General features: G+C 35.8%; 101 protein-coding genes, 1 pseudogene and 1 riboswitch (2 of these 103 cut by a window edge). Of the genes and pseudogenes, 65 read left to right on the forward strand and 37 right to left on the reverse strand.

Annotated elements, in window-relative coordinates; all coding sequences use genetic code 11:
* The 3 genes from QQS35_RS10905 to manA all read left to right on the forward strand — a co-directional run.
* Positions 1 to 784 carry the 3' portion of a S1C family serine protease gene (locus tag QQS35_RS10905; RefSeq protein WP_285932120.1) on the forward strand. Its footprint begins 446 nt before the window's first position, so only the last 784 of its 1,230 coding nucleotides appear in the window; its start codon lies off the left edge, out of view; its stop codon occupies positions 782 to 784.
* 378 nt (positions 785 to 1,162) lie between these two features.
* On the forward strand, positions 1,163 to 2,068 hold the full coding sequence (locus tag QQS35_RS10910; protein WP_285932122.1) for an ROK family protein: 906 nt from the start codon (positions 1,163 to 1,165) through the stop codon (positions 2,066 to 2,068).
* 32 nt (positions 2,069 to 2,100) lie between these two features.
* On the forward strand, positions 2,101 to 3,057 hold the full coding sequence (gene manA / locus QQS35_RS10915) for a mannose-6-phosphate isomerase, class I (protein ID WP_285932124.1): 957 nt from the start codon (positions 2,101 to 2,103) through the stop codon (positions 3,055 to 3,057).
* 32 nt (positions 3,058 to 3,089) lie between these two features.
* On the opposite strand, the gene mgrA is transcribed toward manA, so the two are convergent.
* The 4 genes from mgrA to QQS35_RS10935 all read right to left on the reverse strand — a co-directional run bounded on the left by mgrA (position 3,090) and on the right by QQS35_RS10935 (position 5,507).
* The gene (mgrA, locus tag QQS35_RS10920; protein ID WP_285932126.1) at positions 3,090 to 4,082 is read right to left on the reverse strand and encodes an L-glyceraldehyde 3-phosphate reductase; all 993 of its coding nucleotides are present in this window, start codon (positions 4,080 to 4,082) and stop codon (positions 3,090 to 3,092) included.
* A 92-nt stretch (positions 4,083 to 4,174) separates the two neighbouring features.
* Complete coding sequence (locus tag QQS35_RS10925; protein ID WP_285932127.1) at positions 4,175 to 4,534, reverse strand: DoxX family protein; 360 nt, start codon at positions 4,532 to 4,534, stop codon at positions 4,175 to 4,177.
* 154 nt (positions 4,535 to 4,688) lie between these two features.
* Entirely contained in the window at positions 4,689 to 5,048 is a 360-nt protein-coding gene (locus tag QQS35_RS10930) for a Lin0512 family protein (RefSeq protein ID WP_285932129.1), read from the reverse strand.
* A 96-nt stretch (positions 5,049 to 5,144) separates the two neighbouring features.
* A complete protein-coding gene (locus QQS35_RS10935) occupies positions 5,145 to 5,507 on the reverse strand; it encodes a Lin0512 family protein (RefSeq protein WP_285932131.1) in 363 nt (120 codons plus the stop codon).
* A 154-nt stretch (positions 5,508 to 5,661) separates the two neighbouring features.
* Here QQS35_RS10935 and rlmH point away from each other — a divergent pair, with 154 nt between their 5' ends.
* The 10 genes and pseudogenes from rlmH (at position 5,662) to QQS35_RS10985 (ending at position 19,927) form a co-directional block, all read left to right on the forward strand.
* Positions 5,662 to 6,141 carry a 23S rRNA (pseudouridine(1915)-N(3))-methyltransferase RlmH gene (gene rlmH, locus QQS35_RS10940; protein ID WP_285932133.1) on the forward strand — a complete coding sequence of 160 codons (480 nt, stop codon included), beginning with the start codon at positions 5,662 to 5,664 and terminating at the stop codon, positions 6,139 to 6,141.
* A gap of 176 nt (positions 6,142 to 6,317) precedes the next feature.
* Positions 6,318 to 7,076 (forward strand): MurR/RpiR family transcriptional regulator, encoded by a 759-nt coding sequence (locus tag QQS35_RS10945; protein WP_285932135.1) that lies wholly within the window; start codon positions 6,318 to 6,320, stop codon positions 7,074 to 7,076.
* Between the two features lie 92 nt (positions 7,077 to 7,168).
* Positions 7,169 to 8,620, forward strand: coding sequence for a glycoside hydrolase family 1 protein (locus QQS35_RS10950; protein WP_407933958.1), 1,452 nt, complete (start codon positions 7,169 to 7,171; stop codon positions 8,618 to 8,620).
* A gap of 48 nt (positions 8,621 to 8,668) precedes the next feature.
* Complete coding sequence (locus QQS35_RS10955; protein WP_285932137.1) at positions 8,669 to 9,517, forward strand: Cof-type HAD-IIB family hydrolase; 849 nt, start codon at positions 8,669 to 8,671, stop codon at positions 9,515 to 9,517.
* A 337-nt stretch (positions 9,518 to 9,854) separates the two neighbouring features.
* Positions 9,855 to 11,288, forward strand: a pseudogene (locus tag QQS35_RS10960) (PTS transporter subunit EIIC); the annotation flags it as partial.
* A gap of 220 nt (positions 11,289 to 11,508) precedes the next feature.
* Entirely contained in the window at positions 11,509 to 13,434 is a 1,926-nt protein-coding gene (locus QQS35_RS10965; protein ID WP_285932259.1) for a beta-glucoside-specific PTS transporter subunit IIABC, read from the forward strand.
* 71 nt (positions 13,435 to 13,505) lie between these two features.
* Complete coding sequence (locus QQS35_RS10970) at positions 13,506 to 14,954, forward strand: 6-phospho-beta-glucosidase (protein ID WP_285932138.1); 1,449 nt, start codon at positions 13,506 to 13,508, stop codon at positions 14,952 to 14,954.
* A gap of 356 nt (positions 14,955 to 15,310) precedes the next feature.
* On the forward strand, positions 15,311 to 16,168 hold the full coding sequence (gene licT, locus QQS35_RS10975; protein ID WP_285932139.1) for a BglG family transcription antiterminator LicT: 858 nt from the start codon (positions 15,311 to 15,313) through the stop codon (positions 16,166 to 16,168).
* 184 nt (positions 16,169 to 16,352) lie between these two features.
* Complete coding sequence (locus QQS35_RS10980) at positions 16,353 to 18,203, forward strand: beta-glucoside-specific PTS transporter subunit IIABC (protein ID WP_285932140.1); 1,851 nt, start codon at positions 16,353 to 16,355, stop codon at positions 18,201 to 18,203.
* Between the two features lie 287 nt (positions 18,204 to 18,490).
* Entirely contained in the window at positions 18,491 to 19,927 is a 1,437-nt protein-coding gene (locus tag QQS35_RS10985) for a glycoside hydrolase family 1 protein (RefSeq protein WP_285932142.1), read from the forward strand.
* 570 nt (positions 19,928 to 20,497) lie between these two features.
* Here the strand turns inward: QQS35_RS10985 and QQS35_RS10990 are convergent.
* Genes QQS35_RS10990 through QQS35_RS11005 form a run of 4 tightly spaced genes read right to left on the reverse strand, consistent with a single transcriptional unit; the run spans position 20,498 to position 24,456 of the window.
* Positions 20,498 to 21,304, reverse strand: a complete 807-nt coding sequence (locus tag QQS35_RS10990; protein ID WP_285932143.1) for an ABC transporter ATP-binding protein — start codon at positions 21,302 to 21,304, stop codon at positions 20,498 to 20,500.
* Complete coding sequence (locus QQS35_RS10995; protein WP_285932145.1) at positions 21,304 to 22,335, reverse strand: FecCD family ABC transporter permease; 1,032 nt, start codon at positions 22,333 to 22,335, stop codon at positions 21,304 to 21,306. The genes QQS35_RS10990 and QQS35_RS10995 overlap by 1 nt, the downstream gene beginning before the upstream one ends.
* Positions 22,332 to 23,372 carry a FecCD family ABC transporter permease gene (locus QQS35_RS11000; protein ID WP_285932147.1) on the reverse strand — a complete coding sequence of 347 codons (1,041 nt, stop codon included), beginning with the start codon at positions 23,370 to 23,372 and terminating at the stop codon, positions 22,332 to 22,334. Before QQS35_RS11000 ends, QQS35_RS10995 begins: the two co-directional genes overlap by 4 nt.
* The gene (locus QQS35_RS11005) at positions 23,365 to 24,456 is read right to left on the reverse strand and encodes an iron-siderophore ABC transporter substrate-binding protein (protein ID WP_285932148.1); all 1,092 of its coding nucleotides are present in this window, start codon (positions 24,454 to 24,456) and stop codon (positions 23,365 to 23,367) included. Before QQS35_RS11005 ends, QQS35_RS11000 begins: the two co-directional genes overlap by 8 nt.
* 776 nt (positions 24,457 to 25,232) lie before the next feature.
* Between QQS35_RS11005 and QQS35_RS11010 the strand changes: the two genes are divergently transcribed.
* Positions 25,233 to 25,829, forward strand: a complete 597-nt coding sequence (locus QQS35_RS11010) for an MSMEG_1061 family FMN-dependent PPOX-type flavoprotein (protein ID WP_285932149.1) — start codon at positions 25,233 to 25,235, stop codon at positions 25,827 to 25,829.
* A 177-nt stretch (positions 25,830 to 26,006) separates the two neighbouring features.
* On the opposite strand, the gene QQS35_RS11015 is transcribed toward QQS35_RS11010, so the two are convergent.
* Positions 26,007 to 26,492 carry a hypothetical protein gene (locus tag QQS35_RS11015; protein ID WP_285932150.1) on the reverse strand — a complete coding sequence of 162 codons (486 nt, stop codon included), beginning with the start codon at positions 26,490 to 26,492 and terminating at the stop codon, positions 26,007 to 26,009.
* A gap of 268 nt (positions 26,493 to 26,760) precedes the next feature.
* On the opposite strand from QQS35_RS11015, the gene QQS35_RS11020 reads away from it, so the two are divergent.
* Genes QQS35_RS11020 through QQS35_RS11030 form a run of 3 tightly spaced genes read left to right on the forward strand, consistent with a single transcriptional unit; the run spans position 26,761 to position 29,983 of the window.
* Entirely contained in the window at positions 26,761 to 27,249 is a 489-nt protein-coding gene (locus tag QQS35_RS11020) for a PH domain-containing protein (RefSeq protein WP_285932151.1), read from the forward strand.
* Complete coding sequence (locus tag QQS35_RS11025; RefSeq protein WP_285932152.1) at positions 27,249 to 28,760, forward strand: PH domain-containing protein; 1,512 nt, start codon at positions 27,249 to 27,251, stop codon at positions 28,758 to 28,760. Before QQS35_RS11020 ends, QQS35_RS11025 begins: the two co-directional genes overlap by 1 nt.
* Before the next feature lie 26 nt (positions 28,761 to 28,786).
* On the forward strand, positions 28,787 to 29,983 hold the full coding sequence (locus tag QQS35_RS11030; protein ID WP_285932153.1) for a DUF4085 family protein: 1,197 nt from the start codon (positions 28,787 to 28,789) through the stop codon (positions 29,981 to 29,983).
* A gap of 205 nt (positions 29,984 to 30,188) precedes the next feature.
* Here the strand turns inward: QQS35_RS11030 and nspC are convergent, their stop codons facing one another.
* Together nspC and QQS35_RS11040 are read right to left on the reverse strand one after the other, a co-directional pair.
* A complete protein-coding gene (gene nspC, locus QQS35_RS11035) occupies positions 30,189 to 31,316 on the reverse strand; it encodes a carboxynorspermidine decarboxylase (protein ID WP_285932155.1) in 1,128 nt (375 codons plus the stop codon).
* 1 nt (position 31,317) lies between these two features.
* Positions 31,318 to 32,550: a saccharopine dehydrogenase family protein gene (locus tag QQS35_RS11040; RefSeq protein WP_285932156.1), complete on the reverse strand. Its 1,233-nt coding sequence runs from the start codon at positions 32,548 to 32,550 to the stop codon at positions 31,318 to 31,320.
* Between the two features lie 726 nt (positions 32,551 to 33,276).
* Here QQS35_RS11040 and QQS35_RS11045 point away from each other — a divergent pair.
* Complete coding sequence (locus QQS35_RS11045) at positions 33,277 to 35,322, forward strand: catalase (protein WP_285932157.1); 2,046 nt, start codon at positions 33,277 to 33,279, stop codon at positions 35,320 to 35,322.
* Between the two features lie 182 nt (positions 35,323 to 35,504).
* On the opposite strand, the gene QQS35_RS11050 is transcribed toward QQS35_RS11045, so the two are convergent.
* The gene (locus QQS35_RS11050) at positions 35,505 to 35,660 is read right to left on the reverse strand and encodes a hypothetical protein (RefSeq protein ID WP_285932158.1); all 156 of its coding nucleotides are present in this window, start codon (positions 35,658 to 35,660) and stop codon (positions 35,505 to 35,507) included.
* A gap of 215 nt (positions 35,661 to 35,875) precedes the next feature.
* Here QQS35_RS11050 and QQS35_RS11055 point away from each other — a divergent pair, with 215 nt between their 5' ends.
* Positions 35,876 to 37,627, forward strand: a complete 1,752-nt coding sequence (locus QQS35_RS11055; protein ID WP_285932159.1) for a methyl-accepting chemotaxis protein — start codon at positions 35,876 to 35,878, stop codon at positions 37,625 to 37,627.
* Between the two features lie 125 nt (positions 37,628 to 37,752).
* On the opposite strand, the gene QQS35_RS11060 is transcribed toward QQS35_RS11055, so the two are convergent.
* Both QQS35_RS11060 and QQS35_RS11065 read right to left on the reverse strand, forming a co-directional pair.
* Entirely contained in the window at positions 37,753 to 40,137 is a 2,385-nt protein-coding gene (locus QQS35_RS11060) for a YhgE/Pip domain-containing protein (RefSeq protein WP_285932160.1), read from the reverse strand.
* A 91-nt stretch (positions 40,138 to 40,228) separates the two neighbouring features.
* On the reverse strand, positions 40,229 to 40,801 hold the full coding sequence (locus QQS35_RS11065; protein ID WP_285932161.1) for a TetR/AcrR family transcriptional regulator: 573 nt from the start codon (positions 40,799 to 40,801) through the stop codon (positions 40,229 to 40,231).
* A gap of 476 nt (positions 40,802 to 41,277) precedes the next feature.
* Positions 41,278 to 41,357, forward strand: a riboswitch (cyclic di-GMP riboswitch).
* A gap of 188 nt (positions 41,358 to 41,545) precedes the next feature.
* Between QQS35_RS11065 and QQS35_RS11070 the strand changes: the two genes are divergently transcribed.
* Positions 41,546 to 43,237, forward strand: coding sequence for a methyl-accepting chemotaxis protein (locus QQS35_RS11070; protein WP_285932162.1), 1,692 nt, complete (start codon positions 41,546 to 41,548; stop codon positions 43,235 to 43,237).
* Between the two features lie 22 nt (positions 43,238 to 43,259).
* Here QQS35_RS11070 and QQS35_RS11075 read toward each other — a convergent pair whose 3' ends face one another.
* Positions 43,260 to 45,047, reverse strand: coding sequence for an ABC transporter substrate-binding protein (locus QQS35_RS11075; protein WP_285932163.1), 1,788 nt, complete (start codon positions 45,045 to 45,047; stop codon positions 43,260 to 43,262).
* A gap of 153 nt (positions 45,048 to 45,200) precedes the next feature.
* Here QQS35_RS11075 and QQS35_RS11080 point away from each other — a divergent pair, with 153 nt between their 5' ends.
* From QQS35_RS11080 to QQS35_RS11090, 3 genes are all read left to right on the forward strand, one after another.
* On the forward strand, positions 45,201 to 45,383 hold the full coding sequence (locus tag QQS35_RS11080) for a hypothetical protein (protein WP_285932164.1): 183 nt from the start codon (positions 45,201 to 45,203) through the stop codon (positions 45,381 to 45,383).
* Positions 45,370 to 46,575 (forward strand): MFS transporter, encoded by a 1,206-nt coding sequence (locus QQS35_RS11085; RefSeq protein WP_285932165.1) that lies wholly within the window; start codon positions 45,370 to 45,372, stop codon positions 46,573 to 46,575. Before QQS35_RS11080 ends, QQS35_RS11085 begins: the two co-directional genes overlap by 14 nt.
* A 210-nt stretch (positions 46,576 to 46,785) precedes the next feature.
* Positions 46,786 to 46,971, forward strand: a complete 186-nt coding sequence (locus tag QQS35_RS11090; RefSeq protein ID WP_285932167.1) for an aspartyl-phosphate phosphatase Spo0E family protein — start codon at positions 46,786 to 46,788, stop codon at positions 46,969 to 46,971.
* A 132-nt stretch (positions 46,972 to 47,103) separates the two neighbouring features.
* Here the strand turns inward: QQS35_RS11090 and QQS35_RS11095 are convergent, their stop codons facing one another.
* On the reverse strand, positions 47,104 to 47,241 hold the full coding sequence (locus QQS35_RS11095) for a DUF4023 domain-containing protein (RefSeq protein ID WP_285932168.1): 138 nt from the start codon (positions 47,239 to 47,241) through the stop codon (positions 47,104 to 47,106).
* A gap of 159 nt (positions 47,242 to 47,400) precedes the next feature.
* Here QQS35_RS11095 and QQS35_RS11100 point away from each other — a divergent pair, with 159 nt between their 5' ends.
* The 5 genes from QQS35_RS11100 (at position 47,401) to QQS35_RS11120 (ending at position 52,445) form a co-directional block, all read left to right on the forward strand.
* Positions 47,401 to 47,736, forward strand: coding sequence for a hypothetical protein (locus QQS35_RS11100; RefSeq protein WP_285932169.1), 336 nt, complete (start codon positions 47,401 to 47,403; stop codon positions 47,734 to 47,736).
* A 220-nt stretch (positions 47,737 to 47,956) separates the two neighbouring features.
* On the forward strand, positions 47,957 to 49,393 hold the full coding sequence (gene treP / locus QQS35_RS11105) for a PTS system trehalose-specific EIIBC component (protein WP_285932170.1): 1,437 nt from the start codon (positions 47,957 to 47,959) through the stop codon (positions 49,391 to 49,393).
* 93 nt (positions 49,394 to 49,486) lie between these two features.
* Positions 49,487 to 51,169 carry an alpha,alpha-phosphotrehalase gene (gene treC / locus QQS35_RS11110; protein WP_285932171.1) on the forward strand — a complete coding sequence of 561 codons (1,683 nt, stop codon included), beginning with the start codon at positions 49,487 to 49,489 and terminating at the stop codon, positions 51,167 to 51,169.
* 14 nt (positions 51,170 to 51,183) lie between these two features.
* Positions 51,184 to 51,897 (forward strand): trehalose operon repressor, encoded by a 714-nt coding sequence (gene treR, locus QQS35_RS11115; RefSeq protein ID WP_285932172.1) that lies wholly within the window; start codon positions 51,184 to 51,186, stop codon positions 51,895 to 51,897.
* Between the two features lie 164 nt (positions 51,898 to 52,061).
* Positions 52,062 to 52,445: a SpoIIAA family protein gene (locus tag QQS35_RS11120; protein ID WP_285932174.1), complete on the forward strand. Its 384-nt coding sequence runs from the start codon at positions 52,062 to 52,064 to the stop codon at positions 52,443 to 52,445.
* Between the two features lie 51 nt (positions 52,446 to 52,496).
* Here the strand turns inward: QQS35_RS11120 and QQS35_RS11125 are convergent, their stop codons facing one another.
* Complete coding sequence (locus tag QQS35_RS11125) at positions 52,497 to 53,606, reverse strand: mechanosensitive ion channel family protein (protein ID WP_407933959.1); 1,110 nt, start codon at positions 53,604 to 53,606, stop codon at positions 52,497 to 52,499.
* A 273-nt stretch (positions 53,607 to 53,879) separates the two neighbouring features.
* A complete protein-coding gene (gene trhA, locus QQS35_RS11130; RefSeq protein ID WP_285932178.1) occupies positions 53,880 to 54,527 on the reverse strand; it encodes a PAQR family membrane homeostasis protein TrhA in 648 nt (215 codons plus the stop codon).
* Between the two features lie 141 nt (positions 54,528 to 54,668).
* Here trhA and QQS35_RS11135 point away from each other — a divergent pair, with 141 nt between their 5' ends.
* From QQS35_RS11135 to QQS35_RS11185, 11 genes are all read left to right on the forward strand, one after another.
* Positions 54,669 to 55,250 (forward strand): DUF1836 domain-containing protein, encoded by a 582-nt coding sequence (locus tag QQS35_RS11135; protein WP_285932180.1) that lies wholly within the window; start codon positions 54,669 to 54,671, stop codon positions 55,248 to 55,250.
* A gap of 447 nt (positions 55,251 to 55,697) precedes the next feature.
* Positions 55,698 to 56,489 carry an ABC transporter ATP-binding protein gene (locus tag QQS35_RS11140; RefSeq protein ID WP_285932181.1) on the forward strand — a complete coding sequence of 264 codons (792 nt, stop codon included), beginning with the start codon at positions 55,698 to 55,700 and terminating at the stop codon, positions 56,487 to 56,489.
* Between the two features lie 3 nt (positions 56,490 to 56,492).
* The gene (locus tag QQS35_RS11145; RefSeq protein WP_285932182.1) at positions 56,493 to 57,356 is read left to right on the forward strand and encodes an ABC transporter permease; all 864 of its coding nucleotides are present in this window, start codon (positions 56,493 to 56,495) and stop codon (positions 57,354 to 57,356) included.
* A gap of 26 nt (positions 57,357 to 57,382) precedes the next feature.
* Positions 57,383 to 58,402, forward strand: a complete 1,020-nt coding sequence (locus tag QQS35_RS11150) for an ABC transporter substrate-binding protein (protein WP_285932183.1) — start codon at positions 57,383 to 57,385, stop codon at positions 58,400 to 58,402.
* Positions 58,403 to 58,709: 307 nt separating this feature from the next.
* Entirely contained in the window at positions 58,710 to 59,759 is a 1,050-nt protein-coding gene (locus tag QQS35_RS11155; protein WP_285932184.1) for an XdhC family protein, read from the forward strand.
* Entirely contained in the window at positions 59,746 to 60,390 is a 645-nt protein-coding gene (locus tag QQS35_RS11160; protein ID WP_285932185.1) for a nucleotidyltransferase family protein, read from the forward strand. The genes QQS35_RS11155 and QQS35_RS11160 overlap by 14 nt, the downstream gene beginning before the upstream one ends.
* A complete protein-coding gene (locus QQS35_RS11165) occupies positions 60,363 to 61,265 on the forward strand; it encodes an FAD binding domain-containing protein (protein ID WP_285932186.1) in 903 nt (300 codons plus the stop codon). The genes QQS35_RS11160 and QQS35_RS11165 overlap by 28 nt, the downstream gene beginning before the upstream one ends.
* A 309-nt stretch (positions 61,266 to 61,574) precedes the next feature.
* Complete coding sequence (gene pucD, locus QQS35_RS11170) at positions 61,575 to 63,878, forward strand: xanthine dehydrogenase subunit D (RefSeq protein ID WP_285932187.1); 2,304 nt, start codon at positions 61,575 to 61,577, stop codon at positions 63,876 to 63,878.
* The gene (locus tag QQS35_RS11175; protein WP_285932188.1) at positions 63,857 to 64,378 is read left to right on the forward strand and encodes a (2Fe-2S)-binding protein; all 522 of its coding nucleotides are present in this window, start codon (positions 63,857 to 63,859) and stop codon (positions 64,376 to 64,378) included. Before pucD ends, QQS35_RS11175 begins: the two co-directional genes overlap by 22 nt.
* A gap of 27 nt (positions 64,379 to 64,405) precedes the next feature.
* Positions 64,406 to 65,581, forward strand: coding sequence for an amidase (locus tag QQS35_RS11180; protein ID WP_285932189.1), 1,176 nt, complete (start codon positions 64,406 to 64,408; stop codon positions 65,579 to 65,581).
* Positions 65,582 to 65,625: 44 nt separating this feature from the next.
* The gene (locus QQS35_RS11185; protein WP_285932190.1) at positions 65,626 to 66,516 is read left to right on the forward strand and encodes a fumarylacetoacetate hydrolase family protein; all 891 of its coding nucleotides are present in this window, start codon (positions 65,626 to 65,628) and stop codon (positions 66,514 to 66,516) included.
* A gap of 21 nt (positions 66,517 to 66,537) precedes the next feature.
* On the opposite strand, the gene QQS35_RS11190 is transcribed toward QQS35_RS11185, so the two are convergent.
* The 3 genes from QQS35_RS11190 to allC are packed head-to-tail and all read right to left on the reverse strand — an operon-like array spanning position 66,538 to position 70,465.
* Positions 66,538 to 67,887: an allantoinase gene (locus QQS35_RS11190; RefSeq protein WP_285932191.1), complete on the reverse strand. Its 1,350-nt coding sequence runs from the start codon at positions 67,885 to 67,887 to the stop codon at positions 66,538 to 66,540.
* A gap of 49 nt (positions 67,888 to 67,936) precedes the next feature.
* The gene (locus QQS35_RS11195; RefSeq protein WP_285932192.1) at positions 67,937 to 69,196 is read right to left on the reverse strand and encodes a pyridoxal-phosphate-dependent aminotransferase family protein; all 1,260 of its coding nucleotides are present in this window, start codon (positions 69,194 to 69,196) and stop codon (positions 67,937 to 67,939) included.
* 21 nt (positions 69,197 to 69,217) lie between these two features.
* A complete protein-coding gene (gene allC / locus QQS35_RS11200) occupies positions 69,218 to 70,465 on the reverse strand; it encodes an allantoate deiminase (RefSeq protein ID WP_285932195.1) in 1,248 nt (415 codons plus the stop codon).
* Positions 70,466 to 70,813: 348 nt separating this feature from the next.
* Here allC and QQS35_RS11205 point away from each other — a divergent pair, with 348 nt between their 5' ends.
* The 3 genes from QQS35_RS11205 (at position 70,814) to uraH (ending at position 73,517) form a co-directional block, all read left to right on the forward strand.
* Positions 70,814 to 72,430 (forward strand): PucR family transcriptional regulator, encoded by a 1,617-nt coding sequence (locus QQS35_RS11205; RefSeq protein WP_285932196.1) that lies wholly within the window; start codon positions 70,814 to 70,816, stop codon positions 72,428 to 72,430.
* Positions 72,431 to 72,630: 200 nt separating this feature from the next.
* Entirely contained in the window at positions 72,631 to 73,122 is a 492-nt protein-coding gene (gene uraD, locus QQS35_RS11210) for a 2-oxo-4-hydroxy-4-carboxy-5-ureidoimidazoline decarboxylase (protein WP_285932197.1), read from the forward strand.
* Positions 73,123 to 73,160: 38 nt separating this feature from the next.
* Positions 73,161 to 73,517, forward strand: coding sequence for a hydroxyisourate hydrolase (gene uraH, locus QQS35_RS11215; protein ID WP_285932198.1), 357 nt, complete (start codon positions 73,161 to 73,163; stop codon positions 73,515 to 73,517).
* Between the two features lie 182 nt (positions 73,518 to 73,699).
* Here uraH and QQS35_RS11220 read toward each other — a convergent pair whose 3' ends face one another.
* The 3 genes from QQS35_RS11220 to QQS35_RS11230 all read right to left on the reverse strand — a co-directional run bounded on the left by QQS35_RS11220 (position 73,700) and on the right by QQS35_RS11230 (position 75,615).
* Positions 73,700 to 73,954 carry a hypothetical protein gene (locus QQS35_RS11220; RefSeq protein ID WP_407933960.1) on the reverse strand — a complete coding sequence of 85 codons (255 nt, stop codon included), beginning with the start codon at positions 73,952 to 73,954 and terminating at the stop codon, positions 73,700 to 73,702.
* 131 nt (positions 73,955 to 74,085) lie between these two features.
* Positions 74,086 to 74,907 (reverse strand): DUF2268 domain-containing protein, encoded by an 822-nt coding sequence (locus QQS35_RS11225; protein ID WP_285932201.1) that lies wholly within the window; start codon positions 74,905 to 74,907, stop codon positions 74,086 to 74,088.
* A gap of 15 nt (positions 74,908 to 74,922) precedes the next feature.
* Complete coding sequence (locus tag QQS35_RS11230) at positions 74,923 to 75,615, reverse strand: class I SAM-dependent methyltransferase (protein ID WP_285932203.1); 693 nt, start codon at positions 75,613 to 75,615, stop codon at positions 74,923 to 74,925.
* A gap of 936 nt (positions 75,616 to 76,551) precedes the next feature.
* Between QQS35_RS11230 and QQS35_RS11235 the strand changes: the two genes are divergently transcribed.
* On the forward strand, positions 76,552 to 77,049 hold the full coding sequence (locus QQS35_RS11235; RefSeq protein ID WP_285932204.1) for an Lrp/AsnC family transcriptional regulator: 498 nt from the start codon (positions 76,552 to 76,554) through the stop codon (positions 77,047 to 77,049).
* On the forward strand, positions 77,046 to 78,218 hold the full coding sequence (locus QQS35_RS11240; RefSeq protein ID WP_285932206.1) for an aminotransferase: 1,173 nt from the start codon (positions 77,046 to 77,048) through the stop codon (positions 78,216 to 78,218). Before QQS35_RS11235 ends, QQS35_RS11240 begins: the two co-directional genes overlap by 4 nt.
* A gap of 68 nt (positions 78,219 to 78,286) precedes the next feature.
* Here QQS35_RS11240 and QQS35_RS11245 read toward each other — a convergent pair whose 3' ends face one another.
* Positions 78,287 to 79,072, reverse strand: a complete 786-nt coding sequence (locus QQS35_RS11245) for a formate/nitrite transporter family protein (RefSeq protein ID WP_285932207.1) — start codon at positions 79,070 to 79,072, stop codon at positions 78,287 to 78,289.
* Between the two features lie 304 nt (positions 79,073 to 79,376).
* Between QQS35_RS11245 and QQS35_RS11250 the strand changes: the two genes are divergently transcribed.
* Complete coding sequence (locus QQS35_RS11250) at positions 79,377 to 80,540, forward strand: family 43 glycosylhydrolase (protein WP_285932209.1); 1,164 nt, start codon at positions 79,377 to 79,379, stop codon at positions 80,538 to 80,540.
* Between the two features lie 42 nt (positions 80,541 to 80,582).
* Here QQS35_RS11250 and QQS35_RS11255 read toward each other — a convergent pair whose 3' ends face one another.
* Complete coding sequence (locus QQS35_RS11255) at positions 80,583 to 80,870, reverse strand: HesB/YadR/YfhF family protein (RefSeq protein ID WP_285932210.1); 288 nt, start codon at positions 80,868 to 80,870, stop codon at positions 80,583 to 80,585.
* Positions 80,871 to 81,164: 294 nt separating this feature from the next.
* Complete coding sequence (locus QQS35_RS11260) at positions 81,165 to 81,347, reverse strand: H-type small acid-soluble spore protein (protein WP_285932211.1); 183 nt, start codon at positions 81,345 to 81,347, stop codon at positions 81,165 to 81,167.
* Positions 81,348 to 81,584: 237 nt separating this feature from the next.
* Here QQS35_RS11260 and QQS35_RS11265 point away from each other — a divergent pair, with 237 nt between their 5' ends.
* Together QQS35_RS11265 and QQS35_RS11270 are read left to right on the forward strand one after the other, a co-directional pair.
* Positions 81,585 to 82,697: a DegT/DnrJ/EryC1/StrS family aminotransferase gene (locus tag QQS35_RS11265; protein ID WP_285932213.1), complete on the forward strand. Its 1,113-nt coding sequence runs from the start codon at positions 81,585 to 81,587 to the stop codon at positions 82,695 to 82,697.
* A gap of 319 nt (positions 82,698 to 83,016) precedes the next feature.
* Positions 83,017 to 84,726, forward strand: coding sequence for an ABC transporter ATP-binding protein (locus QQS35_RS11270; protein WP_285932215.1), 1,710 nt, complete (start codon positions 83,017 to 83,019; stop codon positions 84,724 to 84,726).
* A 612-nt stretch (positions 84,727 to 85,338) separates the two neighbouring features.
* Here QQS35_RS11270 and QQS35_RS11275 read toward each other — a convergent pair.
* Both QQS35_RS11275 and QQS35_RS11280 read right to left on the reverse strand, forming a co-directional pair.
* Positions 85,339 to 87,438 carry a metallophosphoesterase family protein gene (locus QQS35_RS11275; protein ID WP_285932217.1) on the reverse strand — a complete coding sequence of 700 codons (2,100 nt, stop codon included), beginning with the start codon at positions 87,436 to 87,438 and terminating at the stop codon, positions 85,339 to 85,341.
* A 193-nt stretch (positions 87,439 to 87,631) separates the two neighbouring features.
* Positions 87,632 to 87,805, reverse strand: a complete 174-nt coding sequence (locus QQS35_RS11280) for a hypothetical protein (RefSeq protein ID WP_285932219.1) — start codon at positions 87,803 to 87,805, stop codon at positions 87,632 to 87,634.
* 208 nt (positions 87,806 to 88,013) lie between these two features.
* Between QQS35_RS11280 and QQS35_RS11285 the strand changes: the two genes are divergently transcribed.
* From QQS35_RS11285 to QQS35_RS11315, 7 genes are all read left to right on the forward strand, one after another.
* Positions 88,014 to 88,337, forward strand: coding sequence for a MerR family transcriptional regulator (locus QQS35_RS11285; RefSeq protein ID WP_285932221.1), 324 nt, complete (start codon positions 88,014 to 88,016; stop codon positions 88,335 to 88,337).
* Positions 88,338 to 88,544: 207 nt separating this feature from the next.
* Positions 88,545 to 90,212, forward strand: a complete 1,668-nt coding sequence (locus tag QQS35_RS11290; protein ID WP_285932223.1) for a PucR family transcriptional regulator — start codon at positions 88,545 to 88,547, stop codon at positions 90,210 to 90,212.
* Between the two features lie 357 nt (positions 90,213 to 90,569).
* Positions 90,570 to 91,778: a M24 family metallopeptidase gene (locus QQS35_RS11295; RefSeq protein WP_285932225.1), complete on the forward strand. Its 1,209-nt coding sequence runs from the start codon at positions 90,570 to 90,572 to the stop codon at positions 91,776 to 91,778.
* A gap of 45 nt (positions 91,779 to 91,823) precedes the next feature.
* A complete protein-coding gene (locus QQS35_RS11300) occupies positions 91,824 to 93,023 on the forward strand; it encodes a cystathionine gamma-synthase family protein (protein WP_285932227.1) in 1,200 nt (399 codons plus the stop codon).
* A gap of 15 nt (positions 93,024 to 93,038) precedes the next feature.
* On the forward strand, positions 93,039 to 94,262 hold the full coding sequence (locus QQS35_RS11305) for a M20 metallopeptidase family protein (protein ID WP_285932228.1): 1,224 nt from the start codon (positions 93,039 to 93,041) through the stop codon (positions 94,260 to 94,262).
* Positions 94,259 to 95,323, forward strand: a complete 1,065-nt coding sequence (locus QQS35_RS11310) for a homoserine dehydrogenase (RefSeq protein ID WP_285932229.1) — start codon at positions 94,259 to 94,261, stop codon at positions 95,321 to 95,323. Before QQS35_RS11305 ends, QQS35_RS11310 begins: the two co-directional genes overlap by 4 nt.
* Before the next feature lie 4 nt (positions 95,324 to 95,327).
* Complete coding sequence (locus QQS35_RS11315) at positions 95,328 to 96,773, forward strand: aldehyde dehydrogenase family protein (protein WP_285932230.1); 1,446 nt, start codon at positions 95,328 to 95,330, stop codon at positions 96,771 to 96,773.
* A 26-nt stretch (positions 96,774 to 96,799) separates the two neighbouring features.
* Here QQS35_RS11315 and QQS35_RS11320 read toward each other — a convergent pair whose 3' ends face one another.
* Complete coding sequence (locus tag QQS35_RS11320) at positions 96,800 to 97,030, reverse strand: hypothetical protein (protein WP_285932232.1); 231 nt, start codon at positions 97,028 to 97,030, stop codon at positions 96,800 to 96,802.
* A 671-nt stretch (positions 97,031 to 97,701) separates the two neighbouring features.
* Positions 97,702 to 97,860 (reverse strand): hypothetical protein, encoded by a 159-nt coding sequence (locus tag QQS35_RS11325; protein WP_285932234.1) that lies wholly within the window; start codon positions 97,858 to 97,860, stop codon positions 97,702 to 97,704.
* 131 nt (positions 97,861 to 97,991) lie between these two features.
* On the opposite strand from QQS35_RS11325, the gene QQS35_RS11330 reads away from it, so the two are divergent.
* Positions 97,992 to 98,816, forward strand: coding sequence for a glycosyltransferase family 2 protein (locus QQS35_RS11330; RefSeq protein WP_285932235.1), 825 nt, complete (start codon positions 97,992 to 97,994; stop codon positions 98,814 to 98,816).
* A gap of 180 nt (positions 98,817 to 98,996) precedes the next feature.
* Here the strand turns inward: QQS35_RS11330 and QQS35_RS11335 are convergent, their stop codons facing one another.
* The gene (locus QQS35_RS11335; RefSeq protein WP_285932236.1) at positions 98,997 to 100,478 is read right to left on the reverse strand and encodes an HD domain-containing phosphohydrolase; all 1,482 of its coding nucleotides are present in this window, start codon (positions 100,476 to 100,478) and stop codon (positions 98,997 to 98,999) included.
* 777 nt (positions 100,479 to 101,255) lie between these two features.
* Here QQS35_RS11335 and QQS35_RS11340 point away from each other — a divergent pair.
* Entirely contained in the window at positions 101,256 to 102,602 is a 1,347-nt protein-coding gene (locus tag QQS35_RS11340) for an MATE family efflux transporter (RefSeq protein ID WP_285932237.1), read from the forward strand.
* 379 nt (positions 102,603 to 102,981) lie between these two features.
* Here QQS35_RS11340 and QQS35_RS11345 read toward each other — a convergent pair whose 3' ends face one another.
* Positions 102,982 to 104,415 (reverse strand): amidase family protein, encoded by a 1,434-nt coding sequence (locus QQS35_RS11345; protein ID WP_285932238.1) that lies wholly within the window; start codon positions 104,413 to 104,415, stop codon positions 102,982 to 102,984.
* A gap of 109 nt (positions 104,416 to 104,524) precedes the next feature.
* Positions 104,525 to 105,151, reverse strand: coding sequence for a YitT family protein (locus QQS35_RS11350; protein ID WP_285932239.1), 627 nt, complete (start codon positions 105,149 to 105,151; stop codon positions 104,525 to 104,527).
* 222 nt (positions 105,152 to 105,373) lie between these two features.
* On the opposite strand from QQS35_RS11350, the gene QQS35_RS11355 reads away from it, so the two are divergent.
* The 5 genes from QQS35_RS11355 to QQS35_RS11375 all read left to right on the forward strand — a co-directional run bounded on the left by QQS35_RS11355 (position 105,374) and on the right by QQS35_RS11375 (position 108,865).
* Positions 105,374 to 105,826 (forward strand): Lrp/AsnC family transcriptional regulator, encoded by a 453-nt coding sequence (locus tag QQS35_RS11355; protein WP_285932240.1) that lies wholly within the window; start codon positions 105,374 to 105,376, stop codon positions 105,824 to 105,826.
* A gap of 83 nt (positions 105,827 to 105,909) precedes the next feature.
* Positions 105,910 to 106,068, forward strand: a complete 159-nt coding sequence (locus QQS35_RS11360) for a hypothetical protein (protein ID WP_285932241.1) — start codon at positions 105,910 to 105,912, stop codon at positions 106,066 to 106,068.
* 168 nt (positions 106,069 to 106,236) lie between these two features.
* Positions 106,237 to 106,977 (forward strand): ZIP family metal transporter, encoded by a 741-nt coding sequence (locus tag QQS35_RS11365; RefSeq protein ID WP_285932242.1) that lies wholly within the window; start codon positions 106,237 to 106,239, stop codon positions 106,975 to 106,977.
* Positions 106,978 to 107,022: 45 nt separating this feature from the next.
* A complete protein-coding gene (locus tag QQS35_RS11370) occupies positions 107,023 to 108,039 on the forward strand; it encodes an asparaginase (RefSeq protein WP_285932243.1) in 1,017 nt (338 codons plus the stop codon).
* Between the two features lie 139 nt (positions 108,040 to 108,178).
* On the forward strand, positions 108,179 to 108,865 hold the full coding sequence (locus tag QQS35_RS11375) for a CAP domain-containing protein (RefSeq protein WP_285932244.1): 687 nt from the start codon (positions 108,179 to 108,181) through the stop codon (positions 108,863 to 108,865).
* Positions 108,866 to 109,100: 235 nt separating this feature from the next.
* Here the strand turns inward: QQS35_RS11375 and QQS35_RS11380 are convergent, their stop codons facing one another.
* Both QQS35_RS11380 and QQS35_RS11385 read right to left on the reverse strand, forming a co-directional pair.
* The gene (locus QQS35_RS11380) at positions 109,101 to 109,967 is read right to left on the reverse strand and encodes a permease (protein WP_285932245.1); all 867 of its coding nucleotides are present in this window, start codon (positions 109,965 to 109,967) and stop codon (positions 109,101 to 109,103) included.
* 59 nt (positions 109,968 to 110,026) lie between these two features.
* Entirely contained in the window at positions 110,027 to 110,347 is a 321-nt protein-coding gene (locus tag QQS35_RS11385) for an ArsR/SmtB family transcription factor (protein WP_285932246.1), read from the reverse strand.
* Between the two features lie 205 nt (positions 110,348 to 110,552).
* Between QQS35_RS11385 and QQS35_RS11390 the strand changes: the two genes are divergently transcribed.
* Genes QQS35_RS11390 through QQS35_RS11400 form a run of 3 tightly spaced genes read left to right on the forward strand, consistent with a single transcriptional unit; the run spans position 110,553 to position 112,817 of the window.
* On the forward strand, positions 110,553 to 110,990 hold the full coding sequence (locus QQS35_RS11390) for a MarR family winged helix-turn-helix transcriptional regulator (RefSeq protein ID WP_285932247.1): 438 nt from the start codon (positions 110,553 to 110,555) through the stop codon (positions 110,988 to 110,990).
* Between the two features lie 20 nt (positions 110,991 to 111,010).
* Positions 111,011 to 111,988 carry an ATP-binding cassette domain-containing protein gene (locus QQS35_RS11395; protein ID WP_285932248.1) on the forward strand — a complete coding sequence of 326 codons (978 nt, stop codon included), beginning with the start codon at positions 111,011 to 111,013 and terminating at the stop codon, positions 111,986 to 111,988.
* A gap of 1 nt (position 111,989) precedes the next feature.
* Positions 111,990 to 112,817, forward strand: a complete 828-nt coding sequence (locus QQS35_RS11400) for an ABC transporter permease (protein WP_285932249.1) — start codon at positions 111,990 to 111,992, stop codon at positions 112,815 to 112,817.
* Between the two features lie 106 nt (positions 112,818 to 112,923).
* Here the strand turns inward: QQS35_RS11400 and QQS35_RS11405 are convergent, their stop codons facing one another.
* Positions 112,924 to 114,399, reverse strand: a complete 1,476-nt coding sequence (locus QQS35_RS11405; RefSeq protein WP_285932251.1) for a Na+/H+ antiporter NhaC family protein — start codon at positions 114,397 to 114,399, stop codon at positions 112,924 to 112,926.
* 218 nt (positions 114,400 to 114,617) lie between these two features.
* Here QQS35_RS11405 and QQS35_RS11410 point away from each other — a divergent pair, with 218 nt between their 5' ends.
* Positions 114,618 to 115,343: the start of a methyl-accepting chemotaxis protein gene (locus tag QQS35_RS11410; RefSeq protein WP_285932253.1), read on the forward strand. The gene runs 756 nt beyond the window's last position; 726 of the gene's 1,482 nt are visible here — the first part of the coding sequence; it begins with the start codon at positions 114,618 to 114,620; its stop codon lies beyond the right edge, outside the window.

Raw genomic sequence — 115,343 nt, forward strand, 5'->3', positions numbered from 1 at the left:
AGTAGTCTTATCTGATCAGTCTAGAGTAAGTGCAGAATTAAAAGGAAGTGACTTATTCACAGACTTAGCTGTCCTTGAGATGGATAGTTCACATGTGGATAAAGTAGTTGAGTTGGGGAATTCTGAGAATGTTAAGGTAGGAGAACCCGCAATTGCTATCGGTAGCCCACTTGGTCTGAACTTATCAGGATCGGTTACCCAGGGAATTATTAGTGGTAAACAGCGTGCTATACCTCAAGATTTTGATGGTGATGGTCGAGCTGATTGGCAAGCAGAAGTAATTCAGACGGACGCTGCAATAAATCCGGGTAATAGTGGTGGTGCTCTCATCAATATTAACGGTCAGCTGATCGGAATAAATTCGATGAAAATTGCTCAATCATCTGTAGAAGGTATTGGTTTTGCAATACCAGTAGATGATGCTGTCCCAATCATCGAACAATTGGAGAGTGTAGGAACCGTTACGCGTGCATACTTAGGTGTTGAGGCATACTCATTAGAAGATATTGCACAAGTAGAGTGGGAAAGAAGCTTAAATTTACCAGATGATGTTGATGGTGGCATTTATTTACGTAGTATCGAACCAATGTCTCCAGCAGATCAAGCAGACTTAAGAGAATACGATGTGATTACTCATCTGGACGGTGTCGAGATTAATAATATTATTGGACTTAGAAAACACTTATATCAAGAAAAAGAAGTTGGAGACGAAATGACAATAACCTATTATCGTGATAGCGAAAAGTTTGAAACAACAGTAGAGTTAGCTGCTCAAGAATATTAAATTACTTAAAGTTGGCATCCAAAAAGGGTGTCAGCTTTTTTTGTTGATAACTGTCGAATTTATGCACAGGCTGTGGATGAACCTGAGGATAAAAAACCAGATATAGTAGGGAACGTTTATTCCTCCACAAAATAGCGGATGTTGATGTTAATATGTGGATAACTAGTGTGGAGAACCTGTTCATAAACCGGACTAACCTGTTGATATCAGTGGTTTTAATGGAATTGTGGATAACGTTGTGGATAACCTTTGATTTAGGACGTTTTCTTTTGCTTTTTTAATGTAGAAATAAGCTTATTATTGATTTATAGGTTAGGAAATAGTAGGCTTTAAAAAAGAAGGAAAGACAATAAATTACAAATGAAAAGAGGGGAGTGCATGGAGTATTCCATTGGCGTAGATATTGGAGGTACTAAAGTTGCGATAGCACTTGTTTCTGCTGAAGGAGAAGTCATCGAAAAGTCGATAATACCAACGGACTTATCTATAAAACCGTTTGAAATGATCAAAAGGATTATTGCAAAAGTTGAAGTGATTTTACACAATTCACCTTTAAGTATAGTTGATTTAAAAGGAATTGGAATCGGAGCACCGGGACCTTTAGATAGTAAACTAGGAGTAATTACGTGTCCTCCTAATTTAAGGAATTGGGTCAATATCCCAATTGTGGAGCAAATAAAAAACCATTTTTTAATACCTGTCCTATTAGAAAATGACGCAAATGCGGCCGCTTTGGCTGAAAAGCGTTTTGGGGCAGGGAAAGAAAATAGTAATTTTGCTTATGTAACGATAAGTACTGGAATAGGAGCTGGGTTTATTGTAGATAATCAAATACTCTCTGGATCCTATGGAAATGCTGGAGAAATTGGACATACAGTCATTGACCCATCTTTTGGCAAATGTTCTTGTGGACAATATGGTTGTCTAGAATTTATTGCTTCTGGAACTGCAATTGCTAAGAAGGGTTCTGAGATTGCTGGGGTAGTTTTATCAACAAAGCAAGTGTTTGATTTGTACAAGGAAGGTCATCCAAAAATAACCCCCTTCATTGAAACTGTTTTTCGAACACTTGGTGTAGCATGTGTTTCCATAATTAATTCGTTTGATCCTGAAAAAATAGTGATTGGAGGTGGGGTATCTAAAGTAGGTACACCATTATTTGACGCTCTAACAGACTATGTTAGCAAGTTTGCATTAAGTCCAGCTGGTCGCGAAACGAAAATAGTCCCTGCTGAATTGAACCAAAATGCTGGTGTTGTCGGAGCGGCTTCACTATGTTTTTAAAAAATAGATGAAATAATGAGGGGAAAATAATAATGTATAATGAACCTATCTTTTTAGAACCAGTTTTTAAAGAAAGAATCTGGGGTGGACAAAAGTTAAAACAACAATTTGGATACAATATTCCTTATGAACGTACTGGAGAAGCCTGGGTGATATCTGCACATCCTAATGGTCCAAGTATAATCACTAACGGAGCATTAAAAAATAAGACATTAGCGGACGCCTGGAATGACCATGGAGAATTATTTAATAGAACGTCAAATACCGGAGAAGCATTCCCACTTTTAGTGAAAATTCTAGATGCTGCTGATGATTTATCAGTACAAGTACATCCAGATGATACATATGCCAGAGAAGTGGAAAGTCAACCATACGGTAAGACGGAATGTTGGTATGTGCTAAGTGCAGAAAAGGATGCTGAAATCATTTTTGGTCATCATGCTAATTCAAAAGAAGAGTTCAAACAAATGGTGAGTAATGGTGATTGGGACAGTCTTCTTCGTCGTGTTAAAGTTAAAACAGGAGACTTTGTGTATGTACCGAGTGGCACCATCCATGCGATTGGAAAAGGTATTGTCATTTTAGAAACGCAGCAAAGTTCAGATATAACGTACCGCGTTTATGATTATGATCGCAAGGATGTAGAGGGAAATGGAAGAGAGTTGCATTTAGATTCTGCTATTGATGTATCCAATGTTCCACATGAAACAATGGATATTGCACAAACAGAAGAAGTGAAACAAGGCCTCCTTTCAAAAAAGTTAGTACAAGAAACTTATTTCACTGTTTTTCATTGGCAATTAAAAGGCGAAGTAACACAGCAGTTAAACAGTGATTTCTTGCAAATTAGTGTTGTAAGTGGAAGTGCACATATCACTATTCACGATAAAAGTTTTCCTATTAAAAAAGGAGAACATTTTATATTACCAGCATCGATAAAAGAGTTTAAGCTAACTGGAGACGCAGAATTTATCGTATCACACCCATAATTAAGAAAGCTCAGGCCATGGCCTGAGCTTTCTTAATCTAAAATACTATTTATTTTGTTTATCTCATCCATACTGAAATACAAGTTATTTAATGCTTCCACATTTTCTTCAATTTGGCTGACCTTACTAGCTCCAATAAGTGCGGAAACTACGGACTTTTCTTGTAATACCCAAACAAGAGCCATCTGCGCCAAGGACTGTCCACGTTGCTGTGCTATGTCATTTAACTGTGTTACTTTGTGAATCACTTCTTCAGAAATATCTTTTTCATTTAAAAATGGAATATAATCTTTAGCCGCTCTAGAATCCTTAGGGATACCATTCAAATATTTATTGGTAAGTAATCCTTGAGCTAATGGAACAAATGCAATACAACCAGCACCCTCGTTTTTCAATACATCCGTAAGTCCATTCTCAATCCAACGATTAAACATCGAGTATGCAGCTTGATGGATAATAAAAGGGGTACCTTGTTCTTTTAAAATATTAATAGCCTTTTGTGTATCCTCAGCATTATAGTTAGAAATACCAACATATAATACTTTTCCTTGCCGCACTACTTGATCGAGTGCAGCCATGGTTTCTTCAAGAGGTGTATTAGGATCCGGTCGGTGATGATAGAAAATATCAACGTAATCTAATTGCATACGCTTCAAACTTTGATCTAGACTTGATATAAGGTACTTCTTAGAACCCCAATCACCATAAGGCCCTTCCCACATCTTAAATCCTGCCTTCGTGGATATGATTAACTCATCACGATACCTCATAAAATCTTTTTTCATGATCTGTCCAAAGTTCTCTTCTGCTGAACCAGGTGGAGGACCATAATTATTTGCTAAATCAAAATGAGTAATCCCTAAATCAAAGGCTTTCTGAAGCAACTTTCGTTGATTTTTAACTACGTCTTCGCCACCAAAATTATTCCATAAACCAAGTGAAATGGCAGGCAGTTTTATACCAGAGTTGCCACACCGATTGTAGGTCATTGTTTCGTACCTGTTTACAGCTGGAATGTATTCCATAAAGCTCCTCCTATGTTGTATCAAAACTATACTACAATAGTATTTCTACAAGAATAAATGAAATCCCTTTCATAGAAGGGTTTTTTATACAATTATTTATACGATCTCCAGATGATAGCCAATAATACGAGTATGACAATATCTAATCTTGCTTCAAAGGCGAATTGAAAAAATCCATCATGTAAAACAGGAATTTTCGTTAATAGAAGAGCGATAACCATGATGACTAGTAGGGGGATAGTTGCTTTTTTTACGTAATAGTTTAAGATAATTAAACCACCACAAATAAGTTCTGTAATGGCAACAATAAGTACAGTTGTTTCTGGATAAGGCAATCCATAATTTGCAAAGCCATTAGCAAATCCAGGTACCAGCAATTTCAAAATTGCTGATGCAATAAAAACATACCCGACGACATACCGAATTAGTTTCAAGGTAGTTAAATTTTTCATAAAGTTGCCTCCTCATTGGTTGTTTAATATATATGTATGCATGAGCAAGGACAACCTATTACAACTTTCATAAAAAATATCAACTGTACCTTAAAATCCTTTTTTTACAAAAATAAAATGAGGAAGGGGGAGGCCTTCCTCAATTGCTTTTCCGTTAATAGCCTACTTCAACAGAAGCTATAACAATATACATTAAATCATTTTTATCTTGTTTATCTTCTAGTACAATTCCGCTTGTTGTAGCCATACCGCCGTCAACGACTTCTACTGTAACTGTTCCATAAGGAATTTCTTTCTTAATCAAATTATGGTCCAATTGTTCCTTATCAACAGGAACTGCAAGTTTAACGTTAACATGCATCTCGTCTAACGATTGATTAGGTAAATAATCCTTAATGCCAGGCATTGAATTAAAGTGTATGGCATTCTCTACTGCACGTACTGCAGCCTTAGTAATGTTTTGACCATGAACATCAATTCCCATTCCAGTTTCAATGAAAATTACCTTTTTCATATAAATGACTCCTTCTCTTTTACATTCTTATAGTTCTTAATTTAAGAGTAGGTTATAACCGTTTAGAAATCAATTATCATGGTTAATTAAAACGAATTAATTAGATCCAACTTCTACAGCAGCATTGACGATATACATTAAATCGTTATCGTCATTTTCATCCTCTAAAATAACTCCACTTGAGGTAGCCATACCACCATCAGTTACATCTACAGTAACTGAGCCATAAGGAATCACATTTTTAATTTCTTCTACATCTACCTTTTCACGATCTAACGGTACAGCGACTCTAACGAATACTTCCATATTATCAACTGAATTATTAGGCAATGCCTTTTCTATGCCAGGCATTGAATTGGAAAGAATAGCATTTTCTACTGCTCTAACAGAAGCCTTCGTAATATCTTGTCCGTGCGTATCAATACCGGTTCCTGTCTGTACAAATAATGTTTGATTCATTCCTATCGCTCCCTTTCATAAGTTATTTATATCCTTGTTATAAGTACGCTTCCCGACTTGAAGAAGTATCAAACACTTCTTCCGCTATAATTAGGTATTTAATGCCTTGATTTGATAAACTAAACATAAATGTTAAGTGAGAAAGGATTTAATAATGAAAATTACAATTATTGCTGTAGGGAAATTAAAAGAAAAGTATTTAAAACTAGGTATTCAAGAATATAGTAAAAGGCTGGGTGCTTATGCAACGCTAGATATGATAGAGGTTCCTGATGAAAAAGCTCCGGAGAATATGAGTGAAGCGGAAATGGTTGAGGTGAAGCGAAAAGAAGGGGAAAAGATTCTAGCGAAAATCGGAGCGGATTCTTTCGTTATTTCCCTGGAAATAAACGGCGACATGCTTACTTCAGAGGATTTTGCCAAGAAATTAGACAATTTAGCGACACATGGAAAAAGTAAAATTACTCTTGTAATAGGAGGTTCACTCGGACTTAGTCAAGAAGTACAGAAGCGAAGTGACTATGCTTTATCATTTTCTAAGATGACTTTTCCACATCAGTTAATGCGATTGATTTTAGTGGAACAGATCTATCGCGCGTTTCGGATTAACCGGGGGGAACCGTATCATAAGTGATGGTAAACAGGATAATAGAACTTTCTGTTGCAATAAAACAAATACGTATTAACAAGAAATCGAAAAAGTTAATTTGAGGATTAATAGACGTTAGAAGTGCGATTGGAAGTTCTGTAATTAGAATAACAATTGTTACACGTAAGTAAAATAATAAGCAAGTGTCTGAGGTGGGGCAATTGGAACAACTAATTTATACTCTCTTAGCGTACATAAATAACTCCCTTGATAAGGATATTAACTATTCTATAGCAACTAGTTTACTGACGCATAATGATAAAATAGAGGGGTTTTCACTCGAAGCGGCTGCGGAAGTGTGTAATGTAGCACCTTCAACAATCAATCGTTTTTGTAAAAGAATTGGATTCAAAAATTTTTCGCATCTAAGAAATAGTGCTGCTATTCAGGCTGGTGCATCTTCAAATAAAGATTATGAAAAGTTTTTGCATACAGAAAGTTTTGAACTGAAGTTAAAAGAGAATGTGAAGATGATTGATAATATCAAGGTGGATCAGATGCACAGGATTGTTGAAAAGATTCATAACTCGAGAAAAATCGTGATTTTAGGCTTTGAAAAAAATCAAGTGCAAGCGATGGAATTGCAAAAGCAATTATTCCTTCTAGGGAAACTTTGCGAATGCAGCACGAATCTTTTTAAACAAGTCGATGCTTTGTCTGTATTAACAGAGGAAGATATGATAATCACCATTTCTATTCAAGGAAATATCTTAACAAAGGAATTTTCCATCATTGATAAAATCAAATCGGCAAAAGGTAAGAAATTACTTATTACTTTTTCAGATAACATCCAACAGGTAGAAGTATTTGATGAAGTTTTACAGTGTGGGAAAATTGAACATAGTGCTATTAGTTCCTATACGTTATTACGTTTGTTTGATGTGCTGGTTCGTCGGTATCAAAAGCAGTACATATCTTGAAAACTGGTCTCAATGAGACCAGTTTTTTTAAATTTATATGTGTATTATAAACAATAGATACGAAACAAAACATAAACCAGGAGGTAATATGTATGTCACAAAAACGTTTTCCAGAAGATTTCTTATGGGGTGGCGCAACAGCTGCTAATCAGGTAGAAGGTGCTTATAACGAAGGTGGTAAAGGATTATCCATATTTGATATGGTTCAGTTTGTGCCGAAAGAAGAGCGTGGTAATGATATTGAGATGGACGTTAAAAGTAAAGAAGAACTAGAAGCGTTGTTGGCAGGTAAAGAGGGAGATAATTTTCCAAAACGTCGTGGGATTGATTTTTATCATCGCTATCAGGAAGACATTGCGCTTTTTGCAGAAATGGGCTTTAAGACATTTCGTATGTCGATTTCTTGGCCACGTATTTTCCCTAACGGTGATGAAAGTCAGCCAAATGAAGAAGGTTTAGCATTCTATGACAAAGTTTTTGACGAGCTGTTGAAATATGGAATAGAACCATTAGTAACCTTGTCTCATTATGAAATTCCACTGAACCTAGTTCAAAAATACAATGGCTGGGCAGATCGTAGCTTAGTTGATTTGTTTGTTAACTATGCGGAAACAGTGTTTACCCGTTATAAAGACAAAGTGAAATATTGGTTAACATTTAACGAGATTAATATATCTGTATTCTCGCCATACATTGGAAGTGGAATTTTAATCGACGAAGTAGAGAACAAAGAGCAAGCGGTATATCAAGCACTTCATCATCAATTTATTGCAAGTGCTAGAGCTGTAAAAGCATGTCATGAGATTATTCCTAACGCGAAGATTGGCTGTATGTTAGCGCGTATGGAAGTTTATCCAGAAACGTGTAACCCAGATGATGTCTTAGTAGCCTTAGACGAAGATCAGAAGAATCTATTCTTTACGGATGTACAAGTACGCGGTTACTATCCTAGCTTTATGCTTAGTTATTTTGAAGAAAAAAATATTAAACTGAATATGCTGCCTGGTGATGAAGAAATACTATTAAATCATACAGTAGACTTTCTATCGTTCAGTTACTATATGTCAATGGTTGCTACTGCCAATGATAAGGAAAAAGAATTAGGAAACTTCTTCACAGGTGTGAAAAATCCTTACTTGAAAGCATCTGATTGGGGATGGCAAATTGATCCTAAGGGACTTCGTATCACATTGAAGAAAATGTATGATCGTTATCAAGTACCTTTATTTATCGTGGAAAATGGTTTAGGTGCCTACGATAAAATGGAAGAAGACGGTATGATCAATGATGATTATCGGATTGATTATCTTAAAGCACATATCGAACAAATGGGTGAGGCAATTAAAGAGGGTGTGGATCTAATCGGTTACACTAGCTGGGGCTGTATAGACCTTATTTCTGCTGGTACCTCTGAAATGTCCAAGCGATATGGATTTATCTATGTAGACCAAGATGATTATGGTAACGGAACGCTAGCAAGAAAGAAGAAAAAATCGTTTAACTGGTATAAAAACGTGATTGCAACGAATGGGGAAGAACTATAATTTTGAGAGATTGGAAAAGAAATTGTAATTAATATGGATGGTGTATATATGAAAAAGGTTATTTTTTTAGATATTGATGGAACCTTGGTCAATGATAATGGAGTGATTCCAGAATCAGCAAAGCTTGCGATACAGAAAGCTAGGGAAAATGGCCATCTTACTTTTATTTGCACTGGTCGATCTAAAGCAGAACTTTTTCCAGAGATATTAGAAATTGGGTTTGACGGAATTATAGGTGCTGCTGGAGGTTACATCGAAGTAGGTGGAGAAGTAATTTTGCATGAACGAGTAAAGACAGAGGATGTACAACATCTTGTGAAGTTTTTCGATCGACATGGTATTGATTTTTATCTAGAATCTAACGGAGGGTTGTTTGCTAGTAAAAGCTGCAAAAGTCATGTTCAATCAATTATAGAACGATTAATACTTGGAAATCCCGAAGCTAAAGAGGAAGTAGAGAAAGGAATCCAACCTTTTCATGATGCTTTAATTGAAGGGGAAGATTTAATCCGAGAGGACATTAACAAAATATCATTCTTAGGATCCGATCTTTCTATTGAACAGATAAGTGATGAATTCTCATCTAAATTTACAATCATTCCAAGTACAGTACCTATATTTGGAAAAAACAGTGGAGAACTTTCTGTACCTGGTATCCATAAAGCAACAGCCATTGAAAAGCTACTTAAGTATTTAAAGCTAGATAAAAAGAATACCTTTGGATATGGTGATGGTTTGAATGATATTGAGATGATTGAATATGTTCAACATGGAATAGCGATGGGGAATGCAAAAGAAGCGGTGAAAGAGGTAGCTAATGATATTACAGATACACACAATGAGGATGGTATCTATAATAGCTTTAGAAAATATGGTTTGATACAAAGCAAAATGTAGCATGTTAAATGAGACTTGCAGACAGTGTTCCAACGTTACATAACGTGGAGCACTGTTTTTACATAAGAGGAGGTGTGTGAAAAACGACTTTGCTATCAAGATAGAAGGTGGTGTATGTATGGGGGAAATAAAATTATATCTCCGGATTTATTTTCCAATAATTATTTTTTGAAAACATATTGCAAGCGGTTTCACTAGGTGATATAATCAAGCTATCAGAAAGGAATGTTACCAATCTGGGCATAACCTGAGCTGATATGAACGCGCTATTTTTGCGCATTCATATCAGTTCAGGTTTTTTGTTTTTAAAAACTAAATAGGAAAGTAGGGATTATCCATGAAATATGGACAATTAGCTAAAGACATCATTAAAAATGTCGGCGGAAAAGAGAACGTTATCAGTGTTGTTCATTGTATTACTCGATTGCGCTTTAAGCTAAAAGATGAAAGCAAAGCACAAACAGAAGTGTTAAAGAACATGGATGGAGTTGTAACAGTAATGAAAAGTGGTGGACAATATCAAGTAGTTATTGGAAACCATGTATCAGATGTATTTAAAGCAGTTGTAGAAATTGGTGGGTTTGGTTCTTTGGATGCGGAAGCAGTAGAGGAGAAATCAGATCAAAATCTATTCAACAGATTTATAGATATCATTGCAAGTATTTTTACTCCTGTATTAGGTGTGTTGGCTGCTACAGGAATGATTAAAGGGTTTAACGCATTATTCTTATCATTAGGTTGGTTAACTGCAGATTCAGGAACATACCAAATTTTAAATGCAGTAGGGGATTCTTTATTCTATTTCTTCCCAATCTTCCTGGGTTACACAGCAATTAAGAAATTTGGTGGTACACCGTTTATTGGTATGGCAATTGGTGCCGCATTAGTCTATCCTAACATTGTTGCCTTATCTTCAGGAGAAGCTTTATATACATTGTTTGCAGGCACGATGTTTGAATCACCAGTCTATATAGAGTTTCTAGGAATTCCAGTTATTTTGATGACGTACTCATCATCAGTTATTCCGATTATCATAGCGGCATTTTTTGCAGCAAAAGTTGAGAATTTCTTTAAGCGTGTGATTCCAGATGTTGTAAAAACATTTTTGGTACCGTTTGCAACTTTGTTAGTAATTGTCCCATTAACCTATATCCTCATTGGTCCAATCGCAACTTGGGCGGGAAACTTAGTAGGTATGGGAACAAATCTTGCGTTTAATTTAAGTCCAGTAGTTGCTGGTATTATCTTAGGTGCTTTCTGGCAAGTATTTGTTATCTTTGGTTTACATTGGGGTCTTATACCGCTTGCAATAAACAATTTAACAACACAAGGATTTGACCCGATTTTATCAATGGTATTCGCTGCATCATTTGCACAAACAGGAGCTGTCTTGGGAGTATGGTTGCGAACAAAAGATCAAAAAATCAAATCGCTTAGTATCCCAGCATTCATCTCAGGTATCTTTGGTGTAACAGAGCCAGCAATTTACGGTATTACATTACCGAAAAAGAAACCATTTATTATGAGCTGTATCGCGGCAGGTATTGGTGGCGCAATCCTAGGGCTTGTAGGAACGAAAACATATATGATTGGTGGTTTAGGAATTTTCGGTCTTCCATCTATGATTAGTCCAGAAGGAATGGATGCAGGATTCTTCGGCATGTTAATTGCTGTCGCTGTAGCATTTGTATTAGGATTTGTCTTAACTTATCTATTTGGTATGACGAAAGAAAAGTCTGACGATGCAACTGGCGGAAACAAAAATCAAATGAAAAAAGCATCATGAAAAAGTTTTTAAAAGGTACTTGAAAACGTTTTATTAACATGCTATACTCTGATTAAATTTAATATAACATTTAGGAATGTTACCAATTATGGGCATAACCTGAATGGATAGGAGCACACTATGTGTGACTTCTATCCATTCAGGTTTTTTTATTTCCTAAAACAAATTCCTAAACATAAAATCACAAAGAAAGAGGGCATACATGATGAAATACGAACAATTGGCCAAAGACATTATTAAAAATGTCGGGGGAAAAGAAAACGTTAACAGTGTTGTTCATTGTATTACGCGCTTACGTTTTAAATTAAAAGATGAAAGTAAAGCAAATACAGAAGTGTTGAAAAACATGGATGGTGTTGTCACGGTAATGAAAAGTGGTGGCCAATACCAAGTAGTTATTGGTAACCATGTAGCAGATGTTTATAAAGACGTAGTGGAGGTTGGTGGATTCCAAAATGCTTCTAGCGATGAAGCGGAAGAGGAATCATCAGACCAAAATCTATTTAATAGGTTTATTGATATCATTGCCAGTATATTTACTCCTGTATTAGGTGTTCTTGCTGCTACAGGTATGATTAAAGGTTTTAACGCATTATTCTTATCATTAGGTTGGTTAACAGAGGCATCAGGAACATATCAGATTCTAAATGCAGTAGGGGACGCATTATTTTACTACTTCCCAGTATTCTTAGGGTACACAGCAATTAAAAAGTTTGGTGGGTCACCGTTTATCGGGATGGCGATTGGTGCAGCATTAGTTTATCCGAACATTGTTGGCTTATCTGCAGGAGAAGCTTTATATACATTGTTTGCAGGTACGATGTTTGAATCACCAGTTTATATTGAGTTCTTGGGAATTCCAGTTATTTTAATGACATATTCATCTTCTGTAATTCCTATTATTCTTGCCGCATTCTTTGCAGCTAAAGTTGAAGGGTTCTTTAAAAGGGCAATTCCAGATGTAGTAAAAACATTTTTAGTTCCTTTTGCAACATTATTAGTAGTTGTGCCATTAACATTTATTATCATTGGACCTATAGCAACATGGGCTGGTGGTCTTGCAGGTTTGGCAACAAATGCAGCATTTAACTTAAGTCCAGTAATCGCAGGTATCTTTGTCGGTGCCCTATGGCAAGTGTTCGTTATCTTCGGTTTACATTGGGGACTTGTACCACTTGCAATCAATAATATAGGTACACAAGGGTTTGACCCAATTCTAGCAATGATGTTTGCTGCATCATTCGCACAAACAGGTGCAGTCTTAGGTGTTTGGTTGAAAACAAGAGAGCAAAAACTTAAAACTCTTAGTATCCCGGCCTTTATATCTGGTATTTTTGGTGTAACAGAACCAGCTATTTATGGTGTTACACTTCCTAAGAAAAAGCCATTTATCATTAGCTGTATTGCATCTGCAGTCGGTGGTGCCATCTTAGGTTTGGCTGGAACAAAGATGTACATTATTGGTGGTTTAGGTATATTCGGTATTCCATCTTTCATCGGTCCTGAGGGTATGGACGCTGGATTCTACGGAATGCTTATCGCACTTGCAGTATCATTCGTTTTAGGTTTCGTTTTAACTTACCTATTTGGTTTAAAAAGAGAAGAGGAAGCTGCTACTCCAGCCGTTGCACCTCAAAATGCTGAAGATAATGTAGAAGTTAAAAATGTAGAAGTGCAAACAGAAGAAATTTTATCTCCACTTACAGGAGAAGTGAAAGCATTGGCAGACATTAAAGATGAAACATTTGCATCTGGTATGTTAGGAAAAGGTGTCGCAATTGAACCAACTGAAGGTAAGGTCGTTGCTCCGGCATCTGGTACAATATCTGCATTATTCCCAACGAAACATGCGATTGGTATTAAAACTGACCACGGTGCAGAACTATTAATCCATATTGGTATGGACACTGTGAACTTAGAAGGAAAATACTTTACTGCTCACGTTTCCCAAGGTGATCGTATCGATGTAGGTCAATTACTTGTAGAATTTGATGCAGAAAAAATTAAAGAAGCAGGATATATTTTATCAACTCCGGTTATCGTAACAAACCATGATAACTATGGATCGGTATTATCTACTAAAGAAAAAGAAATAAAAGCGAATGATGTTTTAATCACATTAGATAAATAGAAATTAGTTTACACAGAAAGGAAAGCAAGTCTTTCCTTTCTGTTATTTGATATTTTAGAAAGGGTGGTTTCATGTCATACAACAAAACGGTTTTCCCAGAAGATTTTCTCTGGGGTGGTGCCATTGCGGCTAACCAAGTAGAAGGAGCCTATCTAGAAGGTGGGAAAGGCTTAACAACGGTCGATTTGTTACCGACTGGCAAAGAACGATTTCCTATTATGTTAGGAAACATTGATACCTTTAAGCCAAAAGAAGGTGTATATTATCCATCGCATCAAGCCATTGATTTCTACCATAATTATAAGGAAGATATTGCACTATTTGCAGAAATGGGTTTTAAGAGCTTTCGTCTTTCGATTGCATGGTCTAGAATTTTTCCGACAGGTGAAGAAGAAACACCGAATGAAGAAGGCTTACAGTTTTATGACGATGTTTTTGATGAACTATTAAAATACGGTATTGAACCAGTTGTTACTACTTGCCATTTTGATGTACCTGTCCATTTGGTAGAGAAGTATGGTAGCTGGAAAAGTAGAACAATGGTTGAATTATATGAAAAATACACGCGAACTATTTTTGAACGTTATAAAAATAAAGTGAAATATTGGATGACGTTTAATGAAATTAATATGCTCCTACACCTGCCATTCATAGGAGCAGGAATTACTTTCAATGAGGGCGAAGATAAAAATCAAGTCCTTTATCAAGCAGCACACCACCAATTAGTGGGAAGTGCATTAGCCGTTAAAGCCTGTCATGAAATTATCCCAGATGCCAAAATAGGTTGTATGCTAGCAGCGGGTATGACATATCCATACTCTTGTAACCCAGAGGATGTGTGGGCGGCCATGGATAAAGATAGAGAATCGTTCTTCTTCATTGATGTGCAATCCAGAGGAGAATACCCTGGCTATGCAAAACGCTTTTTTGAAGACCACAACCTCAATATAAAAATGGAACTTGGTGATGAACAAATCCTGAAAGATAACACCGTTGATTATATTGGCTTTAGCTACTATGCTAGTCGTTGTACAAGTACAGATCCGGAAGTGCTAGAGAATCAAACAGATGGAAATGTATTTGCTTCTGTTAGCAATCCATACTTAAAAGCATCTGAGTGGGGCTGGACAATTGATCCAAAAGGTCTTCGTATTACCGCGAACCAATTACATGACCGCTATCAAAAGCCATTATTTATTGTGGAAAACGGTTTAGGTGCTGTGGACGTTGTAAAAGAAGATGGTTCGATAGAAGATGATTATCGAATCGATTACCTCAAGCAGCACTTTATAGAGATGGCTGAGGCAATAAAAGATGGTGTTAACATTATTGGCTATACAAGCTGGGGGCCAATAGATATTGTCAGTGCAAGCACTGGTGAAATGAAAAAGCGCTATGGTTATATTTATGTTGACCGTGATAACGAAGGAAACGGGACACTAAAAAGATTGAAAAAGAAAAGTTTTGATTGGTACAAGCAAGTCATTCAAACAAATGGCCTAAATATTTTAGAAAAGTAACGAACGAAAAGCCTCCAAAATTGGGGGCTTTTTATATATGTGATAACGTGTATATGGTGTATAATTTAAAGCAACAATGTAGTATGATATAATAGCCTTTGCGTTAAGGTAATAAGTTATTGACATTCATTTATTAGAATGTTATAAAAGTATAAAGAGGTAACCGTTTACATATTTTTAAAAAATGGATTGTTACTGTTCGGCAGGCAAAACCTAAATTTGTAGAAGAATATTCGATATTCTTTCTACTTATTTGGGTTTTTTTATTTTTAATAAACTAATACTATATAATATGAGTGCTCGGATAATGCCAAGTGTTTCTAAAAAGTATAAATTTTTAAACAAGGGCTGATTAAATGGAAATTAAAAAAGTATTTAATAATAATGTAGTCTTAACTGAAAATGACCAACAACAGGAAATGGTAGTAATGGGGAAGGGTTTGGCTTTTCAAAAGAAAGCAGGACAGCCGATTGATTTAGATAAGGTCGAGAAAAAGTTTGTGCTGGAGGATCAAGGGTTGTCAGATAAATTAGCTGATTTACTTGTAGAAACCCCGGAAGAGTACTTAGAACTTGCATATCGTATCTTGGATTATGCAAAGTCCCAGTTATCCTATAAAATTGACGAATACCTTTACGTCGCTTTAACCGACCACCTCCATTTTGCAGTTAGTAGACAGAAAGAGGGAATCGAGCTTAAGAATCCACTGGTTTGGGAAATTAGAAAATACTATAAAGAGGAATTTAGAGTTGCCTTAAAAGCCCTTGATATTATCGAAGAGGAGACAGGGGTACGGTTTCCTGAGGATGAAGCGGGGTTAATTGCCCTTCACCTATTAAACAGTCAGCTAACTGGTGAAAATATGGATGCTGCAGTCCAAGTAACTAAAATGGTCAATAATATTTTAAATATAGTCAAATATCATTTCGATATGAATCTTGATGAGAACTCTATTAATTATGAGCGGTTTCTAACCCATCTGCGTTTCTTTGCTATGCGTTTTGTACGTAAAGAAAAAGAACAGGAAAGTAATACAGATGAATTTTTATTTGAACAAGTTAAAAAGAAGTATGAGCAAGCTTACCTGTGTAGCGAAAAAATTGCGAAGTATATAGCAAAGAAGTATAAATGGACTATTTCAAACGATGAAAAGATTTATTTAACCTTGCATATTCACCGAGTAACAAACCGTCAAGAGTGGAATAATAAATGATTTATTAAACGAGTCTCCATAAACTAAATTGGCTTTTGTTGTTAAGTATATTTTAAGGATAAAGTCCTTGGTAATACTTAGGCAAAGTCAGTTTAGTTTTTTGAATTTTAGCCTTTGCTGATATGGAGTGTGAATTGATTAATTATTACCCAAAATAAAATTAATGAAAAAAGGAGGGATGGAAATGGACCATGCCCGGTTGGCTAAAGACATAGTAAAGTATGTAGGTGGAGAAGAAAATATCATTTCAATTGGTCACTGTACAACTAGATTAAGATTCAAACTAAAAAGTATCGATTTGGTAGATAAAATAATAATTAGTAAATTACCTGGTGTTATAAAAGTGATGTATATAGCGGGCCAATTCCAGATTGTCATAGGAACAGAAGTCAATGATATTTATTACGCAATAATAAAGATGACTCAACTTGAAGGAACTAAAAACAAGGAAAGTAGAAAAGAAGATGAATCATTATTAAATAAAGCAATCGATGTCATTTCAGGTATTTTTACGCCATTGTTAGGTACGTTGGCTGGTGCAGGTATTTTAAAAGGACTCTTAATAGTTGCTGTATCACTAGGCATGTTAACTGAGGCAGATGGAACGTATATTATTTGGCATGCTGCTGCAGATAGTCTATTTTACTTTTTGCCCGTTCATCTTGCCTTCACGGCTGCAAAGAAATTTGGTGCTGATCCTCATGTGGCAGTTGCTATTGCAGGAGCACTTTTCTATCCAGATTTAATGGATGCGTATAATCAAGAATCCGCTCTTTCCTTCTTGGGTATTCCAGTTGTGTTAATGAGGTATGCCACTTCGGTTATCCCTATTATTATTGCAATTTACGTTATGGCTAAAATAGAAACTGTGTTAAATAAAGTCTATCCAAAGACAATAAAGAAATTTTTTACGCCACTTAGTCTACTAGCAATTATGGTCCCACTGACTTTATTGATATTTGGACCAATCGGAAACGCAGCTAGTGAGTGGCTAGCTATTATATATTCTTATGCTTATGATACGAGTGCCTTGGTTGCTGGAGCATTATTAGGAGCATCCTGGCAAATATTAGTTATATTTGGTATACATTGGGGTTTAGTTCCGATTGCATTAAATAATTTAAGTCAATTTGGACAGGACTCCTTCACTGCGATGATTACTCCTGCTATCTTTGCCCAAGCAGGTGCAGCTTTAGGTGTTTGGTTTAAAACCAAACAAAGAAAGGTGAAGGCCATTGCAGCTCCTGCAGCTATCGCTGGATTATTCGGCGTGACAGAACCAGCTATCTATGGGATTACCTTGCGTTTTAAAAAGCCATTTATCATAGGGTGTATCGCAGGAACAATAGGTGGCGCCATTGTAGGGGTATCAGGTGCATCATCTAAATCTGTGGGTTTACCAGGATTAACTACATTACCTATTTTCTTTGGTGATGGGTTTGTATTGTTCATTATCGGCATTGTCGTTGCCTTTTTATTTGCATTGATTGCCACTTACTTGTTTGGTTTGGAAGAGAATACAGAAAATGAAATGGTCGCTGAATTGGAGGACCAATCACAAGAACAAAATAAGCAGGTGGATGCCTCCATCGTCCATAGCCCGTTAACTGGTCCTGTTTTAAGGCTAGAAGATGTAAACGATGATGTTTTTTCTTCAGAGGCGATTGGACCAGGTATGGCTATTATTCCAATTGAAGGGAATATGCATGCACCATTTTCAGGTTCCGTTACATCAGTATTTCCAAGCAATCATGGTATTGGCCTAACTTCAGATTCTGGTATTAAGGTTCTTATTCATATTGGAATTGATACAGTTCAATTAGAAGGTAAGTATTTTAATATAAAGGTAAAGCACGGAGACAAAGTAGAACAAGGACAATTACTTGGGACCTTTGATATAGAGGCGATTACGAAGGAAGGTTTTGATATCACTTCTCCGGTTGTTATTACAAACTCTCATGAATACCTGGATGTGGTATGCAGTGATGAGGAAAATACTAAGGCTGGTGACCGTTTGCTGACAATCGTAAAATAAGCAAATAATTATTCGTTTGGTATGATCCTATTCAGTGCGAAAACCTTTACATTAACTCAATAGAATGCTATATTAAAATTAAAGTTAAATATAACTTATGGATTGTTACTGATAAACAGGCAAAACCTAAGTTGCAACGGAAATTTGGAAGGAGTTCCTTCTTATTTTCTTGAGCAATTTAGGTTTTTTTATTGTAAAAATCACTGTTTTTATAGTAATAATCTGGTTTATTCTCTCAGTTTAGAGAATAATAAGGCTGATAAATATTTATTTGAGGTGATGAACAAATGACAGTTAAATTTCCAGAAGGCTTCCTATGGGGTGGCGCAACAGCTGCTAACCAATTAGAAGGAGCATACAAAGAAGGCGGAAAAGGACTAAACTTAGCCGATGTACTACCTGGGGGAAAAGAGAACAGATTAAAACTTTTATCATCGACTGGATTCGATTTTGAAATCGATAAATCAAAATATACGTACCCTAATCACGAGGGTATCGATTTCTATCACCGCTATAAGGAAGATATTGCGTTATTTGCAGAAATGGGCTTCAAGACATTTCGATTGAGTATTGCTTGGTCTCGTATTTTCCCAAATGGAGATGAGCTAGAGCCAAATGAAGAAGGATTAGCATTTTACGATAGCGTGTTTGATGAACTGGCAAAATACAATATCGAACCATTAGTAACGATTGCACACTACGAAACACCACTACACCTGATTAAAGAATATGGTGGATGGAGAAATCGTAAATTGGTTGAATTCTTTGAGCGTTATGTAACCGTACTTTTCAATCGCTACAAAGATAAAGTGAAATATTGGTTAACATTTAATGAAATTAATGGTGCAACACACATGCCTTTATTTGGACTTGGTTTTTCACCTGAAAGTGAAGAAACACGTCTTCAAGACAGCTTCCAAGGACTTCATCATCAATTTGTTGCAAGTGCAAAAGCTGTACAGCTAGGACATGAAATTATTCCTGGTTCAGAAATCGGTTGTATGTTAATTTATGCACCTGTTTATTCTTTTGACAGTAACCCTGAAAATGTATTGTATGCAGAACAAGAGGCTCGCATTTTCAATAACTTCTGTGGAGATGTACACGTTCGTGGAGAATATCCAGCCTTTATTGACCGCTATTTCAGAGAGAACGATATCAACATCGAAATGGAAGATGGGGACCTAGAGTTAATTAAAGAAGGTACCGTTGATTTCATTTCATTCAGTTACTATATGTCTCGTACTGATAAAAAAAATAAAACACCGGAAGAGATCGGCCAAGGTAATTTAATTGGTGGCGTGAAAAATCCATTCTTAGAAGCTAGTGACTGGGGATGGGAAATCGACCCAGTTGGTCTTCGTATTGCTTTAAATGAATTATATGATCGCTATCAAGTACCTTTATTTGTCGTTGAAAACGGATTAGGTGCTTATGATAAAGTTGAAGAAGATGGAAGCATTAACGATGATTATCGTATTGATTTCTTAAGAGAACACATTAAAGCAATGGGCGAAGCGGTTGACGATGGCGTGGAATTAATGGGTTATACTTCTTGGGGATGTATTGACTTAGTAAGTGCATCTTCAGGCGAAATGTCTAAGCGTTATGGTTTTATTTATGTAGATAAGCAAGATGATGGCAGTGGAACATTTGATCGTAGCAGAAAGAAATCATTCTACTGGTATAAAAACGTAATCGATACAAATGGAGAAGAATTATAATTTATTCAACATTTCTTTTAGAGGATTTTAATTAATTAGCTATAAGTAATGAAGAGGTTTCCAATCACCGTTCTTTGATGATTGGAAACCTTTTTTCAAAGATATAATTTCATATTACTAGTTCTATTTAAATAAAAGCAGAAACCGGTTAATTAACATTGTTTAAATTATGAGGTTTGCGGTGGTGAACTGTACTTGCTGCTCACTATACAGACTTTCGTGGTATGAGGCGTCAAATAGAAAATCTAATCTTCACCAAAAGGAACGGGCGGCTTTTGCCCGGTTTTTTCTAAATAGCTTTTGTTTTGCAATGAGATTAAAATCTTGTTCACACACTTGTAAATGGCTAAAAACCGTTGGATAAGCCCAGTTCTCCGGAATGATATGAAACCATATTCCTATTAAACGGAAAGACATTAGCATTAATAACTATTCCTAGAGTAGTAAATTTCTGATGCTGAGTATTCTGTGAAAATTTTCTTTGTTAACTAAATTCACTAATTTTACAGCTTCAGAAATAGCATCTTTATTGTATCGCCACCCTTGGGGGAAGGCTGTCGCGCAAGAGGATTAGCGATTGTTAACATGGTATCGCCCTATTGGTACCACAGATGGAGAGCCCGAAATGGGATCTTCTACTACCGTGCAATGAAGTCCAAAAATATTTTCAATTAAAGTACTAGTAATAACTTTTGAAGGCTCTCCCTCAGCCACAAGTTTTCCTTTATGAAGAGCAAAAATATTGTCAGCATAACGCGCCGATAAGTTAATGTCATGTAAAACCATGACAATCGTTGTTCCGTATTTTCGGTTAAGGTCTGTAAGCATGTCAAGAATTTCAACTTGATAGGTAATATCTAAAAAGGTTGTCGGTTCGTCTAAAAATAAAATGTCAGTTTGTTGCGCCAGAGCCATAGCAATCCAAACGCGCTGTCTTTGACCACCTGAAAGCTCGTCAATGTGATGATTGGCAAGCTCCGTAATATTCATAATTTCCATAGCTTCGGCAACTGCCTCATAATCGTTTTTTGTCCATCCTCTAAACAGGGATTGGTGTGGAAACCTTCCTCGACCTACTAAATCAGCTACAGTTATTCCTTCAGGGACAATGGGTGATTGTGGAAGAAGTCCTAGAACTCGTGCCAATTGTTTTGGTGGAATCTTGTTAATCGGTGTTCCATCAAGTGTAACTTTTCCAGATATTGGATTAATGAGTCTCGCCATTGTCTTGAGAAGCGTAGATTTACCGCAGGCATTTGCTCCAATGATTACGTTTATTTTGTTACTTGGGATGGCCAAACTTATTTCATGGATAACTGTTTTATCATCATAGCCTGCGACGATTTGTTCAGCTTTAAAAATATGTTTCGGTTTCATTATAATTCTCCCTTTCGATTCATTCGGATTAGCAAATAGATCAGATATGGTGCTCCGATTATTCCGGTGATAATGCCCACAGGGTATCTAACCTCAAAAGCAAATTGTCCAATTAGATCTGAAGCTAAGACCAAATTTGCGCCAACAAGACCCGCAGGGATTATATTAGAAAAACCTACCCCAACTAATCTTTTCGCGATTGGTCCCGAAAGGAAAGCTACAAATGCGATTGGCCCAGTGATGGCTGTAGCCAAGGCAATAATGCAGACGGAACACAAGATAAGAACAATTCTAGTCTTGTCGGTATTGACTCCTAGAGAGGTGGCTGATTGTTCCCCAAGCTCCAATATGCTTAGATTTTTTCCAAGCAGTATAATAATAGGTGCAAAGACTAATACCGTTATAATAAGAGAAGGAAGTTCGTGCATTTGAGAGCCATTGAGGCTACCACTAAGCCATCTGAGCGCTGCAGGAAGATCTTGTTGTGCACCAACTAGTAGAATATAGGATATCAAGGCGTTAAGCATGGCCTGTATGCCAATTCCGACTAAGATTAATCGGCCGATTGAAAAGGACTTCCCCTTAGAAAATAGATAAATGAATACGACTGTAGCAAGACCTGCACCGACAGAAGCAACAGAAACAATCGTATCACTTGTATGAAGGATGACGATGCAAAAAACAGCCGCTGCGCTTGAGCCAGTCGTAATTCCAATAACATTCGGGTTTGCAAGTGGGTTACGCAACATCGTTTGGAAGGTGTTTCCGCCAATTCCAAAGGCAAAACCTGCAAAGAGTCCGGCCAGCATTCTCGGTAAACGTATGGTATTAATTGCAAAAGACACGCCACTGATTTGTTCTCCCAAAAGTGCTCGGATTACATCTATTACCGGATAAATGGTGTTACCTAATAAAAGCATCGCACAGCACACTATAATTAAAAATGCAGTCAGTGAACTTGTAACAATTATCCACCGGCGACGTCTTTGACGTCTCCCCTCCATAATAAATTCAATAGATTTACTCTTCATAATGAACTCACTTTCGCTTTTCTAGCAAGTATGATTAGTATTGGAGCTCCAATAAATGCTGTAACAACACCAACTTCAAGCTCTCCGGGGCTACCGATAAGTCTTCCGCATACATCTGATATAGTTAAGATAATCGCCCCGGCAAAAGCTGACATCGGTATAATATAACGCAGATCTGGTCCAAGAATAAGGCGTATGAGATGCGTTGATAACAGACCTATAAAACCAATTGGTCCTGCCAGTGCAGTAGTTGCCCCACACAAAAGAACAGCTGCAAGTGCGGCAACAAGTCGCAGTATTCCTGTTCGAACACCTAGACCTTTCGCAACCTCATCTCCAAGTGCTAACGCATTGAGTGCCGTGGTAGAAATAATACCTAACAATATTCCAATGATGAGAAACGGGATAAAAGTAGAAATAGAACTCCAGTTTGCTGCACCAACGCTGCCTACTTGCCAAAACCTGAATTGATCCATGACATAGGAGCGTGGAATCATGATTGCGATGACCAGAGAAGAAAGGGCAGCGCTTGTGGCGGCTCCTGCCAAAACAAGCTTAAGGGGCGTAGCACCGCCACGCCCCATAGAGCCAATCCCAAATACGAAAACAGCGGTAATCATTGCCCCGGCTAAAGCAAACCATATATATTGGTATGCAGTGTTTATGTTTAAGAATGCAATCCCGCTTACCACAAACAAGGATGCCCCCGTGTTCACTCCAAGTATACTAGGATCTGCAATTGGGTTACGAGTGACCGCTTGCATCAGTGCTCCAGAAATGCCAAGTGCAGCACCGCAGAATAAACTGAAAACAGTTCGTGAAATCCTCTTACGTACCACACTTGCCCCGTAAGAATCTGCATTTTGGTGGAATAATCCAGCTATTAGTTCATTAAAACTCACCGGACGAGAGCCCAATACTAAAGATGCAATTACGCTTAAGACCAGCAGACCAAAACAAATCACTATTACCGTAAAAAAATGCTTCGGAATATGTGGATGTAGCCGGCTGTTATTTAAATCTGATAAACTATTCATCTACCTTTTCAATAGCTCCTGCAATTAATTCTAGGTAATCATCAATGGTATAAGCAATAGCAAGTGGATTTGGGTTTCCAGCTGCTGCTAAAGGTGTGTTGTTACCAATAAATACAACAGAACCTCTTTCGATTGCTGGTATTTTACCAAGCAGCGGATCTTCTTTAACTGCTTCATATAAGCTATCATCACCATAGCCAATGAGTATATCTGCATCGTTAAGAACGTCGGCGTTCTCCGCGCTTAATGTCAAGACGAAGCTGTCTGGATCGGTAATCGCACTCTTTACGCTTTCAGGATATTCCATTCCTAACTCGGTCAAGAATTCACCACGAGGGTCTGCTGGTGTGTACACATGTATTTGAGACATATCTTCAGCCGAGAAATTGGCAAAGGCAACTTTTATACCTTCCATCTCAGGATATTCGCTTGCTTTCTCTTCAATTAGTTTCTCCGTGTCCTTAATTAGTTGTTCGCCTTCCTCTTTCATACCCATTCCTGTTGCATTATTTATAACCTGTTCACGCCATGTGGTTACCCAAGGACTGTTTTCATAAGCTACAACCGGAGCGATTTGACTAAGAATATCATAGTCCTCCTGTGTAATACCGGAGTATGCTGCAAGAATCACATCTGGATTTGAATCGGAAATTGCCTCAAAATCAAGACCGTCTGTATCTTGATAAATATTAGGATCCTCTACGCCTAGTTCTTTCAATTTTTCAGCTGTCCAAGGTAACATTCCGCTGTCATCTTGTACACCGTAGTTTGCCGCTGAGAATCCTACAGGTACAACGCCAAGCGCAAGAGCAACGTCATGATTCGCCCATTGAATGGTAGCAACTCGTTCAGGCTTGCTTTCAATTTCAGTTTCGCCAAAAGCATGTTCAATCACAATCGGATATTCAACGTTCTCTTCTTCGGAATTAGTTGTTTCAGTCTCTCCGGAACTTGCAGAAGCGCTCTCCGTTTCAGTTGAATCTGGTGTTGAATTGGATTCCTCAGCTGAACAACCAAATAGTAGTATCATGCTCATAGCTGAGATAAAAAAAGTTGTTATTATTTTTTTTTGTTTTGTATTCATTTGCATATCCATCCTTATTATGTATTGTATTAAAAAAGTGCTGAATAACTTTATCTAGTAAACTCACAAAAATTTTTAATATAAGTTACTTTTGTTTTTTGCTCCAATAACGATTAGTTCAGGAGCATGCTCTGTGTACACGAGAGTTTTATCTTGTTGCTGATTATAAACTCGGAGGTCAGCAGTAGGGAAAAAGTTGATTTTTGAATTCAAGTGATAATGATTATCATTATTATAAATGATATATACGGTTTTCGGATTTGTCAATACAAAATTATGATGTGTACGGATAGTGGTTGTTTTACAATGTGCAATAATCATTAGGAACCATTGGTCCGCAGATGCGCATTCTAGCTACCTCCAAAATATATTATAAAATCACAAATTGTACACTTACTTGTTATTATAGTTCTCAAAAATGGAGCACAGGATTGACAGGGGACGATTGTACTTTGAGATTAGATAAACTATAATAGACCCAATTTAAATATGAATGAGATTGATTATCATACAAAGAGTGAATAGTTCAAGATATTAGTTTGCAATTAAGTAATAGTCAAGTAAATCATCGATGTACACTGCTTATTCATCCAGATTTACGGAATAACTGGATGGCTACAACATCAATCTTAAAGGTTACCATGTGGCTAATGGTAAGATTAAAACATGGCTCCGGAAGCTCGTAAATTTAAATGGAAATTTTTAAATGATTAGTAGGAAAAAGTGAGGTATTCATAATGAATGGCCTCAAGCGTTTTCACCAAGGAGGTGTACGGATGAAACGAATCGACGTAGGAAACCATGGATTTCAATCGGTACAGGAATTAAGAGAGAAGGTAGGTACACCACATGAAGCAGTCGTTAAGAAGAATGTAGGGATAGTGGATGATAAGGCGAGATACTTTATTGCACAATCGCCTATGGTTATGATTGCCACTTCGAATGAAAAGGGGCAGTGTGACACATCTCCAAGAGGCGACCACCTTGGCTTTGTTCATGTCGCTAATCAAAAGCAACTCGTTATCCCAGAACGTCCGGGTAATCGACGTGTTGACACGCTGTGCAATATTATGGAAAACCCACATGTTGGTTTGTTATTTCTGATTCCAGGAATGAAGGAAGTGCTTCGAGTAAATGGACAGGCGACGGTTATTTACGGTCATGAAGTCTTAGAAAAGCTTGAGCTAAACGGTAAAGTTCCGCCACTTGGAATTCTAGTTGAGGTAGAGGAATGCTTTATCCATTGCCCTAGAGCGTTAAAATTTTCTGGTATCTGGGAGCCGCAAAGCTGGCCATCGAAGGACTCGTTACCTTCAGCAGCAGAAATTTTCAAAGCCCATTTGGCAATTAATAGCAGCGTGTCTAGTAAATAACAACTCCTTGTGAAAGGCGCTCATTTGAAGCATGATTTTTAAAGATAAGAAAAAAATTCAGAGATATCTCGCAAGTCGCCCTTCGTTTTTCTTACGTCTTTTAGCGTCAATAAGTTAAGAAGGGTTTCTAATCGATTAATTAATCAGTTAGAAAGCCCCTCTTTTAAAATGAATATACTAATCTCTTAAATTATCTTCGTGTCCATCTTTCGCCACTGCCTTAATAGAGTACTCAGGATTATCGGTAACTAAATACCATGCTTTAAGTTTTTCATTAATTTGAAATACATTTGCCTCTTCCTCGTTCACAAAAATCCTTTCATAACCATCAGGAACAATACCACAATATGTAGCGTTACCTTCTCCACCTAAAACTTGCCACTCTTTTTCACACGTTGTTCCACTGACACGCTCCCATTTATTGTCTATTTTCTCGAAATAGCCTAAACTAGGAGGGGATTGGTTTTCCTCACTACCTTTATAGGTGGTGTGAAACGCTATGCCATATTCGTCATTCGCTACCAGGTCGATTATGTTTACCCCATCAACACCGCCAACCTCAATTCTTTCCTTTTTAACTACTTCTTCAAAAGATAAATCGTTTTGTTCTGAACAACCAACTATTGCAACTAGAATAACTATCAAAAATAAATTTCTAATCATTTTGTTAACAACCCTTCTCTTACGTAATGTTTGTAGTTACATTAAAAGTATAGAGACATTTTTCATCATTAACGATTATACTTTGGTATATAAAAATAACAGAAAGTGGGAAAGGGTGAATTTTAACGAGATTAGCTTTATTCTTACAATGATTGACGACTTTCAGTATGTGTAAATGTATATATTATCCAATTATTGAAACTTTTTTATTCAACGAACCGTAATTCTATTAATTTATTAAACAATCTAACTAAGGAGCTTGTTGTTTATGCATGATATAAAACTAGAACATAGCTTATCTCCTTCTTTTCCAACCATAAAATGGATTACTGAAGCTATAAGTAATATTATTGTCTTCGCGGTACTAGGAGTATTGTTTTGGGTGAATGACTATTTTGGTTGGCCAACATGGGTTTTTTGGATACTGATTGGTTTGGTTGCACTCAGTATATTGGGCGTAATTTGGTCCATTGCTGAACCTGTGTTGCTTTACCGAAGCTGGAGCTATCAGTTTGATGATGAATACCTTCAATTAAGCTATGGTATTTTGAAAAAGGAGTGGGTGACCGTTCCAATGACAAAAATCCAGTCAGTTTCTACCAGTCAGGGACCGATTATGAAACGCTATAATACCCGATCAATTAAAGTAGAAACAATGGGGTCTTCCCATGTAATTCCTGCATTAGAACAACAAATAGCGCTTCAGTTAAGGGAAGTATTAGCAGAGTATGCAAAACTAAAGGAAGTGGATGAATAATGAGGTATCATCCATTAACAATGGTTTTTAAAATCTATCATTTAGTGAAAAACAGTTTATTATTTGCCTTAATTTTGTTTGTTTTTCAAAGAAATTCGGAATTCTGGCTCTACGAATATGGACGCTATGCCTTTGTATTTATGTTCGTATGGCGGCTCGTTTATATTGTGATTGCATGGATTTTTGAAAGATACGAATGGGAAGGTCGAACGTTTCATTTACATAAGGGGATATTTGTGAAGCATACGAGCACGATCCCTTTTTCCAAGATTCAAAATGTAACAAGGAAAACTGGCATTATTCATAAAATTTTTGGTCACACTTCCCTAACATTTGAAACTGCGATGGACGGGGAAGATGATGCCATTCACTTTGAAGTTTTAACCAAAAAACATGCTAACTATTTGCTTGACTTAGTGAAACCAGGTGAAACAACGATACCAGACGAGGTGCATAAAGAAGCAAAACCATTGGATGAATCGGTTGATGAATATGCTGATAAACAAGAAAAAGATAGAACCATTCATTTTACACCAATGCGGAAAGATTTATGGAAGGCAAGCTTTACCTCTTTAAGTTTCCTAGCGATCCTTCCGTTTATTGGTGGGGCTTACGATTATTTCGAGCCATTTTTACCGGAGACAGATCAGGTGGAGGGATTGTTCCAACGTTTACTTGCGAATGCATGGCTTTTCTTGGGGATTATTGTATTGGCGGTCATAGTGGCTGTTGTTTTTGGTATGGTAAGAACATTTATCCGCTATGGCAAGTATGAAATTTCTTCCGATGCTACTTATATCTATATTGATAGAGGCGTATTGGATGAAAGTTATTTTTCAATTGAAAAGAGGAAAGTGCAGGGATTGGAAATTAACCAAACATGGATAAGGCGAATCTTTGGTCTAGCAGAAGTGAAACTAATTAGTACTGCTAATCCAAATATGGAGAATGGTGCAGTGAATGTGAACTCCCTTTATCCCTTTTTACCGATTGAAAAGGCATATCAGTTAATCGAGGACTTACTTCCGGTATATCAGCTAGATGTAGAGTTGGCTAGATTGCCCCGAAAATCATTATGGATAAAATTGTTAAGGCCGAGCTGGTTATGGATATTGGCTACAATTGGTTTATTTTATTTTAAGCCTGACTTTTTGCAAATAGACCAGGCTTGGTGGATCTTAAGCCTTGGATTGTTATGCATCATTGTGTTGAACAGGATCCTTGATTATCTGCATACAAGATATGCGGTTACCTCAGATCAGGTTCAATGGTGGCACGGAGGAATAACAAGTCGAATGTTTATCACAAAAAGAAAAAATGTGATTGAGATGTCCTATTCCCAAACAAGATTACAAAAACATTTTCAAGTTGCCTCCGTTAGTACGATAAATCGGTCTGTTCCAGCACATATAGAAATAATTAATGATATTCCGTTAACCTATGCAAGGGTAATTCAGGATTGGTATCTTAAGCGACAAGAGGATATAAGGATCGACAAAGAAGCGAATTAGTGGCAGAAAAACTGGGGGATGAATCCATGTGGCATATATCAAAAGAGGCGAAAGTGAAATTTAATGAATGTAACTTTTTTCCGATTTATGAGTCAGACGAAGAATGGGAAATGGTATTCCGTGAAGCTAAAGAAGATGGAGAGGATCTTTATAGCAACTTAAACGAGGAGCTTGAAGAAGTAAGAGAGGAACTGCTTCGTATCTTGCCACATCGTTTTTTTCCTTATATTGAAAATGGCACTCTAAATAAACCGACACTACCAAAAGCTGTACGGGAAGATTATCTTGAATGGATGAGAGAAGCGGACAAAGCATTTGAAAAAATCTTAGACGCTGCAAACGATCAAACCATGAAAGCTCTTCCTTATTTACCGACTAGCGTAAAGGATGTCTTTGAGGAAAGTCTTCATGACTCAACGATCCAACGAATCATACGAGACGGGGATACCCTTCATCTTTATGTAAATACAGATGATGGATTTTCATCAAAATCACTAATTCATTTCGTGTTTAGAAATATTGTATGGGAAGAGACGGATCAACCACTCGTTCAGGGACAATGGTTCATTTATTACGAATTACAAAAAACAGACGAAGGATTTGCTTTCAGAGTGTTATTTGAATGTCCAGAAGCGGAGTGGACAATTACAATGAAGAAATTGGATGCTACGTATTATTATCATCCAGGTTTTTATGTGAAATTGCGAGATGAAGATAAGTTGGAACAGACATCATTAGAGGAATACGTTGATCAGCTAAATAAAGACCAGCATTATTGGTTTATCACGCCACATGTAACTGCCGTCATTCAATCATTTACTGGTGGTATTCAATTAGAAAATGGCAAGGTTATGATTGGGAAAAGTGAGATAGTTGTCACGGTAGGGGACGAACAATATAACTATGATTTAGAGGAAAATAATCCACTTTCCTTTATTTATACAGATGTTTTTGAAGACCCGTATGCAAGCTTAAATGAGCCGGTTCCAACAGAACAGCTAGAGATGGCAACAAGAAGTGATGAATTAGAACTGCAGGTGCGCGCATGGAACACGATGTATGCGAATCCAGAAGAACTTGCTGACATCACTAATCGGGTATTATGGAACATGGAAATAACGGAAGATAACGAAATGATGTTGTATGTTTACATCAATCATTTTTATGAAAAAGGAATTTTGACAGAAGCTGTCATCGGTAAGTATCAGAAGTTAATTGAATAGTATAATAGAGAATATTTAAAAAATAGAGATTATGAACCTCTTTTAATAGAGGAATGAGATAACTCTATTTCGTACTTGGTTTTCTGGCTTACTTTATTATTTCAATTTTAATAGCAATTTTCACATAAAAAAAGAGTGGACAATACCATGCTTCGTAAAATGAAGCGAGTATTGTCCACTGCATTACTGGGAGTGTGTTTTTTTTTTAAGCTAATCTAACTTTAAACTCCTCATATCCAAACTCACGAACAACTTTACAATCCCCATCTTTATGTTGTATAGCAATAGCTGGTAATGGCATTCCATTAAACGTGTTCGTTTTAACCATCGAGTAAATTGCCATATCTCCAAAGACTAACCTATCGCCACTTTTAAGAGGTTCGTCAAACGAATAATCTCCAATCACATCACCTGTTAGACACGTTTGTCCACCAAGTCGATACGTATAGTTTTTTTCGCCTGCTTCTCCTGACCCAAGTAATGGAGGACGGTAGGGCATTTCTAACACATCAGGCATATGACACGTTGCTGACGTATCTAGAATAGCAATGTCGATGCCATTTTTATGGAGGTCCAGTACAGATGTGATCATATATCCTGCATTCAGTGCAACGGCTTCTCCCGGTTCGATATAAACTTCTAAACCGTAAGTCTCCTGCATTCGTTTGATACAAGCTTCGAGTCTTGGAATATCATAATCTTCTCTTGTAATATGGTGTCCTCCACCAAAGTTAATCCATTCCATTTGGGGCAGCCATTCACCAAACTTTTCTTCAACAGCATGTAGCGTTGTCTCCAAATCGTCCGAGTTTTGCTGGCAAAGCGTATGGAAGTGGAGTCCTGAAATACCTTCGAGTAAATCGGAATGAAAATCTGCGCTTGTTACACCGAATCTAGAACCAGGTGAACATGGATCATAAATCTCGTGTCCATCTTGTGTGGAGCATTCTGGATTAATGCGCAAACCAACCTTTTTACCAGCTTGCAGTGCTTTATCTTTAAACCTTTCGAGTTGTGAAAAGGAATTAAAGATAATATGGTCACAAATAGATATAATTTCGTCGATTTCATCTTCACGATAGGCAGGAGCAAAGACGTGATTTTCTTTGCCCATTTCTTCGTGACCTAGACGTGCCTCGTATAATCCGCTGGCTGTTGTACCAGCTAGGTATTCTCCGATTAGCGGATACATTGCGGTCATAGAAAAAGCTTTTTGTGCCAAAATAATTTTTGCTCCTGTGCGCTCCATGACACCACTTAGGATTTTAAGGTTTTTTTCTAGTAATGCTTCATCGACTACATAACACGGTGTTGGTAACTCGTCAAAGCGCATCTTAACGCGAGTACTCCGTTTCTTTAATCTGCACATTATCAACTAACTCTGGATTATGGTCTTCTTGCCAAGGAAGTCCCCACTCGTTAAGAGCTTCCATAAATGGGTCTGGATCAAATTCCTCAATATTGAAAACGCCAGCTTTATTCCATTTACCAGTCATAATCATCATGGCACCGATCATCGCAGGTACGCCAGTCGTATAAGAAACCGCTTGTGAACCAACTTCTTTGAAGCAAGCTTCATGGTCACAAACATTGTACACGTAATACGTTTTTTCTTTGCCGTCTTTTTTCCCCTTGAAGATACAACCAATGTTTGTTTTCCCTTTTGTACGTGGTCCAAGGGAAGCTGGGTCTGGTAATACTGCTTTAAGGAATTGAAGTGGAATGATTTGCTTTCCTTCGTATTCAATTGGCTCGATTGAAGTCATTCCTACATTTTCAAGAGCCTTAAGGTGTGTAAGATAGCTTTCACCAAATGTCATAAAGAAACGAATCCGCTTAATTCCTGGGATGTTCACAGCAAGCGATTCAAGTTCTTCATGGTAAAGCAAATACATGTCTTTTTCGCCAACTTCAGGGAAGTTATATTCGCGCTTGATTTCCATAGGCTGTGTTTCAATCCATTCGCCATTTTCCCAATATCTACCGTTAGCGGAAACTTCACGAATGTTAATCTCAGGGTTGAAGTTCGTTGCAAACGGATAGCCGTGATCACCTGCATTACAGTCAAGGATATCGATATATTCAATTTCATCAAAATGATGCTTCAAGGCATGTGCAGAAAAAACGCCTGTAACACCTGGGTCAAAACCACTACCTAAAAGTGCAGTAATACCAGCCTTTTCAAAGCGTTCGCGATAGTCCCATTGCCATTTGTACTCAAATTTCGCTGTATCCTCTGGCTCATAGTTTGCAGTATCCATATAGTGTGTTTTTGTTGCCAGGCAAGCATCCATGATTGTTAAATCCTGATATGGTAAAGCTAAGTTCATCACGATATCTGGCTTTACCTCATCGATTAAAGCAATCAGCTCGTCCACATTGTTAGCATCGACTTGTGCTGTTGAAATTTTTGTTTTACCACCGTCCAATTTAGCTTTCAGGTCATCGCATTTTGATTTTGTACGACTTGCGATACAAATCTCTTCAAATACATCACTATTTTGTACACATTTGTGGATAGCTACAGATGCTACACCACCACAACCGATAATAAGTGCTTTTCCCATTCTACTATCTCCTAACTATACTAATTTTTAAAAGTAATTCTATCTTTGTTACAACCACCATAAAGTTTTAAACAACAAAAAAGCAAGTGCAATGCATAAGTACGCACTACACTTGCTGAGTATATTTAATATTAAAAAAGCACATGTATATCCTCAAAAAAAAGACAAGGATATAACTTCATTGTATAAGAGCCTATTAATATTCAAATACATCTTCAGGGATCAGAGTCTAAATAGCAAATAATTACTTTTACCACTCTTATTGACCGTTTCACAAGTTGTGTGCGTATGCACTGGTTGTAAAGTAACCAACTTATAAAATTTGAGCTTTTAACTCAATCAATAAGGCAACTAAAGTTGCCAATCGGCGTTTGACCCGGCGAACCGCTGCCTTAACTTCCAGGATGGAAGTGGTCAAAATTATCTGCTTGGAAAGACTCTTGAAAACTTTTGAATATTAGCTTCCCAATTGATGTTTTTTATATTAACAGTCTGTAAAGAAAATAGCAATTAGTTTGTAAAAGAAATTTTTTGAAAAATTTACAATTATACTAAAAAGCTATAGTTTTATATCACTCACTTTCCATGGAAAGTGAGTGATATATATAAACGTAGGGTTCGCTCTGCCTAATTTATAATAATTATAAAATAATGTTTATTACAATTGAATTCGGGTAGTAACTAATTATAGATAGTTTTACATATTATGTATAAGGAGGAGATTAAATGAGTGATGAGCGTAATCAGACTAACAGTAAACAGGAGCAATTAAAAGAACATACAAGAGATGATCAAGGAAAAAAGCTAACAACGAATCAAGGTTTAAAAGTATCAGAAGATGAATTTTCTTTAAAAGCTGGTACGCGAGGCCCTACATTAATGGAAGACTTTCATTTCAGAGAAAAAATGACACATTTTGACCATGAGCGTATCCCTGAACGTATCGTCCATGCACGTGGTTTTGCAGCTCATGGGGAGTTCGAAGTGTACGAGTCAATGAAAGAATATACGAAAGCAGGGTTTCTACAGAATCCTGAGAAAAAAACACCCGTGTTTGTTCGATTTTCTACAGTTGCTGGTTCACGCGGATCTGGGGAATTAGCTAGGGATGCACGTGGATTCTCTACTAAATTTTACACAGAAGAAGGAAATTATGACTTGGTCGGGAATAATATCCCTGTATTTTTTATTCAAGATGCCATAAAATTTCCTGATTTGGTACATGCATTAAAACCAGAACCACATAATGAGATACCTCAAGCAGCATCAGCACATGATACGTTTTGGGATTTTGTTGCCAATAATCAGGAATCTGCACATATGGTCATGTGGGCGATGTCCGACAGGGCGATACCGAGAAGCTTTCGAATGATGGAAGGATTTGGCGTACATACTTTCCGTTTTGTTAATGAAGAAGGTAAGTCTCATTTTGTTAAGTTCCATTGGAAGCCTGTACTTGGTACACACTCTGTTGTATGGGATGAGGCACAAAAATTAAATGGTAAGGATCCAGATTTTCACCGTCGCGACTTATGGGAAGCTATCGAAAATGGTGACTATCCCGAGTATGAATTAGGAGTACAAATTCTTCCGGAAGAAGATGAATTTAAATTTGATTTTGATATTCTAGATCCTACAAAACTTTGGCCTGAAGAGGATATACCAGTAAAATTAATTGGAAAAATGACGTTAAACCGCAATGTGGATAACGTTTTTGCCGAAACGGAACAAGTTGCGTTCCATCCAGGTCATGTTGTACCAGGCATCGACTTTTCTAACGATCCATTGTTACAAGGACGTTTGTTTTCTTACACAGATACACAATTATCTCGCCTTGGTGGACCAAACTTTCATGAGTTACCGATTAATCGACCTGTTTGTCCATTTCATAATAATCAACGAGATGGAATCGGCCGTCAAACAATTAACAAAGGTCAAGTAAGTTATCATAATAACTCCCTTGCTGCTAACACACCGGAACCGGCAAGTGAAAGTGAGGGTGGATATAAACATTATCAAGAGAAAATGGAAGGACATAAGGTCCGGGCACGTAGTGATAGTTTTAAAGACCACTTTTCGCAAGCTACTTTATTTTGGAACAGTATGAGTAAGCCAGAAAAAGACCATATGACAAATGCATTTAGTTTTGAACTAGGAAAATTGGAGAATGCATCTGTTCAGCAACAAGTCGTTGATATGTTCGGAAATGTAAGTATGGAATTAGCGACAAATGTTGCATATGCAGTCGGAGCTAATACTCCTAATGGGGAAGATAGTGGAGTGACTAAATCCTCACCTGCATTAAGTCAAGAAAATACGAAGAAAAAACCTGATACTCGTAAAGTTGCTGTTATCGTTCATAGTGATTTTAATGGTGAAAAGGTAAGAGGTGTTTTAACTCGTTTGAAAGCTGATAATATCCAACCAGAGATACTAAGTGGTCGATTAGGCATTGTAAAAGGTTCTGAAGGTATAGAACTGGAAGTAGACCATACTTTTTTAACAGCAGACTCTGTGTTGTTTGACGCTGTGTATGTAGTGAGTGATGCCAAAGAGGATAAAGCATTTTACAAGCAAGCAAGCTACTTTATTCATGAAGCTTTCTCTCATTTCAAACCTTTAGGTGCTACTGGAGAAGGGAAGAAATTGCTAAAACAAGATCATATCGAAAAAAGTCCTGGTGTTGTAATTGATGAAGATACAGAAGAATTTGCAACTAATTTTATACAAGCAATTTCAGCTCACCGTCACTGGGACCGTGAAGTAGTTTAAAACTAGAAATAAGTGAGGGTAATTCCTCTCTGTTTTTAGCAATCTAGTATTTGGACATTATTATTTCGAGAAAAAGCAGAACGCATTATAAATGCGTTCTGCTTTCGTTTAAAGTATTTATTTATAAGAATCTATCACTTTAATATCTTCAATCCCAAAAGTAGCTCTACTTAGATGATCATTTAGAACATAGGTAAAATATATTCAATTAGGAACCACAATATAATAAGAAGGATAATTACATAGGCTGAATACTTGATGAAAGTGGCTGCTACCTTACTAGAATCTGATTTTTTCTCTTTTCTTTCAATCTCAATATCTTGGTCTCGCTGAGACATGGTTTCGCCTCCCTTTCAGTAATTAGTGTTATTTGGTCTATAAAAATATATTCCCGGCTGACCCTGCAGTTAAACAATGAATCTACATGGACAAATAGATTTAAACGGATAGTTTGTAAAATAAATTTATGGAAAACTTTACAGTCACTTCATAGTACATCTGTATAATCAATCTATATTAGGTAAATAGTCTGTGATTGTAGGGGGGATTCATTTTGGAAAAAGAAATACATAGGGAGAAAACACTGCAAGGAGAAAGTTTAGGTAATGATAGGAGTTTGTACGAAAGAGCATTAGGCAAGCTAAGTTTGAGTACCCGATTATGTGTTTTATTTGTTTCATTGTTAGTAGTGACAATTGTAATCATTGGGTTTAGTTCTTATATGAAAGCTAAGGATATGACAATGGACTCTATAGAGAATAGGTTAGTTCGAGAAACAGAATTAATGGGTTATATCGCAGAAAATTTAAAATTTGTTTATGTTAGTGACGACGATTATTTTATGCAACAACTGGAGGGCAGTGTTCGATCGCAACAGGAAAAACTTGAGTCTGATGGTATTGAATCTGAATTTTTCTACCTCACTAGTGATAACGAGGTTACTGCATTTAAAATAAGCGAAGAATCTATGCCTTCTTTCACAGATAGTCAAATTAATAGAATGAAAGAAGAAAAAGAAGGCATTATTCATGAAGAAATAAACGGTGAGAATTATACCATATCATTTAAGGAAATGAATGAAATTGATGGTACATATGCACTTCTAATTCCGACGAAGTCATATATGGGGCCTATTGATCGAATGGCTTACTTTATACTAGTAGTTATTGCTATAAGTATTATTATTACGGCTCTTTTAACGATTCTTTTTGTAGGAAGAGTAACCAAACCCCTTAATATGTTACGGAGTACGATGAAAGAAGTACGTGAGGGTAATCTTCAGCATTCCGTATCCTTAACAACTACCATTCCAGAAATTGTATCATTACATACAAGCTATAACGCGATGATTGATCAAATGAGAAATATGATTTACGAGTTAAAGGAAACGACAAAGGAACTGGAAACGACAGGTGATGAACTAAACCAATCATCTGAAAATACACTTAGTTCCAGCCACCAACTAGTTTCTGCAATAAATATTGTGAAAATGGGTGCGCAACAAACGGCTAGCAGTTCTGAAGACAGTGTCAATAGCTTTAAAACAATGAAAGTCAAAATTGAAACAATGATGGAAAACATGAACATAGTTTTTGACAGTTCAGAAAATATGAATGGTTCTGCAAAACGTGGCGAGGATACAATGGCTGAATTAATCCTTACTATTCAAAAATTCGAGAAGGATTTTGATAGGTTGAACAGAACCATAAATCATGTAAAAGAGAATTCGCTTTCGATTACCAATCTTGTTGGCTTGGTAAAAGGGATTGCAGAACAAACAAAATTACTGGCACTGAATGCATCGATTGAAGCAGCACGGGCAGGAGAAGCAGGGAAAGGATTTGCAGTGGTGGCGAACGAGGTAAGGAAATTAGCAGAACAATCAACCATTGCAACAGAAGAAATAACCAAATCAATTACGAATATGGAAAACATAACAATGGAGGCCACCCTAGAATTTGAACAAATGCTAACCAAAATTAACAACAACTTAAAAATGGCTAACGAATCTAAAGTATCTTTTGATCATTTAATGCATGAAATTTCCGGTGTTAGTTGCAAGCTACAAGGGATGCAAGAAGAACTAGTAGAAATTGAAGAGGTTTTACCATCGCTTGAGCAAACAGCAGATAATTTATCATCTGTTTCACAGGAAACATTGGCAAGTTCAGAACAAATGCTAGCCGCTAGTGAGTATCAAATCGAAGAGATGCGAGGTACAAATGAGATTGGTTTAAGGTTACGCGATTTATCAAAGTCTCTTTCCAATATAACGAACAACTTCATCATCAGTAACAGGTCTTAATAGGTTGCAAACGATTCTATCTTTATGAAATGGCTATGCAAGAAAATAATAGAAGGTATAACACAATTAGTAGTAACGAGCAGATTAAAAAGGCCCTAACCTATGGTTGGGGCCCTCTTTAATATTTATACTTCTAAAACATTTTCTTGTTGTTGAGAACTGATATTTGTATTTCTTTTATGTTTTACTACAAGGTAAGTAACTGTTAATGTCATAGCCCCAACTATATATGCCGCTAAAATACCTATGTTTTGCCAAATGAATGAATAATCTCCACTAGATATAACGGCCTTGAATGCTTGAACTGAATAAGTCATAGGTAGAGCGGCACTAATCGGTTGTAATGCATTTGGAATTAATTCAAGTGGAAATGTTCCGGCACTCGTAGTCAATTGTAAAATCAAGATAATAATCGCTATGAACCGACCAGGGTCTCCGAATAGTGTAACAAGAAATTGAATTATAGACATAAAGGTGAGACTAGTAATAATAGAGACAAAGATAAATAAAGGAATACTTTGTACTTCAATTCCTAAACTCAATAGTAGAATAATATCTACTAGCAATGCTTGAATAATTCCTACAATACCAATAACTCCAAATTTACCAATAAACCATAAAAACCCATTTCTCGGTTTTATAGCAGGATCTCTTAAAGGATAAACAATTGTAATTAATAAAGCCCCAACAAATAATCCCAATGAAATAAAATAAGGTGCAAATCCAGTACCGTAGTTAGGTACATGATTGATTTCCTTTTTATTTATGGTAACAGGATTCCCCATCATATCATAGGTGTTATCATTAGACTCCACGGCACCTGCTTTATTTGCAGCTTCATTGAGCTTTTCGTGTAATTCAGCGGTACCGTTATATAAATCAACACTTCCAGTTGCTAACTGATTAGAGCCATCTGCAAGTTGGTGTGCGCCAGTGTTGATTTGTTCGGATCCATTTGATAAATCTTTCATCCCTGTGTTTAATTGATTAGAGCCAATTGCTAGCTCACTGACACCATTATTTGCTTCGGTTAACTTGTCAGTAAAAGATTCCATATTTTCGACATAATTAATTTGCCCCTCTGATAAATGGATTGAACCTTCATATAGTTGGTCTGTTCCAACTATTAATTGGTTAATTCCGTTCTGTAAGGAGACTTCCCCTTGATAAATTGTTTCTACCCCACTAGATAATTGATTGAAGCTAGGATTAATAGCATTTTCTATATCCTTTTCTATTCCAGCAGTTGCTCCTGCTAACTGTTTATTAACACCTGATTTATACGTTTCAAATCCTTTTTCGAGACCGGTATCAATACTATTATATAGCTTTTGCTGTAATTCTTCCGTAGTGGGAGCAGCCTCTTTCATCTGCTTGACAATGTTATTTATTGTTTGTTCGTCCAAGCCACTTTGTTGAAGTCCGCCAGCTAGTTGTTGTAATTGTTCAGCTTGTTGATTAGCAATTTGATTGGCAATCCCATTAGCCAATTGGGGACTCAGTTGAGCTTGTAATTCATCTAATCCAGCCTTCATTTGCTGGGTGTTTTCTTGTAATTGTTCTCCAATAGTGGATGCAATTTGTGTTGGTAGCTGCTTTTGTAATTCACTTACACCGCTTTTCACCTTAGTAGTACCTGTGATTAACTCAGGAGTCTTTTTTGCTATTTCATTAAGACCATCGTTTGTCTGTGTTATACCACCGGTTAACTGTGAGGCTCCTTCTTCAATATTTTTTGATGCTCCGAATAGTTGATTACCTGCAATAGTTAATTGCTCTATACCATCTTCAAGTTCGCTCATCCCTTTAGTTATATCTTCAGTACCGGCATATGCTTGGCTGACACCATCTTGAAAGACAATTGCATTTGATGCTAACACATGTAGATTTTCCTTTAGTTCGTTTGTACCTTTAATGAGTTTATTTGCTCCATCCTCTAAATTTTTAGACCCGTCACTTGCGTTTTCAAATCCATTTGCCATCTCTCCAATTTTACTGAACATCGTTTCAGCATAAGTGGCCGTAACTTCCCCTGAGATAGCAGCTTTAATTTCATTGATAGCTGATTCACCAATTTGTGCTGATAGAAAATTAAAACCTTCATTTGGTGTATATTTTAATTGCAATAATTCGGGTTGTTCAGTTAACAATGTAGTTGCATTACTTGAAAAATCTTTTGGGATTTCTATAACCATATAATATTTTTGATTTTTTAAATCTGTATAGGCTTCACTTTTATTTACAAAGTGGAATTGAAACTGATCATTTTCTTTTAATCGATTAATTAAGTCATTCCCTAAGGATAAACTTTCTTCTTCGTAGGAAGCACCAGTATCTTCATTAACAATTGCTACAGGCAAGTCTTGTAGATGGTCATACGGATCCCAAAATGACCAAAGAAACATACCTGCATATAATATAGGTATGAAAAGTACTGCGATAATCGGGATAAGAAGCTTTTTGCTAGTGAGTATTTGTTTCAATTCAGATAAAAAAAGTGATTTTTTCATGTGTAATTCCCCCTAAGTGTTTAAGTAAGACCAGTGAAACTATATGACTGTTTAATTCAAATGGTCATAAAAAGTGAAAAATGAAGGACTATCATCTTGATAATCCTTCAAAGAAATATAATTCAAATAAGCGCGAGATTTCGTCTTTTTCTAAAGGCTTGCGTGTCTGCTCCCAATCAAAAATTAGAGCTATATATAATTTTAGCATTGCAAAAGCAGTGATTTCTGGGTTGCACGGTTTAATCTCGTTGTTATCAATGGCTTTTTGAATCAATTTTTTAATATAATGGACAATGGTTGCTTCCAATTTTGCCTTGAATTCTAATGCTGCAGGTGTACCTATTTCCCGTTCTTCCTGGAATAATTTTATTGTTAATTGGTGCTCTTTTCTATATTCCAACAATTTAAATAAAACAAGACTTACATTTTCATAAAGAGATAAACTAGAATCCATAGAGGCTTCTGCAGTAGTCCTCATTTCTTTAATAAGACTTGTAATAATCTCATCAAATAATTCCTCTTTATTTTTAAAAAAAGTATAGATTGTGCCCTTACCAACGTTAGCTAGTTTGGCTACTTGGTCCATAGTCGTTGCTTTATAACCAAATAATGAAAAAGAACGGGTTGCAGCATCAACAATTAAAGATTTACGATCAACAGTCAACAAATCACCTCCATCAACAAAGTGACCAAAATGGTTTTATGGTCAATAAAACGATATTAACATATATTTTTCCCAGTTACAAAACTTTTTTCTATCTTTTACTCATGAGTAAATTTCATTGTCACTTTATTCTGTCACCTAATATATAGTTTGGAAATGGTTTATTCTGTGAGTTTCGGTGAAGTTGTTATTATGAATTGATCAACACAAGTAAACTACCTGAATTTATATTTTGGCGCTTCAGGAAAGAAATATTGCTTGTTATTTTTCCCACTTGATATATACTCTCTCATACTTTCTCTTAATATAGTTGATTCTTTTGATTACGGAATGTCAGTAATGGTTAATAGTAACAGGTCGTAAAGGCATGATTTTTGTGACGGTTACAAAACTTAATATTTCGACAAAGAGAAGAACGCTATACATCAACAACTGATTGTAGTACTATCTTAATAGAAAAATAGAACTACTAAAATAGATAATATTGGAAAACTATTCGAAAGGGTAGGACGCAAAACTATAGGGGCTAAATAACTAAAGCCAGCCAGTCGCTTGTATAAATTAAAAACCGCCTTTGTTATAAAAGGCGGTTTTTAATTTATACAAGCAAATTCAATTTTTCACTATAGGTAAAAGGTGCAAATACTGGTTAAAAAACTATAAGTTGGGTTTATCTATTCACATTCACTTTTTCAAGCAAAATATTTAAGAAGTTTACAAAAATCACAAAGGGAGAATAAAAACATGAATTTCACTATTAAACAAAAACTTATAGGAAGCTTTCTGATCATCTCGATTATATTTGGTCTATCCTCATTCTTATCATACAAAAATATGAAGGAGACAAACGAATCTTATGATTATCTAGTTGGAACTGTTTCAGAATTAAGATCAATAGCACAATCAATGCAAACAAATTCTGCTTTGCAAATCGGTTATTATCGTGCATTTATGTTATATGAAGATACTACATATAAAGAGCAAATGAATACAGCTAATGAAAGAATAATTACTTTAGTCGAAGAAGGAAAACAATTATCCACATTGGAAGAAACACGTGATAGATTAGACTCTATTGAGCAATTAAATAAAGAGTTTATCGAATTATCTAATCAGGTGATGGACAATATGTCTATTGATAAAGAAAATGCTCTTACACAGGGGTTAAATGAAATTCCCCCAATCACTACTAGTTTAACGGATGAGGTTACTTCATTACATGATTGGTTAAAAGAAGATATTCTTAGCGTACAAGTGAATCAAACACAGCAAGATTCACAGTCTGGTTTAATTCAAGTGGTCGTTATTAGCGTAATAGCTACCTTAATTGCAATAGGTGCAGGTATTATAATTTCTATTTATATTTCCAGGCCAATTGTTAAACTGGGTAACAAAGCTAAACAAGTTGCTGCTGGAGATTTAAATACAGAAGAATTAAGGATAAAGAGCAAGGATGAAATTTTCTATTTAAATCAATCATTTGAACAGATGACTACTAACTTACGAGAAATGATTAGTGGTATTGCTCGTAACTCAGACCAGGTGGCAGTTTCTGCTGAACAATTAAATGCTAGTGCTGAACAATCTAGTAAAGCAACAGAATCTGTTTCTTCATCTATACAAGAAGTAGCAAGCAGTGCAGAGTTTACTACATCTAAACTTGAAAGTAATTCTAGGTCACTAGAAGAAGTGTTACAAGGTGTAACACAAATAGCGAATAGTTCTACGATGGTCTCTGAACTTTCTAAGCAAACGACTGTGGAAGCAGAAGAAGGCGACAAGTTCGTAAACGATAATTTACAGCAAATGAGATTTATTCGTGAATCCGTAAGTAAGTCTAATGAGGTAATTGGAACTCTATCGGAACGTTCTAAAGAAATAGGTAACATCCTAAATGTTATTAACGATATTGCTGAACAAACAAATCTTTTAGCGCTTAATGCTGCTATTGAAGCTGCAAGGGCTGGTGAACATGGAAAAGGCTTCGCAGTTGTTGCTGATGAAGTACGAAAACTAGCTGAACAATCACAAGATTCTACAAAGAATATTGCTGAGCTTATAGCAGTGATTCAAAAAGATACCGAAGAATCGGTTAAAATGATGGGTGAAGTCATGACCAATGCAGAAAACGGTGTAAAAGTTTCTCAACAAACTTCAGATAAGTTTGCCCAAATTTTAAATAGTACAAGAAACATAACTCCACAAATTGAGGACGTTACGGCAACAGTACAACAAATTTCAGCGAGTATCGAGGAGGTATCTACTTCTGCAAGGGAAGTTTCGGAACAAGCCCAAACAAATGCAGCAAGTTCAGAAGAAGTTGCTGCATCGACAGAAGAACAGCTTGCATCCATGCAAGAGATAAGTGCGTCTGCTGAAGCACTAGCATCTATGGCAGAGGATCTACAAGAAGTCGTTAATCGTTTTAACTATTAATAGATAAAAACAGGGTATCAATCTATGGATTGATACCCTTGTTTCTATTTTCGTAGTTATACCAGAGTTTTGTATAATCAACCCAACCAAGTGCGTTGATATGAATGTTTTGCAGATAACTTGGATAAATGGCAAATTGTTCTAATCGGTATAGATGGATATGACTGAATTGTTTACAAAGGTCCATTTCTATCTCTTTTAAAAAAGTTAGTATCCCTTTTTCCGTATAGAAAGTCTTTGTTAATTCATTGATATTGTTCTTATGGTGATTAGGAAGGTGGTGTGTTAGTAGACTATGTTCACCTAGAAATGATGACAAATAGGTATACAGAACACTCTCATCAACAAGTGCTTCACCGAGTAGCATGTCTGCGGAGAAGGATAAGGAATGGCTATGTAATTCTTCATAGGATAAAAAGTGAAGGTGTACATGTATTCCCTCCTTATTAAGTTGCTCTTGTAGCCATTTCCCATCTAACTCGTTGCCTGCTCCAGTATAACTGTATAGATGGAGTGGTTCACCCGAATATAGGCTTTTATTTAGATTAATTCTTCCAATAGTTACATCTCGATAACAACTATCACGCGTTTCAAAATCAGATAATAGTCGAGATGCGGACAGAAACCTATTTCCAGATAATTGAGATATTAGCTTCTCGGGTGGAAGAAAATGGAGTATAGCTTCTCTAAGGAATCGGTCGTTGGCTAAAATACCACTGTTCACATTTAATGTTAGTAATTTACTACCACGATCAGTCGAAGTAACTTGATTAAAGTTATTTGATTTTCTTTGATAATAAGGGTAATGATAAAAGTTCATGTGTTCTGCACTTTTTTTATCAATCGACTGCTTATTATCATAAAGTTGTGGGAAAAAGTACATGGTTATTTCATCCATTTGTGGGCGAGTTTCAAAAAAACCTTTATGTACCCCAAGTGTTAATTTGTCTTCTGTATTCTCTAATAAAAGAAAAGGACCAGTACCAACTGGAGTATATGAAAAATTCTCATTCTTTGGGATAATACTACCACCTAGTGAAGCAATTAAATGAAGGAAATAAACAATTGGTCTACGACATATAAACTTTACAGTATATGTGTTTATAGCAACCACGTTATCTATATTCTCCATTATCCAGTGATAAGCAGATGATTTTTCCTTATGTCTTTGGAAACTATAACAAACGTCTTCAGCGGTCATTTCTTTACCATGATGGAATTTCACACCTTTTCTTAAATAAAATTTCCATACTGTGAAGTTCTCGTTGTGATTAAATGTGTGGGCTAGTTGAGGTTCGTGTTGTTTGGTTAATTCATTAAAATAAACAAGTTGATTAAAAAGATGTCTCATAATATGATTCTCTGTCCGACGATTAACGAGCATCGGATCGAGCACAGGTAATGGACGGTAGGAAGGAAACCTCAAGCGATCAACTTGAGGGCTAGACTCATCCTTTTCTAGTTTATAAAAAAGCCAATCAATAAAATCCCTTTGTAGATTAGGACTTATACAATACCCCTTTACAAATTGGATAGATTCATCGATTGTTTTAGTTGTCGCAATTTTCTTTGCTTCTTCTATTGCTAATGAATCTATATCCAAAAGTAAATTAATAGTCGAATAATTGCCTCTTCCCTTACCTGGAACCCAACTTATCCAGCCTGCATCTTGCATTTTTCGAATAATAATTTTTGTATTACGCATGGAGCATGATAATAAACTAGATAGCTTTGAAGTTGTAATCGGAATGTCTATGTTCTTTTGTTTTAAATTAAGTATCATTATTTGATAATGTTCTAATAATTTCATCCTTGCTTTACACCTTCTTTCATATAAAAGGGGAAATAATACAAAGTGAATTATACACTTTTTTTCCTCTTTTTAAAAATTAGAATAGAAAGTAGGAGGTTGATTAAATGGAACTTATTTTTAATGTCATGGAAATAGGAAAAGGTGAACTGGATGCGAGATAAAGTTAATCGTTTTTCTGTCCATACAGCTTGTTTGTTGAATAGTACAGTAGATATAAAAGGAGAGGGATATAAGTTAGCTAAGCAGTATTATAGCAAATCCCGATTTGACCATAGAAACCAAGCTATGTTCGAAACAACAAGGGGAAAGGAAACAAAAATTGATCGTTTCTGAAAAGAACAAAGTTGTAGGCATAGCCCTGATTACTGCGGTAGCGGTTATGGGGGATGCTATGTTATTTATTGTACTTCCTATCTATTGGCGTGAATTTGGTTTGACTGGACTATGGCAAATTGGAATTTTACTTTCCATAAATCGCTTTATTCGTTTACCAATTAATCCTCTGGTGGGATTGTTTTATCAACATTTCCAGTTAAGAACTGGTGTTCTTTTGGCTATCCTATTAGCTGCTTTGACTACATTGTCCTATGGTATTTTTCATCAATTTTGGATTTTGGTTACCATGCGTGCCTTGTGGGGTGTCGCCTGGTCGCTTCTGCGTCTTGGCGGGTTTCTAACAGTCATTGAGGTGACAAATGATGCAAACCGAGGACGATTTGTTGGGCTTTATAATGGTTTGTGGGGTATTGGAGGCCTAGTCGGAATGCTTGGAGGCGGCTTGCTAGTAGATCAAACATCGATTAGATTTGTTACATCATTATTTTCAATAATAGGTTTATTAGCTATACCATCCGTCTGGTTATTAGTCCCTGCCTCCCAAAAGATGAAAGAAACTGAGAAAAATAATAAAATAAAAGATAAAGGATGGTTGTCACCGTATTTAACAATGATATTAATCACTGGTTTAGCGATGGGTTTTATTGTATTTGGCCTATTTGCTTCCACATTAAGCCCACTGATTGAACAGGTTTATCAAGAGGACTGGACGTTTCTCAGTCTAACAATAGGAGCTGCTACATTGGGAGGTATTATTCAAGCTATTCGCTGGGGGTGGGATCCCTTTGTGGCTCCGGTTGTTGGAAAGTTATTAGATTCATCAGAGTCCATGCTAAGAATGTTACTTATTCCTTTGGTAGCTGGTGGTATCCTTTTTATCATATTAGGGAAAGTCTCATCAATAGTTTTCCTTATCACCACGTTATTAATCTTTCAGTTAGTATCGACTATATTTGTTACCACAACAGATACATTAGCTACAAGTACAGCGGCTCAGAATAACCGAGTAAAAGTGATGACCGCACATACAATTGTAGTTGATATTGGTGCAGCATTAGGGCCATTTTTAGCATTTATTGTTATCGAAATGTTTAGTTTAAAAATGGTTTATTATATAGCAGCAACTCTACTATTATCTTTAGGTGTGTTGTGGTTGTATTTCATTAAAAAGTACACTAGTAATTGCTAATATTCTAAGGTTTCTAATAAAAAAGTCGAACATTATATCTAAGAATATGATGTTCGATACAATGGAATTCTTAAGATATAAATTAACTGTCGTTTATAGTCAAATATAATTTTATTTTGACTTTGTTTGTTGAAAGTATTTTAATTTACAAAAATATTCATCATAATGCTAGTACACAAGTATATTTATTAAAGGATGAGGTTAAGAAAAGTGAATAATGAAAAGAGAATTCTATTAACACGAATTAATAGTAAGAGAAATGAAATGGTGAAAGTGGGTCTGTTAAAAGGTTTAACAAGTAAAGAAACCATTAAATGTAGCCAAGAGTTAGATCAATTACTAAATATGTATCAAAAAGTTAGCTTTGATAGGGAGATTTCAACTTTAGCTGTTTGAATTTTAAAAATATAAGGCATAGTTTATGCTGACTTACCGTCGTTAGCAAATGTGTTAAAAGAGGTATAGGTAATGGATTGAAAGCATAAACTGTTTCATCAAATTATCTATACCTCTGGAAAAAGAAAGTCATTACTGTTTTAGTTGGTCCTTACTCGCTAGCTTCTTAGCAGGATTACCATGTCCCTGGCGTTTCCTATTTTGTTCATCTTTCTTTTTTGTTTCATTAAATCTTTCTACAAATTCACTCGTATTCATATTTTTATCCATGGTTATACAATACCTCCTCATACCATCCATTCTTCAATAATTTACCCAGAATGAAACAATACATTCCTATATAAAATCAATCCCTTGGAATCAACAACTGTTTAGTGATTCAGGGGATTGGGTATAGTATGAGTAAAACTTATGAAAGGGTGTACAATAATGTTTAAAAGTATTCAAGCATACTTCAAATCAGAAAATGATGCAGAGTCAGTGCATGCGAAATTAAATACGTTAAATATTAAAAATGTTTTTGTTGACAAAGTTCCAGATGGTACTGACTTTCGAATGGTATTTCCGTTAATAAATAATGGTAATGGAGCCGGTAGAACAATCGGAGCTGGTGGAATAGGAATTAACCTAGCTGATAGTTCTTCTGATAACAACCGGACGCATGTTCTTGAGTTCGAAGTAGAAGATAAGGATGTTCAAGATGCATATAAAATTCTTAGTGAAAATGATGGTCATATTCATCAATCATCGTTTGAACAAGAATAGAGGCCATATCTATAGTAGATAAAACACTTAAATCGTTTTTTGGTTTGAGTGTTTTTTTGTTTTAACTAGTAAATATTCTGGTTGACTATCTTGTATATACAAGATATAATGAAAACGCAAACAAAACATGTATATACAAGTTAGTGAATTTATTATTGTATAGTTTTTTTACTGAGTAATAAACTACAAAAAATACAAATTAAGGAAGGGGAAAGTAGTAATGGCTAAATACACGGATTCAGCCAAAGAATTATTGGAACACATCGGTGGCAGTGAAAATATTTCAGTCGTCACGCATTGTGCTACAAGAATGCGGTTTGTTCTAAATGACACAAAGAAAGCGGATGCAGACAAGATTGAGGAAATTGATCTTGTAAAAGGAACGTTTACAAATGCCGGACAGTTTCAAGTAATAATAGGAAATGAAGTTTCAACATTTTATAATGAGTTTACTAAAATTGCAGGTGTAGGTGATACATCAAAAGATGAAGCGAAAGTTGCAGCTAAACAAAACATGAACTTTATCCAAAGAATGATCTCGCATCTAGCAGATATCTTTACCCCGCTAATTCCGGCACTAGTTGTTGGTGGTCTTATTTTAGGTTTTAGAAATGTTATTGGTGAAATTGGAATGATGGGGCCGAATAATGAGCAAACATTAGTTGACGTTTCGCAATTCTGGGCTGGGGTTCATGCTTTTCTATGGTTAATTGGTGAAGCGATTTTCCATTTCTTACCGGTAGGTATAACGTGGGCGATTTCAAGGAAAATGGGAACGACGCAAATCCTCGGTATCGTTTTAGGTATAACGTTAGTCTCGCCTCAGTTACTAAATGCTTATGGTGTTGCTGGTGCAGATGCAATTCCAGTTTGGGATTTCGGGTTTGCAACAGTTGATATGATAGGGTATCAAGCGCAAGTAATTCCTGCAATTTTAGCCGGGTTTGTCTTGGCTTATCTAGAAATATGGTTACGAAAAGTAATTCCAAATGTTATTTCAATGATCTTTGTTCCATTTTTCGCACTTATTCCGGCTGTTTTAATAGCTCACGTTGTGTTAGGTCCTATAGGATGGACAATTGGTTCATGGATTTCTAATGTTGTGTACTCAGGACTAACTTCTGGATTAGGTTGGTTATTCGCGGCAGTATTTGGTTTTGCATATGCACCACTCGTAATCACAGGGCTTCACCATATGACTAACGCGATTGATTTACAATTGATGAGTGAATTTGGTGGAACTAACCTTTGGCCAATGATTGCATTATCAAATATTGCTCAAGGTTCAGCTGTTGTTGCAATGATTATTCTGAATAGAAAAGATGAAAAAGAGAAACAAGTATCAGTTCCGGCTGCCATTTCTTGTTATCTTGGCGTAACTGAACCAGCGATGTTTGGTATAAACTTAAAATATTTATTCCCATTCATAGCCGCGATGATTGGTTCTTCTATTGCAGCGATCATCTCTGTTGGTAGTGGGGTAATGGCTAACTCCATTGGTGTTGGTGGTATTCCAGGTATTCTATCGATTCAGGTTCCAGATATGGTTATGTTTGCAATATCGATGCTAGTAGCAATCGTGGTTCCGATTCTCTTAACATTTGCTTTGGCAAAAACAAAAATGGGTGTAAATGCATACGAACGATTAGGTAAATAATTCAACATAGAAAAAAGGATAGCAACCGGATAACTCTGGTTGCTTTTCCGCATTATAACCTTATGATTAATGAAAGAGGAAGGTGTTCTCTGCATGACTCAAGCATGGTGGAAACAGGCTGTTGTTTATCAAATTTATCCAAAGAGTTTTAATGATACAACCGGTAATGGAATCGGAGATATTCAAGGAATAATTTCTAAGCTGGATTACTTAAAAGAATTGGGAGTAGATGTACTATGGCTGACTCCTATTTATGATTCTCCGCAACGTGATAATGGATATGATATAAGTGATTATTATAGTATTTATGAACCATATGGCACAATGGAAGACTTTGATACATTGCTAGAAGAAGCTCATAAACGTGGACTTAAAATCATTATGGATATTGTTGTAAACCATACCTCAACAGAGCATGAATGGTTCAAACAGTCAATGAGCTCAAAAGATAATCCTTATCGTGATTTTTATATATGGAAAGATGGTGAAGAAGGAAAAGCGCCTACAAATTGGTCATCTAAATTTGGTGGATCTGCATGGCAATATGATGAAACAACTGGACAATATTATTTACATTTATTTGATATAACACAAGCTGATTTGAATTGGGAAAATGCAAAAGTTAGACATGCAGTATATGATATGATGGATTTCTGGCTTAAAAAGGGAGTGGCTGGTTTCCGGCTCGATGTTATCAATCTAATCTCAAAATACCAAGAATTTCCAAATGATGATGGTTCTGTTGCTCCGGGAGATGGTCGTAAATTCTATACAGATGGCCCGCGTGTGCACGAGTTTTTGCAAGAAATGAACAAACATGTTTTTTCCAACTATGATATTATGACAGTTGGTGAAATGTCTTCCACAACAATTGATAATTGTATTAAATATACGAATCCAGATAGAAATGAATTAGACATGACCTTTAATTTTCACCATCTTAAAGTAGACTATCCGAATGGTGAGAAATGGACAAAGGCGGAATTTGATTTTCAGGAGTTAAAAACCATTCTATCCACATGGCAGGTAGAGATGCATAAAGGTAAAGGTTGGAATGCACTTTTCTGGTGTAATCATGATCAACCTCGCGTAGTTTCACGCTTTGGTGATGATGAAAAGTATCATGAAGAGTCGGCAAAAATGCTGGCTACAACTATTCATATGATGCAAGGAACTCCTTATATATATCAAGGGGAAGAGTTTGGTATGACTAACCCTAAGTTTGAGAGCATTGATGATTACCGCGACGTAGAATCCCTTAATACTTTTAATATTAAAAAAGAAGAAGGTATGTCGGAATCTGAAATTATAGACATTTTAAAGCATAAATCAAGAGATAATTCACGGACCCCTGTTCAATGGGATGCCACTAAGAATGCAGGCTTTACATCAGGAACGCCTTGGATTCAACCTGCTGCCAACTATAAACAGATTAATGCAGAACAAGCTGTTACTGACAAAGATTCAATTTTTTATTACTATCAACAGTTAATTCAAATAAGAAAGCAACACGATATAGTTATAGATGGGGATTTTCAGTTGATTTTAGAAGACCATAATGATATTTTTGCTTATATACGAAGCAATGGAGATGAAAAGTTACTTGTAGTAAATAATTTCTATGGAAAAGAAACAACGTATCAATTGCCTGGAAGTATTGATTACTCAAGTTTTGAAAGTTCAATCTTAATATCGAACTATCAAGATCCAGCAGCAGATTTTACATCTTGTACGTTACGTCCATATGAATCCATTGTCTATCATCTGAAAAAATAAACGGGGCTACAATCATGACGAACAAATATTTAGTGATTTATAATGAAATAGCAGAAAGGATTGAAAATGGTGAAATGGAACCACATTCCTTTCTTCCTTCCGAAAATGATTTGAAGGATTGTTATGATACTTCAAGAGAGACAATACGGAAAGCGTTAAACCTATTGTCACAAAATGGGTTTATTCAAAAAGTAAGAGGAAAAGGTTCTCTGGTTATTGACCGAAGTAAATTTGATTTTCCTATCTCCGGTTTAGTAAGCTTTAAAGAATTAGCTGAAAAAATGGACAATAGAGCAAAGACGATTGTAAATGAGCTTTCTCTGATAAAACCTGATCAAAATCTTAAAAAGCAACTTAATATCACGAGTAATGAAAAGGTTTGGAAAGTAATTCGGACAAGGGATATTGCTGGTAATAAGATAATATTAGATAAAGACTATCTGAGCCAAAAATTCGTACCGTCAATTACAGTGGAAGTATGTGAAGATTCTATTTATGATTATATGGAAAATGAATTGAACCTAAATATTAGTTTTGCAAAAAAAGAAATTGTTGTAGAAGAGCCTACAGAAGAAGATCGAGAATTTTTGGATTTAGAAGGATTCCATAATATTGTAATAATTAAAAATTTTGTATATCTTGATGACGCAAGTTTGTTCCAATATACGGAATCAAGACATCGACCGGATAAATTTCGTTTTGTTGATTTTGCTCGGAGAAATAAATAAAGGTTTTCAAAGGATATCCACAGCGGATATCCTTTTTTATGTTTTATAAAGGATATGTGAGGAATTTACTAAGAATTTAAATGCTTGTACAATTTAGTTCTTTGTTATACAATAATTATACAAAACATATACAAATATATTAGATATAAAGAGGAGGATCTTTTATGCATGATGTAAAAGTGATTGAAAAAAGTAAAAATATTTTCGGATTAAGCTGGATTGGTAATGTTACCCCTGATGATGTACAGCAAGTAAATAAAAAATTAGCAGACATCTTCAGAAGCTCACATACAAAAACTTTTGATTTAATTGTTGATATGAATGAAATTACTGTATTGCTACCTGAAACTCAAAAAGAAATTGTTGCACACCAAGAGTGGCTGTTGGAAAGCGGTATGAAAAGGGCTGCTGTTGTTGTTAGTAGTGCATTAGCAAAACTTCAGTTAAAAAGAACAGCGAAAGAATCTAGTAATGGAAATGAATTTCACTTTAGTACATATGAGGAAGCCTTAGAGTTCCTTTCTGAAGAGAAACAAAGTATCTCATAAAAGAAATTACAAAAACAACTTCTCCTTATTGTTTGAGGAGAAGTTGTTTTCTTATTTGTTAATTTTTATTGTGTCACCATCGAAGCTTTTAATATGTAAGTCTCTTTGAGGAAATGGAATTTCAATCTGGTGATCCGCAAGAATTCGATAAATGCGAAAGTTGATATTACTTTGTGTTGTAAGTACAGCATTTGGATTTGATATCCAAACGAATAACTCAAAATCTAGAGAGGATTCTCCAAAACCTACGAAGTTCACAAATGGTTCAGGGTCTAATATCATTGTTTCGGATTCCTTCGCCTCGTCACTTGCTACCTGCAATAACATCAGTCTAACCTTTTCAACATCCGTTCCGTATGCAACACCGATTGGAATAGTAAGTCGCATTTTAGGATCACTATAAGATCTGTTCACAACATGCTCTTCTAAGAAGTAGGAGTTAGGAACGATAATATGTTCATTATTAATACTTCGAATTACAGTTGCGCGCATATTAATCCTTTCAATATCCCCTATAATATCATCTACAATCACGCGATCCCCAACTTTAATTGGACGTTCGAATAATAAAATAATACCTGAAATAAAGTTGGATGCGATGTTCTGGAGTCCAAAACCAATCCCGACCCCTACTACACCTGCAAAAACAGTCAGCGCACTCAAATCTATACCTACAGTGGAAATACTGACGATGAAAGCAATTGCCATAATACTATAGTGGAACATGCGGTTAAAGGTAAACTGTACTCCCCTGTCTAATTGATAACGGTCGTAAACTCTTGGTAGAAGATATTTTGTTATGACCTTTGAGGTTCTATTAGCAAAAGATATAATTAGTACAGCAATGATAATTAGAAATACTGTTATTTCAACATTTCCAATCGAAGCGAATTTTTTACGCATCCAGTCAAAATTTGAAAAATAAATTAAAATAAATAGTAAAATTCCATAAGTTGTGAGCCAATTTAAAAAAGGAATTGCAACTTCATTTTGTATTACATTACGGTCTTCTTTACTTTTTAAAATTTTAAGGATTAAAAAACGAAGAATTAATATAGCGAATAAAAAAGCGATAAATACTAAAGTAGTCTTTAGCCAACTACTTGCTTGATAATAATCAAGAAAATTATTTATGATGAGAATCTTATCCAAAGTAATCACCCATTTATATATAGTGTTAAAACAATATATTAATAGTAACATATTAATTATATTAGTGATTTTTTCCGGAGTCATAAAAAAGCATGAAAATTCGGAGATGTCTAGCGAAAGCGGACTACCCCGCCTGAGGCCTTAAGTCAAACATCTTTGTGGTAAGGAGCCCCACATAGATGTTCGTCTTCATTGCCCTAGGTTGAGCACAAAGGAAAGCTACATAGAAAGTCTTCGCAGAAACAACCGTTTTTCTTGTTTCGAAGGTGCCCTGCGCTTTTCTTATAATACATACATATAGACGCTGAGGAAGTGAGCTAAACTTCCGAGTAAAATAAAAACATGGAAAATTTCATGAAAGCCAAGGTGTTTAAATTCTAAAAATTTAGGTTTTACTGCGTAAATAATACCGCCGAGGGTATAAATGATTCCTCCAAGTATTAAAAGAAATATACCAACACCATTCAAAGCATCAGAAAGCGGTGCAGATACAAACACAATCATCCAGCCCATGGCGATATAAAGACTAGTAGATAACCACCTTGGACAATCAAACCAGACCATTTTAAAGACTACGCCACTAATTGCTACAACAAATATGATGGTGAAAAGTGTCCAGCCGGTAAAGCCGTTTAAACTAATTAGGCAAAAAGGAGTGTATGTCCCAGCGATTAAAATAAATATCATGGAATGATCTAGTCTTCTAAGCCATGCAATGACTTTGTTCTTAGCAATTACCATATGATAGGTAGCAGATGCTGAATAAAGTAACATCATACTTATACCAAAAATGATAACTGAAGTGATAGCAAGTGGTGAAGCGGTCGTAATTGCAGCTTTTATCACCATAGCTAAAAGAGCAACAAACGAAAGTATCGCACCAGCTAAATGCGTTAAGCCATTAATTGGTTCTCTTATAAAAGAGTTCATTATAAATCCTCCATCCACAACACATAGTATCGATAACTACTTACTATAATACACCTACTACATGACGTGGTCAACGTTTGCGTTTGCTAATTTTTAAGTTATAATGAATGTATATTATTTATAGTAAATGAGGAATCTGCAATGAAAAAATTATACGAACTTGTTTCAGAACTAGGATTAGAAAATACGATTACATTAGATGATATTCCGAACATCGATTTATATATGGATCAGGTCACACAGCTTTTCGAAAACAAGTACAATGAGGCAAAGAGAAATGAAGATGAAAAAATATTAACGAAAACAATGATTAACAATTACGCTAAAGCGAAATTACTGTTTCCAATAAAAAATAAAAAGTATTCAAAAGAGCATTTGATATTAATCAGTCTAATATATCAATTAAAAGGTGCATTATCGATAAGTGATGTAAAAGTTGTGCTTGATAGGTTGAACTACAAAATAGAACATGAACAGCTCAATTTAAGTGAATTATACGTGAGTCATCTTGAACTTCATGATAAGAGTATAGAAAATTTTAAAGCGAATATAAATGTGATTTCCTCTGATGTTAATCAAGAGATTGATAAAAAAGAAGATGAGGATATTGAGTATTTAGAATCTCTTCTACTAATTTCATCACTTATTAATACAAGTAATATGTATAGAAGATTAGCAGAAAGACTCGTTGATGAGATGAAAGAAGAGCCTAACAAGAATTAAGTATATTAAAGTTGTGAAAAGGGAATTCTAATATAGTAATTTTATAGGTTGGTTTGCAAGCATCTTTCGATAAGTTAGTAGATTATACTAATTTATCAAAAGATGCTTCTTTTTTATATAATCTGGATATTTTAAAAAGCGATGGTGCATCGCACTATTAACAATCGATGAGGGTGGACAATCTATTAATCCTCTAACCGTTGGTGTTTTTTATCTATTTAGTTAAAACAAACAAAAGATTCAGACTAATTCATATATATTGACCAATGACAAAAACCAACTTATCGATTAGGATTAATTTAAGTTATTTAATCTAACAGAAGATGTAAGGTAAATTAACGTTATGGGATTGAGCTTAAGAAGTTACGTATTAATAGCCTTATTAATTGAATTTTACAATGATAATTGTCATATAGACTTTTAGGGTAAATAAAGGAGGAAAATGAGGTGGCAACAGTTCAAAAAGATGTGGTTTCATTTCAGCATGTTAGCAAAGTTTTTAATGGAGAGACAATTGCTTTAAGTGATTTTAATTTATCCATTGATGAAGGTGAGTTCCTGAGTTTTTTAGGTCCTTCAGGTTGTGGAAAGTCTACCGCTCTTAGGTTAGTAGCTGGACTTGGGAATGCAACGCAGGGTACCGTTAAAGTATTTAATGAACCACCAAAACAAATTGTGCAAAATACAAATGACATTGCTTTTGTATTCCAAGATGCAAACCTACTTCCGTGGAGAACAGTTCTCGATAACGTTTTACTTCCTTTAGAGTTAAGAGGTGGAAATAAGAAAGAACAAAAGAAAGAAGCGATAAGAGTTCTTGAGATGGTTGGATTAAAAGAACATGTAAAAGCATATCCACGTCAGTTGTCTGGTGGTATGAAAATGAGGGTTTCTATTGCTCGTGCGTTAGCGGCAAAACCAAAGATGTTATTGATGGATGAACCGTTTGGGGCATTAGATGAAATCACTAGGCAAACATTACAGCTGGAATTGCTGGATATATGGAAAAAAGAAGATATGACAATACTATTTGTTACGCATAACGTCTTTGAGGCTGTTTTTCTTTCTACACGAATAGCAGTCATGTCGGCTAGGCCAGGAAGGTTATCTTCTACGATAGATGTTGAACTGCCATTTCCTAGGCAGTTGAGTATAAGAACGAATCAAAAATTTACTGATTATGTCGATGTCGCTTCTGACAGCCTAGAAAATAGTTCGGAACAAAGGGAGTTGGTCTAAAAAATGTCCATGCCATCTGTTGAAGTAGTTAAAAACCATGAGCATATTAAAAAAACAGAAGAAAAGAAACAAAACAGTTTCTTTGCAAAATTCAAACAGATATATCTAGGTCCTATCATTGCTTTTGTCGTATTTATTGCGATCTGGCAAGCAGTCCCATTACTACTTGGATTAAAACACTATATTTTGCCAAAACCAACAGATGTAGTTAGTGCAGCAATTGAGGATTGGCATTTGCTTTGGCCGGCTGTACAGATAACGGTAGTAGAATCAGTAGTTGGATTTCTTGTGAGTGCAGTAGTAGGTATCCTTGTTTCCATTTTACTGGCTACTTCAAAAATATTGGAAAGAAGTATTTATCCTTATGCAATTATTTTACAAACCATACCAGTAGTTGCTGTGGCACCTATCGTTGTGATTTGGTTTGGTGCTGGTTATAACTCTATTGTTGTTATTTCTTTCTTAATAGGATTTTTTCCGGTTATCTCAAATACATTAATGGGATTAAATTCGGTGGACAAGAACATGGATGAGCTTTTTACACTTTATAATGCCTCCAAATGGCAAAGAATGTGGAAATTAAGACTTCCTGCTGCTTTACCTTATATGATGGCAGGTTTAAAAATTTCATGTACCCTATCGATTGTCGGTGCCATTGTTGGGGAATATATTGCTGGAATTGGTGGTGGTAAAGGAGGTCTCGGTTATTCCATAACTGTTGCTGCGATTCAAGTAAAGACCTCCTATCTGTTCGCATGTGGTATTGCTGCCGCTATTTTAGGAATCGGTTTTTATCTTCTAGTAAGCTTGTTTGCAAATCTTATGTTGAGGTCTTGGCATGAGTCCGCTATGAAGGTTGACAAATAATAAAGAAAATAGAGAGGGGATTAATAATGATTGAATTTGGGGGATTAAAGAAATTCAGAATTTTATTTATTGGTCTGGTTGTAATACTTACTTTAGCTGCTTGTGGTGGACAAGAGACGGGAAGTGCTTCAGAGACAAATGATGATGCAGCAGATTCTGCTGAGTCTGTAAAGGTTGTATTAAATTGGTTTGCAAAAGCTCAACATGGTGGTGTCTATGCAGCTGATGATCAAGGTATTTTTGAAGACAACGGTCTAGATGTAACCATTGAACCTGGAGGCCCTCAAGTATCATCTATACAGATGGTGGCTTCTGGAAGTGCTGAGTTTGGTCTAGCGCATGCTGATCAAATGGTTATAGCGAGAAATGAAGGTATTGAGTTGGTTGCAGTAGCAACAGCTATGCAAGGGAGTCCTCAGGCGCTAATGTTTCATGAAGGGCAGGGTGTAGCAGATTTTGAAGAAATGAATGGCCGAACAGCTTATATTCAACCGGGGATTACATATTGGGATTATTTAAAGAGCCAATATGACTTAAGTGACGTTGAAGAACTATCTTATACAGGTCAGCATACCAATTTCATTGATGATTCAGATGCTATTAGTCAGGCATTCGTAACTTCTGAACCATTTTTCTTAGATGAAGAAGGTATTACTACAGAAACTAAACTAGTTTCTGATTCAGGATATAATCCATACAATATCGTTTTATATGTAACAAAAGAATACCTTGAGGAAAATGAAGAAACGGTCCAGAAATTTGTAACTTCTTTTGTTGAAGGCTGGAACTATTATAAAGAATCACCAGATGAAATTACAGAAGTAGTTCATGAGAATACAGCTGATATTTCATTAGAAGCACTTCAATTCGAACAACAAACACAAGAAGAATTTATCTATGGTGGAGATGCGGCAGAACATGGTGTGGGGTATATGTCTGAAGAGCGTTGGTCTACACTTATTGATCAATTAAGTGAACTAGGTTTACTAGATGAAAAGTTTGATGCCTCCGATATTTTCACTATAGAATATTTACCAGAGAACTAGTATTAAAAAAATTGACAAAGAGGCTGCAGATCAAGCAGCTTCTTTTGTACTACCCTCTGTAAGGTGTCAGTAAATTTAAATAGTAAAGCTTGAAATGTGAAAAGCTATTTCATACAAAATATTCCTGTTAGGAAACCTTACAAAGTGCTTGAATTCAGTTTTGGTTTTTGAGAATTTAATAGTATTTCTAAAAAATTTAAATTATTTAGTTATATAGTTTCTTCGAGTGTTTTAGGCCCTACTATCTAAAGTTATCTAAATTTTCAAAAAGTAAGTTAATTGGATTTATTTAAAGGGGGATGGAGGGATGGAGGACATACATGCGTTACTTGACGAAATTTCAATATCTTCTGATATAGCTATTCTTGCTACAATTATTCATGTTGATGGGTCTGCATATAAAAAAGAAGGGGCTATGATGTTGTTTCAAGCTGACGGTTCTCAAGTTGGTATGTTGAGTGCTGGTTGTCTAGAAGAAGACTTAGCTGCCAGAATAGAGCATCATGGATTAGGCAAACGTCCAGAAATTATCATTTATGATATGAGGGGATACAATGAAATTTCTTGGGGGGAAGGCTCTGGTTGTAACGGTGTCATCCATGTTCTTGTGGAACCGTTAAACGAGTCGTTAAGGAGACAACTTAAAGAGCTACATTATCATTTAAAGAATCGACAAGCAGTTACGATGATTAAACAATTGCCAAATGAAAACAATGACAATAAGACAATCTTTTTAACGGAAAGTCAACAAGTGTTTGGTAACTGGGAATATAACAAGCATTCATTAAGCAAGCAATTAAAGGATTATTATAAATCTGGAAAAAATGGGATACTATACTTTCCTATTCTATCTAAACAAGTTTACGTTCATTGCTTTAAGCCAAAGCCTAGATTAGTTATCTTTGGCGCAGGTAAAGATGCTATGCCGTTAGCTACCTTTGCAAGTAGAACAGGCTTTTCTGTAGTAGTTGCTGATTGGCGCCCTGCATTATGTAATTCAAGCCACTTCCCTGATGCTGATGAGCATATTATCGGTTTTCCCGATGAATTAATTAGTAAGATTCCATTTACTTCAAATGATTATGTAGTTATTATGACGCATAATTTCCTGAAAGATAAAAGTCTTCTATCTTACCTTACCGACATAGACTTGGTGTATCTCGGTGTTTTGGGTTCTGCTAGACGCACGAAACGTTTGTTAGGAGGAAAGGACCTGCCCACTCACATAACATCACCTATAGGTTTGTCTATTAACGCTGAAGGTCCAGAAGAGATAGCGATAAGTGTTGTGGCTGAGTTAATTCAACTATCAAAGAAGCCTCATACCAAAGGAGTAAAATTGTGTGAAACAATATGAATCTGTAGGCATATTATTAGCGGCGGGCAAGAGCAGCCGCATGGGGAAAAATAAGCTATATCTCCCTATTAATCAAGATACAATCGGCAGTAAATCGCTAGAAACAGCTATATCCTCGAATCTCAATCATACTCTAATAATTTCAAAATCTTCTGATCAACTAGGATGGTTGAATACAAACCAATTAAATGATAATAGGGCCAATAAGTGGTCGCAGGTAACATGTTTAGATTCATATAAAGGTCAATCGTATTCTATTAAGACAGGTGTGAAGGCCGCGAGTAAATTAAATGCTAGATTTATCATTATCATGCTAGCGGATCAACCGTTGATTACAGTAAAAATGATAAATGAACTTATTGCAAAATATAAAAGTGCAACACGAAAGAAAGCACAAGTAGATTATGTAGTTTCTAGAGTAAATGGAACGGCTATACCACCGATCTTATTTAGCTCAGATTTTTATCCTTCTCTTCTAGAATTACAAGGGGATCAAGGTGCTAGAGTGGTACTTAGAAACAAAGGTAAAGAGAATTTTGGATTAACTGTAGATTATGATGACTGGAGTTGCTTTCATGACATTGATACAGAGGATGACTACAAATGGTTAAAGGAAATAAAGGGTTTATGACAGAAGAGAATATTGTTACTACTTCGGTGTCCGTCCCAACTACGATAGAGGATGCTTTTAAGCAAAAGCAAACCCTTGGAAAAGCTGCGTGCTACATTGCTGGTGGCACATTAATTCAATTAAAGAGAGAACAAGGCACACCATTGCCTCAACATTTGATTAGTTTAGAGCAAATTGCTTGGATGAGTGATATAAAGAGGTTGGAAGATAGTCAAGGGTATTCTTTGATGATTGGTGTATTAGCTAGTTTATCGATATGCCAATCACATCCTACCATCCGAGAGGAGTGGCCGTTATTGTCAGAGGCTATTCAGGAAGTGGCATCTCCAGCAGTTCGGAACCGGGGTACGATAGGTGGCAATATTATTTATCGTATTGGGGACACAATTCCAGCTTTATTAACCTTAGAAGCAAAAATAACTTGGTTTGATGGTGATTATCGTTCAGAGATTTTATGGAATTTCTTGCAAAAAAATATGTTAGAAGATGTTATTATTACAAGCCTTTCACTACCTTCTCCGCCTATTGCTTCTAGAACAATGAATTTTTATAGAAAGGTTGGTCGTCGTGAAGGCTTTATTCCTTCGTTAGTGACGGTATCTGCTTATTGTTGTTGGAATAGTGATGAACAGGTGGATTATGTTCGACTAGCTGTTGGTGGAGGTGCGAATACACCTAAGCGTTTAGAAAGGTGTGAACAATTTATAATTGGCAAAAAAATATCAATTGAAATTTTGGAAGAGCTTTACCAAAAGGTGATAGAAGAATTTTTTCCAGAACCAGATAAGTTTGTGTCAACCGAATATCAACAAACTGTGGCTGCTAATTTGATTGTATCAGAGTTAGAAAGTTTTCTAGATGAGTCAATTACGTAATTATCTCATTCAGTCATCAGGGGCAATATATAGTTTGGATATCGTTTTATTCAACTATACATTGTTGTAGGTGACACTAAATGGGTTATGTAATTGATTAGATAGATAAAAAATTCGGAGATGTCTAGCCGCAGCTCCTACCCGAGAAACAATCTTTATGGTAAAGAGCCCCACATAGATGTTCGTCATAATTGCCCTAGGGTGAGCACAAAGGAAGACTTCATAGAAAGACACCGCAGTAACAAGGTTTTTTCTTGTTTCGAAGTCGCCCTGCGCTTTTCTTATAGTTTGGTGAAAGGATTGAGACACATGCAAAAAAATCAAGAATTCTATAAAAACAGACGCCGAATACGGCCAGATGGAAAAGCTAAGGTTACAGGTAGTTTAAGCTATTTAACGGACTTATCCTTTTCTAATATGCTATATGGAAAAATATTAAGAAGTTCCTATCCTCATGCAATTATTAAATCTATTAATACAGATCATGCTGAAAAATTATACGGTGTGAAGGCGATTATTACGCATAAGGATATTCCGGGTTTAAATCGTTTTGGAATAGTGACTCCTGATCAACCAGTACTCTGCGAAGAACATGTTCGTTATGTAGGTGATGCTATTGCTGCTGTTGCTGCAGTATCAGTTGAAATTGCAGAGAAGGCACTTGAACTAATAAAGGTAGAATATGAAGTTCTTCCGATTTTAGATAGTCCCGAAAAGTCACTTGAAAAAGATGCTCCAAAACTTCACCCAGAGGGAAATATACTTCATAAAGCAGGTTTTAAAACAGGTGACATGGAAGCGGGATTTGCTAAGGCTGCAGCTATTGTAGAAGAAACGTATCAGGTGCCGAGGCAAATGCATGCATACATGGAAACAGAAGGTGGCGTTATCGTACCAGAAAAAGATGGAGCGATTACGGTATATGTAGGTACGCAGCATGGTTATAAAGATAGATTCCAACTTTCACGAATACTAGACATCCCAGAAGAAAAGATACGAATTGTATCAAGTCCAATGGGCGGTTCTTTCGGAGGAAAGGATGAACTGAATATCCAACCTTACGGAGCAGTTCTGGCACTTGTTTCTGGTTGTCCTGTTAAGATACACCAAACGAGAAAGGAATCTTTAATAGCTGGACTAAAACGTCATCCGATGAAAATAACAATGAAAACAGGTGTTGATAGTGAAGGGAGAATACTTGCAAATCAAGTAAATATTATTGCTGATACTGGTGCTTATGCAACGCTTGGACCGGCTATTTTAGACTTCTCAGTTGAGCATGCTGCAGGTCCATATATGATACCGAATATGGTAACAGAAGGCATATCGGTTTTTACTAATAATGGTGTTTCAGGTGAATTTAGAGGGTTCGGTGGAAATCAAGTAACATTCGCTCTCGAGGGGCAAATCGATCGGTTAGCTGAGAAAATAGGTATGGATCCCAACGAACTGAGAAGACGTAATATAAGAAAGGTTGATGACCCGGGTCCTCTCGGTCACCGAATCGCTCCTACAAATGGTGCTTATGAAGTTTTAGAAGCGATTAATAAAAAGTTAACGATAAAAACAAACCAACTCAAAGACTCCCCTCCGAACGATAAATGGAAAGTACGAGGGATTGGAACGGCAATAACGATGCATGGGGGCGGATTAGGGTATGGAAGACTTGATCCTGCTGGTGGTAGAATCTCATTAAGTGAAAAAGGGAAAATCGAGATTGCTTTTGGATTTGAGGAAGCGGGCCAAGGTATTCTTGGTGTTATTGAGACAATTGTAACGGAAGAGCTGGGTTGTGCTCCCGAAGATTTATCAATTGTAATTGGTGACACGGCATTAGTACCTTCGTCCGGGTCAACTACTGCTTCTAGAGGTACTAGTATGGTATGGCATGCGCTGCAACGAATGAAAGGTGCGTTTGAACAACAGATATTAAATAAAGCATCAGCAATTACAAGTGTATCAGTTAGTCAAATGCAGCTAGGGAGGGGTGGTGTTTTCTCCATAACAAAAGCAAATTCCTATGCGCTGTTGCTAACTTACGATGAAATTGCTAAGCAAATAAATGAAAATGAAACGATTGTTGTGTCCACTAATTTTGATTTTCCTACGACTCCTGACCCGGTTGATGGTGGTCACTTTTTATATACATTTGGTGCTGTATTAGCACAGGTTGAAATAGATTTATTGACAGGTAAGGTTAAAGTAATTGATTTAGATCAGTCGATTGCAGCTGGTCCTGTTGTAAGTACAATGGGGTATATTGGCCAAATTGAGGGTGGCGGCGTAATGTCGCTAGGTTATACATTAATGGAAGATGCATTGATGGAAGGTGGAAAATATATTACCGAAAACTTAGATAGTTACTTGATTCCTAGTATTTTGGACGTTCCATTCTCGATGGATACGGAAGCGATTGAACAATTGGTAGAAGGGGATCCATATGGACCTAGAGGAGTGGGAGAAATAGGAACTGTCGCAGTTGCTCCTGCTATTGCTAAAGCAATTCATCATGCTATTGGGTATTGGCCTACTCGTTTACCAATTTCCTCTGAAGAAATCTTATTTGCATCAAGCCAAAGGAGGCAACGGCAATGGATCAAGGTAAGGCAGTAAGTGTACAAGATTCATTAAAAACAGACACTAAAAAATGGATACAATTAAAAATTAACAATCATGAAAAAAAATTAGAAGTTGATCCGACGACTCGTCTTGTTGATTTGCTTCGAAATGAATTTAAATTAACTGGAACTAAAATCTCATGTGGAATCGGTCGATGTGGTGCTTGTTCTGTAATGATAAATGGTAGTTTGGTAAACGCATGTTTAGTGATGGCATATCAGATTAACAACGCTTCCATAACGACCATTGAAGGAGTTGCTGAAGATAGTTCTCTTCATCCAATTCAGCAGGCCTTTTTAGAGGAAGGCGGTTTTCAATGTGGATACTGTACACCAGGGATGATAATGGCGGTTAAATCATTAGTAAATGAAACACTCAATCCAACGGATGAACAAATTCAACTAGCGTTATCGGGTAATCTTTGTAGATGCACAGGTTATGGTGGAATTATTCGAGCAGTAAAACGAGTGATTGCAGAGAGAGTAATTATTTAAGATTAAAAGTGGTGGGGGGCAAAGCATGTGAATGATACGTATCGTTCTTATGTGAATCAAGATATAAAGTTGAAACCATCAAATGTAGGTATACTTAAAGATCTTACATTTTCTGTGAAAGATGTATTTGCTATAAAAAATTATTTAAATACTGCCGGGAATCCAGACTGGTATCGATCACACCAACCATCAGAAAATAATGCTGTTTCTATTGATTTATTATTAAACAGTGGAGCTACATTAGTCGGAACTACACATACAGATGAATTGATGTACAGTTTAAATGGTGAGAATTTTCATTATGGAACACCAGTAAATCCTAAAGCTCCAGCGTGTATTCCTGGTGGCTCATCAAGTGGATCTGCTGTGGCAGTTGCTGCTGGTGATGTTGATTTTGCTTTAGGTACCGATACAGGTGGTTCTGTAAGAATACCTTCAACATACTGTGGTGTATATGGGTTTAGACCAACACATGGTGCTGTTGATATAAATGGTGTTATTCCATTAGCTAAAAGTTTTGACACAGTAGGGTGGATGGCGCAAGATCCCAATACATTGCTACGTGTAGGAAAAGTCTTACTGAATAATGAATATGATAAACAACCATTTAGTAAGGTTATTATAGGCAATGACGGGTGGGAGCAAGCAGACAGTCAAGTAAAACAGGTTCTCTCTAAGGGTCTATCCTTCTTTGAAACAATAAATCCAAGCTTTGAAAAGCAGCAAATCGCAGATGAGGGTCTAGAAACGTGGGCCAATACATTTAGAATTCTGCAAGGGATGGAAATATGGAACGAGCACGGGGAATGGATTGAGAAAGAGAAACCAACTTTTGGACCTGGCATAGGAGAAAGGTTTGTGATGGCTAGTAAAATACATGAGAAAAACCAGCAAGAAAAGTTTGAACATAGAAAAAGCATTCAGCAAAAAATGGAACTAATGTTGGGCGATGAGGGTCTTCTTATTATTCCGACGGCTCCAGGACCTGCGCCTCTTAAAAATCTGCCTAATGATCAACTCGAGGACCGTAGAGAAAAAACGATGCGGTTGACTTGTATTGCAGGTCTATCGGGTTTGCCGCAAATAACAATTCCTGTAGCGAGTGTGGAGGGGAAACCGGTTGGATTATCTATAATTGCCAATCGCTTTCAAGATATAAACTTACTAAAGTTAGCTACTAAACTTAATCTTGGAACAGTATAAATAAATTGCTGTAAGGTTAAAACACATGGAGGTGGCGGTTAAAAGTGAAACTAGTTACAGTTAAAGTGAATGGTAAAGAGCAAGTAGGTATTGTTAATGAAAATAAAACAGTTTTACTTGAAACGATAAATGCTATGGAAAGTAAGTGCTGGAAAACACAGGTGTTTGAAATCTTGCAAGAGGGACAACTCAAGGAAATAAAAAAATGGTACGATCAAGAAGGAAAAGAAAAGTTAAATCAAGATAAATATGTGGGTATTGATGCAGAAACAGCTCCATTATATAGAAATCCTAGAAAAATATTAGGTATTGGTATGAATTATATGGAAAAAGCGATGGAGCTATCTGATCATCCCCCGAAATTAGATCCAGTTTACTTTATAAAACCGGATTCTAGCTTGATTGGTCCTTGGGAATCGATAGTGTTACCATCACAATCGAATCATATAACTGCTGAAGCAGAACTAGGGATAGTTATAGGGAAAACGTGCAAAGACATTACCTATGTAAACGCACAAAATTATATAGCAGGCTTTACAAGTACATTGGATATGACGGCGAAAGATATTCATGCTGAAGATCCGAGGTATTTACAAAGGTCCAAGAGTTTTGATGCTTTTTTTAGTTTGGGAAATGAATTAATTACGATTGATGAGTTTGATGATATCAATTCTATTGTCGTACAAACTTCGTTAAATGGTAGAATTGCACACCAAAATTCGATTTCAAATATGATGTATTCTCCTTGGTTCATTGTTTCATACTTTTCGCAAATGATGACTTTATATCCTGGAGATATTATTATGACAGGCACTCCGGGTTCTGTAATGCTTAAAACAGATGATGTTCCGGGTTGCCATATAACTAACTTTGCAACATTAAAAAATGTTGCGGGGGTAAAAGTAAGTAATAAAAGCCCAAGAATCTATAGTTGATTCTTGGGCTTTTAAGCTTATTCATTTTATCCACTGACCATTCACGTTTTGACTGAGTTGTTGTCGTTGATCATAAACTAAGTTCCCCCGGCTATAGGTCTTGATAATACGACAAGGAAATGTTCGGTCCATATACAAGCTTTGTTTATGTTTCGCGTAAAATGTTTTTGGTGTTACTTTTGTTGATTGTTTTAGGTCAACAATTGCAATATCAGCATCCATTCCAATTTTTATTTCACCTTTAGATGGAAGGTTGAAGCGTTGTGCTGGATTAGAAGATGTCCATTTTACTAATTGTTCAAAAGGTATATCATGTGTGATTGCAAGCTCAATCATCGACAACAAAGTAAATTGCCCGCCACTTATTCCTCCCCAAGCACTGAGAAGGTGGTGCTTTTCCGGATCTTTTAATTCAAACGGGGACGGGGAATGGTCAGACGATACGATATCTATCTTTCCGTCAATCAGCAGTTGAATCAACTTAGTTTGTTCCGTTTCACTTCTTAAGGGGGGAGCGCATTTGGCAACGGCACCTTTTTCTACTAAATCAGTATGGTTAAAAAGAAGATAATGCGGACACGTTTCAATGGAAATGTTCAATCCCCGTTGTTTGGCTTGTTGGATTTTTTCAATAGCTTTGCTGCTACTAATATGAACGAAGTGGAGTGGACAGTTCGTTATTTCGGCATAAAAGATAGCTCGCTCGACAGCTTCCACTTCGGCTATAATAGGCCTTGTCTCAGCATAATCATCCGCAGAAAGTTGGTTGTTTATTTTTTTTTGTTCAGTCAGAAAATCAGTAATTGTTCTACTTTCGGCGTGGAGAGCAAGAACCTTTTCAAGTTTAGCTATTTCGTTCATACCATTTATCAATGTCTGATCATCAGCTGCTTCGAATTCTTTATTTCCTGAAGCGGATAAGAATGCTTTAAAACCAATTACTCCAGCATTTGCTAGCTTGGCTAGTTGATGTTTATTTCCTGGGACAAGTCCTCCCCAGAGTCCAAAATCCACTGAAGATGTTTGTTCTGCTTTGTTTACTTTCTCAAACAAGGCTTCTTCTGTTGTGGTAGAGGGAATTCCATTTAAGGGCATATCGAAATAAGTTGTACATCCTCCTGCGGCCATCATATAAGAACCAGATTGAAACCCTTCCCACTCTTCACGACCTGGATCATTAAAGTGCACGTGAACATCAATCATACCTGGGAAAACAAATAGGTTTTTAGCCTGTAAAACTTGTTTAGCACTGTCAGTTATATTCTCTTTGATTTGAACAATCTTTCCATCCTTGATTCCTAGATCTGTCTTGTGGACTTTCTCGGGTAAGACTACGTCCCCATCTTTAATGATTAGGTCTAATTCATTCACGGTATTTTGCTTCCCCTCTCTCACGATTTCTAGCAAGTAAATATATTTTTTATGAGGTAACTTTATTAGGTGTATATTTCTCACTATAAACGTCTAAAGTTGCTTGTAAGGACTGGCCGATTTTTATTGGTGCATTATGCCTTATAAGTACAGCTTCTAGTGCAGACAATGTGTAAAGAATGTTCTCTTTTCTACAACTATATCCCATTGTACCTATTCTCCATATTTTTCCTTCTAAAGGTCCAAATGATTTTGCAATCTCAACGCCAAATTCGTCTAAGAGCATACCTCTTACTGCTTCTGGGTCAATCCCTTGTGGAACTTTAATACATGTAACTGTAGTTAACTTCGATGATCTCTCTCCATATAAGTCTAATCCCATTGCTTCAATACCTGCAATTAATGCTCTTTCGTGATATGCATGGCGGTCAAAGCGCTCTTCTAATCCTTCTTGTAAAACAATACGTAATCCTTCACGTAGTGCATATAACATTGAGGTTGCTTCTGTGTGGTGGTTTAAGCGGCGAGGCCCCCAATAGTCCTGAAGCATGCTCAAATCTAAGTAATTGCTCTTTACCATAGGATGACGCATATCTAATTCGCTTTTACGATCCTCTTCTGTAGAAATACCACGCTCCACTTTTTTTCTAGCTGAGATTACTCTTTCGATTCTATGATTGTACGTGATAGGAGACATGCCTGAAGGAACGGATAAACACTTCTGTGTGCCGCCAATGAGACCATCAATAAACCAGTCATCAACTCTAATATCAACGCCCCCAATTGAAGCTACAGCATCAACTATGAATAGTATATCCATTTCTCTACACGCTGCCCCAATCAATTCTAAAGGCTGCATGCATCCGGTTGAAGTTTCTCCGTGGACCATTGCAGTAACTTTAGGTTGAATTTTCTTGATTTCTTCTATAACTACTTCTTGATCGAATACTTCTCCCCACGGACATTCAATGGTGTGTACTTCTGCACCATATCTTTCACAGATTTCGGTAAGTAAATGACCAAATCTACCGAAAATCGGTACAAGTACTTTATCACCTGGTTCTATTACACTACACAATAAAGCTTCGATACCTGAACGTGACGTTCCATCAACAGGAAATGCCCACTTATTGCTTGTTTTAAAAACTTGTCGTAGCATCTCCATTACTTCGTTCATTATCTTAGTAAAAGCAGGATCAAATTGACCCAATATTGGTGTGCTCATTGCACGTAAAACTCGAGGGTCAACTTCTACTGGTCCTGGAGTCATAATTGTTCGTTGTGGGGTATTTAACTCAGTGAATGTCATCTTAAAAATCCTCCTGCTTGATTAATAGGCTAGTTCATATAGTAACGCTGTTAATAATTCAACACCGGTTTGTAAATCTTCTTTTTTAGTGAATTCTTTTGGGGAGTGGCTTATACCATTTACACTAGGTACGAATAATAAAACTGTTGGGCAAAAGCTTCCAAAAACTTGCGCATCATGTCCAGCACCACTAACCAATACCTGATGTGAAAGTTCTTTTTCTTTTGCTATTTTTTTTGCAGTCTCTGTTAATTGTGCATCCATAGTAACCGGCTCTACACTCATCCACTTATCCATATGGATATCGATTTCTTGTTCATCAGAAATGAATTTCAAATAATGACTTATGTCGTTACAGAAATTATCTAGAACACTATCTTGGTAATGTCTTACATCTAAGGTGAACAATACCTCTCCAGCTATAACATTAGGAACGTTAGGCTTAGCGTTTAATTTACCAACGGTAGCAACTAGATCAGGGTCTGTTGCTTTTGCCTTATCTGCAATATAAGAGATTATTTGTGCGGAAATACTCATTGCATCTTTCCTGTAAGACATCGGTGTAGTACCGGCATGGTTACTTTCGCCAATTACTTTAATGTTAAATCGTCTTTGTCCAACGATATGTGTAACTATTCCTAAAGAATTACCTGTCTTTTCAAGAACAACTCCTTGTTCTACATGTAATTCAATGAAACTCGAAATATCATCTCTTATATTAGAGGTTGAAGCATTTTTATCAAATCCAACTGTTTCCATAGCATCTAGTATAGAAATTCCATCTGTATCCTTTTTATTCAGGCCATCATCTAACTTGTATTTACCGATGATATTAGACGAACCCCAAAATGTAATGGGAAATCGACTACCTTCTTCCTCACAAAGGGAGACAACTTCAATTGGTTTTTTAGGTGCTCCATACTTTTTATATAGTCGGTTTGTTGCTAATAAACTAGCAACTATTCCATATACCCCATCGAACATCCCGCCATCTATAACAGTGTCAATATGGGAACCTGTTAGAATTGTTTTTTCGTTTTTATCCGTTCCTTCCAATCTACCAAATAAATTCCCCACACCGTCATAACGGGTGTTTAGCCCATCATTCTCCATTCTTGTTTTTAAAGCTTCTTGTGCCTTTAGCCAATCATTAGAATAGAGTAATCGATTCACTCCCCCATTGCTTGATTGACCGAATGAAGCAAGCCATTTTACTAAAGTATCTATATCGTTTAATTGTTCTGTAGTTTCCCGTGATTTAATTACCATTGCCCGCTCCTCCAATCCATGTATCTGTGGTTAACCAATTTAATTTATATGCTTTATTTAAATTGTATTTATAACGGAACTTGTAATAAGTTTACCAATTACTGATCCTTACATCATTGGTAATTATGTAGTAAATTTATGTGATTATTGTGCAAAATGAATAAATTAACTAAAAATTATGATAAAATCAGTTTAATCAATTTCATAATACCAATTTTGTCGTCAGCTACAACAATATATAGTTGGATAAATCCATTTCCAAACTATATATTGCACTTAGATGACTGTATAAGGTAATTATGAAATTGACTTAGTTAAAAAGTTTCTTTGTATAAGGAGTGTGTAGGAATGAAAGTAGCAGAGATCTTGCAAGTATCCGCCCTTAAAGGCTGCAAAATAATTGCTGGTAAAGAGGGATTGCAAAGGGAAGTACTCCATGTCAATATGATGGACGCACCTGATATCGCAAAGTTTTTAAAGCCTAATGAGTTGCTAGTAACTACAGCATATCATGTCAAAGATCAACCACATCTTCTAGTGGAACTAGTTGAACAGATGCATAAACAAGGGTGTGCAGCATTAGGAATAAAAACAAAAAGGTTTTTACCGGATATTCCTAAAGAGGTACTTGAAATTGCGGATTATCTCTCTTTTCCAATTATTGAACTTCCAATTGAAAGCTCACTAGGGGATATCGTAAATCAGGTGTTAAGTAGTATCCTAGATAAGCGGACAAATGAATTGCGTTTTGCTATAGATACACATAAGCAATTCTCCAATCACATTATGAGCGGGAAAGGTATTCAAAAATTATTAAAAAGCTTATCTGAAATGATTGATTTTCCAGTAGTATTACTAGATCAATATACGAAGCCAATTGCTTTTTCGCATAACAATAGGAAAAATGCCCATATAATGGAAGATTTATATATGAAAGATTCATCTATACTTTTTCCAGATACATCATTTTTTTCATTTTCTACGTTACCAGATAAAGAAACATATTCCGTGTTTCTAGTCTATACATATGAGAAAAAAGCTGGATATTTAATTGTATTAGGAGAAATTCACCCAGATAATCATTCTGCATTGTTAACGATAGAGCAGGCTACAAACGTAATTTCATTTGAATTGATGAAGGAAAATGCATTAAAGCAGTATTCCAGAAGGGTGAGGAATGAATTTTTCTTTAACTTCACAGAAGGTATGTTTTCTTCTGAGGATGAGGTGACTAATCGAGCTAAAGAGTTCGCATTGGACGATACCAAAAGTTATATTTGTACAGCTGGAGAGCTTGTATCAACTATTTTTACAGGAAGTTACACACAAACACAGTTAGAGATGGATACAATCTACGAATATATAGAGGATGAATTAGTCAGTTTGTCTTTATCTACACATTTATTTACAAGAGGGAATCTTTGTATTTTACTGTTTGAGGTTGATAGTGAAAAACAGAATATTAACAAATATGTTATGTCCTCACTGGAGTTAGTACAGGCTAAAATAAAGACGCGTTTTAACAAATCCATCTCATTTGGAGTAAGTAATTTATCGAGAAATTTTTTAAATGTCAAAACAGGATTTAAGGAAGCGCAAGATGCTCTGCAAGCGGGTAAGTTAGCAGGGAAAATTGAATTTATTCACACGTACCAAACAAAAGATATTATGGAATTATTAAGAGTTATTCCAAAAGAAGACCTACAAGAGTTCTATTATAACTCGCTCCAACAACTAGCAAAGCGTGAACACGATCAAGATGAAACACTTTTGCATACCTTATTTGTTTATTTGGAGACACACTGTCAAATATCAGAAACAGCTAAAAGGTTATTTGTTCATCGGAACACAGTTGTTTATCGCTTAGAAAAATGTGAAGAATTGTTAGGCAGAAGTATAACGGATCCTGAAACATCTTTACAGATACGTTTAGCATTAAGAATAAAGACAGTGTTAGGTAACTGAAATAGTCCAACCATTTTAGGAAAATAATGAAGGTTCTTGTGATCTCCAATCCGTTTCTATGCATTATTAGACATTTTGTTCAGTAACAAAGTGAATGATTGTATGAAATGAACAATGACAGTATTCAGAATTATCTTTAAAATTAAAGATGATAAAAATAGAAATTATGGATAGCGTTTTTCTGAAAGGGGGATGTCATTATGAATATAGAGGATGTAAATCAACTAAGTGAACAAGAATTCATTGAAATATTAGGCGAAATATTTGAACATTCTCCATGGGTTGCGAAAAAAGCTTTTGAATTCCGCCCGTACACATCAAAAGACGCACTTCATCAAAGAATGGTTGAAATTGTAAGCAATTCTCCTAAAGAAGAACAGTTAGAACTAATACGATCCCATCCCAATCTTGGTGATAATATAGAAATGAGTATGGATTCTGTTCATGAACAACAAAGTGCTGGGTTAAAGAATTTAACGGAAGAAGAATATAAAAGTTTTCAGTCTTTAAATCATACATATATAGAAAAGTTTGGTTTTCCATTTATATTCGCAGTAAAAGGAAAGCAAAAAGATGATATACATGATTCTATGAAAACCAGGGTAAATCATTCTGATGATGATGAGTTTAATACAGCATTAACAGAAATATATAAGATTGCCTTGTTCAGATTGCAAGATAAGATTTTATGAAATAATATCAATAAAACTGGTGGGATAGGAGTTTTTAAATGGCAGGATTAACGACACATATTCTAGATTTGACGCATGGGCAACCAGCATCAAATGTTAAGGTGGATTTGTATTTAGTTATTAGCGAATCGAACAGACAATATGTAAAGTCTGCAATTACGAATGCTGATGGTCGTCTAGATCAAGCGTTTCTTAAGTCAGAGGAAATGGAAATGGCGCAATATGAGATAGTGTTTCATATCGGAGATTATTATAACCGAATGGACCTTAATCTGAATGAACCAGTATTTCTTAATCGTGTACCAGTTCAATTTGGAATCAGTGACGTCGAAGCGCATTATCATGTACCTTTATTAGTTTCACCGTGGGGCTATCAAGTATATCGGGGTAGTTAAATTAGTTTTAGCTAGTTCAATTTTTAATTGAAGTGGCGCGCTATCTGTTTTGGACCAATAAAAAACAAGCTAACTAGATGAGAAATCTAGTTAGCTTGTTTGCATTGTTGCCTAGGAAATTATAGTTTATTTTAAGGAACTAATTTTTAGAAAGTCTGCCCCGGACGCAAGCACTTTTTCATCTACCAGAAAAAGAGTGGTAGAAAAGCTAATGTTGCGATTGATCCTAGAGCTACTCCCCATCCAAGACCTGCTCCATATCCACCATAAGGTCCGTAAAAACCATATCCATAACCACCAAGCTTTGGTGACATTGGTTGTAAGAACACGTGTGAGTGATTTACTTTTTGAATGATTCCGCGATGCACCTTGCCATCAATTGTTTGTATTCTAACTGGGCGTCCAATATTACTTCTACATTCATGATAGTGAGACATCAACATACTCCTTTCATACCTGGATACTATTAGTGTATGAAAGAGCTGGGAATCTGTAGAGGACATGTGCCAAAGGCTAACACACATTTTTAGCAAAAATTACCAAGAGCTATACTCATAGATTAATTGTTTTAATGAAAGTCTGATCCTTCAAGAATAGCACTTGATGGAAGTCGTAAGGATTCATACATAGTTGTGTTTTCGTGTTCAAAAAAAGAACTAACTAACTGAAAACCAAAGCTATAGCCAAGCCATTTGGGGATCTCTTCTAAACCATACATAAGCTGATCATGTTTTTTTTCCATTTTTTTAATCGTTAGATTTGGCTTAATCCACTTTTCCCAATGGGTATTTATAACCTGTTTTGAATAAATATTTGTCCACTTTGTTAGGTTTTTATCTCCGAGTCGTTGCTTTACTGCAAACTCAGCAAGACCCTCAAGAACTAACCCGTCTAATAAATTGAGCTCTTCTTCACTTTTTGAAGATAAGGAAAGCCTACAAGCGTGATTGTACTCATGAGTAATCAACGATTGTAATTCATCGTCGTTTGTGTGATTCGTTACAAATAAAAATATTTTGTCTTGATAACTAAGTCCAGCAAGACCATTAAATTCTCTTATTAGGAGTTTATTAGTGTAGTTGGAAGGAAAGATAAATACAGGTACATCTGGTCCGTTCCAGTCATTTTGAAGTTGATTGATTTCTTGATTTGCTAATTGCCAAAAATCTTTATCAATTATTTCCTTAATGACTTGTTTATCTAAAGGATCAGGAATAAATAGCCCGTGGTTTAGTAAATGCATGTGGATTTCTTCGGCAGTAGCATCGTTAAAAAAGTCAGTTAGAGGTTCGCAAAGTAATGTTCTTTGAATAAGAATATTTTTTTTAAATGAGCTTCCCTTTTTTTGTGTATATTGATCAAGCCATTTATTTGTCTCAACCAAAACCATAATAAATCTCCTTTATTATTGACAATAATAAATTCTTGCGCCTAATTTATCTGAGTACTTTTGATTCATTTTATAGTGTTCAGCCATCATATCAAAATAATCTTCATTCACATATTCAGACATATTAAAGTCATTTTTTGCACTTGTAGAAGAAGTTACTACTTCTGTTTGAATAGAATTAAAACCGCTATTTGCTAATTTTTCTATCCATTCTTCTTCAGATAAAACTTCCATAATTCCATAAAACTGTTTAATCTCATCTAGTGATTGCTGGCACAACTTTGCTTCACGTGTCATCTCGAGTAAAATAAGCGTCCCTTTTTTGTTTAATACTCTAGTGTATTCTTTCAGTGAATCTGATATGTTGGTAAAAGAGGTTACAGATTCGGAGATAATGAGATCAAATGTTTGACTATTAAATGGCAGAGTATCTGCACTTGCTTTTAATAGCTTGACAGCTTGTTGTTGATTACATCGATGTTTTGCCTTTGAAATCATTTCGGTATTGGAGTCAATTCCAGTTATATCACAATCATATTCATTTGAAATGAAATGAATTGTTTGACCTGTCCCACAACCTACATCCAAAACTTTAGATGTTTGATTAAGGTTAACTTTTTTTAGCCAGTGCTCAGTAATTTTAAGTCCACCGGGGTGTGCACTACCAACCCCCATACTGGCAAGGAAATTAGTGTAGTTCATTTTCATATATACAAACTCCTTTATTTTTTGAACAATTAACTGGTCCATTCTAGATTAACTCATAAATCTTATTGCTGGAACCCGTCGCACTTGTTATAAAGTCCGCAGTAACTTTCCTTGCGTTTTTTCTAAGTTGAGTGCTCAATCCAACGCTACGGAAAACACTCGCTTTCCATGGGGAACGCTTCGGTCTTCTCGCTCGCAAATAACGCTCTCTGCGGGGCCTTCAGACTGTTCCTTTCCCATAGGATAAGGAATGCTACTTAAGCAATGCATCGCACGCAGAAAATTGGTCTGTATTTTCAAGGAGTCTCGTATTTTGTCTTCGCTTAGAATAGCTTTCTTATTGAAAAAAGAAAATCTGTTCAAGCAAGTTAGTATGAGTAGAATGCTTTTTTCTACCACCTCATAACTTAAACAACAGCAATTCCTACTTATGATGGTTGATTGGGAGTGTAGGGCAGTCGACTCCTGTGGGAAAGCAGCAGCTGAGAATCCCGCAGGAAGTGGGTTCCTTCCGAGGAAGTTGAAGCGTTGCCCACGGAAAGCGACTGCCCAGAGCAGAAATCAACATAGCAGTGAGTGCAGACTTTATATTAAGTCATTAACAACAGTTTTCAGACAATAGTTTTTGTGAGTAGGGAAGCCAACTTTATTGTCGCTCTTTTGTTTTGTATCTTCATCGCTTGGGGATTAATTCAATTTGTTAAAAAAATATATAAAAAGTCTTTTGTCTTACTTCAATCAGAACTGAATGCCTGTTACTATGATATAGAAATACTATAATCGAAAAGATTTCCAATACATAGTATGCAAAAAGAGTGACATGTGGGAATTATTCACATAATAAGTTTGTTTATATTTGTATATGTTTATAGTACTATTAGATAAAATTATCTAAATTATCTGGTTAATCTTATTGTAGAAAAGTGGGGGACCAACATGGAGAAAAAAGAGTTAGAACTGTTAAAACTCTTGGAAGGTAATGCAAGATTAGAAACTAAAAATATTGCAAAAATGATTGATGTGAGCTTAGAAGATACGAAAAAAATGATAACTAAATTAGAAACTGAAGGAGCTATATTGGGTTATTCTACCGTTGTAAACTGGTCTAAAGTGTTGGAATACGAAGGAGTAACAGCTATGATTGATGTAAAAGTAACGCCGTCTAGAGGTGTTGGCTTTGATAAGGTTGCCGAGCGCATTTACCGTTATCCTGAAGTGAAAGCTGTTTACTTAATGTCTGGAGCGTATGATTTATCTATCTCCGTTGAGGGTAAAACAATGATGGAAATTAGCAGGTTTGTATCAGATAAACTATCTACCCTTGACACTGTTATCTCTACGACTACACATTTTGTACTTAAAAAATACAAACATGATGGTGTTATTTTTGATGATAATGATGATGGGGATAAAAGAATAATGGTGACACCATGAACACTCAACAAAGATCATACCTTTCAGAAACTGCAGAACAAATCAAACCATCTGGAATAAGGCGTTTTTTTGATTTAGCAACTCAAATGGACAATGTTATTTCTCTAGGGGTTGGTGAGCCAGACTTTATAACTCCGTGGAATGTAATTGAGGCAAGTTTCCATTCTTTAGAGCAAGGATATACTGCTTATACAGCAAACGCTGGATTGTTAGAGCTAAGACAGGAGATTAGTAAGTATTTAAGGAATAACTATGAAGTGGAGTACAATCCCGAGAACCAAGTAATTGTAACTGTCGGTGCTAGTCAAGCGATTGATTTAGCACTACGAGCAGTTTTAAATCCTGGAGAAGAAGTTATTGTTATTGAACCTTGTTTTGTCTCGTATGCTCCGGCAGTTACTTTGGCAGGAGGGAAACCAGTAATTGTCCACACGAGTGCAGAGGATGACTTTAAGGTCCAACCAGAACAAATTGAGGCTGCGATTACATCTAAAACAAAAGCGGTAATCGTTTGTAGTCCAAATAATCCTACTGGAACTTTGTTAGCCAAAGAAGAACTAATAAAAATAGCAACTGTTATAGAGAAACATGATTTACTTGTTATTTCAGATGAAATATACGCAGAATTAACCTATGATGAAGCCTTTACGAGCTTCTCTGCAATAGAGGGGATGATGAAAAGAACCATTCTTATCTCCGGTTTTTCCAAAGCATTTGCAATGACTGGATGGCGTTTAGGCTATGCTGTGGGTCCTAAAGAAATTATTGCCGCGATGACAAAAATTCACCAATACACGATTATGTGTGCGCCAACGATGGCCCAACATGGAGCTTTGGAGGCATTAAGGAATGGAAATACCAGTGTTCAAGAGATGAAAACAAGCTATAGACAACGCCGGAATTTTGTCGTTAAAGCACTGAAAGATATAGGTATATCTTGTCATTTACCCGGTGGAGCTTTTTATGTGTTTCCTTCTATCAAAAAAACGGGGCTAACATCCGAAAAATTTGCTGAAGAATTACTGAAAAAAGAAAAAGTAGCAGTGGTACCAGGTAACGTTTTTGGAGAAAGTGGAGAGGGTTATATACGTTGTTCTTATGCAACGTCGTTAAAACAACTAGATGAATCAATGAAAAGAATCGATCGATTTATCCATGAACAGGTATAAAAAATGCCGGCAAACGAAGAGGGTTTGCCGGCACTTTTTATAATGTAAATAAAATGTTGTACATTCTATTATTCATCAAGATCCATAAATGGTTTATTAACAAAGTGATACATCCATCCCATTAAAAAGTTACCACCAATAATGTTGCCCAGAGTAACTGGTATTAAGTTTCGAATAACACCACCAAAACTAATTGTGTCGGGATGATCTAAAACTAAAGCTATCGCAAAGGTACACATGTTGGCAATACTGTGCTCATATCCTGAAATAAAAAAACAAAAGACAAATAGTATCATGGTAAACAGTTTCGGTCCATCCCCTTTTAAAGACATGGGAATAAAGAATGCTAAACAGACAAGCCAGTTACATAGAATTCCTCTGAAAAACAATTCAATTAACGGTGTGTGGATTTTTTTATCAGCAACACTAAGTAAAAAGCCATTAACTGAACTATCGTTAAATAACCCTGTAGCATAAATTAAAAATGCAAAAATAGTTGCCCCTATGATATTACCTACGTATGTTCCTGTCCATAACTTAAATACTTCCGCCCAGCGCATTTTTTTTCTTAGAGCCGCAATTGTGTAATAAAATGTATTACCAGTAAAAAGATCGCCGCCTCCATAAGCAATTAAAATAATGGCAGAACCAAAGGTTAAAGCAGCCATTGGATAGGCGAAGGGAGAGTGTTCTATATAAAAATAATTTCCTGTTTTAAAAGCTACAATGACACCAAATCCAATAAACATACTTGCCAAGGCTGCTCTTGCCAAATATCTTAAAGGACTTTGGTTAAAAGTTTTTTGTTTTTTTATTGCGAGTTGTTCCACATCTAATAGCGCTTGTACTTCCATCTTCTATGTCATCACCTTGAGATAAAATATTTTGACTTTTATATCTATTTTCCATTATAGTAGCTAATCTAGTATATAACTACAATAGTAAGTTTTAAAATAAATTAAGACTAAATAAACTAAATGTGATGTCTTATGACAATTTGAGTGAAGAATTTAAGTGGCTATCTTAATAGTAATATAAATCAAAAAAATAGTTATTAGTATAAGTTGTTGATTTAATGATTATTTATTGTTACTTATAAGTACAAATATTTGTTATAATATAAATTGCATAAGAACTATGGTGAAAGGATGATTAATGATGAAACTAACAGTAGATAAAGTTAAACAAGTAGAAGTAGCAACAACAGTTGGAAAGGAACCTGCTCTACCCGCTAAGGTTGAAGCTCAACTCGATAACGGTATTGTGGCAGATTTTAATGTTTCTTGGGAAGATATTGATTCAAATCAGTATAAGGAGCCAGGAACGTTTACTGTTGAAGGAAAACTAGAACATAAAGAATATCCAAAGCCACTTATTGAGCAGCGAGCAGATCCATATATATATAAACATTCGGATGGGTATTATTACTTTACTGGATCCTATCCATTGTATGACAGAATTGTAGTTAGGAGAGCGAAAACAATTGAAGCTCTACCGGATGCTACAGAAGTGACTGTTTGGGAGCGTCATGAAAGCGGAATCATGTCTGAACATATTTGGGCGCCAGAAATTCACTTTATTGATGGAAAATGGTATATACACTATGCGGCAGGTGACAAAGATGATATCTGGTCCATTCATCCATATGTATTAGAAACGGATGCTGAGAATCCATTAGAAAGTGAATGGATTGAAAAAGGACAAATTAATACAGAGTTTCAAAGCTTTTCGTTAGACGCTACTACTTTTGAGCATAAAGGGAAAAGATATTTAGTCTGGGCCCAAAAGGTAGATAACGATACCGTTTCTAACATGTATATTGCTGAGATGAGCAACCCATGGACGATTAAAAATCAAATATTCCTATCCACTCCAGAATATAAATGGGAGCGAGAGGATTTTAACGTAAATGAAGGACCTGCGATGATTCGACGCAATGGTAAGGTGTTTATTGCTTATTCTGCAAGTGCGACAGACGATCGTTACTGCATGGGTTTACTTACAGCTGATGAAGATAGTGATCTGTTAAACCCAGATTCTTGGACAAAGAACTCAGAACCTGTATTTGTTTCTAGTGAAGAATCAAGTGAATATGGACCAGGACATAATAGCTTTACAGTTGATGAAGATGGATATGACTTACTTGTTTATCATGCTCGTCCATACAAAAGGGTAGAAGGAAATCCGTTATATGATCATAACCGTCATGCGCGAGTGCAACGTCTATTTTGGAATAATGACGGTACACCTTTCTTTGGTGCTCCAGGTTATAAATTGGATGTGTCTACTCAAAAAGCAAAAGTTACTGTAACAGTGAAATAAATGATTAAGGGGAAATAAGAAACCGCCTACCCAGGCGGTTTCTTATTTGATTACATATTCAATTTCATCTAGTTTTCGGGAATATTTAATATGAAAATCCATGCCATCAAAATACCACAAATCAGAGTTTTCTACATAGAAGGTAATACCTTGTTCTTCTGTTTGGATGGCTGGATCATTTGGTTTGTCATTAGCAAGTGCCAGGGAGAAACCTTTATGAATCCCTCCATAGCCCCCGTATCTTACAAAAAATCGTACATAATCGCCTTCTTTTAGATTCATTTCATCGATATACCATTTTACGGCAGGTTGAGTAATTGACATATTCATCTTGTCATCCTCCTTCAAAATAACTATATCAAATATTGGAGGCTTAGACCTATAAGAACGGTCTATACTTTATTAAATTTAAGCTTATGGTTTCAATTAGGTGACCCGCAGCTTCTTTTAAAGGGTAAGAAAGTACAAAAAAATCAGAGATGCCTAGCTCCAGCGTTTTTCTTATATCCGATTCAAAGTGCATTTATCTTGCTATGTAGATCGTTAGTTTTGAGAAGTAAGTAATTATAATAAAAAGCAACCATAGTGGTCGCTTTTTAAAAGTGGGTGAATATATCCGCCGAATTAATCTGCTTCTGTGAGACTGTTTAAGGGAACTTCTTTTTCATTCTCTGGTTGGTCAACAGGAAAAACTCTTGCAGTTTCTTCAGCTTCATTAACATTTTGAATATAAATTGGTGTTCCTTCGTGAATTACATTAACCATGGTAGCAGAGTCTATAATTTCTTTTGCACGTTGTGAGTTCATATTAATACCCTCCATATGTTTTTCTAGGTTATTTTTCTCACAAAACCATTATTTATTCAAAATAGTAGAAGATAATATGAGTATTTTTTAAAAAGGTATTTACATATCTAAGTTTATCAATTAAAGTGTTCTTTATAAAGTACATAAAACGCCAAATTATACGTTATAATGACAAAAAGTGAAATTATTCTCGTAAAACTAATTAATTATTGTTAGGCGAGAGGAGAGTTAGAAAGGATGGCCAACTCTAAAATGATCCCTTTACTTAAGGAAAGTAACAATAAAGAAATTTTAAATTGTATATCGAGTCAAGAAGAAGTTAATTGCCTTATAGAGTTCGAGAAAGAAATTGCAAGCTATGTAGGTGTAAATGGAGCTTTAGCAGTTAACTCAGGTACAGCTGCCATACATCTTGCTTTAATGTTATTAGAAGTGAGAGCGGGCGATATAATCTATTGTTCGACATTGACTTCTATTGCAAGTGCAAATCCAATTACTTATCAGGGGGCGCAACCGGTTTTTATTGATTCTGAACCGGAGACATGGAATATGTCTCCACGTGCACTGGAGAAGGCATTGAAAGATGCAGCTAAAAATAGTAAATTACCAAAAGCTATTATTGTAGTTAATTTATATGGACAATGCGCAAAAATGGATGAAATATTAAAACTATGTCACTTTTATCAAGTCCCTATAATTGAGGATTCCTCACATGCATTAGGTTCGATGTATAAAGGGAAACCAAGTGGCACTTTTGGAGACTTTGGTGTCTACTCACTCGGACCTAGAAAAATAATAAGCAACTCTTCTGGGGGCGTCTTACTATCAAATGACTCTAAATATATAGAATATGCGAAGCATTTAGCCACACAAGCAAGGGAATCACCACCTTTTTATCATCATACAAGAACAGGATATAGTTATATCATGAGTAATATACTTGCTGGAATAGGGCAACAACAGTTACTTGTGTTAGATAAAAATGTAATTTTAAAACAAAAAGTATTTAACCAATACCAAGAGCAATTAGCCAATGTAGATGGAATTGATTTTGTATATGAACAAGAAGATACACTTTCAAATCGCTGGTTAACTGTAATTCTTATAGACGAAAAATTAATTGGACAAAATGTTTATCAAATAGTTTTACAATTAGAAAAATATGGTGTTGAAACAAGCTTTATTCACAAACCTTTACATTTACAACCCGTTTTTGAAGGTTGTAAATACTATACACATGATGATAGAGAAAGTGTTTCTACTAATTTATTTCAACGAGGTATCTGTTTACCATCTAGTGTAGATCTTACTATAGAAGACCAGATTAAGGTGATTGATAGTTTAAAATGAGTTCTTACAGGAGTGTCTTATGCGAGATAATAATCAAAAAAATATGCATGACTTTACAGGAGTTTTGTATAAGTTAGATCCAGAAGAACAAATAGATTTATTCATTAAATTCTAACTAAGGAATAATAATCCTTTATGTAACTCTAAAAAGCATTGGATAAGAATAGTATCTTATCCAATGCTTTTTGGCTGTTTTTAAAAAACAGGCCATTTATCGTAATAAAATTGCCATCTTGCTTGGATAGACTTATAATCCTATATATGTGAATTAAGCATTAACATATCTAGTTTATTTTAAGCATAAAAGGAAGTGCCCTGATTGATTCGAAGATTTTTGTCCTATTACGTACCACATAAAACCTTATTTATTTTAGACTTTAGTTGTGCAATTATTGTTGCCATATTAGAGTTAGCATTTCCACTTGCAGTTCAGTGGTTTATCGATAGCTTGTTACCAGATAAGAATTGGTTAATTATTGCTTATGTGAGTGTCGCATTACTATTGCTTTATTTATTGAGTACATTTTTGCAATTTATTGTTAACTATTGGGGTCATAAGTTAGGGATAAATATTGAAACAGATATGCGAAAGCAGTTGTTCACCCATGTACAAAAGCAGTCGTTTCGTTTTTTTGATAATACAAAAACGGGTCATGTAATGAGTCGTATAACGAATGATTTGTTTGATATAGGGGAATTAGCTCATCATGGACCAGAAGATCTTTTTATAGCGATTATGACTTTTGTTGGAGCATTCTGGATCATGTTTACTGTCAATGCAAAAATTGCGTTCTTTATTTTATTAATTGTTCCATTACTAATTGCTTTAATTACCTTTGTGAATATTCGTATGAACCAAGCATGGAAGCGAATGTATAAAGAAATTGCTGATGTGAATGCAAGGGTTGAAGATAGTGTTTCTGGTGTAAGAGTTGTGCAGTCATTTACAAATGAAAACTATGAGATTTCAAGATTTAAAAAAGATAATAATAATTTTCGTACTGCAAAGTTGAAGTCTTATTGGGTGATGTCATTTGGTACTTCAGGTATTTATATGATGACTCGATTTATTGTACTTATCGTGCTTGTGTTTGGATCTTGGTTAAATTTCACTGGAGAGTTAAAACTCGGGGAATTAGTTGGTTTTGTTTTATATGTAAATGTATTATTTAAACCTATTGATAAGATAAGCGCGTTAATGGAATTATATCCAAAAGGAATGGCCGGGTTTAAGCGATTTACTGAGTTAATGGATACAGAACCTGAGGTTGTTGATCGCGACAATGCAATCGAGGTTAATGGTCTACATGGCGAAATTAGCTTTGATCATGTAACGTTTGGCTATGATAACCACCAAACCGTGCTTCATGATATCAACTTAAATATAAAAGCGGGAGAAACAGTTGCCTTTGTTGGCCCTTCAGGTGCTGGGAAAACAACCATATGCTCACTAATCCCTCGATTTTATGATGTTAATGCAGGAAATATTTCAGTTGATGGGATCGATATTAGAGATATGACGAAAAAGTCATTACGGTCTAATATTGGAATTGTCCAGCAAGATGTATTTTTATTTACAGGAACACTAAGGGAAAATATAGCTTATGGAAAAAGACATGCGACAGATGAGGAAATAGCTCAGGCAGCAAAGCAAGCACACTTACAATCATTTATTGAGTCGTTACCATTAGGATACGATACACAAGTGGGAGAAAGGGGTCTAAAGTTATCAGGGGGTCAAAAGCAACGAATTGCGATTGCAAGAATGTTTTTGAAGAATCCACCAATCTTGATTTTAGATGAGGCGACATCTGCGTTAGACACGGAAACAGAGGTGATCATTCAGAAAGCATTGAATGAATTAGCTAAGAATCGCACAACATTAATTATTGCCCATCGATTGGCAACGATTAAAAATGCCGATAGGATTGTAGTTGTAACAGAAGATGGTATCGCAGAGCAAGGGTCACATCAAGAGTTGATTGAAAAGAATGGAATTTTTGCAAATCTTCATCGTGTACAATACTAATATTAACCAACAATAACGCATGGAAGCAGTACTTCCATGCGTTATTATTTTGTTTATGTTGTAGATGAAGGCTGTTTTCTAAAAGATGTTGTTATTTCATACTTGATATAAAGTACGCACTAACTTTGTCGTGACTTTCTTACATTCTATTTAAGATGAGTGGTTTATCTAGCGCTACGGAAAAATACTCCCTTTCCATGGGGAACGCTTCAGTCTCCTCGCGAGCAAGAACGCTCACTGTGGGGCCTTCAGACTGTTCCTTTCCCATAGGAGTGTCGCATTTCCCCTCCGCTCGGTAAACTTTGCTTTCGAGTGGAAATAGCCCAATATTAATAACTAGCAATCTTTAAATTAGGAGAACTGTTAAAGTGAAGGCAGAATACGGAGACTCCTACGGGAACAGCACGAGCTGAAGATCCACTCAGAAGCGATCTTCTTCTGAGTTAGCTGAAGCCGTGCCCGTGGAAAGCGGAGTATTCTGCCGGAACGAAATATTACATCTCAATCAACACTCAAACAGAAAAGAATTTTACAAAAGTTAATAATATTTAATGCGAACTTTATATTAAGTGCGACGGATGTAGAGCAAGGATTTTTATAAACAAGCCTAGATTAAGAATCAGATAAAGTGATCTGTTTAAAATGGTTTTCTAATTTACCTGTTCCATAGTATTTAAGCAATTTATTTTGTACGGTATCTGACTGTATTTCTAGTAAACCTATATTATTATCTATATCAATAATGTTACCTTTTTCAGTAGAAAGGTATTGGATTTGCTCCCGCCATTTATAGTCATTAGGACAAGCGTCTTCCTCGTCAAGGACAACCTGACCACCATCATCACAATGGCGATAAATATTTTCTCTTTTTCTCTTTAACGCATTTAACCATACTACCTTTTTCATGAGGAAACCCCACATACCTGTAAAACTCATGTTACACATAGGGCTGCTCGTAAACTGAAGAATTTCTAATTGTGTTTCATTAACAAATTCAATAGTGGACCTGACTGATGAAGCGTAGTGGACATCCCCGGATAATATAAAACAATGACTTGGTTCCCATTTTGCTAACCACTCGATAAATGACTTAAACCCTTCATCGTTATATTTCCATGCTTCAAAATCAAGCATGCTTTGCACTGAAATCCCCAAGACTCTTAATGGATACACATACTCATGTAATACAGATTCAATCAGTCCAATCCCATATAAGGGTGTTGGGGAGACAATAATTAATTTTTCGTTACTCTGCCAACTACTACGGGATAAAGTTTGTGATAATTTTTTCCAACCGCTGTTATTAATTAATTGTGGGCTGCGAATGTTTTCCTCAATTAATGCTCCTACTTTTGTAGGTTGAGGTTGAGGATCATAACCTCTCATTGTCCTTGTATCAAGGAAGATGGCTCTTGGATTAGTTGGCGCTATAAAATGCCATCGGTCAAATTGCCATAATAGATTAACATATTCCTCATAAGCTTTTCCTTGAATAGATAGATTCTGAAAATAGTTTTCTATCTTAGTTTTAAATTCATTAGTAAATGTCCATGGATTATTTCCCCATCCTTGAAAGGTCCAATAGGCAGCTAATCCATTTGAGACAATGTGTCTGCCTAAGGATGAATTCCATACATTGTTTTTCCAATCGATAGTTAGATTCCAATCATCAGTAATGTCGTGGTCATCAAAAATCATGTAGGTCGGTGTATTTGCTAGTAATCTTCTTCCGCGATAGAGGTTTTGGTGAAATGTATATAGATTATATAACTGTTCTGTGTACCTAGCGCGGTGCTGTTCTAATTCCTTTTTATATTCACTTTTATAACAATTGTTATTAGGATAAGTGAAATAAATATCACCATTTGCATGTACTTGTTCAAATGGGTCAAAGACACCGCAATCTTTGGCGAGCTCCCATAATTGAGGGCTATAAGTTAATAGATACATAGCTGCATATTCTCCGAACTGAATAAGATGATTTGCTGCATGGTTAGATGTGAACTTTGCAAAATGGTTAATAATAAATTGGCGACCGTGAATTAATTCGATTGAAGTTTGAAAAGGTTCCATAGCTAAACGGTGATCCAGTCCGGCAAGTTCTTCTTTTTCACCAATTAACTGTTCCCCTAATTGAAAAATGAACTGGCTTAAAGGATCTGGTATGTCATCTGCATAAATTTGATCCCCCATAAGAAACAAAGAACTAGGTCGTTCAGATACGTCCATACAGTGTTCCTCTGTTGCTATATCAGCACTTGCTAAAGCATCTTCTCCATTGCTATGGGGCTTCCTGCACGAACCATAAAGGATTTTATTTTTTGAGTCTGTATTAATATAAAAGGAAGGTAGTGGTAAGTCTTCATATACAATAGCGTGTGGATTTTGTTGATCAAGTAAACCAAAACTCTTTAAGTCTAGTGTTTCGAATTTATTGGAAAGATATAGATTATATCCAAGTAACTGATCAGTAGGTAACGGATTGACTTTCGGATAAATAGTTATCAAATGTATATATAGATTTTTTCCGGTGTGTATTGTTTCTACTTGTGTTTTTGTTTCTAACAATTGAGTAGTAAGTACCGGCTCTGAATTAAAATAATAAAGGTTTGCATCGATTTCAAAGTTTTGACTCGTAGCAAGCCATATACATACTTGTTTAGTATTTGTAAACCGGATAATAGGCCCGGAAAGTAAAGTAGGTAAATTCACTTAAACATCACCACTCCATCTGCTTTATGAATTCCATATAACATATTCATTCATAGAGCAGTTTGTGTTGATGAAAAGTTTAGGCATATAAAAAGGACACTCTTAAGAAAGTGCCCTACTAAAATGCTGAACCAACGGTGAAACCCAGTAAACTTAGATTAAACCTTCATACTTCGTAAATATTAGATTTGTGCTAAATTACAATATTATCTTCCTTTACTATAATACTTTGGCACTCTTCTGTTAGTTCGCTAATTGTTTTATTGGCATATATTTCTTTATTAGTATCCGAAACTATACCAGCTTGGATTAGTTGATTGATTAGAATGGTTTTCTGTTGGTCAACTGCTTTTTTTAAGTAAGCCATTCATTACAACTCCCTTCTTGACTGTCATTCTATTAAAATAACAATTATTTTGCACTTAATGTGTAAGGATAATTAACGCAGTATTTTCTAGTGTGTGAGATTATTGTTGTCAGAAAATCTTACACAACTATATAGTTAGTAGAGTTTTCCATGTATAATTACATTTATCTTAGTGATTACAAATCATTATAATTTGGCGGTGAATAAAATGACAGATGGTCCTTCTTATAAGGAAAGAAAAGTGATCACGATTGGTGTGGTTAGTGAACTTACAGGACTTACTGAAAGACAAATTAGATATTATGAAGAAAGAAAACTTATCTTTCCTGAAAGATCTCCAAAGGGAAATCGAAAGTATTCTTTCGCTGATGTTGAACAATTAATTGAAATAGCAAATAAAAGGGAAGAAGGAGTTCAGACTTTTGAGATAAGACAGGAGATGCTCAAGTCAAAAAGAGCAGAAGACAGGAAGTTCCGTAAAGAGCTATTACGAGGAGAAATTAATGCAAGGTTTGGGATTCAAAAGGATTAATGCATGATGATAAACAAGTTTAGAAAAAACAGATGTGGTAAAGTATAAATTCACCGAATATTCTAAAGAAGAGAGCCTTTCGAAAAGAGGATTGGTTGCATTATGTTTTTGGCGAAATATGTACCCGAAGAGCATTGATGTGGTATTGTGTCTACTGCCTGCTCTCCTTCAGAAAAGGACTGAATTTATGAGAATGAGGTGAGACTTGTGGGTTTAACTGTGAGTGACATTGTTCATTTACCTGTAATGAACACTTCCAAAGTCAAAACCGGAATGGAATTATTGAAAGAAAAAAAGGTGGAGTGGGTATCAGTAATTGAAACACCTGTTGAAAATTTCGTTCGAAAAAATGAATTTGTATTGAGTACCGGGGTTGGATGTGAAAAAGATTCTACTATATTCGAAAATTTTGTAAAGGATATAATCAAATCGGGAGCTACTGTGTTAGCTATAGCAACTGGTCGTTTTATTTTTGATATACCAGATCGAGTATTGCAATTAGCTCGTAATGAAGAATTAATTATCGTAGATATACCATGGGAAGTAAGATTTGCTGATATTTTGCAAAGCGTCATGCGAAAAATTACAGACGAAAGACAAACAGAAAGAAAACAGGCAGAACGGGTGAGACAACAATTAATTGACTGTGTCTTACTTGATAAAGGTCTAGAGGAAATTGCACATACCTTATACAAAAATATCAAAATCCCTTTGGCAATAACTGATAGTCATAGAGCAATTCGTACTTCTCAACATTTTAATAAGACAATTCTACATGCTTATGAAGGAGAAGGGAATAAACTTCAAAATGCTTCTGCAACAGATATTCAATTCAGTGAACATCCACTATATTATCATATTAATGAATATGAATTTGAAAAGGATGCTTTCTTTCAACTCCACATACTAAATAACCACAAGACGCAAGGTTTTTTATTGTTTCAACCTAAGGAAAAAAAACAATTATCATGGTTTGTAATGAATGTTTTAGAGCATGCATTAACAGCGTGTGCACTTTTTTTCGTTAAAGAAAATGCAATTGAATTAACCGAAATTCGTTTAAAAGATAACTTTGTATTAAACCTAGCTAAACAAGAAACAAAGATTGATGATCAATTATTTTCTAAAGCTAACTTACTTGGTTATGATTTAAGTAAATCGTATATTTGCATGGTAGGAGATATTAGGTATAAAGAGGCTATCGAAACGAACGAAAATGATAACCCTAAAAGCTCTTCTTTGCAAAGTATGAATTACTATATTCAAAAGGAAATAACGTATGCTGGTAAACTTTTTGAACGAATTACAATGACTACGTTTGATGAGGATCAAGTTATCATCTATTTAGAAACGGGTACCGCCCCATATATAGAAACGGTCAACCAGTTTTTGGATACAATAGAGAGAAGATTAAGCGAATTATTATCAGGTATGGAATTATCTTGGGGAATAGGAACAGATAAGAACAATAACCTTGCTTTTTATGAAGGCTACCAGGAAGCGAAGACATCTTTAGATATTGGAATTCAACAGCATGGAAGCGGACAAAGAACTTTCTTTAATGACACGAAAATAAATAGATTATTAATGAACATTTCAAAAGAAAGTGAAATTTCAGAAATTGTTAAAGAAACAATCCAACCTTTAATTGATTACGATAAGAAAAGACAAACCGATCTTATTCATACTTTTATCGTATATAACCAATATAAGGGTAATGTAAGTCAAACAGCGAGAGAGCTTAATCTGCATAGGCAATCACTTCTACACAGATTAAGAAACATTGAATCTTTAACAGGGCTTTTACTAGTAGAGTCAGATGATTTTTTTTTACTAGAATTAAGCATCCGGTTATGGATGTTACAGAAATTATAATAGATTACTTGTCCCCAAACACTTGTGTTGAGGGGCTTTTATTTTGTCAAAATGACATTTTATAAAGAAGACAGGTTCTAATAAACAGTTTATTCATCGTTTCAAAAGGGAACCGGTTTTATAAGAAGATAATAACCTAAAATAAAGAAAACAAAAGTATAGTGAAGTAAATTAAGAGTTTAGTAACTTAAATAAGCCTATACAATCAAATGAAGCGTAATATCATTGTAAATGTTGTATAAGTAAATAAAAATAACTTCATACAGTTTGAACATTACGAAAAAGCATCTATTTTAATATGATGAAAGTAAGAAATAACTGATTATTCAGTCGATAGTGAGGAAAGGGGGGAACACAATGCTTCCGTTTGATATTGTTGAATATCAAAACCGTTTGAGTAAGACGAAGCAGAGGATGGCAGAAAGTGGTATTGAAGTATTACTTATTACGGATCCTGCCAATATGAATTATTTAACTGGGTATGATGCATGGTCCTTTTACGTTCATCAAATGTTAATTGTTATCATTGATGAACCACAACCTATATGGGTAGGCCGTTACCAAGATGCAAATGGAGCAAAAGCTACCACGTGGATTTATGATGATAACGTAATTGCTTACCCGGATTATTATGTTCAATCCTCCATCTATCATCCAATGGACTTTGTTGCAGAAATACTAAAACAAATCGGGCATGGTAATAGATACACTGGCGTAGAAATGGATAATTACTACTTTTCTGCAAAAGCATATGAACGCTTAACGAGAAATCTTCCAAATGCAAAATTTAAAGATGGAGGTTTACTAGTTAACTATGTTCGAATCATTAAGTCTAATCAGGAACTTGAGTACATGGAAAGAGCAGCAGAAATCGCAGATAAAGCCATGTACGAAGGTGCGAACAGTATTCGTTCAGGAATAAGAGAATGTGATGTAGCAGCAAATATCTATTATCATATGGTCAGTGGAACAGAAAAGTATGGAGGAGATTATCCGGCAATAGTGCCTTTATTGCCTGCAGGTGAAAACACAGGTGCTCCCCATCTTACTTGGTCTGATCGTAAGTTTAAAGAAGGTGAGTCAGTAATTATTGAATTGGCTGGGTGTTATAAGCGGTATCATGTACCTTTAGCACGGACAGTTTCAATTGGTAAGCCATCTGACCAATTACAAAAAATAAAGCCCGTCGTTATCGAAGGATTAAATGAAGTGTTAGATGGTGTAAAACCAGGGATGACATGTGGAGATGTAGAGAACATTTGGAGAAGTAGTCTGAAAAAACATGGCATTGAAAAAGAAGCAAGATTAGGTTATTCTGTTGGGCTTAACTATCCTCCTGATTGGGGAGAGCATACAGCTAGTATTCGAATGGGAGACTCTACGGTATTACAACCAAATATGACTTTCCATCTAATACCGGCATTATGGTTTGATGATTATGGAATTGAAATTAGTGAAACCTTTAGAGTGACTGAAAGTGGATGTTTAACATTTTCAAATTACCCAAGGGATTTGATTATACAAGAACCATTTGATATGAACCGCCAAGGTGGAAGAATAAGCTAAAGCGGAATCAGTGCCATTTTTATTAAACAATGAGGAGGAATAACAATGAGAGACGCAAAAATTTCTACTCGTGCAATCTGGGCAGGAGAAAAAGAATCGCTAGCTTTTGGGGCTACGCAGGTTCCTGTAGTACACAGTGTATCCTTTGGTTACGATGATATGGATGAATGGTATGATGTTGCAGTTGGTAAGAAAAAGGGACATATTTACGGACGTAATACCAATCCGACTGTTGAAGCCTTTGAAGGGAAAATCAGAGATTTAGAAGGTGCAGAAGCCGCAACGAGTTTCTCAACAGGTATGGCTGCAATAAGTAATACGTTAGGAACATTGCTTTATCCAGGTGACCGTGTGGTTTCTATTAAAGATACGTATGGTGGAACAAATAAAATCTTCACGGAGTTCTTACCAAAACAAAATATTGATGTAGTACTTTGTGATACAGGGGATCATGAGGAAATTGAAAGAGAAGTTGCCAAAGGATGTAAAGTTCTTTATCTAGAAACACCAACGAACCCCACCGTTAAAATTACTGACATTGAAAGAGTAGCAAAAGCTGGTAAGAAAGCAGGAGCTATTGTGATTGTGGATAATACATTTGCGACACCAATTAACCAACAGCCACTAGAATTGGGTGCAGATTTAGTCATTCATAGTGCGACAAAATTTCTAGGTGGCCATGCAGATGCCTTAGGTGGTTCTGTTTGTGGATCCAAAGATTTAGTTGATTCCATTTACCATTACCGTGAAATTAATGGAGCTACATTAGACCCGATGTCCGCATATCTGTTGCTAAGAGGGATGAAAACATTAAAGCTTCGCATTGATAAGCAATGTGAAAATGCAATGGCTATCGCCAAGTATTTGCAAACAGTCGACCTAGTAGAATCAGTATTCTATCCTGGTTTAGAAGACCATCCCGGCCATGAAATTGCTAAAAAGCAAATGAACGACTTTGGTGGGATGTTAAGTTTTGCGGTAAAAGGGGGAGTTGACACATTACGTCACTTTTTACCTCATCTAAAATTTGCTAACAAAGCAGCAAATCTAGGTTCTGTAGAGACGGTAGTTGGACCATCAAGAACAACGAGTCATGTAGAATGTACACCAGAAGAGCGAGCTGCTATGGGGATACCAGAAGGGCTTATCCGCTATTCTGCAGGAATTGAAGACGTTGATGACTTAATACAGGATTTAGAGCAAGCATTTCAAAAAATTCCTGCTAATATATTTGTAAATAGTTAAAAGGGGGATGCTCCTTTGCATAATGAAAGTATAAGTACAATAAAACGTTCTAGTAAAATTGCACCGTTAGTTATTGATTGGCGCCGCCATTTCCACCGTTATCCGGAGCTCAGTTTTAAAGAAGAGAAAACAAGTAAATACATTCTGGATGCTTTGGAATCAATGGGAATATACGATATACAAACTGGTATAGCAGGCCACGGCATTGTGGCGACGATATCTTCAGGAAATGGCCCAATCATTGGTTTAAGAGCAGATATGGATGCATTACCAATTATGGAAAACACCGGTGCTAGTTTTGCATCAAAGCATAACGGAATAATGCATGCTTGTGGACATGATGCTCATATGGCTATGTTGTTAGGTGCAGCAAAACTATTAGTGGAAGATTTTAAGAATGGTAAGTTGAAAGGAACAGTAAAATTGATATTTCAACCTGCTGAAGAAGACTCGGATGAACATGGCTTAACGGGAGCTCCATATTTTTTAAAATCAGGTATTATAAATGACTTAGATGCAGCTATTGCATTGCATGTTTGTCCATGGAGATATGCAGGAGAATTACAGGTGAACAAAGGACCGAGTATGGCCAATATTGACAATTTTTCCCTTGCGATTAAAGGAGTAGGAGGACATGGTGGATACCCTCACCAAAGCTATGATCCAATTTGGATGTCAAGTTTCGTATTACAAGGCCTTTACGGATTAATTAGTAGAAAAATAAATCCATTAGATGTAGGTACATTGAGTGTAGGCGAAATTAAGGGCGGTACGACATCAAATGTAATACCTGAAACAGTGCAGATAAAAGGGACGCTCCGCTCTTACACGGACCAGATTCGCTCACAATTGATAAAAGAATTAGAAGCGATTGCAAAACTAGTAGAGCCATTAGGTGGTCAATACCAACTAGATATTGAACATGGAGAACCGGCACTTCAAAATCATCCGGAGATTACTGACCTTTTCATAAGCACAGCTAAATCAATTTATCCATCCATGGAAATTTATGAACAACCGTTTGGAATGGGTGGTGAGGATTTTGGTCATATAACTAAGGAAATTCCGGGTGCTATGTTTTTCTTAGGTTGTGGAAAAGAAAATGATGAAACAAGACATTTGCACAATTCTGATTTCATGATAAATGAAGAGGCACTACCAATTGGAGTAACCCTTCTAACTGAATGTACACACCGTATGTTGAATGGTAGTGATTACTTTGGAGGTGAACAAAGTTGACTACGAAAATAGCGTTTATAGGGTTCGGTGGCGTCGGTCAGTCACTAGCTGAATTATTACAAAGAAAAAAGGAACAATTGAAAAATTCATATGAATTGGAACCAGTGGTAGTAGCAGTTACAGATGTTATGAAAGGATCCATCTATCATTCCGAGGGTTTAGATATATCAAAGCTGCTTGAGGTTGTGAAGGAAACAGGGAATGTAGAAGACTATCCTCAAGAACCTGGCATGGTAAAGGGATGGGATAGTTTTACCACCATTGCTAACTCTAATGCTGATGTGATTGTGGAAGTAACTTATACAGATGTAGAGACAGGTCAACCTGCCATCGATCACATACGTACAGCATTTAAATATAAGAAAAGTGTTGTCACAACGAATAAGGGTCCAGTTGCGCTGGCGTATAATGAGCTAAATGAATTAGCTAAAGAAAATGGTGTTTATTGGGGATTCGAAGGCACAGTGATGAGTGGTACTCCGGCATTAAGAATGCCAGTTACTACACTTGCTGGAAATGAAATTAAGGAAATAAAAGGAATCTTAAATGGCACAACAAATTATATTTTAACAGAGATGGAGAAAGGGAAGACCTATCAAGAAGCATTAGAAAAAGCTAAAAGTCTTGGGTATGCCGAAGCGGATCCAACGAGTGATGTGGAAGGGTACGATGCAAGATACAAAACCGCGATTCTTTCAAACTACCTAATGGGTGTGCCTATTGATGCACATGATATTTACTGTAAAGGTATTTCTGACATGACAATGGATACAGTCAAGGAAGCTTCAGCGAATAATAAAAAGTGGAAGCTGCTATCAAGAATTACGAAAGAAAACGATGGAACGGTAACAGCATCTGTTAAACCAGAGCTTATAGATAATGATGATCCACTAGCAGGGGTATCTGGTGCCACCAATGCAATCTTGTATGAATGTGACTTATCAGGTCCCATCTTATTAACAGGAGCAGGAGCAGGTCTAGTGGAAACAGGTTACTCCTTATTAATAGATATTATTCACTTTCACAGGCAAAACGCCCTAACGAAAATAGGAGGAGGGTGATCAAATGCAACTTCAAGTGAAAAATGAAAAAATGTTATTAGCAGGTCAATGGATAGACGCGGAAAGATCATTTAATGTTTATAATCCGCAAAATAATCAAGTAATAGCCAGAGTGCCTAGGGCTTCAAAAAGTGACATGTTGCTAGCCATCGAAAAAGCAAATCAAGCTTATCAACTATCACATTCATGGCCAACACATGAAAGAATGAGTGTGTTGAATAAAGCAGCAGACTATGTAGAACAGAATAGTGAACTTTACGCAGAAACAATTGCGTTAGAAGGAAGTAAAACAATAAATGAAGCTAGAGGTGAGGTAACACGCACGATCCAAACCATACGGATTAGCGCAGAAGAGGCAAGAAGAATTAACGGTCAAACAATCAATTTTGACCAGAATGAAGGAAGCGAAAATCGAGTTGGGTACAGTTACAGGTTCCCTATAGGTGTAGTTGGTGCAATCACTCCTTTTAATGATCCATTAAATTTAGTTGCGCATAAAGTAGGCCCGGCAATAGCGGCAGGTAATGCGGTCGTTGTTAAACCAGCATCCGTGACGCCATTAAGTGCTCTGTTATTGGCAAAAGCATTTGTCGAAGCCGGATTACCTGCAGGCATACTTTCTGTTATTACTGGTTCAGGTAAGGAAATTGGTGAAGCGTTAACTACTAATCCTTTAGTGAAAATGATCTCCTTTACTGGTGGTGTAAAAGCGGGAGAAAGAATTGCGCATCAAGCAGGTATCAAGAGAGTTAATATGGAACTAGGATCAAATTCACCTGTTATTGTTTTAAATGATGCTGATTTTCATGATGCAGTAAGTTCTTGTGTATCGGGTGCTTTTGGTGCAGTAGGTCAAAATTGTATTGGTGTTCAAAGAATCTATGTTGAGAAGGATATTTATGAGTCTTTCTTAGAAGCCTTTAAAGAGCGTACAAAAGACTTACAAGTGGGCGATAAGTTAAATGAACTAACAGATATGGGTCCACTTATTAATGAACAGGAAGCTAAACGGGTAGAAGAATGGGTGAATGAAGCTTTATATGATGGCGCAACGTTAGAATTTGGAGGTCAACGAAAGGGTGCATTTTACGACCCAACCATTTTAACTAATGTACCGAAATCGGCAAAAATTGCAAAAGAAGAGATTTTTGGCCCAGTAGTATTAATTTATCCAGTTGATAATGTGTATGATGCTGTTGAAAAATCAAATGATGTAGATTACGGACTTCAGGCTGGAATTTTCACTTCTGACATTAATAAGGCATATTTCTCCATACAGCATTTGCATGTAGGTGGTGTCATGGTAAATGATAGCAGTGATTATCGAATAGACGCTATGCCATTCGGTGGTGTGAAGAATTCCGGATTAGGCAGAGAAGGAGTACGGTCCACTATAGATGCTATGACTGAAGAAAAGGTCGTTAGTTTTCGTTTACAACAAATAATGTAAAAATAAAAAGAACAAGAAAAAGAAGCCTAATGCAATTTTGGCTTCTTTTTCTGTGTAACTTGAATTGTCTTTGTGAATTTTAAAGAATTATGCGTGTTTTTTTCGGTAGTGATAAGAAATTCATCATACTCATTAATAATTTCGGAGATAGTTTTATTATGTATATTAGGATCGTTTGGAAGTATGAGGCCGTCATTTTCTAGAGCTTTTATCAATAACTCTTTTTGCTTTTGTACAGCTTCTCTTAAAAAGGTCATAAGCTTTTATTCCTCCTTCTTAATCATTAATTAACTTTTATACTTTTAGTTATTACCAATTTAATCCAAGTGTAAACAGTATAGTATATGAAAGTTTAACAATTTTGTGACTATTTAAAAAATGAAAGCTAAAAGAGATAAAACCTAATTTAGGAAAGGTTTAAAATGGAAAGTTTAATGAGAAAGATAAAGAAAGAGCTAACCAAGTGTCGGCAAGGGGAGATAGATAAAAAGTAGTTAAGCATGGGTTAACTTGAAGAAGGGAGGCGAAAAGCTTAACGAATTAGCTTTTGAAATGATTATGAAGTCTGATAAGAAGTACGAGCAAATGGAGAGATAATAAGAAACAGGTATTGCCCGGGAAATACTACGCTTTGCACAGGCACACCTTCTACTAACTCAGAAGAAAGTCGCTCCTGAGTGGATTTTCAGCGCAAGTCCGGGGAAAAAATAGTGAATTTCTGTAGCACCTGATGTCATTTTGATAAAAAAGTAAGAAGTGTTAAATAGTTACTTCACATTTTCTATCAACTGTGAACATTGAAAAATATAAAAATTCACGAATAAAGACACTTATTAAAATGGAGGGAAACATTATTGAACAATTACTTCGGTTCAATATAAGAGAAATGATTAAAGTGGAGGAGGATTAATGGAGTTAATAAATAATGTTATTTCACCTCGTCAATGCTAAGTTTCTGATATTCATATACGAGCTCACCGATGTTTTTCTCATAAAATTCATTATAGGAAAAGTTTACCCCCTTTTTAATTAGCGTATGAATTAAATTTCTTTTTTGCTTTTCTATTGCTTCACTTAAATTAGACATAACACATACTCCTTTCTATTGATATAATTATTGTAAAGGAAGTTAAGATGGAATTCATTGTTGTTGTAAGTTTTGCTTACGAGGTTTTTTATGAAATATTGCAATAAGATGGATGAAGGGGGAGAGAATATATGTCAAGTCCGCTAGTTTCTATTATCATACCTACCTATAATCGGCTATATGCTCTAGCTGAATTATTAGAGTCTTTGAGGAGGCAAACATACCAAAACTTTGAAATTATTATTATTAATGATTTTGGTCAGTTAGTCGACAACATTATTTCGCTATATCCTGAACTTAAGATCACAGTCATTAACCTTTTAGAGAATAGAAAGCACGTGTATGCGCGAAATCAAGGGGTTTTAAAGGCAAGGGGAGAATATGTCATGCTGATCGATGATGATGATATACTACTACCGAAACATTTAGAACAAATGGTTGGAGAAATAGAAGGAGTAGATTTAGTTTATTCTGATGTGGAAATAGTAAATTATGAATGGGAAAATAAAATGAGAGTACCTAAATCGCGATATTTATTTGCTTATAAGCTTGATTTAGAAGGTATGCGAAAATTTTCTACCTTTGTTCCGTCAGGTTGTTTATATAAAAAAGAAATACATAATCAAATTGGCTTCTTTGATGAGACGTTAATGAATTACTGGGATTGGGATTTTTTTCTCAGTGTGTCTAACTCATTTAAAGTGAAGAGAGTTCCCGTGGCAAGTGTGCTTTATGAATTCTCAGATACAGGAAGTAATCAGTCTAAGAATTTAAGTTCGATGAGAAAATACTTAGATAAATTAGCTGAAAAGCATGATTTAGGTTATTTGCCAACAAAAAACTTCTTTTTGCTTTTAGAAGAAGCGGAGGTCAAAAACAGACAAGCAAGTAGCCATGTCGTCTGGGATGGTTTACCTATACATTCTCGGTTTATTCAAGATAGAGGAGAGGGATAGATTATTCATCATCTCCTCCTTCGTCATTTTACAAAAGCGAGGACTATCAAAGTAATCGCAAATAAATTGGAGTATTTATTTGACTTCCAAGTTATAAGAAATAATATACACTCCACTAAAAACAAACAGGCAACCAATACAATGTCTCCACCCCAATCACTCCATTTCGGAATTGTAATTTCACTCTTTTCTATTCATAATGTCAATGAATAGTTGAGCGTAATGAGGATCCCATTGCGTTCCTTTTCCTTTCTCTATAATAGTTAAGGCCATGTTACTATCCATTCCTTTTCTATATGGACGATCCGATGTCATCGCGTCATAGGCATCAGCAACCGCTAAGATACGTCCGAATGTAGGTATAGATTCACCTGAAAGTCCCTCGGGATACCCTTTTCCGTCATAGCGTTCGTGATGATATTTAACTCCCGGAATTAAGGAAATCATGGCATTTTTTGGGTTTATCCGATTTAGAATATCAGCCCCGATGGACGGGTGTTGTTTTATCTGATAAAATTCCTCTTCAGTTAATTTTCCATCCTTCAATAATACATCGTCTCTAACTCCGATTTTGCCAATATCATGTAAGAGTGCTGATTTCCTAAGAAGATCCAACTCCTGTATGGTTAAGCCAATTTCTTCACCGATCTCAACTGCGAATTCCGCTACTCGAATAGAGTGGCCTGCAGTATAAGGGTCCCGGGCATCTAGTGTTGCTGCAAAAACAGTATAAAAGCTTTCTAGAAGCTCTTCATTAAGCTTTGCTTTTTCTTGTATGGAACTTGCCATATGATTAAACCCCGCAATAAGACTTGAAAATTCATCTGAATAGTAGCCTTGTAAATATTCAATTTTTCCTGTTTGCACGTGTTGCATGCCCTGTTGAAGTTGCTTCATAGGAACTTCAACTTCTCTTGTTAACAAATGCGAGAAGTAAATAGCAATAGCAGAAACAATTAAGATGATGGTTAAAGACCATTGCCAATAGTCATTAATAATTTCTGGGTAAGATTGAACTAGGTAAATATAAGTTGCTAAGCTGAATAGAAGAATAGGGAAGATACCGATAAATAATATGCTAAAGAAAAACTTTTTTCTAATGGATAACAAAACATAGTCTTCTAATGATAAATCTATATTATATTTTGTCATTGTTTGTTTCTTTATCTCTTCTAGTAAAGGTTTTATCGCGCGTGTAGTGAGTAAAAATTCAATTACTCCATGAATTAACGCAATCAAAAATGCACCAACCCAGGCAAAACCAATATAGGAATATGGAATCGATAGTTTTTCTAAGTAAATAAATAAAAGAGCTAGTAATGATGAAGGGATTGCCAGCCCAATGAAGTGTGGAAGCATAATCCTTCCGAATGTTAAAATTGGAAAACTAAGCGTTCTTAAATATGCATTCTTAAGAGTATTAAGATTTGCATGATCATTAAACGCTTGCCTAATTGGTTGTAAATGGACTTGAAATACAATCCACTCACAACTAACCATAGTTACCAATGAAATGAATAAAATGATTAATAATAAATCTAAGTCGTGTTGGGTTATATGGAGTGTTTGTGTAATAAAGGTTGTTCCCACAATAACGACAGCAACAAAAGAACCAAATAGGTAGTTTCTAAGCAATGTTTGCTGAAATAATTTAAATATCATAGTTGAGCCTGGCTTTCTAGAATGTAAATAGTTTATAGGAATAATCTACTATTATTATAATACAAGTATCGGCATTTTTAAGAAAGGTGCAAAGTAAGAAAATAGCATCTGTCTCTATTATCGTTAAGCTAATTTACATATTACATCGCTCTTTCCATGATAAAATATCAATGAGTAAAAAGAGAATGGTTTCCCATTAATGATTGCTCTTTATAACGTTTTGTTGCTTGTTAAACGTCGAACTTGATGTAAAGTGCGAAGTAACTTTATCGTAACTTCCTTGCATTCTATTTAAGATGAGTGGTTAATCTAGCGCTACGGAAAAATACTCCCTTTCCATGGGGAACGCTTCAGTCTCCTCGTGAACAAAGAACGCTCACTGCGGGGCCTTCAGACTGTTCCTTACCCATAGGAGTGTCGCATTTTCCCTCCGCTCGGTAAACTTTTCTTTTGAGTGGAAGTAGCTCAATATTAATAACTATCGACCTTTAAATAAGGAAAACTGTTAAAAGTGAAGGCAGAATGCGTAGACTCCTACGGGAACAGCGCGGGCTGAAGATCCACTCAGAAGCGATCTTCTTCTGAGTTAGCTGAAGCCGTGCCCGTGGAAAACGAAGTGTTCTGACTGAACGGAGTGCCACTCAAACATCATTGCCAGTTAAAAGAGTTTTCACAAAAGTAAAGAATGTCTTACTGCGTACTTTATATATATAGTGCAACACAACAAGCTTAGGAAACAGTTTTTTAAAAGGTAACATATTTAAGGAGTAGTTATATGTGAAGAATCAACAGGATTTTACAAGAGGAAATATATTAAAACAATTATTATACTTTTCCGCCCCAATCATGTTTACTAACTTACTTCAAGTTTCTTACCAATTTGCAGATAATTTATGGGTAGGTAACTTATTAGGTTCTAATGCATTAGGGGCTGTAGCGATATCGAGCACCGTTATTTTCACGATTCTGTCTTTTATAATTGGGATTAATAATACAACGCTAACAGTCCTGTCCCAGCAAAAGGGAAAAGATAACGAACAAGGCTTAAAAAAGTATCTCAATGCATTTGTGGTCACCTTGACATTTATGGCTATTGTGTTAGGTTTTATTGGCTACCTAGCAGCGGGCCCAATTTTATCTTTACTTGGAACACCGGAATCTATGATGTCTGATGCTACATCTTATCTTAAAATCAATACACTTGGTATTTTATTTTTATTAGGTTATAACTTTATCGGCACTGTACTTAGGGCATTAGGAGATAGTCGCACACCACTGCGATTCGTCATGCTGGCCGTTGGGTTAAACATCGTGTTGGATCCATTTTTTATTTCAGTTATTAATTTAGGTGTGAATGGAGCTGCTTATGCTACAGTTTGTTCACAAGGAATTGCATTTGTTTATGGTGTGTATTTTGTATTAAGAAGAAGTCTTGTTCCATTCTCCATTCCTTCACTACCAAAGTGGGATGAAGTAAAGCTTATCTTACATCTAGGAATTCCTTCAGGTTTACAAATGTCCGTGATATCGGCAGGAGTAGCGGCAATTATGAGTGTTGTCACTTCACATGGAGAAGATGTCGTTGCGGGTTTCAGTGCTGCCCAACGGCTGGATAGTATTTTCATGCTCCCTGCTCATGCACTTGGAACTGCAGTGAATAGTATGGCAGGCCAAAATATAGCCGTAAATAAATGGGATAGAGTTAGTAAGATAACAAAATATGGGGTTTTATACAATTTATCAGTTATGTTTACTTTCGCAGTTATAATTGTGCTTTTTGCGAATTATGGTATTCAGTTATTTATTCAAGATGAAGAAGCAGTTAAGTTTGGAGCCCAGTATCTAACCATTATTGCCTTCTTTTACCCTTTTCTTGGACTTAACTTTGTTTTAAATGGAATAGTTCGAGCGTCTGGTGCTATGTACCAAGTACTAGTGTTAAACCTGATTTCTTTTTGGGTGTTAAGATATCCGTTAACTTACATTAGTTCGAATCTATTTGGGGAAATAGGAATAGGGATTGGTATGGGAATTAGCTTTATCGTAAGCAGTTTGTTAGCTTTTTTATATTACCGTTATGGAAATTGGAGAAAAAAACAGCTATTTAATTCAAAAGAAAGCTAGTTTGTGTACAATAATCTGTAACAAAATGAAATATTCTTGTTAGATTTTTTCACAAATCGCTACACAGTTATCTAAAGTAATGTTATAGTTTTCTATAGAAAAAAGTGATCTTAAATCACAAAAGGGAAGTCTTAAAAACCATATGTTATTATCGATGCCATCAGTAAAAGCTTTTCTCTGGTGGTTTTCGTTTTTCTTGAAAAAGAGTTAAAAGAAATACACTTTAATCAATTTAATAATACCAATTTTGTCGTCACCTACAACAATATATAGTTGGGTAAAACCATTTCCAAACTATATATTGCCCTTAGATGATTGAATATGGTAATTATGAAGTTGACACACTTGAATGAATAATATCACTCAAGTGTATTTTTATTTAACTGAAGCTAGGTTGTTTGCGATGGTTTGTAGCTTGCTCATAAGCATAAGCCAATTCGATTAGTCTACCCTCGCTAAAAGCTTTTCCTGTAAACGTTACACCAGTTGGTTTTCCGGCAGGTGTATAACCAGCAGGGATAGTAATGGATGGATATCCTGCTTTTGCAGCTATTCCTGCACCATAATTATTAACGAATAATAGTGCATCAAGTTGATTTCTCTCGATTACCTCATCAATGCCCTCGGTTTGAGACATTTGTATATCTGAAAGGCGTGCATGAATGTATTCTGCTTCCGTTAACGTCCCACTTTTTTGATTAGATTCAATTAATAAGGTTTGTCCATATTTAAGTGCTGTTTCTTCATGATCTTCATTAAAACGTATTAAGTCCTTTAGTGAATGAATAGGCATATTTCTGGATGTGTTGGATAAGTATGCATTTAAGCCGGATTTGAATTCATGAAATAACACACTATAATCAGTAGGGTTAGATAGAATGTTAACTGAGTCAACAATGGTTGCCCCTTCAGCCTCTAAATCAGCAATTGCATGGTTTACTATCTTCCATTCATCTTCTGATAATTCTTCGAGGTAAGAGCGATCAATACCTATACGTGCTCCTTTTAGTCCCTCTAAGACTAAATGTTTTGTATAATCTATAGAAGCTTTTCCTTCGCTCATATAAGTCGCAGGGTCAAACTCATCCATTCCTGCTAGTGTTCCTAGTAGGATGGCTGCATCTGTAACTGTTGTTGTCATCGGTCCGGCGGTATCTTGACTGTTTGCAATTGGTATAATACCTGTTCTACTCAAGAGCCCCACAGTCGGTTTAATTCCAACTATAGAGTTGCTACTAGCTGGACTTAATATCGATCCGCTAGTTTCCGTTCCGATACTGCAAGTGGCAAAACCAGCAGCAACGCCAGCACCAGGACCAGAACTTGATCCTCCTACATCAAGTTTACCAGGACCATATGGATTTAAAACTTGTCCACCTCTTGAACTATAGCCATTTGGCATTCCTTCTGTCATAAAGTTAGCCCATTCTGTCAAGTTGGCTTTTCCCAAGATGACTGCACCAGCTTCTCTTAGTTTCTTTACAATAAATGCATCTTCATTTGCATAATGATTCGCTAAGGCGATTGATCCGGCACTTGTATGCATTTTATCGCCAGTATCGATATTATCCTTAACTAAAATCGGAATGCCGTGCAATGGGCCACGTATTCCTTTGTGATTTCTTTCATTGTCTAAAGCTTCTGCAATATGAAGAGCATCCGGATTGACTTCTAAGATAGCATTTATGTTAGGGCCTTCTTTATCAAACTTTGCTATTCGTTTTAAGTAAAACATGGTTAACTGTTTAGAAGTTAATTCACCGCTATTCATTGCTGTTTGTATTTCATCTATACTAGAATATTTTATTTCCAAGTTTAACTCCTCCTAATTGATTAAGTAATGTAATTTTAGACTAAATTATTTAGATTGTCAGTTACAAACAAAGGATTTGGCATTGTGAGCCAAATCCTTTGTTTTATTATTATTGTGTAATAGCTACATTACGCTTCAAAACATACTTCTTATTTTTTGCAGGGGAAATGTGTTTTTCTGCAATTTTATTTTTAAAATAACTAATAACAACAGAGGTGACGGCAATGGAAAATACGGATGATACTCCTTTGACTAGACCAACAGAATAGAGACTTGTTAAAACAACGATAAAGTCGAAAACAAACGTTGTTGTACCAGGATTGAGATTATATCTTTTGTGTAGAAATAGTGCTAAGATATTTGCCCCTCCTAAAGAAGAACCATTTGCAAACAGAATAGAAAGCCCAACGCCGATTAATCCTCCTCCTAATATTGTACCAATCCAAATAGGGACTGAAAAACTAGGTAGTAAGGGGTCGAAGCTCGTTAAAATAGAAAGTAAACTGACAGAGAAAATCGTTGATAAGGTAAACTTCCAGCCCATTCGAATAAATGAAAAAATATAAAAGGGGATATTTACAAGGAAGAAGAAGATTGAAAAGGGTGTATGAAAAAGATACGAAAGGTTTAGGGCGAGACCAGCTGTACCACCTGTAACGATTTGTGAGTGCTTGAGTGTTATAACGCCAATACTAACTAATACAATACCAAAAAGTACAAATAATAATTTTTTCATCGAATGTCTCCTTTTATTATTTAAGGTTCTTTTCGTAAGCCTAAATACGCTTTGGTTTCAATTAAATGAATGTAATTCCTCTATAAGAAAAAACCTGTTATATTAATAGTAGTATAAAAAACAGTAAATACACATACAAAAATGCATTTAAAAACCCAATATAGTTACCAATATGAAGAGTATAGAACCAAAATAATTTCAAAGTGAAATGAGAGGGTTTACATGGATAAAATTGATAGAAGAATGCTGCAAATCTTACAGAAAAACGGCCGTATATCGATTAGTGATTTATCAAAGGAATTGGCCCTTAGTCGTCCAAGTGTTTCGGAACGCCTTCATCGCTTGCAAGAAAGAGGGGTTATCGAAGAGTTTAGTGCCAGGATATCTTTAAAAGAATTAGGAAGAGAAATACTCTTAATTGTTCAAGTGAGTGGGTTAAAAGTATCACCACAGGAGTTTGAAACGATGGTAAGGCAAAAAGAAGACATCATTGAATGTCATAGAGTAACTGGTCATGTTAGTTACTTTTTAAAAGCAGCAGTGTCTAATATGGACCGAATGAGGTTGTTGATAGATAGCTTAATGCCTTATGCAACAATCAATACATCCACGGTTTTAACATCACCTGTAATGTACCGTTATGCAATTCCACAGGACAATTCATTCGATAATTAATTAGATTGGACATGTTTGTTAAATCGAATTTCTTTAATTAAAGTGCACATGTCACGTAGAATATAGGTATAGGAGGGCTATCAATGAGTTGGTTATTAAATTTATTTAAAACTAAGAAGTGTTATATTTGTAATCAAAAAGCCGTTCAACCAAAAAACTATATTGATGACCAAGGAAATGATGTGCTTGTCTGTTATAAGTGTGTAGAATATGCAGAAAGACGCGCTTTAAGAAAACGATAATCTGTAAGCTTATAAAAGCTACTCCAGAAATTTTCGAGTCAAAAAAAGGCTTTTATAAAACAGTCTTTATAAAAAAAGCTTTGTATAAACAAGTATAATATATTCACAATTTGAAGAGGCTTAAGATGAAGATTAATCTTATAAACAAGTTAAGGAGGCCTCTTCGACATGTGGAACGCAATCCTCTGGGGAACAATCGCAGCTTCTGCAACAATGATTGGAGCTTTAATTGTTCTCCAATTTTCTATTCCAAAAAGAATCATTGGTTTTATTATGGCATTAGGCACTGGAGCTTTAATAGGAGCAACAACATATGAATTGTTGGAAGGTGCACTGGAGTTAAGTGGATTTAAAGAAATTGCCATTGGCTTCCTTGGTGGTGCTTTAGTATTTACCATTTTAGATATCATTGTTTCACATGGTGGAGGACATCAAAGAAAGAAATCTGAAGGACAAAGTTCAAATTCAGAAGCATCAGATTCAGGTGCTGGTTTAGGTATTTTTGTTGGAACTATTATGGACACGCTACCTGAGTCAGCAATGATCGGTATGAGTCTTATCGGTGGAGAATCAGTTAGTCTAGCACTTGTCATTTCAATCTTTATTAGCAATTTACCAGAAGGTCTTTCAAGTACAGTTGGTTTGCAAAGAAGCGGGTATTCAAAGAAAAAAATAATTGTGTTGTGGTCATTTGTTGTATTCTTCTCAGCCATCAGCTCATGGGGAGGGGTTCTACTCGAATCCGCATCCGATAGTATTAAAGCCATCATGAGTGCATTTGCCGGAGGAGCAATCATTTCAATGGTAGCATCAACAATGATGCCAGAAGCATTTAAAGAAGGTGGACCAAGTGTAGGCTTTATTACTGCAATTGGTGTCTTTATATCCTTATGGTTACATCACTTATAGAAGCTATATTTTCGAGATTAAAAGAAGTTGAGGGGGGATTCAACATTGAAGAGTGCTGCAATTAAAGTGTATCGGGGAGAACATTTAGAAAGTACACACGAAATTCATATCGCCATTATAAATACAGAAGGAGATTTAATTGCTTATTTCGGAGATGCCCAAAGACCTACCTTTGCACGTTCATCTCTGAAGCCGTTTCAAGCGGTTCCAAGTGTGGAGTCAGGTGCCACTCAACAATATAGCATATTGGAACAGGAATTAGCTATATTTTGTGGCAGCCATAATGGTGAGGATTTCCACAGACAAACAGTAAGTGGAGTACTAGAAAAGATAGGACTAAATGAAAGTCATTTGCAATGTGGTACCCAGATTCCTCGGGATATGAATAGCTATAAACAATTGATTAAAAATGGTGGTGAGCTTACACCTATATACAGTAATTGTTCTGGGAAACATGCAGGGATGTTGGTAGGTTGTATGAATCAAAATTTTGATTTGCATCGTTATCGCGAAATGTCACATCCGTATCAACAACAAGTTTTAGAAGTTATTGCTAATATAAGTGATTACAATCAACATGAAATTAAAATGTCAGTAGATGGTTGCGGACTTCCTGTTCATAGCCTTCCATTGAATCATATCGCTATCGCATTCGGAAGGTTAGCGACTCCAGAAAAGTGGCATAAGGGTAGCGAACTAAGGAAAAATACTTTAAACCAGATTAGAGAAGCGATGGTTCGTTATCCAGAAATGGTTGCAGGAACGAAACGATTTGATACAGATTTAATGAAAGCATTTAATGGTGAGGTTGTTGCAAAGCTTGGGGCTGAAGGCGTGCACTGTTTTGGGATTAAAAGTAAAGGAATAGGTGTTGCCATTAAGGTAGAAGATGGAAATGAGCGTGCAACAAATGTAGCTTCCATGGAAGTTTTGCGTCAATTAGGCATTCGAGATTCATCCGTTTTCAAGCAATTGAAATCATATCATTATGCACCAGTACTAAATGCAAGAAAAGAAAAGATAGGAGAAATCATACCCGATTTTCAATTAACATTTAGCTAAATTTAATGTTATATAAACACGTAAGAACCACAATTTTATTGTGGTTTTTTAGAATGGATAGAAAACCTCTTAGGAAAGAGAATAATTAACTTTTAATTAGTAGATAGTATGAAAGAATAACTTTTAAGAGGTGATAAAGTTGAAAATTAAAATTTTGGGATCATGTTTAACTTTAATTTTTATACTAGTTGGATGTAATACAGGTCAAGATCAAGCATATCCAGAGGTTGACGATACACCTAATCAAGTTAACTATAGATCATCTGAACAACAAGGTGAAAATAACAGGATGAGAAAAGATTTACCGGTAAACCCTGGTCGAGAACAGAATATATTTACTACACCAAATCAAACGATCTATAATCAAAAAAATAGTTCAAATAATACAGGGGTAAGAATTGCCCCTGAAGATCAACAGAGGACAGCAGATAATACAAATGCTGCTTCAGTTAGTGACATCCAATCAGAAGTAATTGCTTTAACTAATCAACAACGTGAACAAAAGGGTTTACAACCTTTAAAAGAAGATAACGAGTTGGGTAGAGTCGCGCAAATAAAGGCGGAAGACATGGCTTCAAATAACTATTTTTCGCACACGTCCCCAACCTACGGATCACCTTTTGAAATGCTTGAAGAACTAGGTGTATCCTATTCAAATGCAGCAGAAAACATTGCGTCAGGGCAACAGTCTGCAGAGGAAGTAGTTAGAGCTTGGATGAATAGCCCCGGACATCGTGAAAATATTTTAAGTGAAAAAACAACGCATATTGGAGTTGGGTACACGAAACAGGGTGATTACTGGACACAGTTATTTATAAATAAGTAATGGAAAAATGTTAGCTGGTTTTTTACGGATATTAAGTATGGAAATCATGATTCTGTAAAATTTTTTCTTTTTCACTCTTGCAAGGTTCCTCATTGGGGAGCTTAGTGACTGCTGTTATTTTAATGTCGCAGCAGTCGGAATTGCTTTTATTTTTCCTTTGACATAATTTATTTATTATACGCCTCATAAAGTTCACCTCCTTCAATTAATCAAAATAAATTGATTATTTATTCATTCATATGATATAAAAGATGAAGCCTGCAAATGTAGACATCGTAATGACGGAAAGAACAAATAATACAACTAATTCAGTTTTAAATATTGACTTTAAAAGCATTATTTCGGGTAGACTTGCGCCAGCAGAACTTATCATCATTGCCATAACCGGACCAAGTGCCATTCCCTTCATTATTAGCACATGGGATATAGGAATCATACTAGATAAACGAATATATAACGGTATACCTGATACAGCGGCAAGAGGAACTAACCACCAGTGATCTCCGCTAAACGTGTTGGAAATCCATTCTGTAGGAACAATACCATGGAGAATTGCTCCAATTGCAGCCCCGACGATTAAGTAAGGATAGACAGTTTTCATCAGTTTAAAAGTTTCATTCCAAGCAAATTTGAAACTGAACTTTTTGGTTTTATCTTGGTATCCAGTCATGACCACATCTTTCACCGCTCTATTTAATCCTAATGCTTCAAGCGATAGGCCAATTAAGACTGAAAGAAGTACAGTCGACAGCGTGTAAATAATAACAACCTTCCACCCCAATAAAACACCCATAATAGTTAAGATAGTAGGGTCAAGTACTGGTGACGAAAATAGAAATATTATGACAATGCCAAACGGTATTTTTTTATGTAACATATTAACCACAATTGGAATGGTTGAACAGGAACAAAAAGGCGTTACAAAAGCAAAAATCAATGCAAAAAGTATGCCAATAATTTTGTTCTTACCTGACAACATTTTTTCGATTTTTTCAAATGGAAAAATACCTTGTAATAAACCAATTACAAACGAGATAACAATAAACAAAATAGTTAATTCAAGTGCAATTTTAATAAAACTAACAAACGTATCCAAAAACATAAATATTCCCCCAAGCCAATAAATCAATTTTTTTTGATTAATTAATCAAAAGCTACCCATTAAGATGGGCGGAATAAACAGCATAACTCTTCAGATAAAAGGTGATTAACTTCTTTTTCATTTAATTGGTAATAGCTCCATGTACCTCTTGTTTCTTTTATTAGTAGTTCTGCATCAAGTAAGATTTTTAAATGATAAGACAATTTAGACTGAGGCATGTCAATTAATTCTGAAAGGTCACAAACACATAAAGAGCTTCTTTGACAAATCAAATTCATAATTTCTAATCGTTTTTTATCAGCAAGTGCTTTAAATTTTTTTTCATACTTTTGAAAAGTTGTCTCCATCGTTTCATCAGTAACTGTGATTTCAGTTGACATTAATTATCACCCTTTATATCAATAATTGTTGATTAAATTATAATGTCAACTATTTCATTTTACAACATTAAATCAAAAAAAATTGATTTATTAAAATAAGTTTACAAAAATGAATTTCATGTGTGATCTATGATATAATATTTCGTATGCGAAATATTCGCTTGCGAACAATATGGAAGAACAATAATTAAAAGTAGGTATTAAAATGAAAAAAAATCCAGGAGCAGAAATTGCATCATTAATTAAAGAAATAAATGCTGTTATGAACTATCGATTGCGAGAAGCATTTAAAGATTCACAATTAACACCTCCCCAGATGATGGTTATATTTATGCTTGCAGAAGAAACCCAATTAAAAGTAAGTGATATTAGCAAGAAGATGAGCCTTGCTAATAGTACAGTATCCGGAATTTTAGACCGTTTGGAATCGCAAGGTTATATCAAAAGAGTAAGAAGTAATGCTGATAAACGAGTTGTTTATATAGAACCAGCCGAACAACTCAATGATCTACATGCATTCTATCATCAAACTGTTGCCAACTTTTTAGCAAATATTGTAGAGGGTGCAGATGAAAAGCAAGTTAATAAAATGGTAGATGGGCTTCAAACGCTAAGAGATTTCTTGAAAAATGATGAAGGATAGATACAGGAAGGATGGTTTGTGTGGGGAATATTGTAGAAGTGTCAGGGTTGAAAAAAAGATATAAAGATTTTGAAGCTGTAAAAGGCGTTGATTTATATGTAAAAGAAGGCGAGATTTTCGGATTTCTTGGTCCTAATGGTGCTGGGAAAAGTACAACAATAAATATGTTATCGACAATTATAAAACCCTCAGAAGGAATGGCAAAGGTGAATGGTTACGATAACGTAACAGAGAAAAATAAGGTGCGTGCAAGTATTGGACTGATATTTCAGGAATCAACATTAGATGAGAAGCTTACTGCCAATGAGAACTTGATGTTACATTGTAAGTTTTATGGAATAGAAAAACAAAAAAGAGAAGAACGAATTCAAGAAGTATTACAAATAGTTGATTTAACTGATAGGAGGTCTGACATCGTTGAGACGTTTTCAGGCGGCATGAAAAGAAGATTAGAAATAGCTCGAGGCTTACTGCATTATCCGAAGGTTTTGTTTCTGGATGAACCTACTGTAGGGTTAGATCCACAGACAAGAGCACACATTTGGGAATATATATTAAAGCTCAAGGAAAAAGCAGGTATAACAATTTTTCTTACGACGCATTACATGGATGAAGCTGAAATATGTGACCGTGTTGCAGTAATGGACAATGGTCAGTTGATTGCACTAGATACACCTGAACAATTAAAATCTAATGTTGGTGGAGATATTATTGAAGTTTCAACGGAAGATAATCAAACTGCAAAAAAAATAATAGAGGACACGTACCAAACGGAAGTAACAGAAATGGAAAATAACTTACTTAGTTTTCAAGTCAGTAAAGGTAGTGAGTTCTTAGTGGAATTTGTAAAGCAGTTCGATATCCCACTAACAAGTGTGAACTTAAGGCGCCCGACTCTTAATGATGTATTTTTACACCTTACGGGTAGAGAAATTCGTGAAGAAACGGTTTCACAAAAGGATTTAATGAAGAAGAATATGCAAAGGGGGCCGCATTAATATGGAAGGAATAATAGCGATTTGGCAAAGAGATGTAATCAAGTTTTTTAGAGACCGAGCTAGATTAATAGGGTCTTTTGCAATGCCATTTATGTTTTTGATTTTGTTTGGTAGTGGCATGAGTGGTGCTATGTCTTCCATGATGGGAGGAGCTAATCAAGGACCATTAGCAGATTTTGATTTTGTGCAATTTATGTTTCCTGGTATCATTGGTATGACCGTATTTAATACAGCAATATTTTCGGCACTATCCGTTGTTCAAGATAAAGAATTTGGTTATATGCGAGAGATTCTCGTCTCACCAATGTCTAGAGTTTCGATTGCGATTGGAAAAGTATTAGGTGGAAGCACAGTTGCGTTGTTTCAAGGATTAATGATGCTCATTTTTGTACCTTTTATTGGTGTATCCATTTCATTCGTAATGATATTTCAATTAATACCAGTTATGTTTCTGGTAGCATTTGCGCTTTCTTCTTTAGGTCTTTTAATAGCAAGTTCTTTAAAGACATCTCAAGGTTTCCAAATGATCATTCAGATATTGATTTTCCCTATGCTATTTTTATCAGGTGCTTTATTTCCTTTAAGTGGTATGCCTGCTTGGATGAACTTTTTAGTGAAAATAAATCCACTTACTTATTCTGTTGATATGTTTAAGAAAATTATACTTCAACCCGACCAAATGGCTCCTGCTTTAAGAGAAGCGATGGGCTTGGACTTAACCGTTTTTAATCATATCATTACGTTTTCAGAAGAAATTATAGTTGTAGCACTTCTTAGTATAATTTTTGTTGTACTTGCCACAATGAGGTTTTCTCGTACTGAAGCATAATTGAAAAAGGAAAAACCGTCATTGGTTTTTCCTTTTATTTATAAAATATTACATGTGGATCACATGTATAAACAGCGGTGCCCTGCACTTTTGTTACCAAATATGACTAATCACGAGGTGGTTCGGTTAACTCTTCATCATTTTTCCCTTGGTAACGTAATCCCCAACCAGTAAGGGCGGCAATAAGCATAACAAGGACCAAGAACCAACCTTGGAAGACGAATGGAAACACAGCAGTTGGTTGTACAACTGGAAGCCACTCATACGTTTCTTTCATCAGTTTAATCGTAGACCATCCGAGTAAGACTGGCGCCCCCCATGGAAAGATATAACCGAGTGCTGAAGTGACAGCATCCAACATATTGGCTCTCCTATATTTATGGATATGATATTTTTCACCTAGTTCTCGTACAAATGGTGCTGCGGCAATTTCCGCTGCTGTATTAATTGTAATTGCACTATTTAATAAAGCAACGATTGCCCAAATAGCAAATTCAGCACGACGAATGGATGTTTTGATCCATTTTACTAATACTTTAGTAATAACATCCATCGTACCACCTAGCTTGAGGAGATGAGCAGAAGCTACGATTAATAAAATTAAAATTGCCATATTTATATAGCCTGTTATCCCATTTATTAAAGCTCCTTCTACAATTGCATCGGAGTCAGGGTTAAATCGAATGATATCGGCTAGTGTTCCTATTTGTAAGAAAATAATAATTAAAATTGCTGAAATAATACCCCAAGTTAACGATGTAATTAAATGATGACCAGAAAGAGCCAAAATTAGAACGATTACAAATGGTATTAACATTACTAGACCACTAGGGTTGGTTGAATCTTGTATAGTAGCAACTGCAGATTGATCTGCAACAGCTTCACTACCCCCACCAAAAATGGCGAATAACATTGTCGTTGGAATCGCAGCAAATATCGCGTATTTGAACCGACTTCGTACAACACCCGGCACATCCGCATCCTGTGTTGTTGCAGAAACAATTGTGGTGTCAGAGACTGGTGCTAAGTTATCGCCAAATACTGCGCCTGCAAGAATCGCTGCAAATAACATGGTAGAATCTGCTCCTGTTGCAACCCCAGCAGGATACATTAATGTACAAAATGCCACTGTTGTTCCATAGCCTGTTCCAACTGCAGTAGAAAAAGTTGCGGCTAGTAGAAAAGTTAATGCAACGAAAAGTCCACCTGTAAAGCCTGTGAAAGAACCAATCCATACAAGCCCTTCTACCAATCCACCTACTTGTAAAACTTGGGCAAACATGCCCGCATAAAACCAAGCTACCATGGCAATTACTCCGATAGGTTGAGCTAATCCATCAAATAATCCTTGTGCATAATCAGCCCACTTGCTTCGACAAAAAAAGAGGCCAAGTGTTAGACCAAACATTGCCCCCATTACAAGTCCTATTTCTGATGACAGTTGTAATACACTTGTAGTAATTGCCCATATGACAAAAAACAAAAGTGGAACAGCTGCTCCAAAAGCACCTACACGGAATTCAAGCTTATCGACACTTTTTTCTCCGGTTGCACGCGCTAAACTATTTTTATCTTTTTCCACTTGTTTCCCTCCTATACTATATTGTTATCGTGTGTTTTTAGTTCGCCAGCTTCTGGCATTTGCCTATTTTATCACAAATGTTTAAAGATTCAGAACAATGAAATAAACATTTTAGTGACAATTATTTGAAAAAATTAAATTGTTAATTATTGGCCGCTCCTATATAATGATAATATACGACAGGAATATACAATATTCGAGTTATTGGAGGAGTGGCAATGAATTTAGTTGAGAATATGAAGTTACAAGATACGATGAAAAAAAACACGTTAATGCTGATTACCATAATGATCACAATGGGTGCAGGAATTGCTTTGACATTTAGTCAAGGTGATTATTTCACACTAAGTATTTATAGCGTTGATTTACTGTTAGTGGTAGTGCTATATGTCGTCTTCCAAAAAATAATGAAAAAACCGAATATACTACCCTATTTAATGATTTCGGTTGTTTATGCTTTTAATTTCCTTTTTGTATTCGTAAAAGATAGTAGCATTAATATTATATTGATAATCTTATTTATGGCAATTTATTCAGCGATTCACTTGAACCGAAAAATATTTTTCTATGGCTATTCATTAGGTTTTGCAGTTATTTTAGCCAACAATTTCTTAGCAACTGATAACAAAGAGGTAATCCAAGAGTTATTTAGTTATACCATTTTAATTTATTTATTAACTGGAATTATTTTTTATGTAGTAATCCGTTTAGCGCAGGACCAAACAGCAAAGTTAGAAGACTTTTTACTTCAGTCAGAACAAGAAACGAACCGGAAAGAAACCCAAAAAACACGTCTGGAACAAGATGTCACAGCAATCATTGAAAGTATTTCAGAAGTGAATGATCATTTGCAAACCAATTTAACTTCTCAAAATGAAATGGCCGCTGCTATTAATGAAGTATCGATTGGAAGTCAAACACAATCAGAGCAAATATCAGAAATA

Source organism: Aquibacillus rhizosphaerae, assembly GCF_030282825.1.
Classification (GTDB): Bacteria; Bacillota; Bacilli; order Bacillales; family Amphibacillaceae; genus Aquibacillus_C; species Aquibacillus_C rhizosphaerae.

Coding starts and splice junctions, on each gene's coding strand:
- QQS35_RS10930 (WP_285932129.1), bottom strand. CDS start 5,048: ATGAAAAAGGTAATTTTCATTGAAACTGGAATGGGAATTGATGTTCAT.
- QQS35_RS10955 (WP_285932137.1), top strand. CDS start 8,669: ATGAAAAAGGTTATTTTTTTAGATATTGATGGAACCTTGGTCAATGAT.
- QQS35_RS11030 (WP_285932153.1), top strand. CDS start 28,787: ATGTGGCATATATCAAAAGAGGCGAAAGTGAAATTTAATGAATGTAAC.
- QQS35_RS11175 (WP_285932188.1), top strand. CDS start 63,857: ATGGATCAAGGTAAGGCAGTAAGTGTACAAGATTCATTAAAAACAGAC.
- treR (WP_285932172.1), top strand. CDS start 51,184: ATGACGAACAAATATTTAGTGATTTATAATGAAATAGCAGAAAGGATT.
- QQS35_RS11095 (WP_285932168.1), bottom strand. CDS start 47,241: ATGGATAAAAATATGAATACGAGTGAATTTGTAGAAAGATTTAATGAA.
- QQS35_RS11385 (WP_285932246.1), bottom strand. CDS start 110,347: ATGTCAACTGAAATCACAGTTACTGATGAAACGATGGAGACAACTTTT.
- QQS35_RS11205 (WP_285932196.1), top strand. CDS start 70,814: ATGAAAGTAGCAGAGATCTTGCAAGTATCCGCCCTTAAAGGCTGCAAA.
- QQS35_RS10935 (WP_285932131.1), bottom strand. CDS start 5,507: ATGAATCAAACATTATTTGTACAGACAGGAACCGGTATTGATACGCAC.
- QQS35_RS11300 (WP_285932227.1), top strand. CDS start 91,824: ATGAGAGACGCAAAAATTTCTACTCGTGCAATCTGGGCAGGAGAAAAA.
- QQS35_RS11195 (WP_285932192.1), bottom strand. CDS start 69,196: ATGACATTCACTGAGTTAAATACCCCACAACGAACAATTATGACTCCA.
- QQS35_RS11355 (WP_285932240.1), top strand. CDS start 105,374: ATGGATAAAATTGATAGAAGAATGCTGCAAATCTTACAGAAAAACGGC.
- QQS35_RS11315 (WP_285932230.1), top strand. CDS start 95,328: ATGCAACTTCAAGTGAAAAATGAAAAAATGTTATTAGCAGGTCAATGG.
- QQS35_RS11145 (WP_285932182.1), top strand. CDS start 56,493: ATGTCCATGCCATCTGTTGAAGTAGTTAAAAACCATGAGCATATTAAA.
- QQS35_RS11000 (WP_285932147.1), bottom strand. CDS start 23,372: ATGAATAGTTTATCAGATTTAAATAACAGCCGGCTACATCCACATATT.
- QQS35_RS11070 (WP_285932162.1), top strand. CDS start 41,546: ATGAATTTCACTATTAAACAAAAACTTATAGGAAGCTTTCTGATCATC.
- QQS35_RS11005 (WP_285932148.1), bottom strand. CDS start 24,456: ATGAATACAAAACAAAAAAAAATAATAACAACTTTTTTTATCTCAGCT.
- QQS35_RS11155 (WP_285932184.1), top strand. CDS start 58,710: ATGGAGGACATACATGCGTTACTTGACGAAATTTCAATATCTTCTGAT.
- QQS35_RS11330 (WP_285932235.1), top strand. CDS start 97,992: ATGTCAAGTCCGCTAGTTTCTATTATCATACCTACCTATAATCGGCTA.
- QQS35_RS11265 (WP_285932213.1), top strand. CDS start 81,585: ATGGCCAACTCTAAAATGATCCCTTTACTTAAGGAAAGTAACAATAAA.
- QQS35_RS11260 (WP_285932211.1), bottom strand. CDS start 81,347: ATGAACTCACAACGTGCAAAAGAAATTATAGACTCTGCTACCATGGTT.
- uraD (WP_285932197.1), top strand. CDS start 72,631: ATGAATATAGAGGATGTAAATCAACTAAGTGAACAAGAATTCATTGAA.
- nspC (WP_285932155.1), bottom strand. CDS start 31,316: ATGCGCTTTGACGAGTTACCAACACCGTGTTATGTAGTCGATGAAGCA.
- licT (WP_285932139.1), top strand. CDS start 15,311: ATGGAAATTAAAAAAGTATTTAATAATAATGTAGTCTTAACTGAAAAT.
- QQS35_RS11235 (WP_285932204.1), top strand. CDS start 76,552: ATGGAGAAAAAAGAGTTAGAACTGTTAAAACTCTTGGAAGGTAATGCA.
- QQS35_RS11285 (WP_285932221.1), top strand. CDS start 88,014: ATGACAGATGGTCCTTCTTATAAGGAAAGAAAAGTGATCACGATTGGT.
- QQS35_RS11015 (WP_285932150.1), bottom strand. CDS start 26,492: ATGATTAGAAATTTATTTTTGATAGTTATTCTAGTTGCAATAGTTGGT.
- QQS35_RS11060 (WP_285932160.1), bottom strand. CDS start 40,137: ATGAAAAAATCACTTTTTTTATCTGAATTGAAACAAATACTCACTAGC.
- QQS35_RS11320 (WP_285932232.1), bottom strand. CDS start 97,030: ATGACCTTTTTAAGAGAAGCTGTACAAAAGCAAAAAGAGTTATTGATA.
- QQS35_RS10910 (WP_285932122.1), top strand. CDS start 1,163: ATGGAGTATTCCATTGGCGTAGATATTGGAGGTACTAAAGTTGCGATA.
- QQS35_RS11165 (WP_285932186.1), top strand. CDS start 60,363: ATGGTTAAAGGAAATAAAGGGTTTATGACAGAAGAGAATATTGTTACT.
- QQS35_RS11010 (WP_285932149.1), top strand. CDS start 25,233: ATGAAACGAATCGACGTAGGAAACCATGGATTTCAATCGGTACAGGAA.
- QQS35_RS11220 (WP_407933960.1), bottom strand. CDS start 73,954: ATGTCTCACTATCATGAATGTAGAAGTAATATTGGACGCCCAGTTAGA.
- QQS35_RS10985 (WP_285932142.1), top strand. CDS start 18,491: ATGACAGTTAAATTTCCAGAAGGCTTCCTATGGGGTGGCGCAACAGCT.
- QQS35_RS10925 (WP_285932127.1), bottom strand. CDS start 4,534: ATGAAAAATTTAACTACCTTGAAACTAATTCGGTATGTCGTCGGGTAT.
- QQS35_RS11230 (WP_285932203.1), bottom strand. CDS start 75,615: ATGAAAATGAACTACACTAATTTCCTTGCCAGTATGGGGGTTGGTAGT.
- QQS35_RS10970 (WP_285932138.1), top strand. CDS start 13,506: ATGTCATACAACAAAACGGTTTTCCCAGAAGATTTTCTCTGGGGTGGT.
- QQS35_RS11135 (WP_285932180.1), top strand. CDS start 54,669: ATGAAAAAATTATACGAACTTGTTTCAGAACTAGGATTAGAAAATACG.
- QQS35_RS11250 (WP_285932209.1), top strand. CDS start 79,377: ATGAAACTAACAGTAGATAAAGTTAAACAAGTAGAAGTAGCAACAACA.
- mgrA (WP_285932126.1), bottom strand. CDS start 4,082: ATGGAATACATTCCAGCTGTAAACAGGTACGAAACAATGACCTACAAT.
- QQS35_RS11365 (WP_285932242.1), top strand. CDS start 106,237: ATGTGGAACGCAATCCTCTGGGGAACAATCGCAGCTTCTGCAACAATG.
- QQS35_RS11335 (WP_285932236.1), bottom strand. CDS start 100,478: ATGATATTTAAATTATTTCAGCAAACATTGCTTAGAAACTACCTATTT.
- QQS35_RS11025 (WP_285932152.1), top strand. CDS start 27,249: ATGAGGTATCATCCATTAACAATGGTTTTTAAAATCTATCATTTAGTG.
- QQS35_RS10965 (WP_285932259.1), top strand. CDS start 11,509: ATGAAATACGAACAATTGGCCAAAGACATTATTAAAAATGTCGGGGGA.
- QQS35_RS11390 (WP_285932247.1), top strand. CDS start 110,553: ATGAAAAAAAATCCAGGAGCAGAAATTGCATCATTAATTAAAGAAATA.
- QQS35_RS11360 (WP_285932241.1), top strand. CDS start 105,910: ATGAGTTGGTTATTAAATTTATTTAAAACTAAGAAGTGTTATATTTGT.
- QQS35_RS10995 (WP_285932145.1), bottom strand. CDS start 22,335: ATGAAGAGTAAATCTATTGAATTTATTATGGAGGGGAGACGTCAAAGA.
- QQS35_RS11295 (WP_285932225.1), top strand. CDS start 90,570: ATGCTTCCGTTTGATATTGTTGAATATCAAAACCGTTTGAGTAAGACG.
- QQS35_RS11045 (WP_285932157.1), top strand. CDS start 33,277: ATGAGTGATGAGCGTAATCAGACTAACAGTAAACAGGAGCAATTAAAA.
- QQS35_RS10950 (WP_407933958.1), top strand. CDS start 7,169: ATGTCACAAAAACGTTTTCCAGAAGATTTCTTATGGGGTGGCGCAACA.
- QQS35_RS11225 (WP_285932201.1), bottom strand. CDS start 74,907: ATGGTTTTGGTTGAGACAAATAAATGGCTTGATCAATATACACAAAAA.
- QQS35_RS10990 (WP_285932143.1), bottom strand. CDS start 21,304: ATGAAACCGAAACATATTTTTAAAGCTGAACAAATCGTCGCAGGCTAT.
- pucD (WP_285932187.1), top strand. CDS start 61,575: ATGCAAAAAAATCAAGAATTCTATAAAAACAGACGCCGAATACGGCCA.
- manA (WP_285932124.1), top strand. CDS start 2,101: ATGTATAATGAACCTATCTTTTTAGAACCAGTTTTTAAAGAAAGAATC.
- QQS35_RS11350 (WP_285932239.1), bottom strand. CDS start 105,151: ATGAAAAAATTATTATTTGTACTTTTTGGTATTGTATTAGTTAGTATT.
- QQS35_RS10980 (WP_285932140.1), top strand. CDS start 16,353: ATGGACCATGCCCGGTTGGCTAAAGACATAGTAAAGTATGTAGGTGGA.
- QQS35_RS11150 (WP_285932183.1), top strand. CDS start 57,383: ATGATTGAATTTGGGGGATTAAAGAAATTCAGAATTTTATTTATTGGT.
- uraH (WP_285932198.1), top strand. CDS start 73,161: ATGGCAGGATTAACGACACATATTCTAGATTTGACGCATGGGCAACCA.
- treC (WP_285932171.1), top strand. CDS start 49,487: ATGACTCAAGCATGGTGGAAACAGGCTGTTGTTTATCAAATTTATCCA.
- allC (WP_285932195.1), bottom strand. CDS start 70,465: ATGGTAATTAAATCACGGGAAACTACAGAACAATTAAACGATATAGAT.
- QQS35_RS11050 (WP_285932158.1), bottom strand. CDS start 35,660: ATGTCTCAGCGAGACCAAGATATTGAGATTGAAAGAAAAGAGAAAAAA.
- QQS35_RS11020 (WP_285932151.1), top strand. CDS start 26,761: ATGCATGATATAAAACTAGAACATAGCTTATCTCCTTCTTTTCCAACC.
- QQS35_RS11120 (WP_285932174.1), top strand. CDS start 52,062: ATGCATGATGTAAAAGTGATTGAAAAAAGTAAAAATATTTTCGGATTA.
- trhA (WP_285932178.1), bottom strand. CDS start 54,527: ATGAACTCTTTTATAAGAGAACCAATTAATGGCTTAACGCATTTAGCT.
- QQS35_RS11040 (WP_285932156.1), bottom strand. CDS start 32,550: ATGGGAAAAGCACTTATTATCGGTTGTGGTGGTGTAGCATCTGTAGCT.
- rlmH (WP_285932133.1), top strand. CDS start 5,662: ATGAAAATTACAATTATTGCTGTAGGGAAATTAAAAGAAAAGTATTTA.
- QQS35_RS11075 (WP_285932163.1), bottom strand. CDS start 45,047: ATGAAATTATTAGAACATTATCAAATAATGATACTTAATTTAAAACAA.
- QQS35_RS11325 (WP_285932234.1), bottom strand. CDS start 97,860: ATGTCTAATTTAAGTGAAGCAATAGAAAAGCAAAAAAGAAATTTAATT.
- QQS35_RS11400 (WP_285932249.1), top strand. CDS start 111,990: ATGGAAGGAATAATAGCGATTTGGCAAAGAGATGTAATCAAGTTTTTT.
- QQS35_RS11255 (WP_285932210.1), bottom strand. CDS start 80,870: ATGAATATGTCAATTACTCAACCTGCCGTAAAATGGTATATCGATGAA.
- QQS35_RS11240 (WP_285932206.1), top strand. CDS start 77,046: ATGAACACTCAACAAAGATCATACCTTTCAGAAACTGCAGAACAAATC.
- treP (WP_285932170.1), top strand. CDS start 47,957: ATGGCTAAATACACGGATTCAGCCAAAGAATTATTGGAACACATCGGT.
- QQS35_RS11080 (WP_285932164.1), top strand. CDS start 45,201: ATGCGAGATAAAGTTAATCGTTTTTCTGTCCATACAGCTTGTTTGTTG.
- QQS35_RS11245 (WP_285932207.1), bottom strand. CDS start 79,072: ATGGAAGTACAAGCGCTATTAGATGTGGAACAACTCGCAATAAAAAAA.
- QQS35_RS11380 (WP_285932245.1), bottom strand. CDS start 109,967: ATGTTTTTGGATACGTTTGTTAGTTTTATTAAAATTGCACTTGAATTA.
- QQS35_RS11100 (WP_285932169.1), top strand. CDS start 47,401: ATGTTTAAAAGTATTCAAGCATACTTCAAATCAGAAAATGATGCAGAG.
- QQS35_RS11280 (WP_285932219.1), bottom strand. CDS start 87,805: ATGGCTTACTTAAAAAAAGCAGTTGACCAACAGAAAACCATTCTAATC.